The sequence below is a fragment of the Agathobaculum ammoniilyticum genome (assembly GCF_025567315.1).
In the GTDB taxonomy this organism is placed as follows: domain Bacteria; phylum Bacillota; class Clostridia; order Oscillospirales; family Butyricicoccaceae; genus Agathobaculum; species Agathobaculum ammoniilyticum.
On record NZ_JAOQJE010000008.1, the window covers coordinates 1 to 87,936 of the forward strand.

General features: G+C 59.8%; 92 protein-coding genes, 2 tRNA genes and 1 riboswitch. Of the genes, 52 read left to right on the forward strand and 42 right to left on the reverse strand.

What is annotated here, in order from left to right:
• Positions 1-150: 150 nt before the first annotated feature.
• The 3 genes from OCV66_RS09590 to OCV66_RS09600 form a co-directional block, all read right to left on the reverse strand.
• On the reverse strand, positions 151-1,005 hold the full coding sequence (locus OCV66_RS09590) for a toll/interleukin-1 receptor domain-containing protein (protein WP_147574205.1): 855 nt from the start codon (positions 1,003-1,005) through the stop codon (positions 151-153).
• A gap of 67 nt (positions 1,006-1,072) precedes the next feature.
• Positions 1,073-1,297 carry a DUF2188 domain-containing protein gene (locus OCV66_RS09595; protein ID WP_147574206.1) on the reverse strand — a complete coding sequence of 75 codons (225 nt, stop codon included), beginning with the start codon at positions 1,295-1,297 and terminating at the stop codon, positions 1,073-1,075.
• Between the two features lie 328 nt (positions 1,298-1,625).
• Positions 1,626-2,921 (reverse strand): AAA family ATPase, encoded by a 1,296-nt coding sequence (locus OCV66_RS09600; RefSeq protein WP_147574207.1) that lies wholly within the window; start codon positions 2,919-2,921, stop codon positions 1,626-1,628.
• Between the two features lie 745 nt (positions 2,922-3,666).
• On the opposite strand from OCV66_RS09600, the gene OCV66_RS09605 reads away from it, so the two are divergent.
• The 3 genes from OCV66_RS09605 to OCV66_RS09615 all read left to right on the forward strand — a co-directional run bounded on the left by OCV66_RS09605 (position 3,667) and on the right by OCV66_RS09615 (position 6,267).
• Positions 3,667-4,686 carry a methionine ABC transporter ATP-binding protein gene (locus OCV66_RS09605; protein ID WP_054326683.1) on the forward strand — a complete coding sequence of 340 codons (1,020 nt, stop codon included), beginning with the start codon at positions 3,667-3,669 and terminating at the stop codon, positions 4,684-4,686.
• Positions 4,673-5,326 carry a methionine ABC transporter permease gene (locus tag OCV66_RS09610; protein ID WP_054326684.1) on the forward strand — a complete coding sequence of 218 codons (654 nt, stop codon included), beginning with the start codon at positions 4,673-4,675 and terminating at the stop codon, positions 5,324-5,326. Before OCV66_RS09605 ends, OCV66_RS09610 begins: the two co-directional genes overlap by 14 nt.
• Positions 5,327-5,418: 92 nt before the next feature.
• Entirely contained in the window at positions 5,419-6,267 is an 849-nt protein-coding gene (locus tag OCV66_RS09615) for a MetQ/NlpA family ABC transporter substrate-binding protein (protein ID WP_054326685.1), read from the forward strand.
• An 89-nt stretch (positions 6,268-6,356) separates the two neighbouring features.
• On the opposite strand, the gene fabD is transcribed toward OCV66_RS09615, so the two are convergent.
• Complete coding sequence (gene fabD / locus OCV66_RS09620; RefSeq protein WP_054326686.1) at positions 6,357-7,274, reverse strand: ACP S-malonyltransferase; 918 nt, start codon at positions 7,272-7,274, stop codon at positions 6,357-6,359.
• A gap of 145 nt (positions 7,275-7,419) precedes the next feature.
• Between fabD and OCV66_RS09625 the strand changes: the two genes are divergently transcribed.
• The 11 genes from OCV66_RS09625 to OCV66_RS09675 all read left to right on the forward strand — a co-directional run bounded on the left by OCV66_RS09625 (position 7,420) and on the right by OCV66_RS09675 (position 16,390).
• Entirely contained in the window at positions 7,420-8,409 is a 990-nt protein-coding gene (locus tag OCV66_RS09625) for a beta-ketoacyl-ACP synthase III (protein WP_242977843.1), read from the forward strand.
• Positions 8,410-8,425: 16 nt separating this feature from the next.
• Positions 8,426-9,373 carry an enoyl-[acyl-carrier-protein] reductase FabK gene (gene fabK, locus OCV66_RS09630; RefSeq protein ID WP_054326687.1) on the forward strand — a complete coding sequence of 316 codons (948 nt, stop codon included), beginning with the start codon at positions 8,426-8,428 and terminating at the stop codon, positions 9,371-9,373.
• A 13-nt stretch (positions 9,374-9,386) separates the two neighbouring features.
• Complete coding sequence (gene fabG, locus OCV66_RS09635; RefSeq protein WP_054326688.1) at positions 9,387-10,115, forward strand: 3-oxoacyl-[acyl-carrier-protein] reductase; 729 nt, start codon at positions 9,387-9,389, stop codon at positions 10,113-10,115.
• A 75-nt stretch (positions 10,116-10,190) separates the two neighbouring features.
• Complete coding sequence (gene fabF / locus OCV66_RS09640; protein ID WP_262564357.1) at positions 10,191-11,423, forward strand: beta-ketoacyl-ACP synthase II; 1,233 nt, start codon at positions 10,191-10,193, stop codon at positions 11,421-11,423.
• A gap of 3 nt (positions 11,424-11,426) precedes the next feature.
• A complete protein-coding gene (accB, locus tag OCV66_RS09645; protein ID WP_054326690.1) occupies positions 11,427-11,885 on the forward strand; it encodes an acetyl-CoA carboxylase biotin carboxyl carrier protein in 459 nt (152 codons plus the stop codon).
• A gap of 73 nt (positions 11,886-11,958) precedes the next feature.
• The gene (gene fabZ, locus OCV66_RS09650; RefSeq protein WP_054326691.1) at positions 11,959-12,384 is read left to right on the forward strand and encodes a 3-hydroxyacyl-ACP dehydratase FabZ; all 426 of its coding nucleotides are present in this window, start codon (positions 11,959-11,961) and stop codon (positions 12,382-12,384) included.
• 13 nt (positions 12,385-12,397) lie between these two features.
• Positions 12,398-13,744, forward strand: a complete 1,347-nt coding sequence (gene accC / locus OCV66_RS09655) for an acetyl-CoA carboxylase biotin carboxylase subunit (RefSeq protein ID WP_054326692.1) — start codon at positions 12,398-12,400, stop codon at positions 13,742-13,744.
• A 15-nt stretch (positions 13,745-13,759) separates the two neighbouring features.
• Positions 13,760-14,638: an acetyl-CoA carboxylase, carboxyltransferase subunit beta gene (gene accD, locus OCV66_RS09660; RefSeq protein ID WP_054326693.1), complete on the forward strand. Its 879-nt coding sequence runs from the start codon at positions 13,760-13,762 to the stop codon at positions 14,636-14,638.
• On the forward strand, positions 14,628-15,449 hold the full coding sequence (locus tag OCV66_RS09665; protein WP_054326694.1) for an acetyl-CoA carboxylase carboxyltransferase subunit alpha: 822 nt from the start codon (positions 14,628-14,630) through the stop codon (positions 15,447-15,449). The genes accD and OCV66_RS09665 overlap by 11 nt, the downstream gene beginning before the upstream one ends.
• A gap of 4 nt (positions 15,450-15,453) precedes the next feature.
• A complete protein-coding gene (gene acpP / locus OCV66_RS09670) occupies positions 15,454-15,681 on the forward strand; it encodes an acyl carrier protein (protein ID WP_054326695.1) in 228 nt (75 codons plus the stop codon).
• Positions 15,682-15,823: 142 nt separating this feature from the next.
• Complete coding sequence (locus OCV66_RS09675; RefSeq protein ID WP_147574208.1) at positions 15,824-16,390, forward strand: hypothetical protein; 567 nt, start codon at positions 15,824-15,826, stop codon at positions 16,388-16,390.
• Positions 16,391-16,439: 49 nt separating this feature from the next.
• On the opposite strand, the gene OCV66_RS09680 is transcribed toward OCV66_RS09675, so the two are convergent.
• Positions 16,440-16,826, reverse strand: a complete 387-nt coding sequence (locus tag OCV66_RS09680; RefSeq protein ID WP_054326698.1) for a RidA family protein — start codon at positions 16,824-16,826, stop codon at positions 16,440-16,442.
• A 43-nt stretch (positions 16,827-16,869) separates the two neighbouring features.
• Complete coding sequence (gene typA, locus OCV66_RS09685; protein WP_107631019.1) at positions 16,870-18,696, reverse strand: translational GTPase TypA; 1,827 nt, start codon at positions 18,694-18,696, stop codon at positions 16,870-16,872.
• A 359-nt stretch (positions 18,697-19,055) separates the two neighbouring features.
• On the opposite strand from typA, the gene OCV66_RS09690 reads away from it, so the two are divergent.
• Positions 19,056-19,129, forward strand: a tRNA-Gln gene (locus OCV66_RS09690).
• A gap of 85 nt (positions 19,130-19,214) precedes the next feature.
• Here OCV66_RS09690 and OCV66_RS09695 read toward each other — a convergent pair.
• Together OCV66_RS09695 and sigK are read right to left on the reverse strand one after the other, a co-directional pair.
• Positions 19,215-20,063: an aldo/keto reductase gene (locus OCV66_RS09695; RefSeq protein ID WP_107631018.1), complete on the reverse strand. Its 849-nt coding sequence runs from the start codon at positions 20,061-20,063 to the stop codon at positions 19,215-19,217.
• 72 nt (positions 20,064-20,135) lie between these two features.
• The gene (gene sigK / locus OCV66_RS09700; RefSeq protein WP_107631017.1) at positions 20,136-20,831 is read right to left on the reverse strand and encodes an RNA polymerase sporulation sigma factor SigK; all 696 of its coding nucleotides are present in this window, start codon (positions 20,829-20,831) and stop codon (positions 20,136-20,138) included.
• 147 nt (positions 20,832-20,978) lie between these two features.
• Here sigK and yajC point away from each other — a divergent pair, with 147 nt between their 5' ends.
• From yajC to OCV66_RS09735, 7 genes are all read left to right on the forward strand, one after another.
• Positions 20,979-21,311 (forward strand): preprotein translocase subunit YajC, encoded by a 333-nt coding sequence (gene yajC / locus OCV66_RS09705; protein WP_054326700.1) that lies wholly within the window; start codon positions 20,979-20,981, stop codon positions 21,309-21,311.
• Positions 21,312-21,373: 62 nt separating this feature from the next.
• Positions 21,374-21,787, forward strand: a complete 414-nt coding sequence (locus tag OCV66_RS09710; RefSeq protein WP_054326701.1) for a TIGR04086 family membrane protein — start codon at positions 21,374-21,376, stop codon at positions 21,785-21,787.
• Between the two features lie 12 nt (positions 21,788-21,799).
• Positions 21,800-21,943, forward strand: coding sequence for a six-cysteine ranthipeptide SCIFF (gene scfA / locus OCV66_RS09715; protein WP_078096990.1), 144 nt, complete (start codon positions 21,800-21,802; stop codon positions 21,941-21,943).
• Positions 21,944-22,024: 81 nt separating this feature from the next.
• Positions 22,025-23,395, forward strand: a complete 1,371-nt coding sequence (gene scfB, locus OCV66_RS09720) for a thioether cross-link-forming SCIFF peptide maturase (protein ID WP_147574209.1) — start codon at positions 22,025-22,027, stop codon at positions 23,393-23,395.
• Positions 23,396-23,504: 109 nt separating this feature from the next.
• A complete protein-coding gene (locus OCV66_RS09725; RefSeq protein WP_054326702.1) occupies positions 23,505-23,978 on the forward strand; it encodes a hypothetical protein in 474 nt (157 codons plus the stop codon).
• Positions 23,979-24,043: 65 nt separating this feature from the next.
• Positions 24,044-24,583 carry a hypothetical protein gene (locus OCV66_RS09730; RefSeq protein WP_147574210.1) on the forward strand — a complete coding sequence of 180 codons (540 nt, stop codon included), beginning with the start codon at positions 24,044-24,046 and terminating at the stop codon, positions 24,581-24,583.
• Positions 24,584-24,668: 85 nt separating this feature from the next.
• Positions 24,669-25,013: a TIGR04076 family protein gene (locus OCV66_RS09735; protein WP_054326704.1), complete on the forward strand. Its 345-nt coding sequence runs from the start codon at positions 24,669-24,671 to the stop codon at positions 25,011-25,013.
• Between the two features lie 92 nt (positions 25,014-25,105).
• Here the strand turns inward: OCV66_RS09735 and thiC are convergent, their stop codons facing one another.
• The 3 genes from thiC to OCV66_RS09750 all read right to left on the reverse strand — a co-directional run bounded on the left by thiC (position 25,106) and on the right by OCV66_RS09750 (position 28,584).
• Positions 25,106-26,428 (reverse strand): phosphomethylpyrimidine synthase ThiC, encoded by a 1,323-nt coding sequence (thiC, locus tag OCV66_RS09740; protein ID WP_054326705.1) that lies wholly within the window; start codon positions 26,426-26,428, stop codon positions 25,106-25,108.
• Positions 26,429-26,589: 161 nt separating this feature from the next.
• Positions 26,590-27,780 carry a 2-iminoacetate synthase ThiH gene (gene thiH, locus OCV66_RS09745; protein WP_054326706.1) on the reverse strand — a complete coding sequence of 397 codons (1,191 nt, stop codon included), beginning with the start codon at positions 27,778-27,780 and terminating at the stop codon, positions 26,590-26,592.
• Between the two features lie 39 nt (positions 27,781-27,819).
• A complete protein-coding gene (locus OCV66_RS09750) occupies positions 27,820-28,584 on the reverse strand; it encodes a thiazole synthase (RefSeq protein ID WP_054326707.1) in 765 nt (254 codons plus the stop codon).
• A 99-nt stretch (positions 28,585-28,683) separates the two neighbouring features.
• On the opposite strand from OCV66_RS09750, the gene mscL reads away from it, so the two are divergent.
• A complete protein-coding gene (gene mscL / locus OCV66_RS09755) occupies positions 28,684-29,100 on the forward strand; it encodes a large conductance mechanosensitive channel protein MscL (protein ID WP_054326708.1) in 417 nt (138 codons plus the stop codon).
• A gap of 52 nt (positions 29,101-29,152) precedes the next feature.
• On the opposite strand, the gene thiF is transcribed toward mscL, so the two are convergent.
• Both thiF and thiS read right to left on the reverse strand, forming a co-directional pair.
• Positions 29,153-29,788 (reverse strand): sulfur carrier protein ThiS adenylyltransferase ThiF, encoded by a 636-nt coding sequence (thiF, locus tag OCV66_RS09760; protein ID WP_054326709.1) that lies wholly within the window; start codon positions 29,786-29,788, stop codon positions 29,153-29,155.
• A gap of 5 nt (positions 29,789-29,793) precedes the next feature.
• Positions 29,794-29,988 carry a sulfur carrier protein ThiS gene (gene thiS, locus OCV66_RS09765; protein ID WP_054326710.1) on the reverse strand — a complete coding sequence of 65 codons (195 nt, stop codon included), beginning with the start codon at positions 29,986-29,988 and terminating at the stop codon, positions 29,794-29,796.
• A 73-nt stretch (positions 29,989-30,061) separates the two neighbouring features.
• Positions 30,062-30,164: riboswitch (TPP riboswitch) on the reverse strand.
• A gap of 87 nt (positions 30,165-30,251) precedes the next feature.
• Here thiS and dinB point away from each other — a divergent pair.
• Complete coding sequence (gene dinB / locus OCV66_RS09770; RefSeq protein WP_054326711.1) at positions 30,252-31,475, forward strand: DNA polymerase IV; 1,224 nt, start codon at positions 30,252-30,254, stop codon at positions 31,473-31,475.
• Between the two features lie 20 nt (positions 31,476-31,495).
• On the opposite strand, the gene pdxR is transcribed toward dinB, so the two are convergent.
• The 7 genes from pdxR to OCV66_RS09805 form a co-directional block, all read right to left on the reverse strand.
• Entirely contained in the window at positions 31,496-32,902 is a 1,407-nt protein-coding gene (gene pdxR / locus OCV66_RS09775) for a MocR-like pyridoxine biosynthesis transcription factor PdxR (RefSeq protein WP_054326712.1), read from the reverse strand.
• Positions 32,903-32,936: 34 nt separating this feature from the next.
• Positions 32,937-33,314, reverse strand: coding sequence for a DUF5655 domain-containing protein (locus OCV66_RS09780; RefSeq protein ID WP_242977842.1), 378 nt, complete (start codon positions 33,312-33,314; stop codon positions 32,937-32,939).
• Positions 33,315-33,388: 74 nt separating this feature from the next.
• Positions 33,389-33,880, reverse strand: a complete 492-nt coding sequence (locus OCV66_RS09785) for a GNAT family N-acetyltransferase (RefSeq protein ID WP_054326713.1) — start codon at positions 33,878-33,880, stop codon at positions 33,389-33,391.
• 37 nt (positions 33,881-33,917) lie between these two features.
• Positions 33,918-34,862, reverse strand: a complete 945-nt coding sequence (locus OCV66_RS09790) for an AEC family transporter (RefSeq protein WP_054326714.1) — start codon at positions 34,860-34,862, stop codon at positions 33,918-33,920.
• Positions 34,855-35,319, reverse strand: coding sequence for a MarR family winged helix-turn-helix transcriptional regulator (locus OCV66_RS09795; protein ID WP_054326715.1), 465 nt, complete (start codon positions 35,317-35,319; stop codon positions 34,855-34,857). The genes OCV66_RS09790 and OCV66_RS09795 overlap by 8 nt, the downstream gene beginning before the upstream one ends.
• Positions 35,320-35,433: 114 nt before the next feature.
• Positions 35,434-36,330, reverse strand: coding sequence for a 4Fe-4S dicluster domain-containing protein (locus tag OCV66_RS09800; protein WP_054326716.1), 897 nt, complete (start codon positions 36,328-36,330; stop codon positions 35,434-35,436).
• A gap of 237 nt (positions 36,331-36,567) precedes the next feature.
• Positions 36,568-37,416: a glycoside hydrolase family 25 protein gene (locus OCV66_RS09805; RefSeq protein WP_262564370.1), complete on the reverse strand. Its 849-nt coding sequence runs from the start codon at positions 37,414-37,416 to the stop codon at positions 36,568-36,570.
• Between the two features lie 122 nt (positions 37,417-37,538).
• Here OCV66_RS09805 and OCV66_RS09810 point away from each other — a divergent pair, with 122 nt between their 5' ends.
• Positions 37,539-37,952 carry a putative ABC transporter permease gene (locus OCV66_RS09810; protein WP_054326719.1) on the forward strand — a complete coding sequence of 138 codons (414 nt, stop codon included), beginning with the start codon at positions 37,539-37,541 and terminating at the stop codon, positions 37,950-37,952.
• 80 nt (positions 37,953-38,032) lie between these two features.
• On the opposite strand, the gene OCV66_RS09815 is transcribed toward OCV66_RS09810, so the two are convergent.
• Positions 38,033-38,106, reverse strand: a tRNA-Gly gene (locus OCV66_RS09815).
• A gap of 191 nt (positions 38,107-38,297) precedes the next feature.
• Here OCV66_RS09815 and OCV66_RS09820 point away from each other — a divergent pair.
• Together OCV66_RS09820 and OCV66_RS09825 are read left to right on the forward strand one after the other, a co-directional pair.
• Complete coding sequence (locus OCV66_RS09820; RefSeq protein ID WP_107631004.1) at positions 38,298-39,182, forward strand: hypothetical protein; 885 nt, start codon at positions 38,298-38,300, stop codon at positions 39,180-39,182.
• Positions 39,183-39,218: 36 nt separating this feature from the next.
• A complete protein-coding gene (locus OCV66_RS09825) occupies positions 39,219-41,000 on the forward strand; it encodes an S-layer homology domain-containing protein (protein ID WP_054326720.1) in 1,782 nt (593 codons plus the stop codon).
• Positions 41,001-41,069: 69 nt separating this feature from the next.
• Here OCV66_RS09825 and OCV66_RS09830 read toward each other — a convergent pair whose 3' ends face one another.
• The gene (locus OCV66_RS09830; RefSeq protein WP_147574212.1) at positions 41,070-43,049 is read right to left on the reverse strand and encodes a fructose-1,6-bisphosphatase; all 1,980 of its coding nucleotides are present in this window, start codon (positions 43,047-43,049) and stop codon (positions 41,070-41,072) included.
• Positions 43,050-43,161: 112 nt separating this feature from the next.
• Positions 43,162-43,902: a tRNA 2-thiocytidine biosynthesis TtcA family protein gene (locus OCV66_RS09835; protein WP_054326721.1), complete on the reverse strand. Its 741-nt coding sequence runs from the start codon at positions 43,900-43,902 to the stop codon at positions 43,162-43,164.
• A 264-nt stretch (positions 43,903-44,166) separates the two neighbouring features.
• Between OCV66_RS09835 and rplM the strand changes: the two genes are divergently transcribed.
• The 4 genes from rplM to ytvI all read left to right on the forward strand — a co-directional run bounded on the left by rplM (position 44,167) and on the right by ytvI (position 47,555).
• Positions 44,167-44,595, forward strand: coding sequence for a 50S ribosomal protein L13 (rplM, locus tag OCV66_RS09840; protein ID WP_054326722.1), 429 nt, complete (start codon positions 44,167-44,169; stop codon positions 44,593-44,595).
• Positions 44,596-44,610: 15 nt separating this feature from the next.
• A complete protein-coding gene (rpsI, locus tag OCV66_RS09845) occupies positions 44,611-45,018 on the forward strand; it encodes a 30S ribosomal protein S9 (RefSeq protein WP_054326723.1) in 408 nt (135 codons plus the stop codon).
• A gap of 160 nt (positions 45,019-45,178) precedes the next feature.
• On the forward strand, positions 45,179-46,180 hold the full coding sequence (locus OCV66_RS09850; protein ID WP_054326724.1) for a copper amine oxidase N-terminal domain-containing protein: 1,002 nt from the start codon (positions 45,179-45,181) through the stop codon (positions 46,178-46,180).
• Positions 46,181-46,481: 301 nt separating this feature from the next.
• A complete protein-coding gene (gene ytvI, locus OCV66_RS09855) occupies positions 46,482-47,555 on the forward strand; it encodes a sporulation integral membrane protein YtvI (RefSeq protein ID WP_054326725.1) in 1,074 nt (357 codons plus the stop codon).
• Between the two features lie 69 nt (positions 47,556-47,624).
• Here the strand turns inward: ytvI and OCV66_RS09860 are convergent, their stop codons facing one another.
• The 8 genes from OCV66_RS09860 to OCV66_RS09895 form a co-directional block, all read right to left on the reverse strand.
• Positions 47,625-48,974, reverse strand: coding sequence for an MATE family efflux transporter (locus OCV66_RS09860; protein WP_107631001.1), 1,350 nt, complete (start codon positions 48,972-48,974; stop codon positions 47,625-47,627).
• A gap of 158 nt (positions 48,975-49,132) precedes the next feature.
• The gene (locus tag OCV66_RS09865; protein WP_174887845.1) at positions 49,133-51,835 is read right to left on the reverse strand and encodes an ABC transporter permease; all 2,703 of its coding nucleotides are present in this window, start codon (positions 51,833-51,835) and stop codon (positions 49,133-49,135) included.
• A gap of 13 nt (positions 51,836-51,848) precedes the next feature.
• The gene (locus OCV66_RS09870) at positions 51,849-52,517 is read right to left on the reverse strand and encodes an ABC transporter ATP-binding protein (RefSeq protein WP_054326726.1); all 669 of its coding nucleotides are present in this window, start codon (positions 52,515-52,517) and stop codon (positions 51,849-51,851) included.
• 282 nt (positions 52,518-52,799) lie between these two features.
• Complete coding sequence (locus tag OCV66_RS09875) at positions 52,800-53,696, reverse strand: sensor histidine kinase (protein ID WP_054326727.1); 897 nt, start codon at positions 53,694-53,696, stop codon at positions 52,800-52,802.
• A complete protein-coding gene (locus OCV66_RS09880) occupies positions 53,693-54,361 on the reverse strand; it encodes a response regulator transcription factor (protein ID WP_054326728.1) in 669 nt (222 codons plus the stop codon). The genes OCV66_RS09875 and OCV66_RS09880 overlap by 4 nt, the downstream gene beginning before the upstream one ends.
• Positions 54,362-54,432: 71 nt before the next feature.
• Positions 54,433-56,565 (reverse strand): FtsX-like permease family protein, encoded by a 2,133-nt coding sequence (locus tag OCV66_RS09885; protein WP_147574213.1) that lies wholly within the window; start codon positions 56,563-56,565, stop codon positions 54,433-54,435.
• 20 nt (positions 56,566-56,585) lie between these two features.
• Positions 56,586-57,329, reverse strand: coding sequence for an ABC transporter ATP-binding protein (locus tag OCV66_RS09890; protein ID WP_054326729.1), 744 nt, complete (start codon positions 57,327-57,329; stop codon positions 56,586-56,588).
• Between the two features lie 14 nt (positions 57,330-57,343).
• A complete protein-coding gene (locus OCV66_RS09895; protein WP_054326730.1) occupies positions 57,344-58,108 on the reverse strand; it encodes a TraX family protein in 765 nt (254 codons plus the stop codon).
• Between the two features lie 215 nt (positions 58,109-58,323).
• On the opposite strand from OCV66_RS09895, the gene OCV66_RS09900 reads away from it, so the two are divergent.
• Together OCV66_RS09900 and OCV66_RS09905 are read left to right on the forward strand one after the other, a co-directional pair.
• Positions 58,324-59,031, forward strand: coding sequence for a LytR/AlgR family response regulator transcription factor (locus OCV66_RS09900; RefSeq protein WP_054326731.1), 708 nt, complete (start codon positions 58,324-58,326; stop codon positions 59,029-59,031).
• A gap of 12 nt (positions 59,032-59,043) precedes the next feature.
• Positions 59,044-60,324 (forward strand): sensor histidine kinase, encoded by a 1,281-nt coding sequence (locus tag OCV66_RS09905; protein ID WP_107630999.1) that lies wholly within the window; start codon positions 59,044-59,046, stop codon positions 60,322-60,324.
• Between the two features lie 60 nt (positions 60,325-60,384).
• On the opposite strand, the gene OCV66_RS09910 is transcribed toward OCV66_RS09905, so the two are convergent.
• From OCV66_RS09910 to OCV66_RS09930, 5 genes are all read right to left on the reverse strand, one after another.
• A complete protein-coding gene (locus OCV66_RS09910) occupies positions 60,385-62,001 on the reverse strand; it encodes a mannitol dehydrogenase family protein (protein ID WP_147574215.1) in 1,617 nt (538 codons plus the stop codon).
• A 178-nt stretch (positions 62,002-62,179) separates the two neighbouring features.
• Positions 62,180-62,815 (reverse strand): GNAT family N-acetyltransferase, encoded by a 636-nt coding sequence (locus OCV66_RS09915; protein WP_147574216.1) that lies wholly within the window; start codon positions 62,813-62,815, stop codon positions 62,180-62,182.
• Positions 62,816-62,905: 90 nt separating this feature from the next.
• Positions 62,906-64,540, reverse strand: coding sequence for a class I adenylate-forming enzyme family protein (locus tag OCV66_RS09920; protein ID WP_147574217.1), 1,635 nt, complete (start codon positions 64,538-64,540; stop codon positions 62,906-62,908).
• A gap of 12 nt (positions 64,541-64,552) precedes the next feature.
• Positions 64,553-65,788, reverse strand: a complete 1,236-nt coding sequence (gene fabF, locus OCV66_RS09925) for a beta-ketoacyl-ACP synthase II (protein ID WP_054328290.1) — start codon at positions 65,786-65,788, stop codon at positions 64,553-64,555.
• Positions 65,789-65,934: 146 nt separating this feature from the next.
• Positions 65,935-66,255, reverse strand: coding sequence for a manganese catalase family protein (locus OCV66_RS09930; protein WP_407923227.1), 321 nt, complete (start codon positions 66,253-66,255; stop codon positions 65,935-65,937).
• Positions 66,256-66,367: 112 nt separating this feature from the next.
• Between OCV66_RS09930 and OCV66_RS09935 the strand changes: the two genes are divergently transcribed.
• The 4 genes from OCV66_RS09935 (at position 66,368) to OCV66_RS09950 (ending at position 70,190) form a co-directional block, all read left to right on the forward strand.
• Positions 66,368-68,029, forward strand: coding sequence for an MSCRAMM family protein (locus tag OCV66_RS09935; RefSeq protein ID WP_407925835.1), 1,662 nt, complete (start codon positions 66,368-66,370; stop codon positions 68,027-68,029).
• 23 nt (positions 68,030-68,052) lie between these two features.
• Positions 68,053-68,997, forward strand: a complete 945-nt coding sequence (locus OCV66_RS09940) for a hypothetical protein (RefSeq protein WP_147574218.1) — start codon at positions 68,053-68,055, stop codon at positions 68,995-68,997.
• Positions 68,998-69,128: 131 nt separating this feature from the next.
• Complete coding sequence (locus OCV66_RS09945; RefSeq protein WP_054328286.1) at positions 69,129-69,551, forward strand: class D sortase; 423 nt, start codon at positions 69,129-69,131, stop codon at positions 69,549-69,551.
• A 12-nt stretch (positions 69,552-69,563) separates the two neighbouring features.
• Positions 69,564-70,190, forward strand: a complete 627-nt coding sequence (locus tag OCV66_RS09950) for a hypothetical protein (RefSeq protein ID WP_147574219.1) — start codon at positions 69,564-69,566, stop codon at positions 70,188-70,190.
• 119 nt (positions 70,191-70,309) lie between these two features.
• On the opposite strand, the gene OCV66_RS09955 is transcribed toward OCV66_RS09950, so the two are convergent.
• The 3 genes from OCV66_RS09955 to OCV66_RS09965 all read right to left on the reverse strand — a co-directional run bounded on the left by OCV66_RS09955 (position 70,310) and on the right by OCV66_RS09965 (position 71,509).
• Positions 70,310-70,669, reverse strand: coding sequence for a sporulation initiation factor Spo0A C-terminal domain-containing protein (locus tag OCV66_RS09955; RefSeq protein ID WP_054328284.1), 360 nt, complete (start codon positions 70,667-70,669; stop codon positions 70,310-70,312).
• 94 nt (positions 70,670-70,763) lie between these two features.
• Positions 70,764-71,336, reverse strand: coding sequence for an IS110 family transposase (locus OCV66_RS09960; RefSeq protein ID WP_054328283.1), 573 nt, complete (start codon positions 71,334-71,336; stop codon positions 70,764-70,766).
• A gap of 29 nt (positions 71,337-71,365) precedes the next feature.
• Positions 71,366-71,509 carry an IS110 family transposase gene (locus OCV66_RS09965; RefSeq protein ID WP_243182426.1) on the reverse strand — a complete coding sequence of 48 codons (144 nt, stop codon included), beginning with the start codon at positions 71,507-71,509 and terminating at the stop codon, positions 71,366-71,368.
• Between the two features lie 262 nt (positions 71,510-71,771).
• Between OCV66_RS09965 and OCV66_RS09970 the strand changes: the two genes are divergently transcribed.
• The 4 genes from OCV66_RS09970 to OCV66_RS09985 are packed head-to-tail and all read left to right on the forward strand — an operon-like array spanning position 71,772 to position 73,137.
• Positions 71,772-71,930, forward strand: coding sequence for a hypothetical protein (locus OCV66_RS09970; protein ID WP_153802400.1), 159 nt, complete (start codon positions 71,772-71,774; stop codon positions 71,928-71,930).
• A 30-nt stretch (positions 71,931-71,960) separates the two neighbouring features.
• Positions 71,961-72,089 (forward strand): hypothetical protein, encoded by a 129-nt coding sequence (locus tag OCV66_RS09975; protein ID WP_256435199.1) that lies wholly within the window; start codon positions 71,961-71,963, stop codon positions 72,087-72,089.
• 57 nt (positions 72,090-72,146) lie between these two features.
• Positions 72,147-72,848 (forward strand): hypothetical protein, encoded by a 702-nt coding sequence (locus OCV66_RS09980; RefSeq protein ID WP_054328282.1) that lies wholly within the window; start codon positions 72,147-72,149, stop codon positions 72,846-72,848.
• Positions 72,849-72,858: 10 nt separating this feature from the next.
• Positions 72,859-73,137: a hypothetical protein gene (locus tag OCV66_RS09985; protein WP_147574220.1), complete on the forward strand. Its 279-nt coding sequence runs from the start codon at positions 72,859-72,861 to the stop codon at positions 73,135-73,137.
• Positions 73,138-73,511: 374 nt separating this feature from the next.
• On the opposite strand, the gene OCV66_RS09990 is transcribed toward OCV66_RS09985, so the two are convergent.
• Complete coding sequence (locus OCV66_RS09990; protein WP_054328280.1) at positions 73,512-73,727, reverse strand: hypothetical protein; 216 nt, start codon at positions 73,725-73,727, stop codon at positions 73,512-73,514.
• A gap of 77 nt (positions 73,728-73,804) precedes the next feature.
• On the opposite strand from OCV66_RS09990, the gene OCV66_RS09995 reads away from it, so the two are divergent.
• Complete coding sequence (locus OCV66_RS09995; RefSeq protein ID WP_262564382.1) at positions 73,805-74,188, forward strand: hypothetical protein; 384 nt, start codon at positions 73,805-73,807, stop codon at positions 74,186-74,188.
• A gap of 3 nt (positions 74,189-74,191) precedes the next feature.
• Here the strand turns inward: OCV66_RS09995 and OCV66_RS10000 are convergent, their stop codons facing one another.
• Together OCV66_RS10000 and OCV66_RS10005 are read right to left on the reverse strand one after the other, a co-directional pair.
• Entirely contained in the window at positions 74,192-74,482 is a 291-nt protein-coding gene (locus tag OCV66_RS10000; RefSeq protein ID WP_262564384.1) for a type II toxin-antitoxin system RelE/ParE family toxin, read from the reverse strand.
• Positions 74,483-74,494: 12 nt separating this feature from the next.
• Positions 74,495-74,761 (reverse strand): type II toxin-antitoxin system Phd/YefM family antitoxin, encoded by a 267-nt coding sequence (locus tag OCV66_RS10005; protein ID WP_054328461.1) that lies wholly within the window; start codon positions 74,759-74,761, stop codon positions 74,495-74,497.
• Positions 74,762-74,919: 158 nt separating this feature from the next.
• Here OCV66_RS10005 and OCV66_RS10010 point away from each other — a divergent pair, with 158 nt between their 5' ends.
• From OCV66_RS10010 to OCV66_RS10055, 10 genes are all read left to right on the forward strand, one after another.
• Positions 74,920-75,795: a BRO family protein gene (locus OCV66_RS10010; protein WP_054328462.1), complete on the forward strand. Its 876-nt coding sequence runs from the start codon at positions 74,920-74,922 to the stop codon at positions 75,793-75,795.
• Positions 75,796-75,965: 170 nt separating this feature from the next.
• On the forward strand, positions 75,966-78,302 hold the full coding sequence (locus OCV66_RS10015) for a hypothetical protein (RefSeq protein ID WP_262564386.1): 2,337 nt from the start codon (positions 75,966-75,968) through the stop codon (positions 78,300-78,302).
• A gap of 127 nt (positions 78,303-78,429) precedes the next feature.
• Positions 78,430-79,512, forward strand: a complete 1,083-nt coding sequence (locus OCV66_RS10020; protein ID WP_262564388.1) for a C39 family peptidase — start codon at positions 78,430-78,432, stop codon at positions 79,510-79,512.
• Positions 79,513-79,529: 17 nt separating this feature from the next.
• Positions 79,530-79,832: a helix-turn-helix domain-containing protein gene (locus OCV66_RS10025; protein ID WP_107631233.1), complete on the forward strand. Its 303-nt coding sequence runs from the start codon at positions 79,530-79,532 to the stop codon at positions 79,830-79,832.
• The gene (locus OCV66_RS10030) at positions 79,819-80,205 is read left to right on the forward strand and encodes a hypothetical protein (protein ID WP_262564390.1); all 387 of its coding nucleotides are present in this window, start codon (positions 79,819-79,821) and stop codon (positions 80,203-80,205) included. The genes OCV66_RS10025 and OCV66_RS10030 overlap by 14 nt, the downstream gene beginning before the upstream one ends.
• Positions 80,138-82,858: a VirB4 family type IV secretion system protein gene (locus tag OCV66_RS10035; RefSeq protein WP_262564392.1), complete on the forward strand. Its 2,721-nt coding sequence runs from the start codon at positions 80,138-80,140 to the stop codon at positions 82,856-82,858. Before OCV66_RS10030 ends, OCV66_RS10035 begins: the two co-directional genes overlap by 68 nt.
• On the forward strand, positions 82,824-83,501 hold the full coding sequence (locus tag OCV66_RS10040) for a hypothetical protein (protein WP_147574223.1): 678 nt from the start codon (positions 82,824-82,826) through the stop codon (positions 83,499-83,501). Before OCV66_RS10035 ends, OCV66_RS10040 begins: the two co-directional genes overlap by 35 nt.
• Positions 83,502-83,737: 236 nt before the next feature.
• On the forward strand, positions 83,738-84,778 hold the full coding sequence (locus tag OCV66_RS10045; protein WP_147574224.1) for a hypothetical protein: 1,041 nt from the start codon (positions 83,738-83,740) through the stop codon (positions 84,776-84,778).
• On the forward strand, positions 84,762-86,852 hold the full coding sequence (locus tag OCV66_RS10050; RefSeq protein ID WP_147574225.1) for a VirD4-like conjugal transfer protein, CD1115 family: 2,091 nt from the start codon (positions 84,762-84,764) through the stop codon (positions 86,850-86,852). The genes OCV66_RS10045 and OCV66_RS10050 overlap by 17 nt, the downstream gene beginning before the upstream one ends.
• Entirely contained in the window at positions 86,849-87,934 is a 1,086-nt protein-coding gene (locus OCV66_RS10055) for a replication initiator protein A (RefSeq protein WP_147574226.1), read from the forward strand. Before OCV66_RS10050 ends, OCV66_RS10055 begins: the two co-directional genes overlap by 4 nt.
• Positions 87,935-87,936 lie beyond the last annotated feature (2 nt).

An 87,936-nucleotide genomic window follows, 5' to 3' on the forward strand; every position in this document is an offset into this window, starting at 1 on the left:
GGCGTGCGATTCTTTCTGGCCATATGTATAACCTCCTGTGTGATGCTTCTATTCTACACCACTCAGGAGGTTTACACATAATTTGAAACAGCCTCACGGCAGTCGTTTTACCCGCCTGCCGCCTAAGATAGATTTCGCTAATTATAGTTGTTAGCCTTCTTCTGACTGTGGCAACAGTGATAACAATTCCGCAGCAATTTCGGCTGCAGTCATCGTTGCAGTGGTCATTGCTAACTTGCTCCCAATAATAGGACTATACGCCATAACATCTTTCTTAGTTAAGTTGTGCCAAACGGGTAAAAGTATCTTTCCATTGATGCTTTCCAGCTGAAAAAGCCCATCCAATTCAGCTTTTGTCCAGTACTTACCGTCTTTGATGTAATCAGGTGAAAGAATCGCAACACCAAATCTGGACTTCTTGAGGCCGTCATCAATTCTGGCTCTCATCGAGTCTCCCCATTTGATTTCGCTGGTATCATACCATACCTTGACTCCTAACTTGCGAAGCTCGTCTACAAATTCATCGACGAATTCCTCTTTATCTTCCCATGCGTGGGAAACAAACACATCATACTCTGGCAAAGTGCTTTCTTCCATTCTACTTGTTAGCATGGCAGGGGGCACTGAAAGCGCTTGCAGTTCTTCAATCCTTCGTTCGTAGGATTGTTGCATCTGTTTGGCCGCCATGCTCTGCTTTTTCTGAGCTTTAGTTTCTTCTTTTTGCAGGTGGAGGGCGGCATCGTTGCGCTTTTTTCGTTTGTTCGCAATCTTATTAGCTAAGGCTGCGCTCTCGCCAGATGCCCTATTTGCTGCAGATAGGTGATTATCTCGCTGTTTCAATTTACTTCTTACCGTTGCAGTAGATGCATTTTTACTGATAGTAATGTTCGCAGCTTTTCTTTGCTCCTCGGCAGCTTTCTTATCGAGAGTAGCTTTCTTTTTTTCTAAATTTGCGATATCTTTATCATGTGCATTCACAGTTCTTTGGTATTGTTCGATTGACATATGTGCCTCCAGATTCTCGTAATATCGATGGAAACGGGGCATGTCCGCAGGACATGCCCCATTGGTGTTATCCTCTTGGAGGGAAGGAGTCCTTCCCGTGAGAGTCCTTGTCCCTGATTCGCCCGTCAGGTCGATGAATAACCAGTTCGGAACCTTGATTGCGAGCAATCTCGCGGGCGATGTCTATCGCATCCTTTTGCGTAGTGGTGCGTGCAGTAGCGCGGGTATTACCTGCGCCTTTAACCTGCCACCCGCCATTAGGATGAGGGGTTACATGCTGATTTTTACCCATGTCGGTCACCTCACTTCAAACGTGTCACGCGCCCACAATGAGGGCACTTAGATGGATTAGTAACAGGGATGATGCGTTTGCCACAACGGCAAATGTAATATTTGTACTTAATAGTCATGATGATCTCCTAAAAGTGAATTTTATCTATATAATCACACTATCGGGAAAAGACTGCGTTTTTTTACCTTTCTAGACACAGATTTTATATTGCAATCGGAAATCAAGCATGGTACAATAAATTGTACATTATGACAAAGTACCATGTTCCGTGCTTCTGTCATCTCGCAGGACACCGAGTTGCCGCTCGGTGTCTTTTTCTTTTCTCTTTTTATGTGTTGTTGTCAAAGAACGGTTCCGGCCTGCATCCGAAAGCGCCTTCCAGTATGCGATTTGCCAGATTTACTTTTGCACGAGAAGTTTTAAAGTCGCTCATCCTATGTAAAACACTCTTTCCGCGACTGTCCTTTTCAGTTATCCACACTTGATCCCGGCGATAGTTGCCATCGACCAAAAGTGGTTGGTGTGAAGTGCAGATAAGCTGCGCATGATGCGGATTGCTCTCTTCGTTGATAAACAGGTTGATAATCTCCTTGGCCAACGAAAGATGGAGACCGTTTTCTAACTCGTCGATGATGAGAGTGCCACCCGTCTCCAAAACATCAAAGAGATATGGCAACGCGGTGAAAAGCTTTACTGTTCCTAAGGATTCGTCAGCGAAAAAGGAAAGCGGCGCGCTGGTTGTTTCTTCACCGTTTTCATATACTGCATGTCGTGAATCTATGCCAACCTTTGTCTTCTTGGTAATGAGTTCTCGATTCTCAAAATCATCAGAAGAAATCTTATGGCGGGCAACCTCCTCTTCCTCGAAGGAAACTTTGATATCGCGAAGGGTCGGATCAGCTTTCCTGACTATGCTAATATACTTCCTGAGGCGCTCATCAGAGAAAGTTTTCTTTGGGTTAACAGGATCTAGCCTGCCAGCTGCCATATTGACTACGTTGATTCCGCTTATTGCAGCAACGATTTTGGAAGCCAGTGGAGTGTTAAGCATTCCAGCAACCGGAAGACACAGCGTTTCTGCTTTAACAGTATGCTTTGCGGCGTCAAATCCTTTTAAATCCGAGCGAAGCGTAATGTCTTTAAAAGAAGACGAGGTGCGTTCAAGCAACTTTTCCGTTCTTCGATATTTTTTGGTAAGCAGTTCATAGACAACTTCTTTCCCTTTGACAGAAAAGGCGTAGTGGTAAGTTATATCGTCTATGATAAGCTCAATTGCGAATTTTGTGGGCCGCTCTTGGAAACTGGTATCAAACGCAAAAGTTTTTACAGGGGTATCCATTTCTTTCAACTGGGGAATGGAAAGCAACTGTGCGGCGTCTGTCGCGGATAATGGAGAAATAAGGAGGAGACGTTGAATCTCCCGGAGAATCTTGCAGAAAAACGTTTTGCCAGATCCATTGGCACCGTACAGAAACGAGACCTTGTTAAATCGGCTGTCTCCGCAGACGAATGTATTGTCAAGGTGCTCTTTTTTACTGAGATCCGCTTCTGTTGTGAAGGTGATTGGTTCAGCAAACGAAGCGAAGTTCTCAACAGAAATCGACTTCAAAATGAGGTTTTCCATCTCTTTCGCTCCTTTCTTAGTATAAGGTATCACACAACGAGACAAATGTCAATAATTAAAATGGATTTTTCTACATATATGCAGAAAAAACGGAAACAGCTTGATTTATTAACATTGATGTCGATTAAATGCATTTAAGATGCTATTAGCATCCATGATCAACTGCTTAATCTAAAGTAAAGGGGATTGTCAGTAGGAGCGGATTGCGGTATAATCCAATTATCCTTGGACGCCCTGAGCCCCTCCCCGCCAAAACACCCCCAACGTCTCACCAAAGTAACCAATCAGGACCCAAGGTACGGAAACGTGCTTTGGGTCTTTTTTGTTCAGAAATGAGCGGAAATTGGCGGGAGATCGGTTTTTGATGTTCGGAATGGAACGGAAATAAAATGATTCGGAAAAATGTCCTCGGATGAAATCTGTCCGAATTTCGTGGGATGTTCGGGCGGCTTTCGGCGGGAGGATAACAAAAAATCCTTGACAAATCCCGCAAAGAGCGGTACACTAATAACCAAGCAATATACTATAGAAATTGTAGGAAAAGGAGGAGACCGTAATGCTGGCACTGCGAATGTCCATGTGCATGATGTGCGGTTTTGCTCGTTTTTCTGCAATACAGCCGTAACAGGGCTGTTATGCTGCAAGCGGGCCGTATTTGTCATGCGGCGCGATGCGGTTCAGATGGAAAGCGAGCGGAAAGCAGGACTGCTTTCCGCTTTTATTTTGAAACAAGGGGGAATAAGGTTTGGAACAGGATGTTATTGTGCGAATCCAAAACCTGAATAAGACGTTCCGCGGGCGCGCGGGTACGGTTGTGGCGCTTGACGGTGTCAGCCTGGACATCAGACGCGGCGAGATATTTGGCATCATCGGCCTGTCTGGCGCGGGCAAATCCACGCTGGTGCGGTGCATCAATTTTCTGGAAAAGCCGACCGAGGGTACGGTCACGGTGGACGGGCAGGAGCTGGGGGCGCTTTCCAAAAAGGAGCTGCTGCAGGCGCGCCGCTCCATGGGCATGATCTTCCAGCAGTTCAACCTGCTGCAACAGCGCACCGCGCTGCAAAATATCTGCTTCCCGTTGGAAATCGCGGGGACGGGTAAGGCGGAGGCGGAAAAGCGGGCGCGCGAACTGCTCGATATCGTCGGCCTGAGCGACCGCGCGGGCAATTACCCATCCCAGCTTTCCGGCGGCCAGCAGCAGCGCGTGGCCATCGCGCGAGCCCTGGCGACCAACCCTAAGATCCTGCTCTGCGACGAGGCGACCAGCGCGCTGGACCCGACGACGACGCGCTCCATCCTCGCGCTGCTTAAGGAGATCAATCAGACGCTCGGCATCACGATTGTGGTCATCACGCATGAGATGGCGGTCATCGAGGAGATCTGTCAGCGCGTGGCGATCATCGATTCCAGCCGCATCGCAGAGGTCGGCACGGTCGATCGGGTGTTCACCCGCCCGCAGTCCGCGATGGCCAAGCAGCTGATCTATCCGGATGGCAGGCGGGAGCGCCTGGCCACGGGCAGGCATTACTGCCGCATCGTGTTTGATGGAAACTCGTCGTTTGAGCCGGTGGTATCCAACATGGTGCTGGAATGCAAGGCGCCGGTCAATATCATGTTTGCGGACACCAAGGATATCGACGGGAAGGCATATGGCCAGATGATCCTGCAGTTGCCGGAGGATGAACGCGCGGCAAAGCGGGCGCTGGCCTATCTGGAAACGCAGAACGTGCATGTAGAGGAGGGCGACGCGCATGCTTTCACCTGATTTCTGGGCGCAGGCCCTGTGGGAAACCTTGTACATGGTCGCGGTATCCACCGTGGTGTCCTATGCGATCGGGCTGCCGGTCGGCCTGCTGCTGGTGGTGAGCGATAAGGGCGGCATCCGCCCGATTCCGGTACTCAACACCGTGCTGGGCGTGGTTGTCAATATTCTGCGCTCGGTGCCGTTCCTGATCCTGGGCGTTATGATTACGCCGATGACGCGCGCGATCACAGGCTCCTCGATTGGCACGACCGCGATGATCGTGCCGCTGACCATGGCGGCCGCCCCCTATGTGGCGCGCATGGTAGAATCCTCCATCAAGGAGGTGCCGTTTGGCGTGATCGAGGCCGCGCAGTCTATGGGGGCAAGCCCGTGGCAGATCGTGTGGAAGGTGCTTGTGCCGGAGGCCAAGCCCTCGCTCATGGTCGGCGGCGCGATCTCGGTCGTCACTATCCTGGGCTATTCCGCGATGGCCGGCTTTATCGGCGGCGGCGGCCTGGGCGCAGTGGCAGTCACCTATGGCTATAACCGCTATCAGTTCGATATTATGCTGGTTGCGGTGATCATCATTGTCGTGGTCGTGCAGATCTTCCAGGAGGCCGGCCTTTGGCTGGCGCGCCGGCTGGATAAGCGCAACCGGTAAAGCAATTTGTTTTGTTATCATTAAATTAATGATATGGGGGCGGCGCTGCGGCCGCGCGCCGTCCCACCAATGAGAAAAGGAGAGAACTGATTATGAAAAAGAAAATCGCAGCTTTGCTTGCGGGCGCGCTGTGCCTGACAGCGCTTGCAGCCTGCGGCGGGAACAGCCAGGACCAGGACGCGGATAACGGCGGCGCATCGGATGACGCGGCAAAGACCATTACGGTCGGCGCGTCGCCCACGCCCCATGCGGAGATCCTGAAGGCGGCAAAGGACGTGCTGTCCGAGGCGGGCTACACGCTCGAAGTGGTGGAGTTCACCGACTATGTGACCCCGAACACTGCGCTGGTTGAGGGCGAACTGGACGCGAACTATTTCCAGCATATCCCGTACCTGAACAACTTCAATAAGGAGAACAACGGCGACCTGGTCCCCGCGATCGAGATGCACTATGAGCCGTTCGGCATCTACCCGGGCAAGACCGCGACGCTGGACGAAGTGGCGGACGGCGCTACCATCGCCGTGCCGAACGATGGCTCCAACGAGACGCGCGCGCTGCTGCTTCTGCAGGACGCGGGTCTGATTAAGCTTAAGGACGGGATCGACCCGACCTCGGACGCGACCAAGCTGGACATCGTGGAAAACCCGAAGAACCTGGATATCCAGGAGATCGCCGCGGAGCAGCTCCCGCGTTCGCTGCAGGACGTTGACCTTGCGGTCATCAACGGCAACTATGCCCTGCAGGCCGACCTGAACGCCAAGGAGGACTCGCTCATCACGGAAAATCCGGAGTATGCGCAGGTATACGTCAACGTGATCGCCTGCCGCAGCGGCGACGAGGACAGCGAAAAAATTCAGGCGCTGGCCGAGGCGCTGCAGAGCGATACGGTCAAGCAGTTCATCGAGGAAACCTATAAGGGCGCCGTGGTGGCGACTTACTAAAACAGGCCATCAGACAGGGAGGCAAAGCCGCCCCGTTTGGAGGATGGATCAAAAAAAGAACCGCTGGAAAGCGGTTCTTTTTTTGATTCTCATTCTGCTGCGGCCTGTACGCCCGCCATGTCCTGCACGGGCTTGCACGCCAGCTCCTTGCTGATCTTGCCCGCGAAGCCGGTGAGCGTTTTGCCCGGGCCGATCTCGCACGCGGTGGTAAGGCCCGCCGCCATGCCGTTGCGGACGAGCTGCGTCCAGCGCACGGGAGAGATCATGTGTTGCTCCAGATGCGCGGGCAGGTCGGCGCAGTCGAGTACGTTGCCGTCCAGGTTGGAGTAGATATCCATTCTGGGCGCGGAGAAAGTAAAGTCCGACACATAAGCGCGCAGCTCGGCCGCCGCCTTGGCCATCAGCGGCGTGTGGAACGCGCCGGAAACCGCGAGCGGGAGCGCGCGCCGCGCGCCGGCCGCCTTGCAGTTCTCAACCGCCTCGTCCAGCGCCTTGCGCTCGCCCGCGATGACGAGCTGGCCGGGGCAGTTGTAGTTGACCGGACGCACCAAGCCGCCTGTCACCTGGGCGCAGGCCTGCTCGATCGCCGCGTCGTCCAGCCCGAGGATGGCGGCCATGCCGCCGTCGATCGAGTCCGCCGCCTGCTGCATCAGTTTGCCCCGCATGGACACGATCCTGACGCCGTCCGTGAGCGACACCACGCCGGCTGCCGCGAGCGCCGTGTATTCGCCCAACGAGAAGCCCGCCGCGGCCTTGAAAGATACGCCGGCCTCCTGCAGCGCCGCGAGCGCGGCCATCGAGTGCGTAAAAATCGCGATCTGGCTGTTTTCCGTGCGGGAAAGCGCCTCCTTATCGCTGTCAAAGCAGAGCTTTGCAACGTCCAGGCCCGCCCCGTCGCTGGCCTCTTCAAAAACCAGCCGTGCGGCCTGCGAATTTTCGTACAGGTCCCTGCCCATGCCCGGGGCCTGCGCGCCCTGGCCGGGGAAAAATGCAAAACCGTATTCCATTTCGTTCCTCCAAATACCGATGCCAGACCTCGGAAAAGGTTGACATTTTCGTGTCCTTTTATTATAATAGTCAAGGATTACTTTGTCAATCAAACTATTGTCGCTTTTCCACGGTTTTTGGGAGAGCGATTTGATTTTAGGGAGCGTGGCTATCATCAACACTCAACTGATCGGCACGGGATCGTGCATTCCGGAGTTTGCCCTGACCAATGCGATGCTCGAGCAGATGGTCGACACCAGCGACGAGTGGATCGTCAAGCGCACCGGCGTGCGCGAGCGCCGCATCGCCAGAAACACCCGCACATGGGAGTTGGCGCTCGGCGCAGCGCAGAACGCGCTGGCGGACGCGGGAATCACGGCGGAGGAGCTTGACCTGCTCCTGGTCAGCACCTGCACGCCGGATACCAACACGCCCAACACCGCGAGCGTCCTGCAGGACAAGCTGGGCGCTCGCCAGGTTGGCGCGATGGATATCAACAACGCCTGCGCGGGCTTCATCTCCGCGACCGACATCGCGGACAGCTACATCCGGTCGGGCAAGGCGAAGACCGTACTCGTCGTTTCGGCGGAAACGCTGCACCGCATCACGGATTACACCGACCGCTCCACCTGCATCCTGTTTGGCGACGGGGCGGCCGCAGCGGTCTACCGCGCGACCGAGGACGCCGCCGTGGGCATCCAGTCCACGTTTATCGCGGCGGACGGCTCGGGCGCGGAGTACCTGTACATGGAGGCGCTGCCGGTCGAAGACCCGTTCGCGCCCGAGCGGACAGTCGACCCTAAGGCGCGCTTCCTGAAAATGCAGGGCGCGGCGGTCGTGCGGTTCACCGCGCGCGCGGTTCCGCTGGCAATCGATACCGCGCTGCAGCGCGCGGGCGTTTCGGCCGAGGAGATCGACTGGGTGGTGCCGCATCAGGCCAACCTGCGCATCCTGGACGTGATCGCCAAGCGCTACCATCTGCCGAAAGAAAAGGTCTATGTGAACATGGACCGCTTCGGCAACACCTCTTCGGCCAGTGTGCCGATCTGCCTGGACGAGATGCGCCGCAAGGGCCTGCTCAAAGCGGGCCAGACCATCGTCTGCACCGGCTTCGGCGGTGGGCTGACCTACGGCGCGTTTGTACTCAAACTGTAAAAGGGGAGCGAATCAAATGAAGACCAAGATCACAGAACTTCTCGGTATTGAATATCCGATTGTGCAGGGCGCGATGGCGTGGATCGCGGAGCACCACCTCGCGGCGGCGGTGTCCAAGGCGGGCGGCCTGGGCATCATCGCGGGCGGCGCGGCGCCGGTGGATTATATCCGCGATGAGATCCATAAGGCGCGCGCGATTACGGATAAGCCGCTGGGCATGAATATCATGCTGCTCTCCCCGAACGCAGACGACCTCGCCCAGCTCGCCATCGACGAGAAGATCGAGGTGCTGACCACGGGCGCGGGCAATCCGGGCAAATATATGGAAGGCTGGAAGAGCGCGGGCATCAAGGTGATGCCGGTCGTCGCGTCGGTCGCGCTGGCCAAGCGCATGGCGCGCGCGGGCGCGGACGCGGTTATCGCGGAAGGCATGGAGGGCGGCGGCCACATCGGCGAGCTGACGACCATGCCGCTTGTGCCGCAGGTAGTGGACGCGGTGGATGTGCCGGTTATCGCGGCGGGCGGTATCGCGGACGGCCGCGGCATGGCCGCGGCGCTCCTGCTGGGCGCGGAGGGCGTGCAGTGCGGCACGGTGTTCCTCGCGTCCGACGAGTGCTATATTTCGGATAAGTACAAGGAGCTTGTGCTCAAGGCGAGCGATATTTCCACGGTTGTTACCGGACGTCCGTCCGGCCATCCGGTGCGCTCGCTCAAAACGCCGATGGCGCGCAAGTGCCTGGAACTGGAGAAGATCGGCACCGAGCAGTCGCTGGAGGAGCTGGAGGCTGCGACCGCGGGTTCTCTGCGCAAGGCGGTGCAGGATGGGAACTATGAGGAAGGCACGTTTATGTCCGGCCAGATCGCGGGTATGCTCACCGAGCTGCGCCCGTGCGCGGATATCCTGCGCGGCATGACTGAGGGAGCGGAGCAGCTGCTCCGCACCGCATATCAGCGTTTTGAATAAGGAGAGCGGGAACATGGGTGTTGCAATTGTAACTGGCGGCTCGCGCGGCATCGGCGCGGCCATTTCGGAAAAGCTGGCAAAGGACGGCTATGATGTTGTGATCAACTGTGCCTCCTCGGTGGAGAAGGCGGAGGGCGTCGCGGAGAAGTGCCGCGCGTACGGCGTCAAGGCGGTCGTAAAGCAGTGGGATGTCGCGGATTACGCGGCGTGCGAGGCGGCGGTCAAGCAGATCAAGGAGGAGCTGGGCGTGCCAGCGGTGCTGGTCAATAACGCGGGCATCACGCGCGACGGGCTGCTCGTCCGCATGAAGCCCGACCAGTTTGACGCGGTCGTTTCGACCAACCTGAAGGGGACTTTCAACATGACCCAGATCGTCGGCGCGATGATGCTGCGCGCCAAGGCGGGCAGCATTGTCAGCCTGTCGAGCGTGGTCGGTATTTCGGGCAATGCGGGGCAGGCGAATTACGCGGCTTCCAAGGCGGGCGTGATCGGCCTGACCAAATCCGCGGCCAAGGAGCTGGGGGCGCGCGGCGTGCGCGTCAACGCGGTGGCGCCGGGCTTTATCGAAAGCGATATGACCGACGTGCTGCCGGAGGATGTGAAGAAAGGCATGCTGGCGCAGATCGCCATGAAGCGCTGCGGCCGTCCGGAGGAGATCGCGGATATCGTTTCGTTCCTTGCGTCGGACGCGGCCTCGTATATCACCGGACAGGTCATCGTTGCGGACGGCGGCATGCTTTGACCTGCCGCACGGAAGCAGAAGGGCGGGACACGCGCAGGCGGCACGTCCCGGGAAAACGAGGAAGAAGGAGATGCTTTGATGGAACGGGTAGTTATCACTGGTATGGGCGCGGTCACGCCGGTCGGCAACGACGTCCAGACGTTTTGGGAGTCGCTCAAGGCCGGTAAGTGCGGTGTAGGTCCGATCACCAAGTTCGATGTATCGGAATTTAAGGTAAAGCTGGCCGCTGAGGTCAAGGATTTCGACGTGACGCAGTATGTAGATAAGCGCGAGGCGCGCCGGATGGACATCAACTGCCACTTTGCGCTGGCGGCGGCGCAGCAGGCGGTCGACCAGGCGGGCCTCTGGGAAGGGAGCTTCGATCCCTACCGCGCGGGCGTGATTTATGGCTCGGGCGTGGGCGGTCTGCAGATCGCTGAGCAGGAGATCCCCAAGCTGAACGAAAAGGGGCCGGGGCGCGTGTCCCCGCTGTGTATTCCGGAGATGATCGCCAACATGGCGGCGGCGTATATCTCCATGCGGTTCGGCTTCAAGGGCGAGAATTTCTGTCCGGTTTCCGCCTGTGCGACGGGCAACCATGCGATCGGCGAGGCTATGCGCGCTATCCGGCATGGCTATCAGGACGTCGTGGTCTGCGGCGGCACCGAGAACGGTATTATCCCGATCTCGATGGCAGGCTTCCAGAACATGAAAGCCGTGCATATGGGCGATGAGCCGGCATGCGCCTCCATTCCGTTCGACGCCCGCCGGTCGGGCTTTGTGATGGGCGAGGGCGCGGGCTGCCTGGTGCTTGAGAGCCTGACGCATGCCCAAGCGCGCGGCGCGACGATCCTCGCGGAGATTGCGGGCTACGGCGCGACCGGAGACGCCTACCATATCACCAGCCCCTCTCCGGACGGAGAGGCCGCTTCGCGCGCCATCCTGGGCGCGATCACGGACGCGGGCCTGACTCCTGCGGATGTGGACTATATCAACGCGCACGGCACGTCCACCCCGCTGAATGAAAAGTATGAAACCATCGCCATCAAAAAGGCGTTTGGGGACGAGGCGTACAAGGTCAAGGTGTCGTCCACCAAGTCGATGACCGGCCACCTGCTGGGCGGCGCGGCCGCGGTTGAGGCGATTGCGTGCGTCATGGCGATCCGCGACGGTGTGGTGCCGCCAACCATCGGCTATCAGGAGGCGGATCCGGACTGCGATCTGGATATCACCCCGAACAGGGCGGTTGAAATGCCCGTGAACGTGGCGATTTCCAATTCGTTGGGCTTTGGCGGCCATAACGCCTGCATCCTGATTAAGAAGGTGTAAGATATGGATATCAAGGAACTGAAAGACGTTGCCATCGAGCTGATGGATGCGCTCAAGGCCAAGGGCCTGGGCGAGGTAGAGATCGAACTGGACGACATGAAGCTGAAGATCAAATCCGCTCCTCCCGCGCCGGTTGTGGCGGCTCCCGCGGCGGCGGTAGCACCGGCGGCTGCCCCCGCTGCCGCGTCGGAGGACGAGGCGCCTGCCGCGGCCGAGGACCTGCCCGAGGGTACGCCGGTCAGGAGCCCGCTGGTGGGAACGTTCTATTCCTCCCCGTCCCCGGACGCGCCGCCGTTCGTGCTGGTCGGCCAGAAGGTCAAGGAGGGCGACACGCTATTCATCGTGGAAGCGATGAAGACCATGAACGAGATCAAGTCCCCGTGCGACGGAACGGTCGTGCGCATTCTGGCGCAGCCGGGCGATATGGTCGAGTATAACCAGATCATCGTTGTGATCGAATAAGGGAAACGGCAGCCGGTTCGCCGCAGGGCGCGGCGGGAAAGGGCTTGCGTTTTCACAGGAGAGGGATTATAATATGCTGAACAAAGAACAGATCATGGAGATCCTTCCGCACCGCCCGCCCATGCTGCTGGTGGACGAGATCCTCGAAATGGACGAGGAGCACGCGGTAGGCACGCTGCACCTGACGGGCGACGAGTTTTTCTTCCAGGGCCACTTCCCGGGCAACCCGATCATGCCCGCCGTGTTCCGGCTGGAGGCGCTGGCGCAGGTCGGCGGCGTGGCGCTGCTGTCCATTCCGGAATTCAAGGGGAAGACCGCGGTGTATACCGGTATTGATAAGGCGAAATTCCGCGCCATGGCCAAGCCGGGCGATACGCTCCGGCTGGAGGTGAGGTTTGTCAAGCGCCGCGGTCCGATGGCGGTCGCCGAGGGCGTAGCTTGGGTCGGCGATCAGAAGGCCGCCGAGGCGGAAATCAAGTGCATGGTCATCATGGACTAAGGCAGGGGAAACAATGTTTCAAAAGGTACTCATCGCGAACCGCGGCGAGATCGCGGTCCGCATCATACAGGCTTGCCGCGACCTGGGCATCATTTCGGTCGCGGTATATTCCGAGGCCGACCGCGAGGCACTGCACGCGCAGATCGCGGATGAAGCGGTGTGCATCGGGCCGGCGCGCGCTTCGGAAAGCTATCTGAATATGGAGAACATTATCTCCGCGGCGCTGGCCTCGGGGTGTCAGGCGATCCATCCGGGCTTTGGCTTCCTGTCGGAAAATCCCGATTTTGCCGAGCTTACCACCCAGGCCGGGCTGGCGTTCATCGGGCCGACCTCGGCCACCATCCGTCTGATGGGCGATAAATCCGAAGCCAAGCGCAACGCCATCGCGGCGGGCGTGCCGGTCGCGCTCGGCACGGATGGGCCGCTGCGCGATTTTGACGAGGCGATCAGTGAGGCCGAGCGCATCGGGTATCCGGTTATGCTTAAGGCCGCGTCGGGCGGCGGCGGCAAGGGGATCCGCGTGGCGCACAGCGTTCGGGAGCTGAAGGACGCCTACGACAGCGCGGCGGCGGAAGCGGTCGCCAATTTCGGCGACGGGCGCCTGTATATGGAAAAGTACATCCAAAACCCGCGCCATATTGAGGTGCAGATCATCGGGGACAATTTCGGCAACGTGGTACACCTGTTCGAGCGCGAATGCTCGGTGCAGCGCCGCCATCAGAAGCTGATCGAGGAAAGCCCGTCCGCGTTCGTCACACCCGAGCTGCGCGAAAGGATGACCAGGGCCGCGGTCGATCTGGCCAGGCGCGTGGGCTACCGCAACGCGGGTACGATCGAATTCCTGGTGGATAGCGACCGTAACTTTTATTTCTGCGAAATGAATACCCGCATTCAGGTAGAGCATCCTGTTACCGAACAGGTGACCGGCGTGGACTTGGTGTGCGAGCAGATTCGGGTCGCGGCGGGCCGGCCGCTCTCGTTCGCGCAGGAGGATTTGACGCTGCGCGGCCACGCGATCGAGTGCCGCATCAATGCCGAGGATCCTGCCCGCAATTTCGCGCCCTGTCCGGGGACGCTGGTGTCCATGCACCTGCCGGGCGGACCGGGCGTGCGCATGGATACGGCGGCCTATCAGGGCTATCAGATACCGCCGTTTTATGATTCCATGATTGGCAAGCTGATCGTTTACGGCGCGGACCGGCAGCAGGCGATCGCACGCATGCGCCGCGCGCTGGCCGAGACGTTGTTTGAGGGCGTCGTGACCGGTACGGACTACCAGATGCACATTCTGCGCTCCAAGGCCTTCGAGGAAGCGCGGTTCAATGTCAATTCGATCGCCAACGGCGATTTTGACCACTAATAAGGGGGGAACGGTATGGGACTGATCGACCTTTTCCAGAAAACGCGCGAAACCTCCATGGAGATGAAGCCCCAGGAGGAGGAAGGCGTCAAGGTAGTCAAATGCAAGGGCTGTGGCGCGGAGATCAAGGCATATGCTTACGGGAAAAACCTGTACGTCTGCCCGCACTGCGGCCGGTACGGCCGCCTGCTGGCGCGCACCCGCATCCGGCAGGTCGCGGATAAGGACAGCTTTACCGAGCTGTACGGTGACCTGGCGCCTGCGGACCCGATCGATTTTCCGGGCTATGCGGATAAGGCTGCGGAGCTGGCAGAAAAGGTCGGCATGCTGGACGCGGTCAAAACCGGCGTGTGCCGCATTGGCGGCGTGGAAACCTGCATCGGCGTGATGGACAGCCACTTCATGATGGCGTCCATGGGCTCGGTTGTGGGCGAAAAGCTGACCCGCCTGTTCGAATACGCGACCGAAAAAGGGCTGCCCGTGGTGGTTTTCACCTGTTCGGGCGGCGCGCGTATGCAGGAAGGGATGTATTCGCTCCTGCAGATGGCCAAGGTGTCCGCCGCGGCGCGGCGGCACTCGGATGCAGGGCTGCTGTATATCACCGTGCTTACCGACCCGACGACTGGCGGCGTGACCGCCTCGTTCGCGATGCTGGGCGACATCATCCTCGCCGAGCCGCGCACAACCATCGGCTTTGCGGGGCGGCGCGTGATCGAGGGAACCATCGGCGAGACGCTGCCGGAGGATTTTCAGTCCTCGGAGTTCTTGCTTTCGCATGGCTTCTGTGATAAAATAGTTCCGCGCAATCAACTGAGGGGAACTTTGGAGAACCTGCTCAAGCTCCACTGTGCGCCCAAGGGGAAGAAACGGCAGGTGTGGCGCCATGAAGAATAACAGGCCGGCAAGCGAAAAAATGCGCATCATACACGATACCAAGCGGCCTATGTTGAGCGACTATATCGAGACGCTGTTCGATGATTTCATCGAACTGCACGGCGACCGCTATTTCGCGGACGACCACGCGATCATGGCGGGCATCGGCTGGTTGAACGGCACGCCGGTAACCGTGATCGGCCACCGCAAGGGCCGCACGATTGAGCAGAATATGGACGCGAACTTCGGCATGGCCAATCCGGAGGGCTATCGCAAGGCGCTGCGTCTTGCGCACCAGGCGGAAAAGTTCCGCCGCCCAGTCATCAATTTTGTGGATACCTCGGGCGCATACCCGGGCGTGGGCGCGGAGGAGCGCGGGCAGGGCGAGGCGATCGCCCGCTGCCTTTATGAGTTTATCGAGCTGAAGACGCCGGTGATTTCAATTGTCACGGGCGAGGGCGGCTCGGGCGGCGCGCTGGCGCTGGCTGTGGCCGACCGCGTGCTGATGCTGGAAAACGCGATCTATTCGGTCGTTTCGCCGCGCGGCTGCGCGTCTATCCTGTGGAAAGACCCTACGCGCGAGGGAGAGGCCGCGGACGCGCTGCGCATCACCGCGCAGGACCTGTACGAATTCGGCATGATCGAGGGCATCATACCGGAGGGGCAGTCGGGCTCACAACTGATCCGCAACGTGGGCCGCGCGCTGCGCGACACGCTCGCGGAACTGGCGGCCGAGCCGGATATGGATACGATGCTGCAAAAACGGTATGAAAAATTCCGTAAGATCGGAGTTTTCAGACAAATAAAACAAGAAGAAATCGAAGGAGTGTAGACCCATGTTTGAAAAGATCTGCGAGCTGCTGGCTGACAAGTTTGACGCTGATGCTTCTACCATGACCATGGACACCAAAATCAAGGAGGACCTGAACGCGGACTCCCTCGACGTTGTCGAGCTGATGATGGACTTGGAGGAGAACTTCGGCATTACCATTTCCGATGAGGAAGCGACCCAGATGAGCACCATCGGCGATATCGTCAAGTATATTGAGGAGCATCAGGACTGATTTTGCCAAAGAGGAAAAAGGCTTCGGAACCCTATGGTTCCGAAGCCTTTTTTTGCTCTGCCGGACGCTGCCGGCTTTACCTGTTTTTTGTTGCAACAGGGGATGGTATCTGTTATAGTGAAAGAAAAGGGAGGAGATCGGGATGGAAGAGAATTTAGAGGGAATCCAGCGGCCGGTTTACCGGAACCTGCGGATCATCTGGCAGGTGCAGGTGATTGGCTTTGTGTTTTCGTTTTTTGATAACATTCTGGTCACGGTGGCCGGCATTGTTTTGCTTATCGTGCGGATTGTGCAGGTGCGCGCGCTGGCCGACGTATCGGATGGGATGGCGCGCGCATACCGTGTGCTGATCACCGGACTGGCGCTGACGGTTGGGTGTTCGTTGCTCGGGCTGCTGGCGTTCGGCTCGATACTGAGCGTTATCTTTGCGCTGGCCGCGCTGGCAGGGGCGATTGTACTGCTCGTTGCAGATTATTATTTTTATTTCGGACTGGACGACTTGGCTGCCTTGCGCGGCTATGCTTATCCGCAGGGTCGCATCAAACGGTGTTTCTGGCTGTCTCTGATTGGCGGGGTGGTCGTCGGAATCACGGAACAGTTGGGGGCGGCTTGGTTTGCAGAAGCATGCAATATTGTGATAACGGTTATCACGCTGGTGCTGCTCTGGCAGTACCTTGAGGCGGTCAAACAGGCCGAGCAGAACGCATAGCAAAAAGAGGACGGAAATTTTTCCGTCCTCTTTGCTTGTCCATCCGTCCTCAGCCTCTGACCGCGATGACTTCCACCTCGACCTTTGCGCCGAGCGGCAGCGCCGCGACCTGCACGCAGGAGCGCGCGGGCGGATTTTCGGGGAAATACTTGGCATACACGCCGTTGAACGCCGCGAAATCATTGATGTCGGACAGGAAGCAGGTGGTCTTGACCACACGGTCGAACGCCACGCCGCCCTGGGCGAGTACATAATGCAGGTTTTTCATGACCTGTTCGGTCTGCTCCTCGATGGTAGCGGCCTCGATCTTGCCGGTCTTAGGGTCGATCGGCACCTGGCCGGAGGTGAAGATCAGGTTGCCCGTGACAACGGCCTGGGAATACGGGCCGACCGCCTTGGGCGCGAAATCGGAATGAAGAACTTCTTTAATTGCCATGGTGGAAAAACTCCTTTATTGAAATGGTTTTGGTTGAACAGGATTATTTTTTGCCGCCCTTTACCTTTTTCAGGCGCTCGGTGTTGGACAGGATCTTTTTGCGGACGCGCACGCTCTTGGGCGTGATCTCGAGCAGCTCGTCGTCCGAAATGAATTCCAGCGCCGCTTCGATCGACATCTGGCGCGGCGGGATCAAGCGCAGCGCGTCGTCCGAGCCGGAGGCGCGCATGTTGGTGAGCTGCTTTTTCTTGCACACGTTGACCGCCATATCGTCTCCGCGCGGGTTCTCTCCAATGACCATGCCCTCGTACACCTGTGTGCCTGGGCCGATGAACAGCGGGCCGCGCTCCTGCGCGTTGAACAGGCCGTAGCCGACCGCCTCGCCGGTTTCAAACGCGATCAGCGAACCGGTGGTGCGCTTGGAGATATCGCCCTTATACGGCTGGTAGCTGTGGAACACCGAGGACAGCACGCCCTCGCCCTTGGTATCGGTCAAAAATTCGGTGCGGTAACCGAACAGGCCGCGCGCTGGAATGAGGAATTCGAGACGCATGCGGTCCGCGCCCTTGGGGTTCATGGAGACCAGCTCTCCCTTGCGGTTCCCCATCTTTTCCATGATCGCGCCCACCGCGTCCTGCGGCACATCCGCGATCATGCGCTCGACCGGCTCGCAGGTTTTACCGTCGATCTCGCGGAACAGCGCTTTGGGCGCGCCGACCTGGAACTCGTACCCCTCGCGGCGCAGGTTCTCGATCAGGATGGACAGGTGCATCTCCCCGCGGCCGCACACGCGGAAGGAGTCCGTGGTGTCGGTCTCGTTGACGCGCAGGGACACGTCCTTCAAAAGCTCGCGGAACAGGCGCTCGCGCAGATGGCGGGAGGTGACGAACTTGCCCTCGCGTCCGGCAAACGGGGAATCGTTGACCGAGAAAGTCATCTCGACCGTCGGCTCGGAGATCTTGACGAACGGCAGCGGCTCGACCGTGTTCGGGTCGCACAGCGTTTCGCCGATGGTGACGTTTTCAATGCCTGAGAAGCACACGATTTCGCCGGCGGTGGCCTCGTCCACCGGCTTGCGCTCCAGTTCCTCGATGGTGTAAAGCGTGACCACCTTGGCATTGTACGGCTGGGTCGTGCCGTGGTAGTCGCACACCGTGACCTGCTGGCCCACCTTCATCGAGCCGCGCTCGATACGGCCAATGCCGATGCGGCCTACATAGTCGTTGTAGTCGATCGAGGAAACCAGCATCTGCGTCGGGCCGTCGGTATCCACCTGCGGGGCTGGAATGTGCTCCAGAATCTGTTCGAAGAGCGGGGTCAGGTCGGTCCCCTCGGCGTTCGGGGACATGGAGGCCGTACCCGCGCGGCCCGAACAGTAGACGATCGGGCTGTCGAGCTGCTCGTCGGTCGCGTCGAGGTTCAAAAGCAGCTCGAGTACCTCGTCGCCGATCTCGTTCAGGCGCGCGTCCGGACGGTCGATCTTGTTGACCGCAATGATGATCTTGTGGCCGAATTCCAGCGCCTTCTGCAAAACAAAGCGGGTCTGGGGCATGGGGCCTTCGGCTGCGTCCACCAGCAGGACGACGCCGTCCACCATCTTGAGGATGCGTTCGACCTCGCCGGAGAAATCGGCGTGGCCCGGTGTGTCAACGATGTTGATTTTGACGCCTTTATAGTGTACCGAGGTGTTTTTTGCAAGGATGGTGATGCCGCGCTCGCGCTCGATATCGCCCGAGTCCATCACGCGCTCCTCGACCACCTGGTTCTCGCGGAACGCGCCCGCCTGCTTGAGCATCTGGTCGACCAGCGTGGTCTTGCCGTGGTCGACGTGCGCGATGATGGCGATGTTGCGCAAATCGTTTCGGATCATGTATATTCCTCCATCAGCGGAAAATTTTCGTGCAGATATTATTATACTGTTTTTTTAGTGGTTTTTCCACTTGTTTTATCATCAAAAATAGTGCGATATAAAGGTATAAAACTGTCAATATTTGCGATTTCCGCACGGTTACGCAACGCTTGCGGCGGGGAACGGGAAGACGCGCCGGCCCTGCGTCCGCGCTTGCGGCTGGGATTGTAGTATGGACGGAAAAAACGCGCCCTATGCCGCGGCGGCACCCGCCTCGCCGGACGGAGCGAAAAAAATTAAAAAAATTTGGATAAAAGCTTGACTTTGCGGCAAAACCTATTGTATAATACTTTCTGTCAGTTTGACTGGCAAGCATTGATAGCCGAATTGTGTAAAGGTAGCACGACAGACTCTGACTCTGTTTGTGAGGGTTCGAATCCTTCTTCGGCTGCCACTGAAAAAGCAGCTTTCCTTTGCGGAAAGCTGCTTTTTTTCTGATTCAGACACAGGCTTGCGCGCGGGTCGTGCCGCCCTTTCCATTAATATACCAGGTGATCGGGGTCAAGTCCGGACCATCCGCAGCCGGTCAGGGCGTCCAACGTCCGCATATCTGCTTCGTCAAGCGAAAAATCAAAAAGCCGTGCGTTTTCCGCAATGCGGGCGGGCGTGACGCTTTTGGGAAGCGGGATCACGTCATGCTGCAGCGCCCAGCGCAGACAGAGCTGCGCGACCGAGCGGCCGTATTTTTCCGACATGGCCTGGATTTCTGGCACCTGGAATATGCGGCCCGAGCCAAGCGGGCTCCAGCCCTCGACGGCCATGCCGTGCGTGCGGCAGAACGATACGGTTTCCTGCTGCGCCATGCCGGGATGGAACTCGATCTGGTCAACCATGGGCTTGACCGTACAGGAGCGCAGGATGTTTTCGATATGCCTGGGCCGGAAGTTTGACAGGCCGATCGCGCGGACCTTGCCGGCCTGATACAACGCCTCAAACGCGCGCCAGGTTTCAAGGTTGACCTCCTGCCAGTTGTCAAAGTATTTGGGGTCGTGCGGCCAGTGGATCAGGTAAAGATCCACATAATCCGTTCCCAGCGCGCAGAGAGAGCGGTCGCATGCGGCGAGCGTGGAACGGTAGCCCTGATCGGGATTCCACAGCTTTGTGGTGAGGAAAAGCGCGCCGCGCGGGATGCCGGAGGCGGCGACGGCCTCGCCCACGGCCTGTTCATTGTGGTAGGCGGTTGCGGTGTCGATATGCCGGTATCCCGCGGCGAGCGCAGCGGCAACCGAAGCGGCCGCCTGACTGGCGGGCGTTTTCCATGTGCCGAAGCCGACACAGGGGATGGCGGTGCCGTTTGCAAGCGGGATGCGGTCCTGGATATGGTTCATGGCGCTGGCTCCTTTTTCACATCTTTTCCTCAGTATAGCATAAACCGCGCCGCGCGGCAACAAAAGGCGCCGCTACGCCTGTTTAAGCGCGTCGCGCAGCTTCTCCAGCGCCCGCTTTTCGATGCGGGATACATAGCTTCGGGAGATCCCGAGCTGCTTGGCGATCTCCCGCTGGGGCAGCGGGGCGGGCAGTCCCAGACCGTAACGCAGGCGGATGATCTCACGCTCTCGCGGGGAGAGACTGTGAGCGAGCGCTTGGTGCATGGCGTCATACCGGTCGTGGTCGTCAACCGCGGAAAGCCCGTCGTCCTCACAGCAGATTACGTCCTGCAGCGCGAGCGCGTTGCCGTCCCCGTCGGTGTCCAGCGCGTCCGAGAGCGACAGCTCGCCCGCGGATTTCCGCTTTTGGCGGAAGTGCATGAGCAGCTCGTTTTGGATACATTTGGAGGCATAGGTGGCCAGCTTGATGTTTTTATCCGGCTTGAAGGTGTTGACTGCCTTGATCAGCCCGATGGTGCCGATCGAGATTAAGTCGTCCTGTTCGGCGCTGGCGGCATAATATTTTTTGACGATATGCGCGACCAGCCGTAGGTTGTGCTCGATCAGCAGCGCGCGGGCCTTTTCATCCCCCTCCTCCTGCATCCGGCGCAGTAGCCGGCTCTCTTCTTCCGGCGTGAGCGGCTTGGGGAAGGAACCGTCTGCGCCCTGCACGCGCAGGACGAAGAAAAAGAATGCGCCGCCGAGCGCGAGCAGGGCGGGAAACAGCATAGGGCATGCACCTCGTTTCGGTTGGAATACCGCTACCCTATGCGCGCCGCAGGATGTCCTATGCCTGAGAAAATAGGGCTTGTATTTTGGCAAAATATCCAGTATAATATTAATACTAACGGCAAAATGCACGAGGAGGTGTAACAAATGCCAGGTGGACAGGAATACCTGAATGCAATCATGAGCTTTGCTCCGCTGGTCATTATCATCGTTCTGTTCTATTTCCTGCTGATCCGTCCGCAGCGCAAGCGCGACAAGGCGGAACGCGAGATGCGCAACTCGATTGCGGTGGGCGATGAGATTTCTACGATCGGCGGCTTCATTGGCCGTGTCGTCAACATCAAGGACGACGTGCTGATCATCGAGTCGTCGAACGACCGCACCAAGCTCAAGATTTACCGCTGGGCGATCCGCGGCAAGGAGGCCGAGCCGACCGAAACGGTCGAAGCCCCCAAGGATGCCAATAAGGACGCTAAGTAATATCCTTGATTCTTGCCGAATATGCTAAACTATCATATGTTCGGCGGGAGGATGCGTAAGCTATGAGAAAAACCAATGAGGGCCGGTCGCCGGCCGGCATTTTGTTGCCGTCCGCAGCGGCTGGCTTGTTGACAACCCTGTTTCTGATGCTGGTGGGAGCGGTTTTTGTCCAGCGCGGGACGCTGGAAGAAGGGCTGATCGCTCCGGTTGCCCTGGCCTTTCTGGCGCTTGGCTGTCTGGCAGCGGCGTTTATTTCCGCAAAGCGCGCCTCCGGCGGCAGATTCTTCTGGGCGCTCGGCGCGGGGATGTTGGTTTTTCTGATCCTGCTGGCCACAGGAGCCGCGCTGCTCGACCAGCCGGCACATATCGTACGTATTGCGATCAGCCTGCTCTGCGCGCTGGCCGCTTCGGCGCTCGGCGGCTTGGCGGGCGCCAGTATGCGCAAGAAAAAGCGTTACAGTCATTTGAAAAAGTAGGAGGGAATTATCATGAAGCATGTATCCACGCTGACCTCTGCCACCCTGAAGCAGACCGCGGCCCACGGCGGCTGCGGCGAATGCCAGACTTCCTGCCAGTCCGCCTGCAAGACCTCTTGCACGGTGGCCAACCAGAAGTGTGAACACGCGAAGTAACCGCGGGTTCCATGAAGTCAATCGCAAGGCGTGCCGGTCAAGGCGCGCCTTGTTTGCTGTATTATCGGAGGAAATAATAAAATGATCCATCGTTATGTGAAAAACGGGCTGCACTTCGTGCTGGATGTCAACTCCGGCGCGGTGCATGTGCTGGACGAGCTGTGCTATGCCGTGTCCGGTCTGATCGATGCCGATATGGCGGAAGCATGCCCGCAGGCGATCGTGGACGCATTGCCGCAGTATCCGGCGGAAGAGGTGCGCGAGGCCTATGGCGAGCTGTACGAGCTGAAGCGGGCTGGCCTGCTGTTTGCGGAGGACGACTATATCGATGTCAGCCGCTACATACCGGTCGGCGCGCCGGTCAAGGCGCTTTGCCTGCATGTCGCGCATGACTGCAACCTCAGGTGCAAATACTGCTTTGCATCCACTGGCGATTTCGGCCAGGGGCGCAAGATTATGCCGCCGGAGATTGCGAAAAAGGCGATCGATTTTGTGATCGCGCGTTCGGGAAAGCGGCATAATATCGAGGTGGACTTCTTCGGCGGCGAGCCGCTGATGGCGTGGGATACGGTTGTCCAGACGGTCGATTATGCCCGCAGTCTGGAGGAAAAGCATGGCAAAAAGTTCCGCTTTACCATCACCACCAACGGTTTGCTGCTTGATGCGGACAAGCAGGCGTATATCAACGAGAATATGGATAACGTCGTGCTCTCACTCGACGGGCGCCCGTCGGTCAACGATGAGTTCCGCAAGACCGTGTCCGGCGCGGGCAGCTATGACGTGATTGTACCTAAGTTCAAGGCGCTGGTCGATGCCCGTGATCCGGAAAAGGACTATTATGCGCGGGGTACGTTCACCTCGCACAACCTGGACTTTGCCGAGGACGTCGTCCATATTGCGGACGCGGGCTTCAACCGCCTTTCGGTCGAGCCGGTCACAGCGGACCCGGGCTGCGGCTATGACCTGACCGAGGCCGACCTGCCCCAGATAGAGGCCGAGTACGACCGCCTGACCGAGATCATGCTGGAGCGGAGAAAGGCGGGGAAGCCGTTCTCATTTTTTCACTTCATGGTCGATCTGGACCAGGGACCGTGCGTGGTCAAGCGGCTGCGCGGCTGCGGCGCGGGCTACGAGTATGTCGCGGTCACGCCGGACGGCGACATCTATCCCTGCCACCAGTTTGTCGGCAAGGAGGAATTCAAGCAGGGCAGCGTACTCGACCAGTCGTTCGATATGGACATCGCGGCCCGTTTTGCTGGCATGAATATTTATTCGCGCCCCAAGTGTCAGAAATGCTGGGCAAAGTTCTACTGCTCGGGCGGATGCTCGGCGGCAAATTACAATATGAACCACGATATGAACGATTCCTACGATCTGGGCTGCGAAATGGAGCGCAAACGCCTGGAATGTGCAATCTACTTGAAAGCAATGGATAAAATGTGCAATAATTGAGCACAGTGCCGATTAAGGTGAAGTTTTTGTAAAATTCGTTGCAGATGTGGTATATTGTGCCGTATAATGAATACTGTATTTTTCAGTGCTTCGTAAAGGAGATGATGGTATGCCGCATAATATCCGTGTAGCTGTAATCGGTGAGGATGAATATGTGCCGCGCCTAGTCCGCGCGATTCTGGACCGGCAGATCATCCCCGCCGGCAATATGTTCCTGTCCGAGCAGGACAAGGCGGCGGTCGAAGCGGCCGCGGGGCGCGGTGTGCAGCTCTGCGAAAGCAGCGCCGCGGCCGTGGTCAACAGCGAGATCGTGCTGGTCTGCGCATCCAGGCGTGAGATGGGGACCGAGCTTGCGCCGATTTCCCAGTGTACCCGCGGGCGGACGCTGGTCACCATCTGCGACAGCGGCGCAGTGGATATCGCGTTCGTCAAGGAGCGCGTGGTCTTTGGGACGGAGATCATCGCCGCTACCATCCACCGCGGCGAGGACGGCGGCCTGTATGCGACCTATGCGATCGACGACGGAGTGCGGCTGTTCCTGCACCAGCCCTGCCGCGATATGGTGGACGCGCTCTGCCGCTGAAGCGGGTTCTAAAAATTCCGAACCGAGAATATGTTGTTTCATGACCTTCCGTGAGGGGGAGACGTATGAAGAAACAGCATATTCTCGGTTTTTTTGATTCCCTGGTGCGCACGCCGGCGTTCCTGTTCCTGTGCGCCATGTTTTTGTGCGGCGCGCTGGCGGGCGGACTCACCGGCCTGCATGCCAGCGAGGGAGACAGTGCGGTCGAGCTGACCGCCATGCTTGCAGCGCTGCCGGGGCAGGCGGTGAAAAGCGTGCTGTGCGCGGTGCTATGGGTGGCGCTGCCGCTAGTATGCGTGCTGCTGCGTCCGGCGGCGTTTTTCCTGTCCGGACTGGCAGCGGCGCGCGGCTTTGTGCTTGCGCTGACCGTAGCGGTCGGCGTCGGGCGGGAGGAAAGCCTGCTGCTTTCGCTGTGCGCGGCCGGCATACCCGCTGTGCTCAGCGTTTCCGCCCTGCTGGCGGCCTGCGCGATGGTGTGGCAGAGCGGGGAAACGACGGGGCGGTATTCGCTGCGTACCTGCCGCACACCGTATGCGCTCTGTATCCTGCTGGCCGTCTGCGGCGCGCTGCTCCGCGTGGGCTTTGCCGCGCTGTGGAGCCTGTGACGCGTGGCGGGACCGGATATTTCCCGACGCGGGCTTGCCCGCGCTTTCCCTTTTATAGTACAATGGGAAAAGGAGGGATAAGGATATGAACAAGGTAAAAATCACGGTGCTGAAAACCACGCTGGATGAAGAGCTCGCGCGGGAGTATGGGGCCGAGGGGCTGAAGGCCTGCCCGATGCTCCGCGAGGGACAGGTGTTCTACGCTGATTACGCCAAGCCGGACGGGCTGTGCGACGAGGCGTGGAAAGCCATCTACCAGTATGTATTCGCGCTGGCACACGGCGCGGGAAAGGAAACGTTTTATTATGGCGACTGGATCCGCAAGCCGGGCGTAGCGATCTGTAGCTGCAACGATGGGCTGCGGCCTGTCATCTTCAAGCTGGAGGCGACGGAGGAGCGGTCGGAAATCGATTATACCCCCTGCCGGTAAAAAGGCTGCCGCGTGGGAAGCGTAAAAAACAGGCCGCGCCGCGGCCTGTTTTTCTTATCTTCTGGAAGGCGGGCCTGCCGGAACGGTCTGCATCAGCAAGCGCCCTTTTCGCTGCAGAACGCAATCTTTTTCCCTTCCAGAATGAGGTTGGTCGTGCGCACGGCGCACATTTTGCCGCACATCGAGCATTGGTGCCGTTCGCTCGGCGGCACCTGGTTGTAAAATCGCTCGGCCTTTTCCGGATCGAGCGCGAGCGAGAACTGTCGTTCCCAATCCAGCCGGTGACGGGCCTCGGCCATAGCGTTGTCGCGGTCGCGCGCGCCGGGCAGGCCGAGCGCGATATCCGCCGCGTGCGCCGCGATTTTGCTGGCAGCGATCCCCTCGCGTACGTCGTTCTCATCCGGCAGGCGCAGATGCTCGGCCGGTGTGACGTAGCATAGGAAATTCGCGCCGGCCTGCGCCGCGATTGCGCCGCCGATCGCCGAGGTGATATGGTCATAGCCGGGCGCGATATCGGTTACAAGCGGGCCGAGGACATAGAACGGCGCGCCGTGGCACAGGCGCTTCTGCAGTTTCATGTTGGCTGCGATTTCGTCCATCGCCATATGGCCCGGCCCCTCGACCATGACCTGCACATCGCGCGCCCAGGCGCGGCGTGTCAGGCTGCCCAGCTCGATCAGCTCGCTGAGCTGGCCCGCGTCCGAGGCGTCGGCCAGGCAGCCGGGGCGCAGCGCGTCGCCGAGCGAAATGGTCACATCGTATTGGCGCAGGATGTCAAGCACATCGTCGTAATACTCGAAGAACGGGTTCTCGTGGCCGGTCATCTGCATCCACGCGAACAGCAGCGAGCCGCCGCGCGATACGATATTCATTTTGCGCCCCTCGCGCATGAAGGCCTCGACCGCGCGGCGGTTGAGGCCCGCGTGGATGGTCATGAAGTCCACTCCCTCCCTGGCGTGCGCCTCTACCACGCGCAGGAAATCCTGCGCGGAGATCTCCAGCAGGTCCTTTTCCAGATACCCGATTGCATCATACATGGGTACCGTGCCGATCATGGCGGGAGAAAGGTCGATGAGCTGCTGGCGGAACGTATTGGTCTTGCCGTAGTTGGACAGGTCCATGATGGATTCCGCGCCCATATCGATGGCCATGCGTACCTTGCGCATCTCCATCTCATAATCCTTGCAGTCGCCCGAAATGCCGAGGTTGACGTTGATCTTGACACGGGTGCCGTCGCCCACCGCCTCCGCGGACAGACTTTTGTGGTTGATGTTGGCCGGAATCGCAATCGTACCCTTTGCGACGCGTTCCATGATGAACTCGACCGGACGGTTCTCCTTTTTGGCGACCGTTTCGATCTCCGGCGTGACGATGCCGCGCTTGGCGGCGTCCATCTGGGTTGCATAGTTTCTCATGGCTTGCTGATGCTCCTTTTCTTATATTGTCACCCGAACACGGCGTTTCCCAGACCGCCGCAGCATGCGGTGCGCTCTGTCCGCGGCGGCGCGCCGTGTTCCGGCGGCTGACAAAAGGCTGCGGGAGAAAGTCCCCCTCCCGTGTGGGATGCCTGCGGTGGTCAGACGTACAGATAATCGGCCATGACCGGCTGAAGCCCGTGCCGGCAGATGGCATCATAGACCTCCTCGACCGAGCGCTCGTCCGAGATTTCAAACTGCTCGTCGCCCTTTTCCTCGCCCGAATGGCCGCCGATACCCACATCGACGCCTGCTGAGATCTTGGTCGCGGCGATGCCGATGATGTTGTCACGGAAGTCCGCGCGCTCGCGCGTCGAAATCGTGATGGACGCGAACGGCATGAATATGCGGTAGGCGCACACGACCTGCAGAAGCTGCGGCTCGTGTACGTCCTTCGGCCCCACCTTGTCGTTGTTGATGATCGGCCGCAGACGCGGGCAGGAGAACGCGATCTCCGCGTGCGGGTACTTGCGCTGGATGAGGTGGGCGTGCAGGCCGGTCGCGAACGCGTCCCTGCGGAAGTCGGACAGGCCGAGCAGCGCCGCGAAGCCCACGCCGCGCATGCCGCCCATCAGCGCACGCTCCTGCGCGTTCAGGCGGTAGGGGAAGATGCGCTTATGTCCGCCAAGGTGCAGGGTCTTGTATTTGTCCGCGTCGTAGGTTTCCTGGAATACGGTCACATAATCCACGCCGCACGCATGCAGGTAGGCGTATTCCTCTACGTTGAGCGGATAGATTTCGACGCCGATCACACGGAAATACTTGCGCGCGCACCTGGCCGTCTCGCCGATGTAGGAAACCGGCGACATGGAGCGGCTTTCGCCGGTGAGCAGCAGGATTTCCTGCAGGCCGGTGGCCGCGATCGCCTGCAGCTCCCGTTCGATCTCCTTCGCGTCGAGCTTGGCGCGGCGGATCTTGTTATGGCAGTTGAAGCCGCAGTAGACGCAGTAGTTTTCACAGTAGTTGGCGATGTACAGCGGGGTGAACATCTGCACCGAGTTGCCGAAGTGCTTCCGCGTTTCGGCCTGCGCGCGCCGCGCCATCTGTTCGAGGAAAGGCGCGGCCGCAGGCGACAGCAGCGCGGCGAAATCCTCGGGCTGCAGCACATCACGCTGCAGCGCGCGCTGCACATCCGCGGCGGTGTAGCGGTTCGCGTCGTAGGCGTTCATACGGGCGATAACCCCGTCCTGTATTTCCGAGCCGATGTCGTCCATGCCGGGCTGGTACGCCATGTGGTCGGTTTCGGCGGTGATATAGCTTGCGGAGACGATCTCCGTCTTGTTGTCGTTCATGAAAAAGTTCCTTTCCTGCGGTTTTCGGGGGGACGCGGCTCAATCGTGCAAAAAGCCGGTCAGCGGGGAGGAGGCGGACGCGGTTTCGCGCACGCGCCCTAATCCGGCGAGATACGCCGTGCGGCCCGCTTCGATCGCCTGCCGGAACGCTGCCGCCATCGCCGGAATGTCGCCCGCGGTGGCGATCGCGGTGTTTGCCATGACCGCGGCCGCGCCCATTTCCATGGCTTCGCAGGCCTGCGAGGGGCGGCCGATGCCTGCGTCCACGATGATGGGCAGGTCGATCTCGTCGATCAGGATCTGGATGAATTCCCGTGTCGTCAGGCCCTTGTTCGTACCGATCGGCGCACCGAGTGGCATGACGCACGCCGCGCCCGCGCCGGCCAGGTCGCGGGCAACATTCAGATCAGGGTACATGTACGGCATGACGATAAAGCCCTCTTTGGCGAGGATTTCGGTCGCGCGTATGGTTTCCTGATTGTCGGGCAGCAGGTATTTGCTGTCGCGCATGATCTCGATTTTGACAAAGTCGCCGCAGCCACATTCGCGCGACAGGCGCGCGATGCGCACGGCCTCCTCCGCGTTGCGCGCGCCCGAGGTATTGGGCAGCAGGGTCACGCCCGAGGGGATATAGTCCAGAATGTTGGCCACGCCGCCTTCATTCGCACGGCGCAGCGCGAGGGTAATGATCTGTGCGCCCGCGTGATGTACGGCGGCGTTGATCAGGTCGAGCGAATATTTGCCCGAACCGAGGATGAAGCGGGAGGTGAATTCATGCCCGCCCAGAATCAGCTTGTCTGCCATAAAAAGCACTCCTTTTTTTGTGAATTTTTGCTTGACCGGCTCGAAAAAGGTCGATATACTATGAAAAGGGAGAAAAATAAAAGATTTTGAGGTGCCAGTATGAAAAAGTTTATTGAGGAATTCAAGTCCTTCGCGCTGCGCGGCAACGTGATGGATATGGCGATCGGTGTTATCATCGGCGGCGCGTTCACCAGCATTGTGACCTCGCTGACCGATAACCTGATTAACCCGCTCCTCGGCTTGGCGGGCAACACCGACCTGAGCGCGTTCACACTGCAGATTGCGGGAATCGAACTCAAGTACGGCGCGTTCCTGACCTCGGTCATCAATTTCCTGATTATGGCGTTCGTGCTGTTCTGCATGCTCAAGGCGGTCAACAAGCTGACCAGCCTGGGAAGAAAGCCGGACGCGCCCGCCGCCCCGACGACCAAGAAATGCCCGTATTGCTGCAGCGATATCCCGATCGCGGCGACCAAATGCGCGCACTGCGCCTCTGAGTTGCCCCGTGAGGAGTAAGCGCCGACCCCATCCGGAAAAAGGCCCGCAGGGCCTTTTTCTTTTTTGCCCGTTACGGTTCGTGCTCGCCTAGCAGCAGGCGCAGCGTCATGGCCGCCTGGTGCGCCGCGCAGACTGCGACACGCGGCGCCATCAGCCCCAGCCCGTCGGATACATCGCTCATTCCGTCCCCGCAGAGGTACAGGCGGCCGAACCGCCGTTCCGTGCGGATGGCGTTGGCCGAGCCGAAGCCTGCCATGCCGCTGCCGGAGACGATAGGGGTTTTCGGCTGCTGTTCGAGCAGCGTTTCGATCAGCATGGCTTTCTGGTCGGGGCGGTCGAACGCCTCGCATACCACGTCGCAGCCCGCGAACAGACGGGCGGCGTTTGCCGGAATGATGCGCTCGGTATACGTTTCGTAATTTAAGTATGGATTGATTGCCTCTAGTTGTTCCAGGAGGGCGAGTGTTTTGGGGATGCCGATGTCTTTCATGGTATAGTGCTGGCGGTTGAGGTTGGTCACATCGACCACGTCGAAATCGACAAGCACTAGCCGGCCGACCCCGAGCCGCGCGAGCGATACGGCGATATGGGAGCCGAGTCCGCCCAGCCCCGCGATGCCGACCGCGGCGCGGTCGAGCTGCGCCTGAACAGCGGCGCCGTGCCGGCCGGAGAGCGCGTCGTGCAGCTCTTTCTGTGTTAAAACCATCGTATTCAGCCTCCGCCCACGAACTGTACGATCTCGACCGTGTCGGCGTCGCACAGCGTCTCCTCTGCAAAGCGGCTGCGCGGGATGATATGCCCGTTCTTTTCCACCGCCACGCGCTGCGGGTCAAGGCCGCGCGACTGCACAAGGGCCTGCACGGTCAGTAACGCAGGGCAGGGCTGTGTTTGTCCGTTTACTTTCATCAAAATACCCCCTCTTTTCCGCAAGAAAAAATGCCTCGGTTTCACCATGCGGTAAAACCGGGGCATTTGAATGTTCTGCGATGCGACAGCTTCCCTACGATGGTGTTAACCAACAGGTTCAAAAGGTTAGGCTCTCGCCCTCTCAGCCGCTCATCACGGCACCCTTGCTTGCAAACTCAGTATAGACCTGATCGGATACGGTTGTCAAGACGGAATTTTCACGGTATAATAAAAGAAACAAATGTTCGGTGGGAGGGGATGCTGTGGAACGCACGATCCTGCACTGTGACTGTAACGCGTTTTATGTCTCGGTGGAGACGCTGCTCGACCCCACGCTGGCCGAAGGGCCGAGCGCGGTCTGCGGCGATCCGGAAAGCCGGCGCGGCATCATCCTTGCAAAAAATGAGAAAGCGAAAGCGTTCGGTGTACAAACGGCCGAGACCATCTGGCAGGCCAGGCGTAAGTGTCCAGACTTACGCCTGGTCGCGCCGCACCGGTCGGAGTATGTCAAATATTCACGCCGGTGCAACGAGTTGTACCTACAGTATACCGATCTGGTTGACCCGTTCGGTATTGATGAATCCTTTCTGGATGTAACCGGAACGGCACATCTGTTCGGCACGGGGGAGCAGATCGCGGACGAGCTGCGCCGCCGCATGCGCGTGGAGGTAGGGCTGACGATCTCGGTGGGCGTGTCGTTCAACCGCGCGTTCGCCAAGCTGGGCAGCGATTACAAAAAGCCGGACGGGACAACCGTGTTTTCGCGCGGGAATTACAAGGACAAGGTCTGGCCGTTGCCGGTCAGCGCGCTGCTGTATGTGGGTCGGCATGCGCTGGATAAGCTCAGCCGCCTGGGCGTGTATACCATAGGCGATCTGGCCGTGTGCGACCCTGCGTTCCTGCACGGCGTTTTCGGGAAAATGGGCGACACCCTGCTGTGCTACGCCCGCGGGGAGGACGACGAGCCGGTGCGCCCGTTTTACGAGGAGCGCGAGGTCAAATCCGTGGGGAACAGCATGACATTCGCGCATAATCTGGTGGGCGAGGACGAATGCCGGATGGGGCTGACCGCACTGTGCGACAATGTCGGCCGCCGCTTGCGGCGGCATGGGCTGGTGTGCCAGACCGTGCAGCTCGGCATCCGCGATCCGGAATTCCGCAACCGCTCGCGGCAGGTCACGCTGGAACGCCCGACCAATTCCACGCGCGCGCTGATCGATATTTCCATGGCCCTGTTGCGCGCGCACTGGCAGATCGGCAGGCCGATCCGGATGCTGTCGGTCACGGCGGCGAACCTGCTGCCCGAAGCGCAGTCGTGCGAGCAGCTTTCCCTGTTTGACGCAGCGGAAGCGCGGCAGGCGCGCGAAAAGCAGCGCCGGCTGGACCGGACGGTGGATGCACTGCGGGAGCGGTTCGGAGACCAGTCGGTGGTGTTCGCCCACTCGGTAAAGAAAGAGGATAAGGAAAAAGAAGAAAATAAGCCCTGACAGTATCAGGGCTTATTGCTTCAGCGGCCGTCCCAGGCCTGACGCAGAAGCGCGGCGGCTTCGTCGATCTGGCGCTCGGTCAGGCCGGCGTAGCCGAGCACCAGCGTGGCCCGCGGCGGCTTGACCGGCGGCGTGTAATAGGCGGACAGACCGTAGACCCGCACCCCGACCGCGCGTGCCCGGTTGATCAGCTCGCCTTCCAGCATGCCGCTGCGCATATGCAGCAGCAGGTGCAGTCCGGCTTCGGAGCGCGAAACCTCGTGCGGCAGGCCGGCCAGCTCCCGGTCGAGCGCGGCCATGAGCGCGTCGCGCCGCGCTTGGTACACCTTGCGGCTGCGGCTGATATGCCGTTCGAAGCCCCCCGTGCGCATAAACGCGGCGAGCGTATGCTGGTCAAAGCTGGGTACGGTGGAGGAATAGAGCGAGAACTGCGCGCGGTAGCGGGCCATGAGCGCGTCCGGCAGCACCAGATAGCTGATGCGCAGGCCGGGCGCCAGGCTTTTGGCGAAGGTGTTGACATACACCACGCGGCCTGCGCGATCCAGCTCGCCCAGCGCGGGGATGGGGCGGGAGGCATAGCGGAACTCACTGTCGTAATCATCCTCGATGATATACCGGTCCGGAGCGGCGGAGGCCCAGCGCAGCAGCTCGAGCCGCCGCGCCGCGGGCATGACCGTGCCGAGCGGGAAATGGTGTGAGGGCGTCAGGTAGACCACGGAGGCGTCGCTCGCGGCGAGCGCATCCGCGCGCAGGCCCTGCTTGTCCAGCGGGATCGGGCGCGCTGTGATGCCGTTCACCGCGAAGATCTGGTACAGCTTGCGGTAGCCGGGGTTTTCCAATGCGTACACACGGTCGCGGCCCAAAAGCTGGATGACCAGATGCATCAGGTATTCCGACCCCGCGCCCACCAGAATATTGTCCGGCGACACGTTGATTCCGCGAAAATCGTACAGGTAGCGAACGATCTCCGCGCGCAGCTCAGACGCGCCGCAGGGGTCGGTCACGCGCAGCAGGCGGTCGGAGTATTCGCTCAGCACGCTGCGCGATAAGCGCGCCCAGGTGGAAAACGGGAAGCAGCCGTTGTCCACGATGTTGGTGCGGAAATCATAACGGCAGACCGGCTCCGGAGCGTTACGCTGCGGTGCCTGCGCAGCCGCAACGCGGGGCGGGGCGGCCGGCACAGCGAGCTGACGCTGCACAAAATAGCCGCGCCGCGGCTCGGAAACCAGATAACCTTCGGCCAGAAGCTGGCTGTAAGCGGTTTCGACCGTGATCTGACTGATGCGCAGGTTGGCGGCGAGCTGCCGTTTGCTGGGCAGGCGTTCGCCGCCCGCGAGCGTGCCGGACATAATATCCGCGCGCACCGCGCGGTAGAGTTGTTCATACAGCGGGGTTTTGGCGTGCGGATCGAGATGATAGGTGAGCATAGAACCTCCTTGCAGGGTGTGGCCAAAAGTGGGCTTATTTGGCCGCCGCAAATGCGGCGGCTTCTGTTATCCAGCCCATCAGCTCCGCATCGAGCTGTGTCTCATCTGAGAGAAGTAGATGGTGCGTCCATCGGTTGGGGTACGGCTCGACCGCCATCCAGATGCGCGGTGAGGATATCCGGTACGGCAGCCCGATGCTGACCACGACAGACGGCTCGCCGACCTTGCGGCGCGGCAGGGAGACAAACGCAAACCCGTGCCGGTTTTCCAGGGTGATCTGACTTTTCAGCACGCGGATATGGGTATCCGGACGGGCAGCCAGCACCTTGGCGGCAAAAGCCTGGTACAGTTCAAGCTCGCGCGGGCGGCGGTCAAAAAAACGCAGTACATCCATCGCAGAAAAATCCGGCATAGCAAATCCCTCCATGCTGGCATTGTTATCTTTACAATACCAGTATGAAGGGATAATGTCAATGATATATACGGTCACAGAACATGGTAGTGCGGGATGATATCCTCGTATCGGCCGTCCTTCCTGCGGAAGCCGCCGGGGATGATGCCGAGCTGTACAAAGCCGAGCCGCCGGTACAGCGCGAGCGCGGGCGCGTTGGTGCGGACGACCGCGTTGAATTGCAGCACACGGAAGCCGAGGTCCTTGGCGGCTTCCATGCAGTGCCGCACGAGCGTCTCCCCGATATGCTGCCCGCGCAGCCCGCTTTTTACGGCATAGCTCGCGTTGCAGATGTGGCCGCATCGGCCCACGTTGTTGGGATGCAGGATATAAAGGCCGACGGCCTGGCCGCTCTCCTGATCGACCGCAACGCCGGTAAAGGACTGCTCGCTAAAGAACGCCAGACCGGAGGGATGATCGAGCGTCTCGGTCTGCGGGAAAGCCATGCCCTCCTCGACGACCTCGTTCCAGATTGCGACCGCCGCCGCATTCAGCGACGGCTCAAATTTTTTGACAATAATATCCATGGTAAAGACTCCTTTTGGCTGCGTGCGGACACGGCGGTCAGACCAGTCCGAGCACGCGTACGATGTACAGCAGTACGGTCAGCGTCACCGCGCTGAACGCGGTGGTCACAACAACGATGGAGGAGGCGAGTTCCGCATCCCCGTGCAGCTTTTTCGCCATAACGTAGCCGGCCGGAGGGGCGGGCGTGCCAAGCATAATCAGGATGGTCACAAGCGCCTGCCCGCGGAAGCCCATCCAGACAGCAACCGGCAGGAACACGATCGGCAGGCCGACCAGCTTGATGAACGACGCAGCCGAGGTTGGTACGATCTTCTTGAACGCTTTGGCGCCCTCAAAGCTCGCGCCGATACTGAGCAGGGCGAGTGGCGTGGCGCAGTTTGCCAGCGCGTCGAGCGTTTTGGCCACCATGGCGGGGGACTCGACCTGCAGGAAAGAGAACGGCAGCGCGATCAGGATGCCGAGGATGATGGGGTTGGTGACTACGCCGTGAAGCGTGCGGCCCGCAAGCCCCTTTTTCTGAGAGGGTTCGGCGGCGCTCAGCGTGAGCGCAACGACCGAGAAAATATTGAACAGTGGTACGCTTGCCAGGATCATCAACGGCACCAGGCCGGCGTTGCCGTAAAGGTTCATCATAAAAGCCATGCCGAGGATCGCCTGGGAGCCGCGGAAAGCACCCTGGGTGAACGCGCCGACCATGGCCTTTTCGGGCAGCAGCAGGCTCGCGCCCGCCCAGATCACGAAGAACGAGAGCAGCGTCGCGCAGAAGCAGAACAGGAAAAAACGCAGGTCGAACTGCTCGGCGATGCTGTTAGAGGAGATGCTGCGGAAGAGAGAAATGGGCAGCAGCAATTTGAACACCAGGTTGTCCATATCCTTCATCGTGGCGGGAGAGAAAAAATGCCACCGCTGCAGCAGCTTGCCCAAAATAATCAGGACAAAAATTGGTACGGTGGCGTTGAGACAGAAAATCAGGTTATCCATTTGCGGCGCCCCCCATTCCGGCCTCTTCCTGCTGGAAGAAGTCCTGCAGCTTTTCCAGGCTCTGCGCCAGAATAGCAGCCTGCTCGGGCGAGAGCGTGTCCATGACCGACGCGATCATGCGGTCGTGGAACGCGCGGTGGTATTCGTAAGCCGCGCGACCCTTGTCGGTGAGCGTGACGTTGACCACGCGACGGTCGCTTTTGTCGCGCGAGCGCCGCACGAGATCTTTTGCCTCCAGCTTGTCGCAGGCCACGGTCAGGGTGGCCAGCGTGACGCCGATTGAGCGCGCGACCTCGCTCATGCGGATCGGCTCAAGCGCTCCGATTTTTTCGATGATATGGATTTCGGTGATCGAAACCGCGCTGCCCAGGCCTTCTGCCATGACGCGCTCCTCAATTTTATTGATGCGGCCGAACATATCGACCAGAAAGGAATTGAGCTGCTCTGCGCTGGCCATATATGCACCGCCTTTCCATCAGTTACTTATACTAACTAAATATTAGCATACCAAAACAAAAAAAGCAATAAAAAGGGCTTCCCTTTTGGGGGAAGCCCGAAAAAACAGGGAAGCTCAGTCCGCGAGAAGCTGCTGCTGCACGGTTTCAAAGCCCAGGCGGGCGATGGTGTCCGAAAAGCGCTCGCCCTGCCTGCCTTGGTCGCGGAACAGCGTCAGCGCGCGTTCGATGACCGCGAGCACCTCGTCCTTATCGGTGAAAATGCGGTCGAGCTTGCGGCCCATAGCGGTGCGCTTGCCCCAGCGCCCGCCGATATAGACCGCATAGCCCTGCACCTTGGCGCCGACTACGCCGAACGGACACTTCTGGTAGCAGCGCCCGCAGTGGTTACAAGCCTCGCTGTTGAAATCCAGCTTGCCGTCGCCCAGCTTGCTGGCGCCGATCGGGCAGGCCTTTTCGATCTGGCAGACCTTGCAGCCGCGGCACTTGTCCATATCGTGGGCGGGTACACGCTGGCCGATGACGCCGATATCGTTCAGGTCGGGCTTGACGCAGTTGTTCGGGCAGCCGCCGACCGCGATCTTGAACTTGTGCGGCAGGCGCTCCTCATGCCAGCCGATAAAAAACTTGTCGTGTATCTCGCGCGAGAGCGCATAGGTATCGATCAGGCCGTACTGGCAGGTTGTACCCTTGCAGGAAACGACCGGCCGGACCTTTGGGCCGGTGCCGCCGGTTTCCAGGCCGTGCTCCTTGAGGAACGCGCGCATCGGCTCGATATTGTCATAGGGGACATGCTGGATCTCGACGGTCAGGCGGGTGGTCATGGCGATTTCGCCGTTGCCGAAGCGCTCGGCGGCTTCGGCGATCGCGCGACTTTCCGCGGCGGTGATCTTACCGTTACGGGTGATGACGCGGCCGTTAAAGCAATCCTTTGTGTTCTTATCCCGCAGGAAGCCAAGCCCTTTAACGCGCTTGATATCCTCGGCGGAGGGGATCGTACCCGCTGTGTTCATAATATTCCTCCTTGTCCTGATGCGGTTGGGGCGCTGTGCGGCGCGCCGCGCCGGTACGCGGCGGCACATGTGAAAGGACCGCACACTGTCTTTGTTTTTATTGTAACAGGATTATGCGGGGATAGCAATTATAATCTCAAGCAGGCGTGGTAATATCAGCCTTTTACGGCATAGGCTCCCATGATTGGGGGATTTATAAAAAAACCAGCCTCCGCAGGAGGCTGGTTTGCCGGATGCTCATTCCGCGGGCAGGAACAGCAGGTTCAGGTCGACCGGCCCTTCGATGCCGGAAATCCGGCCCTCGTCCGTATACTGCCACATGGCGAAGCCGCCCGGAAGGGAGGGGCTTGCCGTATAGTCCGCATACCAGACCGGATAGTGGTCGAGCTTTTCCATATCGTACATATTGTGCGCCCAGTCGGTATTGACATAGATCATGGGCAAGTAGCCGGCCTTGTAAATGCGCCGGCAGAAAGCGAACGCGTTCAGCGTCGCCTGTTCGCCGCTCAGGCCGTCCGTCCGCGTCTGACCCGCTGAGTATTCCTCCTGGTCGTATACAACCGGATACCCGACCGGATAGTCGCGGATCAAATCGAGCAGGTAATCGGCCTCCTCCTCGGCCTCGGCTTCGTTCAGGGCCTGGGAGTAAAGGTAGACGCCCACCTGCAGGCCGGCGTCCGCGGCGCCCTGGATATTTTTTTCAAACGTATCGTCCGGCACGAGCCGGCCGGTTTCATAGCCGCGGTAGGCGGCGCGGATGATGGCGAATTCCGCGCCCGATTCCTTGACCGCCTGCCAGTCGATTTCCCCTTGGAAGGTGGAAACGTCGATGCCCGGCGAGGCGATAATATTTTTTCCGCTGTCCTCATATGTATAGAACGGGCTGCCGGTCTGCAGCAGGACATGATCCACCTGGATATTGCGCAGGCCGAGCGCGTTTTTGATGATGCTGTGGTGGGCGTGGTATGCCACGAATATGGTTACTGCGGTAGACACGAGGAAAACAGCGGCCAGCGCCAACAGCAGCAGCCGCCTGGATTTTTTCGCGCGGCGCTGCGGCCGGCGGGGGTAAAGAGGCTGACTCATAGACACTCCTTGAAGCATTGGTTAGGATATAAGGCATTATACCACAGGGAATTTTGTTTTTCCACAAAAAACGCAGGATTTCGACGATCAGGCGGTTAGACAGGCGGCAGGAGGGGGAAGAAATGAAGCGATCGGTTGTGGAGCATGCCGTGTTCGGCGTGTTGGGCGGCTTGGTCTACATGGGGATAGAGGTGTTGTGGCGCGGCCGCAGCCATCCGACCATGCTGCTGCTGGGCGGCGTGTGCTTTGTCGTGATCGGGCGGCTCAACGAGCGGCAGGGCTGCGCGCCGCCGCTCTGGGCGCAGGCTGCGGCCGGCGCGGCGGCGGTGACGTTGCTGGAACTGGCGACGGGGCTGATCGTAAACAGGTGGCTGGGATGGAATGTGTGGGATTACAGCGATATGCCCCTCAATTTTATGGGGCAGATCTGCCTGCCTTACAGCTTGGCATGGCTGCTTCTGAGCGCCGTGGCCGCAAGGCTGGAGGACGGGCTGCACGCCCTGGCGAACCGCATATGGATAGCGGTATGGCGATAAGGGAATGCATCCCGACCAGCGCCGGAAGGGCAAGCCGGTAAAACAAGGCCCCCCTGTTTTCAGGGGGGCCTTTCGGGATATGGAGCGGATGATGGGAGTCGAACCCACCTATGCAGCTTGGGAAGCTGCCGTTCTACCGATGAACTACACCCGCGGATAACGCTTTTATTGTAACCGCCGGCGCGCTATTTGTCAAGAGCCGGATTGAAACGAAATAAAATTTGGGGGAGGCGGCCGGCAGGGCGGCGGACAAAAAAGAGCGGGGAAAGCATCCTTTCCTTTTGCCGCGTGGTATGCTATACTGTATGATAGTTGGAAATCACAGACCGGCGGAGAGGAGAGCTCATGTTCAAAAGAAGAAATAAACCGGCAAAGGCAGAAAGCGCGGTAGAAACGCGCAGGCGGGTGCGGCGGCGGCTGACCATCCGCGGCGTGCTGTCCTTTTTTATCATTCTGACGTTCATCCGTTCGGCTTTCATGCACCGCTATGAGAATATGTTCGTGGCGCTGCTCGCGCTGATCCTGTTCTGCGTACCCATGCTGATCGAGCGCAGCTTGGCAATCGATATCCCGCCTTTGATGGAGGGGATCATCTACTGCTTTATCTATGCGGCGGAAATACTGGGCGAAATCAACTCGTTTTATACGATCATACCCGGCTGGGACACCATGCTGCACACTATCAACGGCTTTCTGGTCGCGGCGGTCGGCTTCTCCCTGATCGATCTGTTCAACCGGAGTGAGCGGTTTTCCTTTAAGCTGTCGCCGCTGTTCCTGGCGATCGTGGCGTTCTGCTTTTCCATGACGGTTGGCGTTTTGTGGGAGTTTTTTGAATTCGGCATGGATCAGTTTTTCGGAACGGATATGCAAAAGGATTTCCTCGTCCAAACGGTCAATTCCGTGTCCCTCAACCCCACGGGTCTCAACACGGTCGTGCATGAACCGATCGAGAGCCTGATCGTTAACGGGAAGGACTGGATGCAGTTCCCAGGCGGCTATCTGGATATCGGCCTGATCGACACGATGAAGGATCTGCTGGTGAATTTTGTCGGCGCGGTCATTTTTTCCGCGATCGGGTTCTTTTACGTCAAGACCCGCGGCAGGGGGAAGCTGGCGGCGTCGCTTATCCCCATCGTGCTTGATCCGGATGAGGCGGAGCAGCAGGATAAAACGGAAAAAACACAAAAAAACGCGGGGGACAGGGAACCGGACGGCGGCGGCTCCGTCTAACCCTCCAGAGAATCAGGAAAGGGGAATCCCAAACACATGAAAAAAAGACTGACCGCGGCTTCGCTTGCGGCGCTGATGGCGGTAACGACACTGCCGATTTCCGCATGCGCCGCCGCCTCGAATGAAACAGACGGCGCGCCCGTGCCGCAGCTTAATACGGCCGACCACATGCAGTATATGAACGGCTATGCGGACGGCACGTTCCGGCCGGATATCCCGATCATCCGCGCGGAGGCGTGCAAGCTGATCGCTTCACTCCTGACCACAAAAGCGGCAAACGGGGATCATCTGTTCACGGATGTGGACGTTTCCGCGTGGTACGCGGACGCGGTGCGCCAGATGGCTGGCTTCGGCCTGGTGAGCGGCTATGCGGACGGCACGTTCCTGCCGGACATGGCGATTACCCGCGCGGAGTTCGTCACCATCCTCGCGCGCTTCCCGCATGATGATATCGGCACGGAGCGGACGTTTGCCGACGTACCCGCCTCCCACTGGGCGCACGGCGCGGTGCAGACCGCGCTGGCGCAGGGCTGGATCTCCGGCGACCCGTCCGGCCTGTTCCGGCCGGACGACCCGATCACCCGCGCGGAAACCGTCGCCATCCTCAACCGCGTGCTGGGCCGTGCGGGCGACGCGGTGACGGCTGCTACCAGCGAGGGCATCCGCATCATGCCGGACGTGCCGGATACGCACTGGGCTTATCTGGACATGCTGGAAGCGACCACAGACCACGAATATGAGATAACCGACGGGATCGAGAGCTGGACCGGCTTTGACAGGGAGGTTTCCGGTCTGGCGGAAGGTTGGCAGAACATAAGCGGCATGCTGTTCCATGTCAACGCGGACGGGCAGTTTGATCACAACGTGGTGATCGACAATCTGGAGCTGGACCGTAACGGCCGCTACACGACCGGCTCGGAGGAGCTGGATCGGTTGCTCGCTCCGGCGGTGGGCAACGTGCTGAAGGACGGATTGACCCAGATGGAGCGCCTGAGGGCGGTATACTTGTACGCCAAGGGTTCGTTTGGCTATCTGGGCATTGGCGAGGTCGATACCTCCAAGGCCGGCTGGGAGATCGAGCAGGCGATCAACATGCTCAAAACGGGCAGGGGAAACTGCTACTCCTGGGCATCCCTGTTCACCTATCTGGCGCGCCAGGTCGGCTATGATGCCAAGACGGTCGTCGGCACGGGCGTCAGCCCCAAGGGCAGCGAATCGGTACACGCTTGGACCGAGATCACAATCGACGGCACAGCCTATACATTCGACCCGCAGATCGAGAGTGTTTACGCCGCCCGTTATGATGAGTACTACGACCTGTTTATGAAGCCCTACGGCGAAGCGGAATGGGGCTACAAGAAATCCGACGAGCCTCAGTCGCCGGAGGAACCGCAGGAGCCGGAGGCGGACGCCGCTCTGGTTTCGCTGATGGAAAAGGTCTATGGCAATAAGCCGTACGGCGGCATGGTCATGCAGACTCCGCTGTACAGCGGCATGGGCGCGGACGGCATGAGCCGAGGGCTGCAGTGGTACCTCGGCACCGAGGATATCGCGTTTGAGGCCGGCCTTGCCTCCGAGTCCGCGATCACCTCGCAGGCGCACTCGGTGGTCCTGCTCCGCCTTGCGGACGGTGCGGACGTGGACGCGGCCAAGAGCAAGCTGGCCGAAAGCGTGGACCCGCGCAAGTGGATCTGCGTGGGCGTGGCGGACGAAAACGTCAAGATCGACAGCGTCGGCAATCTGGTCTGCGTAATCATGGATGATGAAAACGCGGACTATTATCTGGAAAATTTCCGCTCGATCGCCGTAGCGGAGTAAGCGTTGCTATGAAAAAACCGCAGCCGTCAGGCTGCGGTTTTTTGCTGTGCGTGGACGGACGGGCGGCGCTTATTCGGCGCCGCTGTTATCCTCCTTGATCTCGCCGCGCCGGAACGCGGCCAGCAGGTCCTTGAGGTCGTCGATCGTCTGCTGAAGCGCGCGGCCGTTGTCGGTCTCGCTGATGCGGATGCGGTTTTCCGACCGGTCGAACGCCATGGAGGTGGACAGGATATCCTTGTTGTCCCGAATGGCGTTGCGTCTGCCTGGAAACGGCTCGTGTGCCGTGATGTGGATGCCCCAGGAATCGTATACCAGCGTATAGCCCGCGATGCCGGTGGTGGGCTGGTACGCGCGGCAGAAGCCGCCGTCGATCACGATCAGGCGGCCGCCCGCCTTGATCGGGCTTTCCCCGTCCTTGGTCTTGACCGGCACATGGCCGTTGACGATATGGCAGTGCTCGCCCTCCAGCCCGAATTCGCGCAGAATGCGCACGAACACGGCGTCCTCGTTGTAGAAGGAATAGTAGGGGTTTTTTGGCTCGGCCCAGGTCGCCTGATCGGCGATCAGGCGGCGCTCAAACGTTGCGATATGGTCGCGGCCGAACGAGGGGGAGTTGCGCCCGCACCACAAAAACCATAGGAAATCCTTGCCGAACTGCCGCTCCGGCGTTCCCTCGCGGGCATAATAGCCTTGTCGCGCGGCGGTTTCGCACCAGTCCATCAGCGCCTTGCCGGAAAGCGTTTTCCCGCCGAACGAGAACGTGAGGAATTCTCCCCTGTCGTCCATCGGGATGCAGCCGTGGTACAGAAGGTTGCCGTTGAAGCACTTGTACAGCCCGCCCTTGGAATAGAGGAAGCGGATATGACGCTGGAGCTTTTCACTGCGCAGGAACGAGTTTTTGAGCTGCCCCATCAGCTCGGCCTCGGCTTCGGACAGGCGGTAGGGGTCGGCAGGGTCGATGGTCGGGAAATCGCAGTCGCGCAGCGGGTAAACGCCCGAGGGGAGCCGCACCGTGCCGCCTGAGAAGTCGATTTTGTCGAGCAGCAAGCGGTCGTCCATGCGGAACGAGGGGTTGCGCATGATGGTCTGACCCTCCAGCTTGAACTGGATGACCGCGATTGCCTTGTGCATGCGCGCGGCGCGGGTGACATCCACCTTGGACTGCTCGCCCTCCTCCACGGTCTTGGGGAGAAAGCAGGATATGTCCGAGCTGCGGTAGGTTTCATCCGCGAACAGCGCGAGCGGGCGTAGGCTGATGCCGTAGCCGGTCTCGATGACATCCAGATTGTTGTAGGTGATCGAGTTGCTCAGGACGGTTGCGATGCAGGTGCGGCTGCCCGTGGCGGCGCCCATCCACAGCACGTCGTGGTTGCCCCATTGGATATCGACCGAGTGGTGCTCCATCAGTAGGTCCATGATGATGTCCGCGCGCGGGCCGCGGTCAAAAATATCGCCCACGATGTGCAGGTGGTCGACGACCAGGCGCTTGATCAGGTTGCACATGGAGATGATGAATTCCTCCGCGCAGTCGGTTTCGATGATGGAGGCGATAACCGTGTCGAAATACTCGCGCTTGTTGAAGATATCATTGTTTTTGTTGAGCAGCTCGTTGATGATGTCACCGTTCCAGACGGGCAGCGCGCGGCGCACCTTGGCGCGCGTATATTTGGAGGCGCACAGGCGGCAGATCTCGATCAGCCGGCGCAGGGTGATGCGGTACCACTCCGCGCGGTTAGGGGCCGCGTCGGCCAGCTCGGAAAGCTTTTCCTCCGGATAATAGATGAGCGTGGCGAGCCGCGCGCGCTCGTCCGCGGGCAGAGCGTCGCGCAGCACGATGTCCACCTTTTCCCGCACAGCGCCCGAAGCGTTGTTCAGGATATGCACGAAAGCCTCGGCCTCGCCGTGCAGATCGCTCATGAAATGCTCGGTGCCCTTGGGCAGGCTGAGGATGGCCTGTAGGTGGATGATCTCGCTGCTGGCCGCGCGCACGTTGGGATACTGTTGTGCGAGCAGGCGCAGGTATTTCTGTCTTTCGGTGCGGTTGTCCATGAAAACGCCTCTTTCTGCATGTGGTTTGGTCTGATTCCAGTATGACATAAAACCGGACGGAACTCAAAGGGATTTGTGTAAAAAATGAAAAAAACCGCCCAGGGCGGTTTTTCTATTTGGGCCGTTTGGGGGTGCGCGTGCGGTCGGGCGCCCAGCCCTTCAGCGGGTAGCGCTGGATCGCGCCGAAAATCCGCTCGCGCAGGCCGGGCATGGTCTGTTCAAGGCTTTTAAGCAGGTCCTTGATCTCCTGCCGCTTGGTGTTGCCGTCCGCGGGGCAGGGGTTATGCACGATCGGAAGCACATGCCGCGCGGCGAACGAGCGGACATAGTACTCCGGCGTATACAGCAGCGGCCGGATGAGCGTGATTCCAGTGCGGTCAAGAAAGGTTACCGGCTGGAAGCAGGAGATGCGGCCCTCATAAAACAGCGAAAGCATATAGGTCTCCACCACGTCGTCAAAGTGGTGGCCGAGCGCGACCTTTTTGCAGCCGGCGGCCTTCGCGGCTTCGTGCAGCGCGCCACGGCGCATCTTGGCGCACAGCGCGCAGGGGTTCTCCTCCTTGCGGATATCGAAGATGATCGGGCCAATCTGGGTCGGGATGCGGATATATTCCACGCCCAGCTCGTCGCACAGCGCCTGGACCGGAGAGAAATCCATCTCCGCGTAGCCCATCTCGAGCGTGATGGCCACGATCTCGAATTTTTGGGGGTAAAATGCCCGCAACTTCGCCAGCGCGACGAGCAGCGCGAGCGAATCCTTGCCGCCTGACACGCCAACCGCGATGCGGTCGCCCTCTTCAATCATATGGTAGTGGTCCACCGCGCGGCGGACGTAGGAAAGCATTTTCTGCATGATGCGGCCTCGTTTCCGTTAAATACCTATTATTTATATCAGAAAACGCGCGCGGAAGCAAATACAAAATTTGAAATGCAAAACGAGAAATGGTGAGCATGAAAGAGAAAACAAGAGATAAACGGAGAATATTGTGGATTGCAGATAAAATTTGAAAAAACCGCTTGACTTGCCGGAAATGATATGTTTTAATAGATATGCTCGCTTGGAGCGCATGAAAATGTTGTCAAATTACTTTTGATATAAAAAACGGAGGAAGAAAACATGTCTACTTTTATGGCTAAGGCAGAGACTGTCGAGCGTAAGTGGTATGTGCTGGACGCCGCGGGCAAGCCGCTCGGCCGCACCGCCGCTACCGCCGCCATGCTGCTGCGCGGCAAGCACAAGGCTGAGTTCACCCCCCATGTTGACTGCGGCGATTTCGTTATCGTGATCAACGCGGACAAGGCGGTTCTGACCGGCAAGAAGCTCACCCAGAAGTATTACCGCCACCACACCGGCTGGGTCGGCGGCCTGAAAGAGGTCCAGTACAAGACCCTGATGGCGGAGAAGCCGGAGTTCGCGATGCAGCTGGCCGTTAAGGGCATGCTGCCGAAGAACTCGATCGGCCGTCAGTCCGCGACCCGTCTCAAGGTTTACGCGGGCGAGAACCACAACCATCAGGCGCAGAAGCCCGAGAACTGGGAAAAGTAAGGGAGGAACCAACTGATGTATACACCTAAGAAAGCTTATTTCTACGGCACCGGCAGAAGAAAGTCCTCCGTTGCCCGCGTTCGTCTGTTCCCGGGCGGCACCGGCGAGATCAAGATCAACAACCGCACGATCGACAACTACTTCGGCCTTGAGACGCTGAAGATGGTCTGCCGTCAGCCGTTTGAGACGACCGGCACCGCCGGCAAATTCGACGTGGAATGCACGGTTTCCGGCGGCGGCTTTACCGGTCAGGCCGGCGCGATCCGTCACGGCATCGCCCGCGCGCTGCTGCAGGCGGACGCTGAGCAGTACCGCCCCGCGCTCAAGGCGGCGGGCTTCCTGACCCGTGACCCGCGCATGAAGGAACGCAAGAAGTACGGCCTCAAGGCTGCACGCCGCGCTCCGCAGTTCTCCAAGCGCTAACGTCTGTATTTCCGCAGAACAGGCAAGCACCCGAAAGCCAAAGCTTTCGGGTGCTTTTTTCCGTCCGTGCGGCAAAAAAATTTGACTTCGATTGAAAAACATGGAACCTTAGGCGGGCGCGCTCCGTCAAAAAGGCACAACGAAAAAGGAGGAGACTCGTATGAAGAGAATCATAGCAGGCGTTCTTGGCGCGATGCTGCTAGGGACGGCCGCAGGCGCGGCGGAACAGCCCGCAGAGCCATACCAGCCGCAGCCCTATCGGATCACGGAGCAGGCGGAGATCGTGGAGGTGCATACCTCGGTTCATGAGGGGGATATCACGCTGGTGCCGCGGATCACCGTTAAGACCGACACCTGGGATGAATTGACGCTCATGCTGGGCGAGGATACCTTTCTGGCGGACGCGCGGGATGGCACGGTAAAGCGTATGACCGATGTAAGCGGCCAGACAGACGCGCTGCAAACCGGTGACACCCTGCTTGTCACCTATGAGCCGGAGATGACCCGAAGCATCCCGCCGCAGACCCATGCGGAACTGGTCGTCACCCATCCGGACGAGGGCGTTACGCCGCACCTGCTGGATGTGGAGGTGTTGTATCGCGATGAAACGGTGCGCTTCCTGACCGATAACGCGGGTTTGGTCGTCAGCGTGGACGCGCAGACGCCGGTGCAGACGCTGTATGGCGAGGCGGCGGAGGCCGCGGACCTGCATATGGGGGCAACGGTCGTCGCTTGGTATGACATCGTGGCGTTGTCCATGCCCGGGCAGACGGCCGCGCAGAAAGTCGTGCTTCTGCCCCAGCAGGACCGGACGTTTACCATCCTGACTGGCGGCGATATTGCAATCGCGCAGGGCCGTGTGGAAAATGGCGTGGCGATGGTGCCGGTGCGCGCGGTCGCGGAGGCGCTGGGCTATACCGTATCCTGGGATGGAGTGGATGAGAGCGTTCGGCTCTCACTGGACGGAAGCGCCGCAGCGGATATCTGGCTGGGAGAGGACCGGTACAGCTTGGGCGACGGCGGCAGCGGCCTGGCGCTGGGGGCGGCCTCCTACGAAGTGGATGGCGTGAGCTGGGTGCCGGCCGAGGTATTCACGCGGCTGGGTCACTCCGGACAGGCGCTGACGGGAAGTGTCATGCACCTGAGCGGAAGAATGGAATAAGCGGAAAAGGCGCGGGGCATCCGCGCCTTTTCTGTTTGTGCGGCGACATGCCGTCCGGCCGTTAAGATGCGGTTAATATTGTCCGCCTTCGGTTGACAGGGAGGGACGCCGCCGCTATAATAAGGAAAAATGCCGCGAAAGGGACCGCATAAACCAGGAATGACACCGCTGACAATCCTGCGGACGAACAGTAAACCACACCGATAAGGAGTAAGCAAGGCATACCTGTCCCCTTGGAGGAAGGGGCGGCGGGGCATGCCTTTTTCTGTTGTCTGCCCTGCGCGCGGCTGGGAGTGTTTCCATGAATCTGGATAAAAAAAGAACGTTTATCGTCAATACCCTGTATTTCGGCATCATGCTGCTGCTCGCGGTCGTGCTGCTCAAATACGCGCTGCCGCTGCTCGCGCCGTTCGTGATCGGCTTCGTGCTTGCCTACCTGCTCAAGCGGCCGATCCGCTTTGCCTCGCATAAGCTGCATATCAGCCGGAAAGCGGCGGCGATCGCGCTGGTGCTGGTATTTTACTGCACCATTGGGTTGCTGCTGGCGCTGCTGGGGATCAAGGCGTTTTCCGCTGCCGGAGACTTCCTGCGTGGGCTGCCCGGCTTTTACACCGCGCGGGTGGAGCCTGTGCTCATGAGCATTTTCAGCGGAATTGAGCAGTCCGTCCTGAGTATTGACGAATCCCTGATCGCTTCCCTGGAACAACTCTGGGGGCAGTTCGTGGAATCGCTCGGCCAGCTGGTGTCCAGCCTGTCCGCCGGAACGATCAGCGTGCTGTACAGCCTGGCGGGTTCCCTGCCCGGGCTGTTCATCAAGCTCCTGCTCATGATTATTTCCACGTTTTTTATCGCTATGGACTACGACCGCATCACCGGTTTCTTTATCCGTCAGATGAGCGAAAAGGCGCAGGAGGTGTTTTGGGAGATCAAGACCTATGTCACAGGTACGCTGTTCGTCTGCATCCGTTCGTATGCGCTCATCATGTCGATCACATTTGTAGAGCTGTCCATCGGCCTGACGGTCGTCGGGATCGAAAACGCGGTGGTGATTGCGCTGCTGATTGCGGTCTTTGACATCCTGCCCGTGCTCGGTACAGGCGGCATCATGATCCCATGGGCAGCCATCACGGCGATACAGGGCGAGTTCAAGCTCGCGCTGGCGCTGTTCGCGGTATATATCGTGGTCACGATCATCCGCAATATCATCGAACCCAAGATCGTGGGCAGCCAGCTTGGCCTGCATCCGGTGGCGACGCTTGCGAGTCTGTTCCTCGGCGCACAGCTGTTCGGCGTGGTCGGCCTGTTCGGGTTCCCGATTGGCCTGTCGCTGCTACGCTACCTCAATGAGCAGGGGACGATCAAAATATTCAAATAGGCTTTGCCGAAAAGCATGCACCTCAAAAGAAATGACCGCCCGCGGGCGGTCATTTCTTTTGAGGTGCGGTCAGCGGGAGGTGGACGGGGCGGGCGCTTTGCCGAGCGTGCGGGTGTAGCGCGCCATGCGCTGCACGACGAATACCGCCACGATCAGCTCGGTCACCGGCATGGCGAACCACAGCGCCCCGGGCGCGGCGAACGCGGGCAGCGCATAGATCAGCGCGCCGCTGATGACAAGCCCTCGGGCGACCGACACGATAAACGCCGCGCCCGGCTTCATCAGGGATTGGAAATAGTAGGTGGAGAAGATGTTAAGCGGCAACAGCAGGAACGAGATGCCATAGCTGCGCATGATGGCGGGCGCGGCGGCGAGCACGCTCTCGGTCGGGGACATGAACACGCGCACGAACCCGTTGGGGACGGCGAGCACCAGCGCGGTCCAGAAGACGCTGAAAAACGCCACAGCATACAGCGCATAGCGCAGCGTCTGCCGGATACGCCGCCATGCCCGCGCGCCGAGGTTGCGCGAGAGAATGGGCTGCGCGGCCTGTCCTACGCTGTACGCGCAGCACTGGACAAAGGTGCTGATATTGACGATTATGCCGTAGACCGCCAGGCCGTCCGTGCCGATATAGCGCATGATCTGGCGGTTGAACAGCATGGTGAGGATACCCATGGCCACATCGATGAAAAACGTGGAAAAGCCGGTGACAAGGATTTGCTGGGTCTGGAGCAGTATCCGCTTCGGGCGCACCAGCCGCAGCGTGCAGCGGCGCGAAAAAAAGTGCGTCAGCATCACGCAGAAAGAAATGCCCGCGCCGATCGCGGTCGCCAAGCCCGCGCCGAAAATGCCCATATCGCAGGCGAATACGAAAAACCAGTCGCCAAAGACGTTGAAGATACCGCCAGCCAGCACGCCTGCAGTCGCCAGGGCGGGGCTGCCGTCGTTGCGCAGGAATGCGGCGAGCATCTGGTTGAACAGGAAAAATGGAACGGTGAATTTGATGGGCAGCAGGTAATCCTGCGCGAGTGGGAGCAGCGCGTCCGACGCGCCGAACAGCCGCAGCATGGGCGCGTCGAAAAACGCGACGATGCCCCACCAAAGCACGGAGAACAGCACCGCAAGGCCGAGCGCGGCGGTAAAGTACTCGTTTTCATCCTCGTGCCGCATACCCTTGCTGCCGCGCAGCGTGGAGAACAGCACCGACCCGCCGATGCCCGCCAGCAGGCCGAAGCTGTAAATGATGTTCCATACCGGCGCGACCACGGCCAGGGCCGCCGTGCCATCCGGCCCCTGGTACTGGCCGACCATCGCCATATCCACGATGCCGTAAATCGAGCTGATGAGCGCGCTGCCGAACGCTGCGGCCAGATACCGGAAGTACAGCGGACGAATGCTGTCTGTCAGCAAATTCATGTGTTTGAACCTCCCTTTGCGGGCGTTAAAAAAGCCGGATAAGGAACAGGCATCCCAGCCTGTCACCTTATCCGGCTTATCATTTCCCGCGAATGACTCGCCCTCCGAGTGAGCGGTATCATTGTAGCACGGGGGGATGGTAAAGTCAAGCGGTGGTTTTATTCATCTGTGCGCAGCCGCTCGACCACGCTCAGCCGCGCGGTGCTGCGGTAGGTGGCGAGCGGGATGAGCAGCCCCAGCGCGGCGAACACCGGCAGTAGCAGCACGAGGGGCAGGATGGAGAATTTATAGGTGAAGAACCAGAACACGGTCGAGCAGCCGGCGCCCACCAGCGGCCCGAGCGTCACGCTGAGCGCAAGACTCAGTGCGAGCGCGAGCAGGGCGTAGTACAGCCCCTCGAGCATGAGCATGCGTTTGAGCTGCTTTCCGGTCATACCGATAGCCTGCAAGACGGCGAACTCGTGCCGGCGGGTGATGATGCCGGTCAACACCGCGTTTAAGAAGTTTAAAACGCCGACCAGACCGATGATCAAGCTCAGTGCGAGGCCCAGTGTCAAGAACATGGTGCGGAAGCTGTCAAACTCGGCCTGATAGGTCGCCTTGCTCTCGTAATCGAACAGCGGCTGCACGTTTTCGGTGTAGTCCTTGAGGAAGGCCTCCATGCTGCCGTCCGTGCCGTTTGCTACGTCGAACACATAGGTCATGACCGAGCTGGTCTGCGTGTCACGCTTGAACTGCTCCGCGCCCATCACGAACTCGTCCGCGCCGTAGTAGCGGTAGTCGAGCGAGTGGGGGACGAGCACTGCGGCCACGACCGTGTATTCCGCGTCGCGGTAGGTCTTGGCGCGCGAGCTGATGCCGCGCCCACTGTCATAAGCCGCGTCCACCTGCTCGGGCGGGATGATTTCGCCGGTGTCCGAATAAAAGTACTCGAACTCCTCCACATAGCGCAGGCGAACCTTGTCACCCACCTTCGCCCAGTTCGAGCCCTCTTGCGCGTCGCCGTAGTCGTCGGACATATAAACCGCCGCGACCGCGTTGGCGGTGGGGTCGGCGAGCGCGGACAGGTCGCCCTCCAACACTTCGAGTTTGGAAAGCGGGAAATCCTCCATGCCGTAAAGTTGGACGCGGTCGGCCAGCAGGCCGTTTTCGTCGCGCTCCTCATCCGCGACCATGAGGTCGAGCGTTTCTGGAGAGTTCCATTGCCCCCAGCTCTGGCGGAACCAGTCCTCGGTGACGAACTCCTGCACGTTCGACACCTTGCCGTAGATGCGGCCCGCGTCCGTGACGCCGCCCTGTGCGTCGATGTCCGCAATGACGTTTTCCGGCACCGCCTCATCGGTCGAGGTAAAGCCTGCGCCGGTCTGGAAGTAGGCCGCGTCGCCGACGACGAAATCGACCGCCGACTTGCTTGAGAGGTACTTATCCATGTCAAAGCCGATGGCGAAGGTGTAGGTGAGCTGCATGAGCACCACCGCGAGCGCGAGCGAAAGGACGGTGACGACCGTTTTGCCGCGGCTGCGGCCGAGGTTCATCCACGCCATGCGCGGCAGCCTGGCGCCGTAGGCCGCGCGCTTTGCCGCAGTGTGCCGGCCTGTTGCCTTTTTCGGCTTTTTCGCGCTTGCGTCCGTGTAGCGTACCGCCTCGACCGGCGATACGCGCGCGGCCATTTTGCCCGGCTTGCGGCAGGAGATGCGTACGGTGATGAGCGAGAATACGGTTGCAAACACAAAGATGAGCGGGCTGAGGGACACAGTCTCGTGCATCCCGTCCAAGCGCGAGATGACGACCGGCACCAACCCCGCGCCGACGAAATACCCGCCCGCAAGGCCGATGGGGATGCCGACGAGCGAAAGCAGGTACGCCTGCCGCCGGATCATGCGGCGAATCTGCCGGCCGGTCGTGCCGATGGTCTTGAGCAGCCCGTAAAAGCGGATGTCGCCCGTGACCGAAATCTGGAACACATTGTAGATGATGAGATAGCCGGTGAAGATGATGAGCGCCAGCATGGCGGCGATGGCGATGACGGTCATGGGGTCGGCCTGCGCGGCAAGCTGCGCGCCCGAATAGCCCCAGTTGACGCCGATGCCGATATAGTCCTCCTCTCCGGCGTTTTCGCACTGATAGCCGTGGTTTGCGAGGATCTGCGTCAGGTCTTCGCGGATGTGCAGTGAACTGGCGAGCATCACGTCGAGCGACCAGGTACCGGTCGCGGTATAGGGGCTGCCCGTGGACAGGGCGCACAGCTCGTCGGCCGCCGAGCGGGGCAGCAGGACGTGGGAGGCGGTAATGGCGCTGTCGTACTCCCACCAGCCGCAGAGCGTGAACGTGCGCTCGACCACATGCGCGTCCTCGGTGTTGCCGTCGATGGCGATGGGCAGGGTGAACCTTGCGCCGATTTTAGGCTCCACGCCCAACAGGGAGAGTACGCGGGTGTCGGCCGCGGCCTCGTCCGTACCCTCGGCGGGCAGGCGGCCCTCGACCGGCTCGATGAAGTAATGTTTGGCCTGCGTCGGGTCCATGTAGCTGACCTCGATATGGCTCTTGTTAAACGGCGGGTCGTCGCTCGTCATGCCCACCATCAGGCGGGTGCCGGACTCCTGGATGAGGGGATCGTCCCGCAGCTCGGCCACCTGCGCTTCGGTCAGGTCCTTGAACGTGCCGTGGTTGTCGCCGCCCGCCTGCCGGAAGTTGCCCTGCTGGAACGAGTCGTTGATGGACATGGCGATGGTGAACAGCGAGGTAAACAGCACGGTCGTCAGCGCGATGGCGATGACCGCAATGATGTTGCGCGTTTTCGCCGCCTTGAGGCTGCGGTCGGACAGGCGGCGGATGCACCTTTTGTTGGGAACGTTCAGCATATCGCGCGCCCCCTTACGAATGGACGATGCGGCCGTCCTCGATGCGGACGATCCGGTGCGCGAGTTGGGCGATCTCCTCGTTGTGGGTAATCATCACAATGGTCTGGCCGAACTTCTCGCTCGTCACCTTGAGCAGCGCGAGCACGTCCTGGCTGGTTTTGCTGTCCAGGTTGCCGGTCGGCTCGTCCGCCAGGATGATGGCGGGCTTGGTGGCGAGCGCGCGGGCGATGGCCACGCGCTGTTGCTGGCCGCCCGAAAGCTGGCTGGGCAGATTGGACAGCTTGCTTTCCAGCCCCAGCGTGCGGATGATCTCGTCCACATAGGCGCGATCGACCGTGCCGCCGTCCAGCTCGATGGGGAGTACGATATTTTCGTACACGCTCAGTACGGGAACAAGATTATACGCCTGGAACACGAACCCGATGCGCCGGCGGCGGAAAATGGTCAGCTCGTCGTCCTTCAGCGCGAAGATGTCGTTCCCGTCCACATAGACCTTGCCGTCCGTCGGGCGGTCCAGCCCGCCGAGCATGTGCAGCAGGGTGGATTTGCCCGAGCCGGATGTGCCGACCACCGCGACGAATTCGCCGTTTTCGACCGCAAGGTCCACGCCGTCGAGCGCGCGCACCTCGGTATCGCCCGCGCCGTAAATCTTGCGCAGGGCCTGTGTCTGTAAAACCTTCATAAAAGGAACCTCCCGAAAAAAGTCTGTATCGCACCCTTGGGTACAATACAGACGATACCATGCAATTCTGTCGAGAGCCTGTCGGAAATCTAACAGTTTTGTTAGATTGCTGGAGGAAGCGCTCCAGCGGGGGAGTTTCACGGCCTGCGCACAGTTCCTCGCCGTCCACAGACGGCGAAATTTTCCAGCCCGCGAAGCGCGGGCAAATCATCCGTGCCAGTGGGCCAAACATGCGCTGCATATGTGCCATCATGCGCTTCCGCGGAGCGGCAACCACAGCCGCTACGCTTTGGGCAAAAACAGTGAAAACGTGCTGCCTTCCCCAAGGCGGGAGGCTACCTTGATATACCCGCCGTTCGCCGCGGCGATTTCGCGGGCGAGATACAGTCCCAGCCCAACGCCCTGCTCGCCCCGCACGGCGGGGGAGCGGTAGAACCGCTGGAACACCCGTCCGCATTCCTCCTCGGCAAGGCCGATGCCGGTGTCCGCCACGTCGATGCGGCAGAACAGCTCATAGGGCGTGACCGACACCGTGATGCAGCCGCCCGACGGCGTGTACTTCACGGCGTTGTCGATCAGGTTGCCCAGCGCCTCCTGCGTCCACTTGGGGTCAAAGCGCGCCGCCGCTGCCGTATCCGGCGGCGCAAGGAGCGCAACGCCCTTTTCCGCAGCCTTAGGCGTGGCTTCGCGCAGGGCGGCGGAAACCAGCGCCTGCACGCTGGCTTCCTTCGGGTGTACCTCGATCGCGCCGGTTTCCAGCCGGCCGGCCTTGACCAGTGACGCGATGAGAAACTGCAGCTTCTCGGCCTGCGCGGTGAGCTGCGCGACGCAGTCGCGGCAATCCGGCGGCAGGCCCTTGTCCGCCAGCAGCCCAGCGTACAGCAGCAGGTTCGCGATCGGCGTTTTGGTCTGATGCGAGATATCCGCGATCAGCGCCTGCACACGCGCCCGATCCTCGGCAAGTCGCGCGGCGGACGTGCCGCTTGCGTCCAGATACCGCTTGAGCCTGGCCTCGACCGCGGACAGGCGGCTTTCGTCAAAATGCGTGGGGACAAACGCGCCGCACACCGCGTCGTCCAGCATGCGGTCCAGGCTGTTCATGGTGCGGCGCAGGCGCAGCCGGTCGTAAACAAGCACGGCCAGCGCCAGCAGCACGGCGGCCAGGGCGACATACTTCATGTCTCCACCGCCCAACTGTACCCCACGCCGTATACGGTTTTGATGGGTGCGTTTTTGCCCAGCTTGCGCCGCAGCCGACCGACCGTGACCGACAGCGCGTTCTCGTCCACATAGTCCGCCCCGTCCGTCCAGATGCGGTCGAGCAGCGTGTCGCGCGGCAGGGTATGCCCGCGGTTTTCGACGAGCAGGCGCAGCAGCCGTTGCTCGGTCTGCGAAAGCTGGAGCGGCCTGCCCTCCACGGCGAAGTCCAGCCGGTCGAAATCAAAGCGGAACCTGTCCTGTTCGAACACAGCGGGCGCGGCGGCGGGGGCGTTGCGGCGCAGCGCGGCCTCCACGCGGGCGCGCAGCACGGCCAGTGAAAAGGGCTTGGTGATATAGTCGTCCGCACCCAGCGTCAGGCCGGTCACGATATCGGTTTCCAGGTCGTTCGCGGTCAGCAGGATGACCGGCGGGCCGCCCGTGTCGCGCGTCTCTTCGAGCAGCGCCAGCCCCGAGCCGTCCGGCAGGTTGATATCAAAGATGGCAAGGTCGAAGGTTGCGGCGGCGAGCGCCCGCCGCGCGTCCGCGCAGCCGGATGCCAGCGTGCAGGCGTGCGCGCCGCCCAGCGCAAGCGTCAGCCCGCGGCCGAGCGCGGGGTCGTCCTCAACGATCAGGATGTGTTCCATGGCAATCACCTCACGCTCCCCATTGTAGCACAAACAGAGCGCGCTTAAAAGCGCGCCCTGTGAAAAATGGTTTAGGAATGGATGTGCAGCGCGCGGCACACGCTTTTCCGTGTCACGCGGTACACGAGATACAGCAGCGCGGATACCGCCGCGACCACGATCAGGCACGCGCCCATGCCCGCCAACTCGGAACGGGTAAAGCCGAGGGGGTCGCCGTTGAAGTACATGATCATCATATAGAATATCCAGATCAATCCGGTGCCGACCAGCGCGGGGACGAGGAACACCCGACTGATCTGTCCGCGCACCGAGCGGAACAGATAGCCGTTGGACGCGCCGAGGTGTCGCAGGTCGTCATACACGCGGGCATTGACGAGCGCGATGGTCATGCAGCGGGTAAATGCGATGACGATGACCGCCGCAAAGCACACGATGGCGATAAAGATGAACAGCATGAGGAACACCGCCATGGTGGTGACGAAGTCGTTCTGGTCGAGGATGCGGAACTGGGGCATGTATTTCCAGTAGTTGCGGAAGCCGGAGGAATCGCGGTCGCTGTACTCCGGCGTGAACAGGCCGCGGGAGGCAGCCGCCTCGGGGGAATAGTCGTAGACCTCGCCCGCCTGTGCGGCCAGCGCGGCCGCTACATCGTCGTAATAGTCCCCGACCTCGACTTCCGGACCCGAACGGTCCACAATCTCATCAAACAGCGCCTTGGCGAAGGGATAGCTATTCTCCACATCCGTCACGTTAAAGAACACATATTCCTCGCGCCATACGTCGGTCAGCCCCTCGGTGAGCACGGCGTAGTCTATATCGTCCAGCACATAGCAGCCAAGCAGCATGGTGTACCGCAGCGGCTCGATCGGGGTCACGTCCAGCTCCGCGCCGGTCGCCATGTTGGTCAGGTGGGTTGCGTCGCCGCCCGAAAGATAGCCGCTGCCGCCCTCGTCGTCCAGAATGTTGGCGCACGCGCCCGCGGGGATATCCACGTCCTGTCCGGTCAGGGCGTTGTACGCGCTTTCCGAGAAAAAGGTTGCGCCGTGCAGCAGCTTGGCATATGCGGTCGTGTAGGTGGTGCCGAAGCCGGTATCCGTCTCGATGGAGTAGGTGCCGTCCTTGCCCAGTACGGCCGCGCCCTGTTGCGCCCAGGAGGTGATCTCGACGTTTGTTTCCTCCGCCAGCGCCTGCACCTCGTCCCGTTGGGGCAGGGACTGGTCCGCGCGCCAGTGGTATTCGTAGTCGATCGGGCGCGCGGCGTAGGCGTTTTCCGAGCTGGTGGACAGCATGGGCGCGTAGAACGAGGCGAAGTACGCACCCGCGATCAGCAGGGTCATTACCAGCATGTTGCGCACGGTCTGGCGGCCCTGGAATTTCATCATGGAGACGGAGATGATGTGCTTATAGCGGTTTGCGCCGCGCCTCCAGCCGTTGACCACTGTGTGCAGCAGCACCATGTACAGGCCGGCAAGGGCGGGCAGGTAGAAGAGCGCGTCCACCGCGCCGGGGGCATACCAGTGTAGCACCTTGACGAAAAACGTCGGCATCATATAGCCCAGCACGGCGCCGAGCAGCATCAGCAGGATGCCGGCCGGTCCGTACCAGCGCGGCACCGTGCGGATGGGTTCGGATTTATGGGATTCCTGCACGATGTCGATGATGTTGGTGCGGCGGATGAAGCGCGCGGCGAGCGTGAACAGCATCACGACCACATAGGCCGAAAACGCCAGCGCGAGCAGGTAGGCCTGCGGGTCGAACGACAGCGGCATCTCCTGCGAGTCCACAAGGAAGGTGCGGAAGCCCTGCCAGACGGCCCACGCGAGCGGCGCGCCCAGCGCCGCGCCTGCGGCGCACGAGCCGAACGCGATCAGAGTAAGCTCCTTGACCAGCTCGCGGCGGAGCTGGCCGCGCGACGCGCCGAGCGCGAGGAATACGCCGGTCGCGCGCGATTTCTGGCGGAAAAACAGCCCTGCGGCATAGGTGGTGAATACCGCGCAGCCCAGCACCGCCAGTACAAACACCATCACAACCTGCTTGCGGCTGTCGCCGCCCTCGGGCAGAATGGTGAGGATGGTGGGCGAGCGCATCATGCACGCATAGGCAGTGATGAGCAGCACGGAAAAGAAGCAGCACCCCGTGAGCAGCCCGTACTGCCCGCGGTTTTTGCGGCGCAGCGCCGCGTAGACTTCGGAAAAGGTTTTCATCGTGATCACGTCCCCCTATACTACTCCGCTGACATTTCGCGGATGGCGTCCAGCAGTTCGTCCTGAAACGCACCGCGCGCCTTGTCCGCGCGGGCGAGTACGCGCCATACCACGCCGTCGCGCAGGATGACCACGCGGTCGCAGAACGAGGCTGCGAACGAGTCGTGCGTGACCATGAAGATGGTCGCGCCGAGTGCCTGCCGCGCCTGCGCAAAGCTGTCGATGACCGCGCGGGAGGACTTGGAGTCCAAGTTGCCGGTTGGCTCGTCGGCCAAAATGAGCAGCGGGTGGTTGATGAGTGCGCGGGCGACCGCGGTGCGTTGCTTTTCGCCGCCCGAGATCTCGGCGGGGTATTTGTTTTTGATGGCGGTGATGCCGAATACGTCGCACAGGCTGTCCGCTTCGTTCTCCATGTCGCGTCCAGCCTGGCCGGCGATGATGCGGGGCAGCAGGATGTTTTCGCGCACGGTCAGCCCGTCGAGCAGCAGGAAGTCCTGGAACACAAAGCCCAGCTTGCGGTTGCGCACCTGCGCGAGCGCGTCCTCGTCCAGACGGGCCAGCTCCTCCCCTCGCAGGGTGATGCTGCCGCTGTCCGCGGGGATGTAACAGGAGATGCAGTTGAGCAGCGTGGTCTTGCCCGAGCCGCTTGGTCCCATCACGGCGACGAATTCTCCCTCATTTACGGCAAGGGATACGCCTTTGAGCACCTCATAGGTCGTTTTTCCGACCTGATAGGATTTGTGGAGGTCTTGAACAGATAACATAACGGATACTCCTTTCAAAAAATAACGAATTGTATTACGGCGATGGCCGCCAGATGCGCGGGATAGAACGCATAGAATACCCATTTGGGAATCTTAAGGTCAAGGCACGTGGGGAGGAAGAGGAGCGGCGCGGCAAACACGGCGAAGAACGACCAGTCGATGCAGAGGCCGCCGACCGCAAGGCTCAGCGGATCGCCCGGCATCACGCCGAGGCAGGTGATGAACTGCGCGCAGTACAGCGCCGCGCCCACGGCCGGATGGTTGCGGCACAGGTAAAAGATCAGCATGTACTGGATGCCCATACCGGAATAGTCGAAGTTCCACCAGGAAACCACGAAGAACGCCGCGAGAAACAGCCACCATTTGCGCTCCTTGAGCCCGTACATGGCGAGCAGGGACAGGAACAGCGTGCAGAAGATGTTCCAGTTTGTGAACTGGGCGACAAAGTCATGCGGGTGGAAGGCCAGCACATAGAACGGCTGGGAGATCACCGCGAACAGGCCGAGCCGGAACAGATATTTTTTAATGTCCCGCGTGTAGAGCAGGCCGACCGTCATGCAGTAGCAGAAGATCGGAAACGCGATGCGCCCCACCCAGCGGAACCAGGCCGCCTCGGGGAAGAACGCGCCGCCGATGTGGTCGATCAGCATGGCGAAAATGGCGATGAGCTTGAGGAAATTCGTATCCAGATTGGTCCTGAGCCTGGGCGCGCCCGCTTCAAACGTGGGCGGCGTGGTCAGTACGGTGCGGATGCGGGATAAAGTCAGCTTTGCAGTCATGGCCGATGTCCTCCTTTTTCTTGTCTCCAGCATACCGCGGCCGGCGGGCGAAAACAAACGGCCCTGCCAAAAATGGCAGGGCTGATGTAACGTTTGGCCGGCGGGCAGCGTGGGACGTCATAATCCGCACGTCTGCTGTAAAGTTTGGTTTGGCGAAAGGGAAGCCTTGTGATATAATTTGTTCTGGTAAAGAGTAAACAAAGGGGGGGAAGCCCATGCTTCGCATCGGCATCTGCGACGATTCAGCGGAGGCGCGGCTCGGCCTGCGCGCTATGCTCGAGCGCCTGCTGGACAAGCGCGCGGTCGAGTGCCAGATCTATGAATTTTCCTCGGGCGAGGGGCTGCTCGGCTGGATGGAAAAGCACACGGGTGAGATCGATCTCGTATTCCTGGATATCGAGATGGGCGGCCTGAACGGCATGGAAGCCGCCAAGGCCCTGCGGGAGCGGAGCGACGCCCTGCAGCTCGTATTCGTCACCGGCTACACGGATTTTGTGTTCGACGGGTACGCGGTCGGCGCGCTCGGCTATGTGATGAAGCCGCCCCAGCCCGAGCAGATCGGCGATGTGCTCACCCGTGCGCTCGCGGCGCAGTTTAACGAGGCAGACAAGGTGTTCCTGTGCCGCAATACGGACGGCCTGTTCCGCATCCCGAAAAAGTCCATCCGCTATTTCTACTCCGACCGGCGGCAGGTCACCTGCGTGACCGATACGCGTAGGCTGACCTTCTACGCGCGGCTGGACGATGTGGCCGAGGCGGTGGGGGCGGCGTTCGTGCGCATCCACCAACGGTATCTGGTGCGCGCGGGCGCGGTCGACCGCGTGGAGGGCGGCACGGTCGTGATCGGGGAAGAGAAGCTGCCGATCAGCCGGTCCTGCCAGCCCACGGCGCTCGCGGCCATCGCGCGCGCCATGCTGGAATAAGGGGGCGCGCAGATGACGGCATGGGACTTTCTTGCATGGCTGGCGACCGTGCTGCTGGGCGGCGTCCTGCCCGCCCGCACGGCGCTGCGCTTTCTGGCTGCGCCCAAGGGGCGGGTGCGCTGGATTGCGCCGTATCTGGTGCTGGGCGCGGCGCTCGGCATGCCGACGTGGATGGGGGACGGCAACCCGCTCTACTACTTCCCGTTCTTGATCGCTGCTTTTTTGATCGGCTACGGCGGCAGTCTGGCCGCGCGGCTGGTGGTGGGCGTGATTTTTTTTGAATGGATCATCGCGTGGAGCATGATCGTGGACACGCGCGCGGTGCTGCCGGGCTCGGCGGACTACTGGGGCGCGGTCGTGTGGAAGCTGGCGGCTTGGGCCGCGGTGTGGTTGCTCGTGCGCCGCGCGCTGCGGGACGGCCGGCAGATCGCGCTCTCCGGCCGACTGTGGGCGTTGCTGGGGCTGCTGGCGCTCTCGCCGCTGCTCAGCGAGCTGGCGTTCTCCCTATGGAACGTCCGCGCCTACACGGAGGAGATTGTGGACGGGGTGCTCGATGCCGCGTTCTACACGCTGCTGCCGTTCGTGTTCGTCTCCTCGGTCGCGCTGCTACTCGCGGTCGTGCTGCTTTCACGGCACCAGGCGCTTGAGCAGGAACATCAGCTCGCGGATATGCGCGAGCTGTACTACCAGGGCATCCGGCGTGAGCAGGAGCAGGTGCGCCGCCTGCGGCACGATATGCGCAACCACCTGACCGCGCTTTCCGGCCTGCTCGAGCAGGGGGAGGCCGGCCGCGCGGCTGAGTATGTGCGCAGCCTGCAGGCTGCGTCCGGCCCCTCCGGCGCCGGACGCTTTACGGAAAACGACACGGTCAATATCGTATTATCCGCCAAGGCGCGCGAGATCGGCGAGGCGGGACTGGAGGCGGATATCCGCGTCTTCCTGCCGGAAAAATTGCCGGTCGCCGACCCTGACCTGTGCGCGCTGTTTGGCAACGCGCTGGACAACGCGGTCGAGGCGGCGAAGGACGCGGTGGACAGGCACATCACCGTGCGCGCCCGCGCGGAGAAGGGGCTGCTGATGCTGCGCGTGGTCAACGCCTACGCGGGCAAGCGGGAGGAAAAGCCGGACGGGCTGTTCGGCACCACCAAGGCGGACCAGCGCGCGCACGGCTTCGGCCTGCGCGGCATGCGCGAGATCGCTGCGCGTTACGGCGGCACGCTCGAGGCGGCGGCACGGGATGGGAAGTTTGAGCTGGTGGCCTGCCTGCCCCTTGCGGAAAGTCGGACCGAATAGCTGGCAGCGCGTCATAGAAAAAAGCATCGGATGATTTTTCATCCGATGCTTTTGTGTTTTTTACCAAGCGGGTTCCGGCTCTTTTTCGCCGCAGTATTTGTGCAGGGTCTCGCGGACCGCGTGTGGGCCGCGGTTCAACTCGTTAAACAGTGCGACGACCCTTTCCCCCACGCCGACCTCGAACAGGTTGATGCCGAAGTACATGGTACTGGAAAGCAACGGGTACAGGCGCTCCTCGGTCACCTGGTCGCCCAAGCGGACCTCGCCGAGCAGCTTGTGGACGTTTCCGATCCGCGCGTCCGGACTGAGCTGGAACGGCTGACCCTCATCGTCCACGCCGACGAGATAGCGCAGCCAGCAGGCCAGCACGAGCGGGATATAGGTCAGGTGGGTCGCCCGATGCATGGGTACGGGGGAGTTATAATAGGCCTTGAGCGTTTCCCCGAAGCGGATGGCGAGCTTGCGGCTGGTGTCGGTCGCGATGCGCTGGGGCGTATCCTGCAGGAATGGATTGGGATACCGCTCGCCGAGCACCTCGTGCAGGAACGCGAACGGGTCGATCACGCCGGGGTCGGTGACGAGCGGCATGGCCTCGCGTTCGGACATGCGGGTGATCAGGTTCACCAGGTCGGGGTCCTGCATTTCGTCGCAGATGCGGGTGTAGCCGAGCAGGCAGCCGAACAGGCCCAGCGCGGTGTCCATCGGGTTCATGCAGGTGCAGGCCTTCATGCGGGCCGACTTTTCCACGATCGAGCGGCTGGTCAGGATAACGCCGAGCTGCTCGAACGCGGGATGGCCGTTCGGGAAATCGTTTTCGATCAGCAGGTGCTGCGGACGCTCGGAATTGACATAGGCCGCGGCGACCGTGCTTTTGGAGGTCGTGAAGATCTCCATGCCGCTCAGCCCGTCTTCCTGCAGCATAGCGCAGACGCGCTCGTCCGGATGCGGGGTGATCTTGTCGATCATGGAGAGCGGGTAGGTCAGCTTTTTGGTGATATAGTCAAAGTCCTCCTGCGTGATGTGTCCGTGTTCGAGCCAGCCACCGGCGAGGTCGGTCGTCATGCGGCGGAGCAGGTGGCTGTTGTTCTGGCAGTTGTCGAGCGAAACCAGCGCGACTGGCGCAAGACCGGCGCGGGCGCGCGAGAGGCACAGTGCCGTGATGCGGCCGGCAAACGTGGAAGCAACTTGCGGGCCTTGCAGGATATCCTGACCGACCGCGGGTAAAAAATGGCGCTGGTCGTCGCGCAGGACGTAGCCTTTTTCCGTGATGGTGAACGACACCATCTGCAGGTCGGGGCTGGTGAAAATCTGGCGCAGGCGGTCCTCGTCCTCGCTCATCTTCAGGCTTTCTGTGACCGAGGCGACAACCTCCTTGTTGACCGTGCCGTTGGGATACACGGTCGCGACGATCGAGAGATGGTCGCAGCTCCGGTAGCAGCGGTCGATCAGCTCCTCGTCATAGCCCTCGCAGCAGATCACGCCGGCTCGGGAAAGGCGGGCGGTCAGCAGGCGCTGTGCAAGCACAGCGGGGAAAGCGCGGAACAGGTTGCCAGCGCCGAAATGCAGCCAGACCGGATGGGCCTTGGTGTAATCGCGGGCAGCCTGGATATCATACTGCGGCAGGCGGTAGCCTTTCCAGGAAAGGTTTTGCGAAAGGTTTTCAAGAGAAAGTTTCATGGGTTCACATCCTTTGGTGTTCATAAGAATGGGAATGCGGTGTGCCGATGGATACTCATATATATAGTATACCAAAAACGCAGATGAAACAATGTTTTTTTAAGCGCGGCGGCTGCATTTTTCCATTCCGGCCGCCGCGCTGCGCTTTCTCGGAAAGGGCGGGGCAGCCCCGCCCTGCCTATGCCAGGAAGGAGCGGCTTATGATATAAAATTCCTCTTGGCTGGGCAGACGGCGCTTTTCCATGGGCTCCAGGCTGTCATCATACCGCGCCGCCGCCTTCTCATCGACCTCCATAGCGGGGCTGCCATAATATACCCAGCGTTCCCCGCCGAGTGCATGGGGGACAAGCTCCTTGACCAGCATCGCCGCGGGGAAGCGCTCGTCCTCCGTGGCGATATGGAACCGCCTGCAGCTCTGAAAGCCGCGGCCCACATAATTGGCGGGACTGCCGAAAATAACGATCCCATCATACCCAAGGGCGGCCGCACGCACGAACGAATGCTCCATCAGCCGCGTCCCATAGCCTTTCCGCTGATACTCCGGCGCGATGCTGAGCGGGCCGAACGTCAGGATATCCTTTTCCATACCCGACTCGCCGACCAGCTTGGCTTTTGTATACATAATATTGCCGATGACCTGCCCGTCCAGCTCGAGTACGAAATCCAGCTCCGGCAGGAAGTCCGCATGCCCGCGCATGCAGTGGACCAGGTAATGCTCCACACAGCCCGGGATATAAATATTGTAGAAAGCACGGCGTGTGAGCGTTTCCACGGCGGTATAGTCGCCTGCCGTTTCATTGCGTATCACCATCATGTGACCATCTCCTTTCGGTTTGTCGACGGATAAAAAGGAGCTGCAGGACGGCCGGCGTCCCGCAGCCCACTGCACGGTTCCCCCTGCCGGTCAGCCCAGTGCCTCGCGCAGCTTGTAATGCATCAGCTTGCCGGTTGCGGTGTGCGGCAGCTCGTTAACGATATGGTAGACGCGCGGCCACTTATAGGAGGACAGCATGGGGCTTTGTGCGCAGTACGCTTTGAGCTCCTCTGTGGTCAGGCTGTCGTCCGACGGGACGACGTATGCCGCCACGACTTCGCCGCGCAGCGCGTCCGGCACGCCGATGACCGCGCTTTCCGCGACCTTGGGGTGGCCGTTGAGCACGGCTTCAATCTGCGCCGGATAGATATTCTCGCCCGCGGACACAATCATGTCGTCCTTGCGTCCGGCAACGGTAACGAATTCATCTTCATCCCAGGTACCCACGTCGCCGGTGTAGAGCCAGCCCTTATAGAATTTTCGGGCGGTCATTTCCGGATTATTGAAATAGCAAAACGCGCTTTTCGCGGGGGAGGAAATGATGATCTCGCCCGGAGTCTCCCCGTCGCGCGGGACGGTATCCTCCGGCTCCGCGTGCGCGCCGTCCGCGCGGAGGGCGACCAGGCGCACCTCGTCGTCCGTGCAGGAGCGGCCGGCTGAGCCAGCCCGGGCGGGCAGGTCGAACGGACGCAGGAAAGTGTTCCAGAACGTTTCGGTGGTGCCGTAGCCGTTGAAGATATTGGGGGTCAGAAGCTGCATGTATTTTTCGCATGCGGCCTTTTCAAACGGCGCGCCCATGGTTACGATGCCGCGCAGCGCGGACAGGTCGGCGGGCGTGCGTTCCTGGGTGCGCGCGAGCATGGCGATGATGGTCGGTACGCCGATCAGGAAAGAGATGCGGTATTTTTCCGTGTATTCCAGACAGCGCTTGGGCGCGAAGTCGCGCAGGATGACGACCTCGCCTCCCGCGTACAGGGTCGGGCAGGGGCCACCCGAATGGATGCCGCCGCGGTGGAACCAAGGGGTCATATTCATCGTGCGGTCGGTCGGACCCAGCGGGAAATGCATCATCACATCATGCGCGGAAAGCACCTCGTTGACATTGTTGATCGGCACGCCCTTGGGCCGGTTGGTCGTACCCGAGGTATACAGGCGGGTGGTTTCGTCGTAGATATGGGGGGCGAAATCGACCGGCGGGTCGGTCTCCGACTGGCCGGACACATAATCCGGATAACAGACATGACCGTCGGGCGCCTGCGCGCCGCCCCGGTAATCGACCATCACAACGGCCTGCGGCTTGTACTCGCACAGCGCAAGCGCGTCGCCGGACAGTTCGCCGAAGGCAGCGTCGTACAGGAACGCCTTGGGGCGGCTGTCGTCGATCACGAGCGCGATTTCGCCCGCGCCCTGGCGGTAGTTGACCGGACAGGCGATGGCGCCGATCTTGTGCGCCGCCAGATAGCAGAACACGAATTCAGGAGAATTGAGCAGGGCGAACATCACCACGTCATTTTTCCCCACCCCGTCCGCGCGCAGCGCGTGCGCCAAGCGGTTGGCTGCGGCATTCAGCTCGCGGTAGGTCCAGCGGCGGCCAGAGAGAGGGTCGTGCAGCGCCGGCCGCGCGCCGAAACGGGATACGTTGCGTAAAAAACCGTTCAAATAGGTGAACCGAGTCTCAAAGGTGTCCCGAAACATGGACACATCATAGGTATATTCATTCTTCATTTCAAAGGGGCCTCATTTCTGGTATCGGGAAAGGACGATGCTGGAGTTCTGCCCGCCGAAGCCGAGGGAGTTGCTCATGGCTGAGTCGATATTCGCCCGGCGGGCCTGATTGGGAACATAATCAAGGTCGCATTCCGGATCTGGATTTTCAAGGTGCAGGGTGGGCGGCAGGATACCGTCACGGATGGCTAGGATGCAGGCGATCGCCTCGGTCAGGCCGCCCGCGCCCATCAGGTGTCCGGTGGCGGATTTGGTCGAGGACAAGGGGGGCGCGGTCTCGCGTCCGCCGAACACGGCCTTGACCGCCAGCGTTTCCGCCCTGTCCCCCAACGGGGTGGAGGTGCCGTGCGCATTAATGTAGCCGATGGCGGCGGGCGGCAGGCCGGCGCGTCCGAGCGCCCGCTTCATACAGGCCGCGGCGCCCGCGCCGTCCGGACAGGGCGCGGTGACGTGATGCGCGTCCGAGGTGTTGGCCCAGCCGGCCAGCACGGCGTATATATCGGCGTCGCGCGCCAGGGCGTGTTCCTCGGTTTCGATGATGAGCGCGCCGCCGCCCTCGCCGATAACGAACCCGTCGCGGTCGAGGTCGAACGGGCGGCAGGCATGTTCAGGGTCGTCGTTACGGCGGGACAGCGCCTTGGCCTGCGACAGGCCGGACACCACAATCGGACACAGGATGCTTTCCCCACCGACCGCGAGCACCGCGTCCGCCTCGCCGGTGCGCAGCAGCATGGCGGCGGTCATGATCGCGTCGCCGCCCGCGGAGCAGGCGGTGTTGAGCGTCAGGCTCGGCCCGCAGATGCCATGCGCAATGGCGATCTGCGCGGCGGCGATGTTGCCGATGGTCATAGGCACGAAGCGGGGGCCGACGCGGTGGCCCGCGTCGAACGCGGACTGTGTCTGCGCGACCGTGGTCACGCCATCCATCGCCGTACCCATCACGATGCCGATGCGGTCGGGCTCGCCCGAAACCGAAAGCCCGCTGTTCCCGAGCGCCTCCTGCGCGGCAGCGAAAGCGAACTGCATGAAGGGGTCCATCGTGCGCGCGAGCGCCTTGGGCATGTGGTCGACGGGGGCGAAACCCTTCAGCTCGGCCGCGATCTGCACGGGCAGGCCGGATGCGTCGAAACGGGTGATCGGGCCTACACCGCAGCGGCCGGCCTTGAGCGCCTCCCAGTAGGCGGCGACCCCGATGCCGATGGGCGTTACCGCGCCCATGCCGGTGATTACCAGTGTTTTTTCTGTCATACTCATTCCTCAATTTCTATATTCAGTTGATAGAAATACATGTATAGTATACCAGATTAAGCGAAAAAATAAAAGTATTTTCACCTTATAATATGTTCAATAACAAAAGCCTCCCCGCTGCAGCGGGGAGGCTGGGAAAGGAAAACTCAGGCCTTTTTCGGTTCGGCAGGCGCCGCAGCGCCGGCGGAAAGGTTGGGCAGCTTGGGCGCCCAGGTCCTTTCAGGCGGGCGGATGTCGATTGCGGGATTGAAGGCATAGTAGTTCTTCGCGTCCAGGTTCTCCTGCACGACGCGCAGGGCGTCGCCGAAGCGCTGGAAGTGTACGATCTCCCGTTCACGGAGGAATTTGAGCGGCTCGCGGACATCTGGATTGTCGATCAGGCGCAGCAGGTTGTCATAGGTCGTGCGGGCTTTCTGCTCTGCTGCAACTGCAAAAGAACAACATATCATTCGAAACAGATAGGACAAGCTGCCTCCCCTTACACTACAACCATACTGCTATACTACTTGAAAGGTCTGCTCGACGTGGAGAGCGGGAAGCTGTTCAACACGTCGAGTAATATGACTATGCAGTAGTCGTATCACATATAAGAAGATAGACGAGGATACCCGCCAGCCGCTCAAAAAGACTGTGTTCAAGATCACCAAATCCAGAGGCGAGTTTGTCAGGGAAGCCGAAACCGACGCAAACGGCGCTATCACACTGGACGGACTGCCGGCAGGCAGCTATATTGTGACGGAGATCAAAGCGCCGGACGGGTATATTTTGCAGGATACACCCAAGACCTTTGAGATCAAGGATAGCGGGAGCATGGAACTGGTGTTCACGAATAAAAAGGCATACGGATTGCAGATCCGCAAAGTCGTCAAAGGTACAAACCAGCCGCTGGACGGCTGCGCGTTTACAGTGGAAAAGGCGAATGGCGAGATGGTCGGCACTTACACCACGGATTCCTCCGGCCTTGTGACGGTTTCCGGTCTGGAGGACGGCGTCTATATTGTGACCGAGCTATCCTGTCCGGAGGGTTACCGGCTGGACCCGACCCCGCAGAACGTGATTGTAACGTCCGGGGAGCTGGCGACCGTCACCTTTGAAAATGAAAAGCTCGCCGGCGTGCGCATTAAAAAGGTCGACGCCGTGACAGGCGAGGGCGTCTATGGGGTACGCTTTCTCATCAAGGATGGGCACAACAACCTGATTGGCGAGTACAGTACCGATCAGGACGGCTACATCGAACTGGACAACCTGCTGACAGACGGCAAGAGCGAAATCAAGATCAAGGTGGAGGAGGTCGCTGCCGCGGAAGGCTATGTGCTGGACGATACCGTGCGCACGCTCCGCGTCCGGCGCGGCGAGACGACCGAGCTTGTCGTGGAAAACACCCCGATCCTTGGCCAGATACAGGTGGTCAAAAAGTCTTCGCAGGACAACCCAGTCACGAATCAGTCGAAAGGCAGCCTGCTCGAGGGCGCGGTGTTCGAGATCACCAACGCCGACATCGGCCGCGTGGTGGACACCATGACCTCGGATTCCCGAGGCATTGCCGCCTCCAACCCGATCCCACTGGGCCGCTACTATGTGCAGGAGGTGCAGGTGCCGCGGTTTTATCAGCTGAACAACGAAAAGGTAGAGGCCAAGCCCAAGGTGGAAGGCGACGTGGTGCAGATCGAGATGTACAACGACCCGGCAAACATCCAGACCACCATTGAAAAGACCGGCAACTACACGGTAGACGCCGGCTCGAATATGCGGTATGACTTCACGAACATTGCAAATAACTCGAATGTTACGCTGGACAACTTCTTCTGGCATGACCGCATTCCCACGGACGCGGTGCGCGCGGCCACGCTGACCACCGGTACCTACAATGCCCGCGTCTGGTATAAGATCACCTTTAAGACCAACATGAATGATTACCGGACATTGGCAGATAACCTGCTTTTGACTAACGCATACTCGTTCAAGATCGACAGTGGCTCACTCAAACTGGCGGCCGGCGAATATGTGACCGATATCCGCTTTGAGTTCGGCACCGTACCGGCTGGCTTCAAAATGACCGAGAAAGCGACGCTGCTGGTCTATGTGCCGGATTACATGGCGAATGGTTATAACATCATCAACCGCGCGGATTGCGGCGGCTCGTATCAGGGCGAGTGGGACAACGCTGTCAGCGCATGGGTGACTAAAATCTACCGCGCGCCCACATATACCAAGCCTACGCTCCCGCAGACTGGATTCTAAAAAGAAAGAAAGGGCTTTGCAATATGAAGAACAGAAAACAACTGCAGAGGCTGATTATGCCGCTGCTCGCCGCGCTGTTTATCGGCGCGGCGGGCGCAGTACAGGAAAGCGAACAGGTGCTGCTCGACGGCGACAAAGCAAGCTTTGAGCCGGTCAGCACCGAACTGGTTGAGATCAACGGAGTGCCGACACTCACCAAGACTTTTGAGCTGGCGCCGGACATCGATCCCGCTCTGCTCCGTGAGGAGCCGTTTTCTCAGGACGGCTACTGGTACCGCTATCAGCGTATGGAAAAGGCCGACCAGGAGATAACAGACAAAAAGCAGGCCGAGGAAACGGTCACGGTGGACGCGCCCTCCGGTGAGCTGGCGGATGTGATCGGCCAGTTCCCAGCGACACGACCATACAGCAAAGACGGCTACACCGGCGAACTGCTGCTGGACGTGCAGAGCATTCAGGTGGAGGCGACCGGATACAGCACGGTCACGGACGGCCACCCACATACCGTCACCAAAACGTATGAGCTGGCCTACAATGACCGCAGCCTTGTGCCGGAGACTGTGCAGGCAGACGGGCTGACCCTGCCGCTGACAGGCCTGAGCTGGTCTGAAACGAAAAACGTGGAGGATTCCGATGTTACCGCGGTCTGGACGGCAACGGCGACATACAGCAAGACCACCTATACGACCCGCGAAGTGGCGGACGGATACCGCGCTACAGCAGTCTACAAGGGCGAGGTGGGGAAAACCAGCGTCGGGAGCGTGGTCTACACCGTGACCTATACGGGAAACAAGATACCGGTCCTGCCCGGGCTGGATCCGGACGTTACCGTATCGCAGGTCGCGATCGTGACAGGGCTGGCAGCCCTGTTCCTGCTGGCGGCAGTGCTCTGGTATCTGCGTTGGCATATTGTCCACATCTATGTCTATAACGAGGAGCGCCGCATCCATGACGTCGTAAGCCGCTAGTATGTGCGGGTACGGATGCCGAAGTACGGCTTTCGGTTTTACAGGGGCATGAGGAAACCGAGTATACGGTCATCCTGCGCCGGCGGCTCGCCAGATGGCTGGAGGGCCTGTCCTTTAACCGGCTGGAGGGTATGGGAGGTGGCTACACTGCCCAAAGCCAGCTCACCACCACAAATGGGCATTTCGGTGCGGTCTCCATCGGCAGCCGCGGCATTTTCGCTTATGTCTACCCTGGAGCCACCTATGAGAATATGAAAAAGGGCGCCGGTCATGTGGACGGGACAAGCGCCTGGAATGGAAATGTTTCGTTTTGCGGCCACAACCGCGGCTCGTGGCCGTATTTCGGAAATCTGAAATATGTGCAGGTTGGGGATGTCGTCACTTATAAGACCTCGCTCGGCATCCGCACCTACCGCGTTACCTTTGCCGGACGCATCCTTGCTACAGATACGGACGTGCTGAACCCCACGGCAGGCGACCAGATCACTATGCTCACCTGTATCGCGAACGAACCGGCTTACCGGTTCTGCGTGATCGGACAGGAAATGCGATGAAAGGATGATACAATGAAATTCCGCGGCATGATCGCCGCCTGCATGGCGGGGGCTCTGCTTCTGCCCACAGGCTGCGCAGACGATACACCGAAAATGGAGGTACCCGATACGGACACGGCGGTATTTACACAGATGGAACAGACAGGTTTGGAGGGATGGGATGATGCAGAGAATGAGACGGTACAGGATGTGCCGCTGGTGCGGCGTGATGTGGAACTCGCGTCAGGAGGTACGGCCGCCCTGTATGCACTTGATACGGGCGAGGAGCCGTCTGCCGGAACGGATGAACTCACATCGGTCAGCGCGGAGCTGGTGCTGAACAGCGCTGCTATCCAGCTGGGCGCATACGGTACGGTGCGCGAACTGGCCGAAAGCGAGCTGTACCACTGGGCAGATGCGAGCGAATTCGACCTGATCCAGTACACCCAGCCGCTACAGATCAACGAGACCCGATATGCAGTCCATCTGCGGTTGGAAAATGACAAAGTCGGTATGGAGCAGCTGGTGGTCTACACTGATCTGGGCGGTGTCGCCCGGGTGGACCGCCTGTGGCGCTCCATACCGGATATGCAGGCGGAGGAAAGCTCGCCCGCATTTGACAGGACCGCCGCTTATCTCATTTCAAACCAAGCCTTATAATATTGGCATGAGCCGGTATGACCTTTTCCGTTCATACCGGCTCATTGTATTTTATGGAGAAGCCAGCGGTAAAAATTCAAGAGGTCTGAGTGAAAAAACGAAAGGGAGATAAGGAGGGATCAAAGCATAGCAAGAGGCCGCAGTTGGGTCTGCGGTTGGGATAAACGCAGTATGTAAGAAGCCAGGATCTCAATAAATTCGGAGGCGGTAGGAATACAGGCCAGCGGATAGCCGGCCATCTCGAACAGCAAAGGACGATTGACTTTCCATGCTCTTGCAGCGGCAGTTCGGATATTGCGTTCCACAGCAGTCCATTTGCAGTGGAAGTGAGAGGCGGTTTCCATATAGATTTTCTTTGTGACAGCCTCTAAACGAGATTCATCATGAACTACCAGACAGATGGCATGGGCGGTGTGCTGAAACCCTTTGTAGCATCTGGTAATGCCGAATAAACGTAACGTATCCTGAACGGTTGTCATAGGTATATCCTCCCAAATACAAAGATTTGAGAAGATAATACAACCAAAAACAGGAAATTCAATTTTTGTCGCTATTATTCGACACTTTTTGTTTCTAGGAGGTACCGGCTGCCAGGGGCCGGTCTTCCTTGAAAATAGCATAAATGGTGTTGCAGAGTTTGCGGGAGATGGTGCCGATCGCGGTAAGATGGTGCTTGCCGCGAGCACGGAGGGACTGGTAATACTCTGAGAGAATGGGGGCACAAAAAGCCGCCTTGGAGGCGGATAGCCAGATGGCCCGCCTGAGATACGGTGAGCCCCGTTTAGAGATTTTCTGCCTTGTTCCGATAAACTCACCGGACTGTGTGACTCGTACATCCAACCCGGCAAAGGCGACCAGTTTATTGGATGCGTCAAAGCGATGGATGTCTCCGATCTCGCTCAGGATAATGGCGCCCAAGAGGCAGCGCCAAAGGTGTCTGAAAACAAGTGACAGATTCGTGACGAAGAACTGCCCGAAGCGCACGATCTGGGCGATAATGAAGCTGTCCTTTCGGTCATTCTTTGTCTGACGAATATACATCTTCCGAAAAGCCTCAGACTGGATGGGATTGATGACCTTTACTTCAAAGCCATGCTCCAGCAGATACCCGTACGCGCTCGGCCAGTAATGGCCGGTGGCCTCCATGCCAATGAGCAGGTCATCTCTTGAGCTGTTCAGCTTCTGAACATTGCCGCCAGCTTCTCACAGCCCTCTTTGCTGTTGGAAAATGAAATGCTGTCCAGCAAGGCCGCGCCGGCCTCACCTATGACCGTGGCTTCATGTTTGTATTTGGCGATGTCGATCCCGCAGTAGAGCATGGGAAACCTCCTCTTTCAAAATTCCAGACAGAGTTCCCTCACGCTTCTTTGCGGAACACAACCTCGTTAGATATCCAGCGCATCCTCGCTATCCAGCCATTCGTGTCCACCCGCAAAGACAGAGGCGCAATTCTCTCTTTGGAAGCTGTACTTCAAGGAGACAACCTGCGCCCTCTGTCTGCTGGCCTTATTATCCCACATGGATTGTGGAACAACAAGTGGGTTTCATGCGGTTCCCCACATTATACGGGAGAGAAAAAACATGACCACAAAGAAACTGCGCATCCCCATCTTACTGCTGGCGCTGTGGCTGATAGCGGCGACGGTTATCCCGCAGTCCTATGCCGCGGGCGGTACGCACCGCGGCGAAGTAAAAAACGGTACTGGTTATACATCCAGCGCGGTCGGCGTCAACGTGTGAGAGACCGGCATCGCCCGAGACATATCCTTTGTGCCGATAGAGGGCTATTGCATCACGCCGGTGAACGCCTCTAATGGCGATACATCGGCCAGCGTGGAGATCAAGACGGAGGGAATGCCGGTGCAGATTACCGCGGGCGGCATGGCGCTCCCCTTGTAGCATGAGGGGCGGAGCGTCACGGTTACTGTCCCAGGCAACTGCACTGGAAACCTTATCTTGTCCGCTGCTGCGGAAGCCGTATCTTACCGGCTCGCCGTGACCGCGGACAGCGGCATTGAGGTCAGCGACGGCGGGACGTATGGCGCAGGCAAGACCGTGACCATCACCGCTGAGCCTTCCGGCGAAGCAGGGGTCACCCGCGTACAGGTGGCAAATACAGATATCGGCGCGGCGAATACTGCAGACCTTGCGGAGCAAGAGGCTACCGTAGACGGCAAGACCTATCCGTTCACGGTCACAGGTGGCAAAGCCACGATGGCGTTGACGGCAGAAGAAAATCTGAGCGTCTATTTTTACAGCAACGGCAGGCCGGGGGAGCAGCCGCTGGTCGTCCGCGTCAGCGGCGATAAGGGCGTGGACATAGGTGGCAGCTGTATTGAAGTGAGGCGCGGGAATGATGTGAATATCGGAGCGCAAGCTGAACGCGGCTGTGAGATCGCCGAGGTACGGTTGGACGATGGAGTGCAGTCCGTAACCGGCTATGTGTCCGAGGGGCGCGTTTGGCTGGGCGGCAAGGTGTACCGCATAGACCAGATCGATGGCCGCTTCTGCATCCCGCACGGGTGTGAACGACGGCGGCTCGGCGACGTATACGGTTTCGCCGGACAAGAGTTATACGCTGGATACCGTCACGCTGCGCGTGGGCAGTCGGCAGGAGACCGCCCATGTGGAGGATGGCACGATCAAAGTAGGGGATAGGTCTTATCCTATGAGCCTTTCTGCAAAAAACGTTTTAAAAGTCGCCGTAAGCAATATCAGGGACGACGTGCGGCTCAGCGCCGGTGCGGTACGCAAAAACAACGGCACATTGTTTCTGCGTAATGGCGTCACCGCGCCGTATTTTGAAGGTATGGGAAACTACCGGTTCTGTCCGGAGGACACCCTGACCCGTGCGGAAGCGGTCAAGCTCATTAACCGTGTGACCAGCCGGTCGCTGTGCGTGTATACCATCCAGACCAGATTTGCGGATGTGCCTGCCTCGCACTAGGCGTTTTGGGATATCATCAGTGCTGCAAATTGCGTAATATAACAAAAAAACCGCCTGGAAAGGCGGAACGTATAGACGACAAGTGGCTTGTGTGATATACTGGACACAGGAACGCTGTTACATATGGCGGTCAGCCCACTCCCCACAAAGGGGGTGATGCTTTATGAGACGATTCGTAAGAATTGTAATATGGGCAATCCTTTTGCTGCATATTTTACTTATAAAAGCGCGTTGACCGCTCGGCTGGTACCCGAACGGTCAACTTTTGTTGATACCCAATAGGGGCTGACTGCTGTAACAGCGTTCCCTTTGTGTATCTATTATAAGCGGTGCGCGCCGCTTTGTCAAGCAGACGGAGTGAACGCGCTGCTACATTAGCAGCATGCATCTATCACATGCTGCGCCCGCTCCAGGATCTCGCGCCGCCATTCCGCCTGCGCGGGATTTTCGTTGACATAGGCGCTATTGTATGCGTGCTGCGCGGCCTGCTTCAGGTCGCGGCTGCGCTCCCCTGCTTCCAGCCGGCGTTCAGCGGCCTCCAGCTCGGTAAGCGCGCTTGCCAGATTACCATCGGTCCATGCCATTTTCATCACACCTCTTACCTTGTATTGCTTTGCCTATTATAGCAGGGCTGTACAGGCCAGTCAACCAAAGGAGGAATTTCCCATTGAACCAAAATAAACTGCAAAAGGCGCGTCCCGCCCTCGGATGGATGGAACGCGCCTTCTTATTTTACCGTATCGCGCTGGTGCTGCTGGTCATCGCCGCGGTCCTGATCCCGCGGGCCTTTGCCGTGGAGGACATGTGGACGGCGGCGGACCGCATCATCAAGGACGTGTATTCCAAGATCGCCGCCATTTCAACCGTACTCGCCGGCCTGATGAGCGCGGTGGCGGTCATCGGCGCCAAAATGAGCGGCACGCAGCAAAAGGCTGACAGCGCGTGGGAGTGGCTCAAAAGAGTCTGGCTCGCCTGGGTCATCATCAACGGCATCGGCGCGTTCATCGCCTACGTCCGCCCGCTTTTTGACGGGCTGGCGACGCTGGAATGACCGTTATCGCAGCAGCTTCGGATAATCCGTCCGGCCGTCTACGATACGGTATACATAGACCGTTTGGCCGATTACTTTGTAGATGCAGACATAATTGCCGCAGATCAGCTTTCGATACTGATGCTGCGCTAAAAAAGCATCCGGATGCAGAGCACCCATGTATGGCTGCTCTGCAAGAAGTGAGATGGTATCAAGCAGTCTGTCCGTGATCTCTTCTGCGGATCTCGACCCAACCAGCATCAAATGCAGATCCGAGATACGGTCAATATCCTCCCCTGCAGGGGTAAGGATCACTAGCTGTGTGCGTCAGGCATTGTGATACTTCTCTTTCAGCATTTTGCGGATTTCATCAACAGAATAGGTAGGTTCGCCGTTGAGTCTGGAGAATTCCGCTTCAAGGATCGCCGCACGGTGCTTCAGGACCTGTTCACGGTTTTCCAATGCATCTACGCTCATCAGGACGATATCGCCTTCCCCGTTTTTGGTGATATAGATCGGCTCCTGGTTTTCGTGCGCGAGAGTAGAGATCGTATTATAGCCATTTCGAAGGACGGTAGAGGACTTGATCTTCATTGCAGCTGCCTCCATAAATTATGGCATTATTATAGGATAATTCTGCTATATTCGCAAGAGCAAAAGTAATATGCAAAATACAGCCCAACCTCTGTTGGACGCTTGAAAAACGGCTTGATCCTTGGTAAAATGATGTTGTTTTGAGGAGGATATCTCTAATGGAACGTGATAAGATGCAACTTTTCGATAACAAGGAGATCCGAACGGTATGGGACGAGGAAAAAGAGGAATGGTACTTTTCTGTCGTTGATGTTGTTGCGATTCTGACGGACAGCGTAAATCCTACTGATTATTTAAAAAAGATGCGTAAGCGAGATGCGCAGCTGGGTACGTACCTGGGGACAGATTGTCCCCAGATAGCCATGCGAACCGCGACAGGAAAGCTCCGCAAAACGCTTGCTGCAAACACCGAACAATTGCTGCGCATCATCCAATCGATCCCCTCTCCCAAAGCAGAGCCGTTCAAACTGTGGCTTGCAGAAGTCGGACGGGAGCGGATCGAAGAAACCATAGATCCGGAACTCATCATAGACCGTGCGCTTGAGACCTACCTGAAAAAGGGGTATTCCAGAGAATGGATCAACCAACGGCTGCAGGCGATCCAGGTCCGCAAAGAGCTTACAGACGAATGGCAGGATCGCGGTGTGCAAAAGGGTGTTGAGTATGCAATACTTACAGACGAGATCACCCGTGCATGGTCTGGTATGACGACGCGGCAGTATAAAAAGCTGAAGGGTCTGAAAAAGGAAAATCTGCGGGATAATATGACGACAACGGAAATTATCCTGAATATGCTTGCAGAAACCTCAACAAAGGATATTTCCAAAGAGGCCAAGCCGGAAACTTTTGCAGAAAATGTAGAGGTTGCCCGCCGTGGCGGTAACGTAGCCGGAATAGCCAAAAAAGCTCTTGAGGCGGAAACCGGAAGGCCTGTTATCTCTTCACAAAATGCAGCACAGCTTAATACCGTGGTTACAGGGATGATCGAAGAAGTTGCAGGGACAGGAAAGAAAAAACATGAGGATAACAACTGAATAAGATAAAGACGCTTCTGTTACTGAAGCGTCTTTTCTGTTAGCGGCGCCGTATCACATTTTCCCTGATGCGGCGCCGTTTTTTTGTTTTACTGGAAGGGAGGAAACCTGAAATTCTCGAAAAGTTAGTAAAAGCCCTGTTTGAATGGCTGGCGTCGCTGTGGTATGAGATGGTGGAATACCTGCTGGACCAGCTCATGGAGCTGTTTAATGTGGATCTTTCCTACTTCGCAGAACGCGTGCCGGTCATAGACGACATTGCAAACATCTTTGTTGCGGTGGGCTGGGCGCTGCTTATCGGCAACCTGGCGTATCAGGCGATGCGTTCCATGGCCTCGGGCGTCGGCATCGAGGCGGAGGAGCCGGGACGGCTGTTCCTGCGCAGCGCGATGTTTTCCTTTTTGCTGCTCGTCAGCCGGCAGATCTGTGCGATTGGCTTTGGCCTGTCCGCCACGGTCATGGAGATGCTGCAGGCGCCGGACGCCGTCACCTTTGACCCGTTTGGGGAGGAAACCTTTGATACGCTCCCCAACGCGGGCTGGCTCATCGTCATCGTGGTAAACATCGTCATCCAGTGGCAGCTTATCCGGCTGTTCTTCGAGGTCGCGGAGCGGTACGTTATCCTCTGTGTCCTGACGTACTGCGCGCCGCTGGCCTTTGCGATGGGCGGGTCGAAAAGCACGGGCGATATCTTCCGCGGCTGGCTGCGGATGTTCGCCAGCATGTGCGTACTCATGGTGTTCAATCTGGTGTTCGTCAAGCTGGTGCTGTCCGCGCTCTCCACAGACCCGAACGGCGCGGCGATCATCCCGTGGGCGATGCTCGTAGTCGGCATCGTTCGTATGGCAAAGAAGATGGACGGCGTTATCCTGCGCATCGGCCTGAACCCTGCGCTTACCGGGGACCCGCTGGGTGCGCGCTTCCCCGGCGCGCTCACGGCCATGGCCCTGCGCAGCATCGCGTCCGTCGTGACGCGCACGGCGGCGAAACACACATCGTCTGCCGGACACAGCAATACCTCCGGCCCTCCGCCGCGGGAAGGCCCGCTCTGGGGCGGTATGGGGAAGAACGGTACAGGGGGACCGGTTTCCAGCGGCAGGCTGTCAGACAGCCGAAAGGAAAGCATCCGCAGCCGGACGGCGGCAGAAGGGACGGCTGTGACCCGCGGTGCGGGCTCGGGTATGCGGGCCGCGCAGGGATTGGAGGTCTTCCGCCGCCGGTACGGTGCGGACAATACGGAGATGATGCGGCAGGTGCGCAGGATGGTCTCCATCGACGCGGATGACTTTGATGATGAAAGCCATATCAGCAGCCATGTGGAGAAAAACAGCAGCGCCGCCGAAACCATCTCCGAAGCGGGCGGCAGGGTGACGCCGCCGGCGCCGCCGAAGCGCCCGCTTCCGGAGAATTTCGGCCGCATGAGCCCGCTGCAGACAGACGGCAAGTTGCCGCCGGTCATGCCGCAGCGCACAGCGGATGGACAGGCCAACCATATGGTCTCCCCTGTTACACCGCAGCCGCCGGAACAGGTACACTCCGGCATCGGGGCAGCACCGGAACGCGGCGCACCCACAGCGGAGCATGGAAACAGGCGGCCAGAGCATACGCCGCAGGCGGGTAAGATCAGCCCAGTCATGCCGCCATCGCCGCAGCGGGAAAGGCGAAACACAACTGAGCAAGCGTCCGCACGGGCAGCGGGCGTGCATGTCATGCCGAATCCTCTGACTGGCCACGCTGGCAGCATGTCCCCAGTTGGGAAAGGGACGGCCTCCGCCCCAGGTGGTGCATCGGCAGTCCACATGCCGCAGGAACGTCAGGCACATGGAGCAGCATCCACCGCTGCTGCTGCACCGCCCCAACAGGGTCGGACTGCGGCCTCACCAGTTGTTCCACCAGCACGGCAGCAGACCGTATCCCCTCCGTGGAACACATCGGCTGGGACAACGACTACTGCGCATACCGTTCGGCCAAGGGAGCATACCCCACAGGCAGCCCATCCCGCACAGGGCGGCGCCTCAACTGCAGCACAACCGAACGCAGCGCCTGTTACTGCACCGTCCACCGCACAGGCCGTGTCACCGGCGCGACAGCAGCCTAAGCCCGCGGCATCGTCGCAGGAGACTGCACCACTCCCAGTCACCCCAGTACGGCAGCAGGGTATCCCCGTTGCACAGCAGGCTGGGGCGCAGGGACCGACGTCCGTGCAGGACAGACAGGCCATGTCGCCACCGCAGGCACACGCGCAGCTATCCGCAAAACTGCAGCCGGATGTTGCACCCGCATACCGCCGCCCTACAGTTACCCCAGCGATACGGGAAAGAAAACCAGATCGTCCGGATACGGCATCCCATCCGGACGTCACCCCGGGCGTCCACACGCCGGATATGGTGGCGCCGCCGCCTGCCGTCCAGCCGCGTACCCTGCGCCGCAGCGCGCAACCGCTCACACGGGACAGGACACCCACAGAAAGAGGAGGGGGACGTCATAAACGAAGAAAGAAAAAGTAACGGCGGCCGTATCGCCGCGGCCGCGGCACAGATCGCGCAGGCCGCATGGAGGGGCGGCGTACCCAGCGCGGCAGTAGCCGCCGCAGCGCAGGCCGCGCCGGCACTGTTCAAAGCCGCAGGTATCGCCGTGCTGATCTGCCTCGGCCTGCCGCTATTGATGCTGCTGTCCATCCCATGCAATTTGTTTGGTTCGCCCAGCGCCTCCTCGGCAGACATCCAAGAGATGACCGCCCATGCGGAGGAGCTCACCGCCGCATGGAAGCGGCAGCGCACGCTGGAGCAGCAGGCGGTAGACCTGTTCGTATCGCTCCTGCCGGAGGATCTGGGCTTTATCCGCATCGAGAAGCGGCTCGGCAACACGAACGATTACTGGATGATCGCCATTACCTCGGTGTACAGCGAGCAGGACGTGATGACGATAGACGAAGCGAAGATCGTCCGGACCATGCAGGCCAAGCTCCAATATGACCTCGAGGCGGAGTATGACGCGGAGGGGGATTTCATCGGCTATGTGCTGGTGATCTCAGACATGACGCCAACCGAACTCATGGACAAGCTGGGCATGGACGGGCAGCAGCGCATGTGGGCGGAGGTCATTTACAATACCATCTGCGACGCGGAATACAGTGCGCCGGGCGGGTCTGTGGACAACACAGCGGATATGGATTTCTCCGATGTGGTGTTCACCGGCAGGGGTAATTCCAGGGACGTCGTGTATTTCAGCCAGTACGATCCCCGCTGGGGTGGGCTGATGTACGGCCAGACCAATACGATCGCGGGGGCGGGCTGCGGGCCAACGTCGCTTGCCATCTGCGTATCCACGCTAACGGATACCATCGTCACGCCGCCGGAGGTCTGTGACTGGTCCGTAAAAACGGGCCACCGCTGCGAAGGCAGCGGGAGCTACCACAGCCTGATCCCAGATGGGGCGGCGCATTACAACGTCCCCTGCCGCGGCATCGGCCGGAGCGGGACCGAGCTGGTAAAGGCATTGCAGGAAGGCAAGCTCGTGATCGCGATCATGTCCGCCGGGCATTTCACCCGCGGGGGACATTTCATCGTGCTGCGGGGTGTCACGGACAGCGGCAAGATCCTGGTAGCGGACTGCGCCAGCTATGAGCGCAGCCAAAAGGAATGGGACCTTGGCGTGTTCCTCGCGGAATGCAACAAAGGCGCCGCGGCCGGCGGGCCGTTCTGGGTGCTGGGATGAGAGGAGGAGATAGAATCATGAACCCATATTCAGACGGACATGTGCTGCGCATAAGGCTTTTTCGTATCAGACACGGCATAACGCTTCGTGAATTATCTGCACAGTCCGGCATTACAGTACAGCGGATCAACTGTATCGAGCGGACGGAATTTTCCCTCACGCCAGGGAGCAGAGAGCGGATATTATGCGCTCTGGAAGCTATATTGCACAGCCGTATTCAAAATACCGCCATTGCATTGCGGGACTTCCAATGTGAGCGCGAGAGATTATTTGATGTTGTAATGGAAAAAGCGGAAGGTGGTCAGGATGCATCCAAATGAAGACATTTACTATATCCCCGTGAATTTCACGGACGCGGGCCGTGTGCTCGGCCTGTTCGAGCTGCGCAACTGCATCGAGGCGGCGGTGCTCGCCGCCCCCACGGTGGGGCTGTGTACGCTGGTGGCGCAGCATACCCCATTCTCCCTCACCGTGAAGCTCATCCTCTCGCTCTGCCTGCTGGTGCCGGTCTGCGGCTTTGCACTGGCAGGCATTCGGGACGAGCCGCTGTCGCGGTTCCTTATCACCTATCTCCGCTGGCGGAAAAACCGCCGCATCGCACTGAACAAAGGAGGCATTATCAAATATGAACGTAAAAGAACTCATCTTCGGCGCGCAGGCCGGCGCGGCGCAAAGCCTCACGCCCGCAGATAAGGACCTGCAGGGCAGCCTGCCCATCGCGGATATCGATCAGGGCGTGATCCGTACACGGGACGGCAGGATGGTCGGGCTGTTCGAGGTACTGCCTATGAACTTCTTCCTGCAGAACACAGCGGAGCGGGAGCGCATCATCAGCTGCTTTGCCGCCTGGCTGCGCATCGCGCCCCGCCGGATACAGCTCCTGTGCCTGTCCCAGCCCGTGGATGTGGAGCACTACACCAGACGGATGCAGGAATTTTGGGAACGGGAAACAGCCCCCTTGTGCCGGCAGTGCATCGAGGATAATATCCGGCAGGTGCGCAGCATGGTGCAGGACGGCGCCTTTACCACACGCTTCTTCATCGCGTACCAGTATGAAGCGGACATGGGGCCAAGCCCATACACGGAGCTGTACCGCATTGCGGCCACGGCAAAGGGGTACCTCGCCCGCTGCGGGCTCACGGTGGTGGAGCCGCAGTATATAGACAACCAGATGGTGGAGACGGTCTTCGGGATGCTGTGCAAGGGGACCAGCCGGAACATCCGCCTGCCGGTGGGCTTCCGCTTTATGCTGGAGGACTGCTTCGCGTCTGCTGCGGCAGAGGAAAAAGCGGAAGCGGACGCGGCTGAAGCTAGTGCGACAGAGGGAGCCGCCGCGAGGCAGGAAAACGAAGATGTGGAGACAACGGACGAAGAAACAGCCTCCAAACCAAAACGTGGCCGGAAAAAGCGCGGCGCAAAGACCGAAAAATACAAGCCCACCGGCGTGATGGACCTAATCTGCCCCGCCTCGGCGGACTTCACCGCGCGGGACTGCATCGAACTGGACGGCGTGTACCACGCCTATCTGTACATCGCGGGCTACGGCTACCGCAGCCTGGTGCGCGGCGGCTGGTTGGCGGCGCTCGTGGGGCTGGGGGACGGGATTTCGCTCTCCGTCACCCTGCACCGGCAGCCGCGGGAAAAGATATTGCCCAAGGTGGCGAACTCCACCATGTGGAGCCGCAGCCGGATGCGGGACGTGGACGATACCCGTGCGGACTATGAGCAGATGGACAGCGCCATCTATGCCGGGCAGTATATCAAGTCCCAGATGAACAGGGCGAACGAGGATTACTACGATATGTACACCCTGATCGAGGTCACAGCGGACACACCGGAGCTTCTGAAGACACGCGTCGCGGAGGTGGAGCGTTTCTGTTCCTCGCAGGATATCATCTGCAAGCGCTGTGACTACGAGGAGGAGCAGGCGTTCCATTCCTTCCTGCCGGTGGTGTCTGTTGCGCCGGAGATCGCGCGCAAGGCGCGGCGCAACGCGCTGCTGTCCGGCGTAGCGGGCGCGTTCCCGTTCTACTCCATGGAGCTCTGCGAGCAGAACGGCATCCTCATCGGCAGTGACCGGCGCAGCCGTTCGGTCTGTATGCTCGATATCTTTGACAGCGACCGCTACAGCAACGCCAACGTGGTCGGGCTGGGCATGTCCGGCGCGGGCAAGACCTTCCTTTTGCAGCTTATCGCCATGCGGTACCGCCAGCAGGGCAGGCAGGTCTTCCTCATCGCCCCGTACAAGGGCCACGAATACCGCGCCGCGTGCGAGGCGATCGGCGGGCTGTACATCAGGCTCGCGCCATCCTCCACGGACTGCATCAACTTCATGGAGATCCGGCGGACTTCGTTGGATGTGGACGCGGAGCTGGAGCGGACGGAGACGCGCGGGGATTCGCTGCTCGCGGACAAGATCAGCCGGCTGCACATCTACTTCTCCCTGCTGCGCCGCAGCCTCACCGAGGAGGATATGGGCAGGCTGGATGTTGCCCTTATCCGTTTATATGGGCGGTTCGGCGTCACGCGGGATAACGACAGCCTGCTGGATGAGGACGGGCAGCCCAGACGGCAGCCCACGCCAAGGGACTTTTATGACCTGCTGATGGAGCAGGAGGAAACAAAACCGCTGGCGTCTGTATTGAGCCGGTTCGTAAACGGCTCTGCGGCAAACCTCGGCGGGGAGACCAACATCGACATGGGCAACAAATACATCGTGCTGGATATCTCGGACATTGGCAAAGACCTGCTGGCTTTCGGCACCCTGCTGGCGGCGGATATCTGTCTGGACTACTGCAAGCGCTCGCGCAGCGAGCAGAAGATCATTATCCTGGACGAGATCTGGTCTCTCATCGGCGCGGGCTCCAACCCCGAGGCGGCAGGGTTCGTCCTTGAGCTGTTCAAGACCGTGCGCGGGTACGGTGCGGCGGCCATCGGCGCGTCGCAGGACCTGGAGGACTTCTTTGCGCTGGAGAACGGCAAGTACGGCAAGGCGCTGCTCAACAATGCGCGCATCAAGTTCGCCCTGATGACCGAGCCGGAGGAGGCGGCGCTCATCCAGCAGCATTACCATCTTACCGATGAAGAGATGCAGATGCACGCGGAGTTTACGCGCGGGCAGGCGCTGCTCTGCGCGGGCCGCAACCGGCTGGGCGTGGATATCATCGCGTCTGAACGGGAGCTGGAACTCATCACCACCGACCCGCGGGACATCGAGCGCATACGGGAGCGGCAGGAGCTGGAACGGCTCCGGCGGCAGCGCGCAGACTGGGCGGCAGGAATGACAGACACAGATCAGGAGGATACCGACTATGACGAATACGAGGATACCGAATATGACGAATGAACACACCCCCAGTTTCTATTTGCAGGAGGCATACCATCTTGCGCGGGAGCTGGAACAGCTCCCGCCGGACGCGCCGGAACGCAGCCGGACGGCGGATGAAGCCCTGTGCGCGGCGGAGACCGCGGTGCTCACCGCCCGCCGCACGTTCGGCGGGCTGCTGGAGAAAGGCAGGCAGGGAAAACCGCTGCGGCTCGCGCCGCGCGCTCCCGCCCTCACGGGGACGGTCTCGGTAACGCGGGAGGGCTGGACGGCGATCCGGCTGGACACGCTGCTGCAGAACGCACGGCGGCGGACGACGGGATACATCGAGAACAGCCTCCTGGAGCTGCTCCGCCAGTGGCGCGGGCGCGGCGGCGTGCTGCCGTGGTACCGGCACGCGTTCGTGGCCATCACGGAGCACACGGACCGGAGGGGCGGCAGCGTCTACGACCCGGATAACCGCGAATGGAAGGCCGTGACCAACGCCCTCAAGGGCGTGCTGTTCGAGGACGACGACCAGTTCACCGTGAGCCTGATCTTGGACACCGTGCCGGACGGCAGGGGCTGTACGGAGATCATGGTGCTGCCGTATCACGAGGCCGCGGCTTATCTTTCCGGCCGGAATTTCGGGAAAGATACGGCTGCAAACCGCTCCAAGCCCTGAAAAACGGATACGGTACTTTGGGCAAAGCCGGACGGTAGTTTGGTGCAAAAGCATACGGTAGTACCGTTCGGCTTTGTTGGTTTGCAAAACCGGACGGTACTGCGTAAAAGTAGCGAAAGATACACTTACAGGAGGTTGAAGCACATGAAAAGTTGGAAGAGGACAGACAACAGGCGAAAAATACCGCGGCCTATGCAAAGCAGAACGGTACTTTCCGGAAAGGGGGCAGGACCGGCATGGCGATGCGGAATGCGAAGGAGGTCGCGCGGCTGATCGGCTGGTGCCGCAACGTGGGGGACGCATGTGTGCAACGGTACGCAGGTTCGGTCTTCCGCACGTCCCTTATGGAGGAACTGCAGAAGGAAAAACTGCTGAAAGCCTGCGATCCCGTATATGGCTGGCGGCTGACAAGAAAAGGGTACCGCCTCTTACAGGACAGCGGCATCCCGCTGCACCCTGACGCCCACACACAGCGGGTGGGCCGGCGGTTCGAGCATGCTGAGATCACGGCGACGATGTATGCTGCCGGCATCTACCCTTATCTGACAGCGATAGAGGAGCTGCGGAGCAGGGACGGTTATCTGCCGGCATTTGCCCTGCGCGCAAGGCGGGGACAACAGGTGCTGGGGAATAACCAGATAGCAGGGCTGCTCCGGCTGCAGGACACCGTATATGCGGTGTATTATGTCTCGCCCGGCATGGACAGGGTCGTAAATCCTGCGCGGGAGACAGATCTCCTGCAAGGCGTCTGCACCGGCGCCGGCTGTACCTGCGGGGCGCTGCTGTTTTGCGGCGCTGACTATGCGGCGATCCATAGCGCCCTGCACGGATCGTCCAAAGCAGTATCGGCACGAAGCCGCTGCGTATCATACGGCCGCTTTTACCGGATGGCACAGGAGCCGTGCCTTTACCTGCCCTGCTCCATGCAGGGCGTGCGCCAGCTCCATATCTTGAAGTATCCGGACTACCGGACAAAGATATGCAGGGCCTTGTGGGGCTACGGCGGCAAGATGGACAGCGGGATCGGTGCAGACTGGATCGATCCGAACGATCATACGGCGTTCCTGCTGGTCGCGGACATGGATATCCGGAAAATAGAGGAGACCGCGCATCAGATCCGGCGGAAAGGGTACCAGCGGCTGGTGCTGGCAGGCTTTCAGGAGCAGAACCGCTTTCTGAAGCAGTATTACAGGCCGCCGTTCTATTCCTCCGCCACCCTGTCCAATGACATCCTGGATCGGCTGAAGGACGGTGAGCGCCATGCGCCGCCTGTCTGAACAGATTGCCAGGCTGGAGGAGCGGGTACTGAAAAAGACAAAGCGCTGGCGGGACCGGCACCCGGGGAGCGGGAAGCTGTACGCCGCCCTTGGCGTAGTCATCTGGTACTTTTACGGCATGCTGGTAAACTCCGTCCGGCTCGGCGTCTGCCAGTCCTTTGACGCGGACAGTGGGATCACGGATATCTGGACGGTAAACCCGTTCCTCAACCTGATCGCCCCGTTTACCCCCACCGGTATTTTTGTCACCGCCTCACTGGTCACGTTGGCCTGCCTGCTGACGCGCAAGGGGTATAACTGGATAGCCGGCTATCATCCGGTAAAGGACAGGCGCGGGTTCGATATCCTGCCGGACGGCACACACGGCTCGAGCCGGTTCATGATGCGGGAAGAGATGGAGCGGGTACTGGATGTGGGCAGGCTGGACAGCCTTTCCGGCACGGTCTACGGCAAGCATAAGGACGACCCGCTGGACAGCGATGCTTATGCGGACTATGTCGCGTCCAGTAAAAAGGCTGGCCTCGCCGGCAGCCTGCTGGTCGTGGGCGCGCCGGGTACCGGCAAGAGCTGGGGGTTCGTCCGGCCGTTCGTATTCCAGTGCGTGAAGCGGCGCGAGAGCATCGTCCTGACCGATCCCAAAAATGAACTTTATGAAAGCATGGCCGGCTACTTGACCGATCAGGGTTACGAAGTGCGGGTGTTTAACCTGCTGGATATGGAGCACTCGGACCGCTGGGACCCGATCGGCGAGGCGGACCACGACCCGCGGCTCATACCGGTCATCGCCTCCACCATCATCGCTAACACCTCAAGTGAAAAGGAGGCCAACGATTTTTGGAGCAAAGCCGAGCTCAACCTGCTCACGGCGCTGCTTTATTATGTGCAGCAGGACACGGACGCAGCCGGACGCCCAAAGCCGCTGTCCGAACGTAGACTGGGCAGGGTACTCGGCCTGCTCAGCGAGGACGGGCTCAAGCAGATAGATGAGACGATAAAGCGGCTGCCTGCAGGGCATCCGGCCAAAGGCCCCTACGGCCTGTTCCTGAACGCTAAGGAGAATCTGCGCGGCAACATCGTGATCGGTCTCGGCAACCGGCTGAACGTGTTCCACGATGCGCTGGTGGACAGCCTGACTTCGGACAGCACGATAGACCTCACCCTGCCAGGACAGAAGCCCTGCGCCTATTTCTGTATCCTGTCCGCGCAGGACAGCACCTACACCTTCCTGTCCTCGCTGTTCTTCACCATGCTGTTCTCCCGTCTGGAGGCATACGCGCGGAAGGAGACGAAGGACGGGAAGCTGCCGGTGCGGGTAAACTTCCTGCTGGACGAATTCCCGTCCATCGGCAGGCTGGGGGATTTCAAGCGCTCCATCGCGTTCACCCGGTCGTTCGGCATGAGCTGCCAGGTGCTGGTGCAGTCCATCTCCCAGCTGGCGGACATGTACCCGCGGCACGAGTGGGAGGAGATGGCGGCCTGCTGCGACGCCGCCATCTGCCTGGGTGTGAACGACCTGACGAGCGCCAAATTCATTTCGGAGAAATGCGGCATGACGACCATCCGCGTGACTAATAACCAACAGCCGCAGACGCCGCTGTTCTCCCCCTTGCAGAACAACATCCGGCCGTATTCCATGACGCGCAGCAACACCCAGCGCGCGCTCATGCAGCCGGACGAGGTGCTGCGGCTGGGCAACGACAGGTGCATCGTCCTGCTGCGCGGCCAGTACCCGATGCTGCTGCACAAGATAACGCCGCCGGAATTTACCGATTACGGCAAGCTGCGGCCGGCGTCCATCCATGACTACCCGCCGGACAGGCCGGACGGTGCGGCGGGCGGGGAAAACAAAAAGCAGCCTGCGCCGGATGCAGGATCGGCGGTGCCCCCTCCTGAACTGCCAGCAGAGCCGAAGTCCCCTTATTCCGACCTGCTGCAGCCGGACGATCCCGATCAGGAGGATGATATGCCCGATCATACGACATTTATCCCAACAGACGACCAGATCGACCAATACCAACAGGAACTGGATCGAAACAACGAATTAGACAACGAAAGCGAGGATGCTGCCTTATGAAAAAGAACATCTCTGCAGAAGACCGGCCGGACTTTACGCTGATGAAGCTGTCCGGCGCTATTTCCTATTTCCACATGCAGATGCCGCGGTGGCTGTTCTGCGACCCGCGTTACATGGATATGGGTTTGGAGAGCAAAGTGGCCTACACATTCCTGCTCAACCGCTACCAGCTGTCCCGCCGCAACGGCTGGGTGAACCGGCACGGCGAGGTGTACATCATCTACACGCGCGAGGATCTGGCACGGGAGCTGCAGGTTTCCTACCGCAAGGCGATAGCCTGCTTTAAGGAACTGGCGGACAGGCGCCTGGTCTGGGAGCAGCGGCAGGGCCGCGGTATGCCGAACCGTATCTTCCTGGCCGAGGTGGTGCTGGACGAAAAGGCGGCCTACGGTTATGACTGCGCGCCGTTCTGCACGGAGACAAGACCTGTAGAAATTGCATATCTGGAGGAAGGGGATAGTGCGCCGGAACAGGATGTGTCGGCCAACCTGCGGGGCGATATGACGGAATTCCAGCAGGATACAGGCGCTGGGACGCTGGCAAGACCTGCCGAAACGGCACATCAAGACCTGCCAAAACCGCAGGTCTTGAACTGTGGAGACTGCACTTCTGCGGGTGCGGAAACGGCATGTCTAGACCTGCAAAAACCGCACACAAGTAAGAAAGAGAAGAGTAAGAAAGAGTATAGGGATACTGATGATGAGCTTCCGACAGTCCCGCGCGCGGGCGCGGATGACGGGCGTGAGGCCATAGCGGCGATCTTGCAGCGATGCGAGCTTTCCCGCTATACGCCGGAGGAAGCGGAGGTGTTCCGTGACGCGGTCTCGTGGCTGTACTACTGCGGCCGGCTGCAGCTGGGCGCCTGCACCTACCCGCAGGGCTATGTCCGCGACACGCTCCGGCGGCTGGATGCCGACGTGCTCGACGAAGCGCTGTACAGGCTGCGGCGGAACGAGAACGAGGCGATTTCCAATACGCTGGTCTACACCGCCAAGGTCATTTTCAGTACGATCGTGGAGATGGGGAGCGAAGCCCTGCTTGATCCCGTGTTAAATCAGGTGAAACGGAGGTTGGCGATATGAAG

Coding starts and splice junctions, on each gene's coding strand:
- OCV66_RS09970 (WP_153802400.1), top strand. CDS start 71,772: ATGACCACAAAGAAACTGCGCATCCCCATCTTACTGCTGGCGCTGTGG.
- OCV66_RS10025 (WP_107631233.1), top strand. CDS start 79,530: ATGAACCCATATTCAGACGGACATGTGCTGCGCATAAGGCTTTTTCGT.
- OCV66_RS09780 (WP_242977842.1), bottom strand. CDS start 33,314: ATGCCGGATTTTTCTGCGATGGATGTACTGCGTTTTTTTGACCGCCGC.
- OCV66_RS09850 (WP_054326724.1), top strand. CDS start 45,179: ATGAAGAGAATCATAGCAGGCGTTCTTGGCGCGATGCTGCTAGGGACG.
- sigK (WP_107631017.1), bottom strand. CDS start 20,831: ATGCTGTTTCCCGCCCTGCTCGCGCTCGGCGGCGCATTCTTTTTCTTC.
- OCV66_RS10035 (WP_262564392.1), top strand. CDS start 80,138: ATGAACGTAAAAGAACTCATCTTCGGCGCGCAGGCCGGCGCGGCGCAA.
- OCV66_RS09940 (WP_147574218.1), top strand. CDS start 68,053: ATGAAGAACAGAAAACAACTGCAGAGGCTGATTATGCCGCTGCTCGCC.
- scfB (WP_147574209.1), top strand. CDS start 22,025: ATGATCCATCGTTATGTGAAAAACGGGCTGCACTTCGTGCTGGATGTC.
- OCV66_RS09895 (WP_054326730.1), bottom strand. CDS start 58,108: ATGACTGCAAAGCTGACTTTATCCCGCATCCGCACCGTACTGACCACG.
- fabD (WP_054326686.1), bottom strand. CDS start 7,274: ATGGAATACGGTTTTGCATTTTTCCCCGGCCAGGGCGCGCAGGCCCCG.
- OCV66_RS09675 (WP_147574208.1), top strand. CDS start 15,824: ATGGAAGAGAATTTAGAGGGAATCCAGCGGCCGGTTTACCGGAACCTG.
- OCV66_RS09945 (WP_054328286.1), top strand. CDS start 69,129: ATGGGAGGTGGCTACACTGCCCAAAGCCAGCTCACCACCACAAATGGG.
- OCV66_RS09810 (WP_054326719.1), top strand. CDS start 37,539: ATGAAGCGATCGGTTGTGGAGCATGCCGTGTTCGGCGTGTTGGGCGGC.
- OCV66_RS09830 (WP_147574212.1), bottom strand. CDS start 43,049: ATGGACAACCGCACCGAAAGACAGAAATACCTGCGCCTGCTCGCACAA.
- OCV66_RS09800 (WP_054326716.1), bottom strand. CDS start 36,330: ATGAACACAGCGGGTACGATCCCCTCCGCCGAGGATATCAAGCGCGTT.
- OCV66_RS09730 (WP_147574210.1), top strand. CDS start 24,044: ATGAAGAAACAGCATATTCTCGGTTTTTTTGATTCCCTGGTGCGCACG.
- accB (WP_054326690.1), top strand. CDS start 11,427: ATGGATATCAAGGAACTGAAAGACGTTGCCATCGAGCTGATGGATGCG.
- OCV66_RS09950 (WP_147574219.1), top strand. CDS start 69,564: ATGAAATTCCGCGGCATGATCGCCGCCTGCATGGCGGGGGCTCTGCTT.
- OCV66_RS09900 (WP_054326731.1), top strand. CDS start 58,324: ATGCTTCGCATCGGCATCTGCGACGATTCAGCGGAGGCGCGGCTCGGC.
- OCV66_RS10030 (WP_262564390.1), top strand. CDS start 79,819: ATGCATCCAAATGAAGACATTTACTATATCCCCGTGAATTTCACGGAC.
- OCV66_RS09610 (WP_054326684.1), top strand. CDS start 4,673: ATGCTTTCACCTGATTTCTGGGCGCAGGCCCTGTGGGAAACCTTGTAC.
- acpP (WP_054326695.1), top strand. CDS start 15,454: ATGTTTGAAAAGATCTGCGAGCTGCTGGCTGACAAGTTTGACGCTGAT.
- accC (WP_054326692.1), top strand. CDS start 12,398: ATGTTTCAAAAGGTACTCATCGCGAACCGCGGCGAGATCGCGGTCCGC.
- OCV66_RS09960 (WP_054328283.1), bottom strand. CDS start 71,336: ATGGAGGCCACCGGCCATTACTGGCCGAGCGCGTACGGGTATCTGCTG.
- thiF (WP_054326709.1), bottom strand. CDS start 29,788: ATGGTTTTAACACAGAAAGAGCTGCACGACGCGCTCTCCGGCCGGCAC.
- thiH (WP_054326706.1), bottom strand. CDS start 27,780: ATGAACGACAACAAGACGGAGATCGTCTCCGCAAGCTATATCACCGCC.
- typA (WP_107631019.1), bottom strand. CDS start 18,696: ATGATCCGAAACGATTTGCGCAACATCGCCATCATCGCGCACGTCGAC.
- OCV66_RS09885 (WP_147574213.1), bottom strand. CDS start 56,565: ATGAAAACCTTTTCCGAAGTCTACGCGGCGCTGCGCCGCAAAAACCGC.
- mscL (WP_054326708.1), top strand. CDS start 28,684: ATGAAAAAGTTTATTGAGGAATTCAAGTCCTTCGCGCTGCGCGGCAAC.
- OCV66_RS09820 (WP_107631004.1), top strand. CDS start 38,298: ATGTTCAAAAGAAGAAATAAACCGGCAAAGGCAGAAAGCGCGGTAGAA.
- OCV66_RS09595 (WP_147574206.1), bottom strand. CDS start 1,297: ATGGGTAAAAATCAGCATGTAACCCCTCATCCTAATGGCGGGTGGCAG.
- OCV66_RS09865 (WP_174887845.1), bottom strand. CDS start 51,835: ATGCTGAACGTTCCCAACAAAAGGTGCATCCGCCGCCTGTCCGACCGC.
- yajC (WP_054326700.1), top strand. CDS start 20,979: ATGCCAGGTGGACAGGAATACCTGAATGCAATCATGAGCTTTGCTCCG.
- OCV66_RS09870 (WP_054326726.1), bottom strand. CDS start 52,517: ATGAAGGTTTTACAGACACAGGCCCTGCGCAAGATTTACGGCGCGGGC.
- OCV66_RS09680 (WP_054326698.1), bottom strand. CDS start 16,826: ATGGCAATTAAAGAAGTTCTTCATTCCGATTTCGCGCCCAAGGCGGTC.
- fabF (WP_054328290.1), bottom strand. CDS start 65,788: ATGACAGAAAAAACACTGGTAATCACCGGCATGGGCGCGGTAACGCCC.
- thiS (WP_054326710.1), bottom strand. CDS start 29,988: ATGAAAGTAAACGGACAAACACAGCCCTGCCCTGCGTTACTGACCGTG.
- OCV66_RS10005 (WP_054328461.1), bottom strand. CDS start 74,761: ATGAAGATCAAGTCCTCTACCGTCCTTCGAAATGGCTATAATACGATC.
- OCV66_RS10055 (WP_147574226.1), top strand. CDS start 86,849: ATGAAAAAGAACATCTCTGCAGAAGACCGGCCGGACTTTACGCTGATG.
- OCV66_RS09665 (WP_054326694.1), top strand. CDS start 14,628: ATGAAGAATAACAGGCCGGCAAGCGAAAAAATGCGCATCATACACGAT.
- OCV66_RS09590 (WP_147574205.1), bottom strand. CDS start 1,005: ATGTCAATCGAACAATACCAAAGAACTGTGAATGCACATGATAAAGAT.
- OCV66_RS09890 (WP_054326729.1), bottom strand. CDS start 57,329: ATGTTATCTGTTCAAGACCTCCACAAATCCTATCAGGTCGGAAAAACG.
- OCV66_RS09735 (WP_054326704.1), top strand. CDS start 24,669: ATGAACAAGGTAAAAATCACGGTGCTGAAAACCACGCTGGATGAAGAG.
- fabZ (WP_054326691.1), top strand. CDS start 11,959: ATGCTGAACAAAGAACAGATCATGGAGATCCTTCCGCACCGCCCGCCC.
- thiC (WP_054326705.1), bottom strand. CDS start 26,428: ATGAGAAACTATGCAACCCAGATGGACGCCGCCAAGCGCGGCATCGTC.
- OCV66_RS10050 (WP_147574225.1), top strand. CDS start 84,762: ATGCGCCGCCTGTCTGAACAGATTGCCAGGCTGGAGGAGCGGGTACTG.
- OCV66_RS09875 (WP_054326727.1), bottom strand. CDS start 53,696: ATGAAGTATGTCGCCCTGGCCGCCGTGCTGCTGGCGCTGGCCGTGCTT.
- OCV66_RS09695 (WP_107631018.1), bottom strand. CDS start 20,063: ATGAACCATATCCAGGACCGCATCCCGCTTGCAAACGGCACCGCCATC.
- OCV66_RS09835 (WP_054326721.1), bottom strand. CDS start 43,902: ATGCAGAAAATGCTTTCCTACGTCCGCCGCGCGGTGGACCACTACCAT.
- OCV66_RS09785 (WP_054326713.1), bottom strand. CDS start 33,880: ATGGATATTATTGTCAAAAAATTTGAGCCGTCGCTGAATGCGGCGGCG.
- OCV66_RS09825 (WP_054326720.1), top strand. CDS start 39,219: ATGAAAAAAAGACTGACCGCGGCTTCGCTTGCGGCGCTGATGGCGGTA.
- OCV66_RS09920 (WP_147574217.1), bottom strand. CDS start 64,540: ATGAAGAATGAATATACCTATGATGTGTCCATGTTTCGGGACACCTTT.
- rplM (WP_054326722.1), top strand. CDS start 44,167: ATGTCTACTTTTATGGCTAAGGCAGAGACTGTCGAGCGTAAGTGGTAT.
- scfA (WP_078096990.1), top strand. CDS start 21,800: ATGAAGCATGTATCCACGCTGACCTCTGCCACCCTGAAGCAGACCGCG.
- OCV66_RS10040 (WP_147574223.1), top strand. CDS start 82,824: ATGACGAATACGAGGATACCGAATATGACGAATGAACACACCCCCAGT.
- OCV66_RS09955 (WP_054328284.1), bottom strand. CDS start 70,669: ATGACAACCGTTCAGGATACGTTACGTTTATTCGGCATTACCAGATGC.
- OCV66_RS09860 (WP_107631001.1), bottom strand. CDS start 48,974: ATGAATTTGCTGACAGACAGCATTCGTCCGCTGTACTTCCGGTATCTG.
- OCV66_RS09600 (WP_147574207.1), bottom strand. CDS start 2,921: ATGGAAAACCTCATTTTGAAGTCGATTTCTGTTGAGAACTTCGCTTCG.
- OCV66_RS09985 (WP_147574220.1), top strand. CDS start 72,859: ATGAGCCTTTCTGCAAAAAACGTTTTAAAAGTCGCCGTAAGCAATATC.
- fabK (WP_054326687.1), top strand. CDS start 8,426: ATGAAGACCAAGATCACAGAACTTCTCGGTATTGAATATCCGATTGTG.
- ytvI (WP_054326725.1), top strand. CDS start 46,482: ATGAATCTGGATAAAAAAAGAACGTTTATCGTCAATACCCTGTATTTC.
- OCV66_RS09615 (WP_054326685.1), top strand. CDS start 5,419: ATGAAAAAGAAAATCGCAGCTTTGCTTGCGGGCGCGCTGTGCCTGACA.
- OCV66_RS09750 (WP_054326707.1), bottom strand. CDS start 28,584: ATGGCAGACAAGCTGATTCTGGGCGGGCATGAATTCACCTCCCGCTTC.
- OCV66_RS09880 (WP_054326728.1), bottom strand. CDS start 54,361: ATGGAACACATCCTGATCGTTGAGGACGACCCCGCGCTCGGCCGCGGG.
- OCV66_RS09905 (WP_107630999.1), top strand. CDS start 59,044: ATGACGGCATGGGACTTTCTTGCATGGCTGGCGACCGTGCTGCTGGGC.
- OCV66_RS09790 (WP_054326714.1), bottom strand. CDS start 34,862: ATGGATAACCTGATTTTCTGTCTCAACGCCACCGTACCAATTTTTGTC.
- OCV66_RS09965 (WP_243182426.1), bottom strand. CDS start 71,509: ATGCTCTACTGCGGGATCGACATCGCCAAATACAAACATGAAGCCACG.
- fabG (WP_054326688.1), top strand. CDS start 9,387: ATGGGTGTTGCAATTGTAACTGGCGGCTCGCGCGGCATCGGCGCGGCC.
- accD (WP_054326693.1), top strand. CDS start 13,760: ATGGGACTGATCGACCTTTTCCAGAAAACGCGCGAAACCTCCATGGAG.
- OCV66_RS09795 (WP_054326715.1), bottom strand. CDS start 35,319: ATGGCCAGCGCAGAGCAGCTCAATTCCTTTCTGGTCGATATGTTCGGC.
- OCV66_RS09725 (WP_054326702.1), top strand. CDS start 23,505: ATGCCGCATAATATCCGTGTAGCTGTAATCGGTGAGGATGAATATGTG.
- pdxR (WP_054326712.1), bottom strand. CDS start 32,902: ATGCTCACCTATCATCTCGATCCGCACGCCAAAACCCCGCTGTATGAA.
- OCV66_RS09915 (WP_147574216.1), bottom strand. CDS start 62,815: ATGATGGTGATACGCAATGAAACGGCAGGCGACTATACCGCCGTGGAA.
- OCV66_RS09990 (WP_054328280.1), bottom strand. CDS start 73,727: ATGAAAATGGCATGGACCGATGGTAATCTGGCAAGCGCGCTTACCGAG.
- OCV66_RS09805 (WP_262564370.1), bottom strand. CDS start 37,416: ATGAGTCAGCCTCTTTACCCCCGCCGGCCGCAGCGCCGCGCGAAAAAA.
- OCV66_RS10010 (WP_054328462.1), top strand. CDS start 74,920: ATGGAACGTGATAAGATGCAACTTTTCGATAACAAGGAGATCCGAACG.
- rpsI (WP_054326723.1), top strand. CDS start 44,611: ATGTATACACCTAAGAAAGCTTATTTCTACGGCACCGGCAGAAGAAAG.
- OCV66_RS10015 (WP_262564386.1), top strand. CDS start 75,966: ATGGTGGAATACCTGCTGGACCAGCTCATGGAGCTGTTTAATGTGGAT.
- OCV66_RS09910 (WP_147574215.1), bottom strand. CDS start 62,001: ATGAAACTTTCTCTTGAAAACCTTTCGCAAAACCTTTCCTGGAAAGGC.
- OCV66_RS09710 (WP_054326701.1), top strand. CDS start 21,374: ATGAGAAAAACCAATGAGGGCCGGTCGCCGGCCGGCATTTTGTTGCCG.
- OCV66_RS10045 (WP_147574224.1), top strand. CDS start 83,738: ATGGCGATGCGGAATGCGAAGGAGGTCGCGCGGCTGATCGGCTGGTGC.